The 109,762-nt window shown below is 69.0% G+C and carries 107 protein-coding genes (2 of these 107 only partly in view); 39 read left to right on the plus strand and 68 right to left on the minus strand.

Features of this window, described 5'->3' with window-relative positions:
* The 24 genes from tssA to G369_RS0115040 all read right to left on the minus strand — a co-directional run.
* Positions 1–138, minus strand: partial view of a type VI secretion system protein TssA gene (tssA, locus tag G369_RS0114925; RefSeq protein WP_020723078.1) — the 5' end (the start) only. The gene continues 1,098 nt to the left of window position 1, outside the view; only the first 138 of its 1,236 coding nucleotides appear in the window; the start codon lies at positions 136–138; the stop codon falls past the left edge of the window.
* The gene (locus tag G369_RS0114930) at positions 138–4,202 is read right to left on the minus strand and encodes a type VI secretion system protein (RefSeq protein ID WP_019654809.1); all 4,065 of its coding nucleotides are present in this window, start codon (positions 4,200–4,202) and stop codon (positions 138–140) included. The genes tssA and G369_RS0114930 overlap by 1 nt, the downstream gene beginning before the upstream one ends.
* Before the next feature lie 40 nt (positions 4,203–4,242).
* A complete protein-coding gene (locus tag G369_RS0114935) occupies positions 4,243–5,004 on the minus strand; it encodes a DotU family type IV/VI secretion system protein (RefSeq protein WP_019654810.1) in 762 nt (253 codons plus the stop codon).
* A 7-nt stretch (positions 5,005–5,011) separates the two neighbouring features.
* Positions 5,012–6,352: a type VI secretion system baseplate subunit TssK gene (gene tssK / locus G369_RS0114940; protein ID WP_019654811.1), complete on the minus strand. Its 1,341-nt coding sequence runs from the start codon at positions 6,350–6,352 to the stop codon at positions 5,012–5,014.
* Positions 6,353–6,411: 59 nt separating this feature from the next.
* Entirely contained in the window at positions 6,412–6,888 is a 477-nt protein-coding gene (locus G369_RS0114945; protein ID WP_019654812.1) for a hypothetical protein, read from the minus strand.
* Positions 6,885–8,351 carry a dicarboxylate/amino acid:cation symporter gene (locus tag G369_RS0114950; protein WP_019654813.1) on the minus strand — a complete coding sequence of 489 codons (1,467 nt, stop codon included), beginning with the start codon at positions 8,349–8,351 and terminating at the stop codon, positions 6,885–6,887. The genes G369_RS0114945 and G369_RS0114950 overlap by 4 nt, the downstream gene beginning before the upstream one ends.
* Positions 8,339–9,082, minus strand: a complete 744-nt coding sequence (gene cuyB / locus G369_RS0114955; protein ID WP_026346388.1) for a cysteate racemase — start codon at positions 9,080–9,082, stop codon at positions 8,339–8,341. The genes G369_RS0114950 and cuyB overlap by 13 nt, the downstream gene beginning before the upstream one ends.
* Before the next feature lie 13 nt (positions 9,083–9,095).
* The gene (locus G369_RS0114960) at positions 9,096–10,370 is read right to left on the minus strand and encodes a dicarboxylate/amino acid:cation symporter (RefSeq protein ID WP_019654815.1); all 1,275 of its coding nucleotides are present in this window, start codon (positions 10,368–10,370) and stop codon (positions 9,096–9,098) included.
* A gap of 24 nt (positions 10,371–10,394) precedes the next feature.
* Positions 10,395–11,438, minus strand: coding sequence for an ABC transporter substrate-binding protein (locus G369_RS35810; RefSeq protein WP_019654816.1), 1,044 nt, complete (start codon positions 11,436–11,438; stop codon positions 10,395–10,397).
* A gap of 17 nt (positions 11,439–11,455) precedes the next feature.
* A complete protein-coding gene (locus tag G369_RS0114970) occupies positions 11,456–11,680 on the minus strand; it encodes a hypothetical protein (RefSeq protein ID WP_026346389.1) in 225 nt (74 codons plus the stop codon).
* Between the two features lie 39 nt (positions 11,681–11,719).
* The gene (locus tag G369_RS0114975; RefSeq protein ID WP_019654818.1) at positions 11,720–12,109 is read right to left on the minus strand and encodes a DUF4280 domain-containing protein; all 390 of its coding nucleotides are present in this window, start codon (positions 12,107–12,109) and stop codon (positions 11,720–11,722) included.
* A 3-nt stretch (positions 12,110–12,112) separates the two neighbouring features.
* A complete protein-coding gene (locus G369_RS0114980; RefSeq protein WP_019654819.1) occupies positions 12,113–12,841 on the minus strand; it encodes a toxin-antitoxin system YwqK family antitoxin in 729 nt (242 codons plus the stop codon).
* A gap of 8 nt (positions 12,842–12,849) precedes the next feature.
* Positions 12,850–14,796 carry a type VI secretion system tip protein TssI/VgrG gene (locus G369_RS0114985; RefSeq protein ID WP_019654820.1) on the minus strand — a complete coding sequence of 649 codons (1,947 nt, stop codon included), beginning with the start codon at positions 14,794–14,796 and terminating at the stop codon, positions 12,850–12,852.
* A gap of 22 nt (positions 14,797–14,818) precedes the next feature.
* Entirely contained in the window at positions 14,819–17,557 is a 2,739-nt protein-coding gene (gene tssH, locus G369_RS0114990; RefSeq protein WP_019654821.1) for a type VI secretion system ATPase TssH, read from the minus strand.
* Positions 17,558–17,574: 17 nt separating this feature from the next.
* Entirely contained in the window at positions 17,575–18,615 is a 1,041-nt protein-coding gene (gene tssG, locus G369_RS0114995; RefSeq protein WP_026346391.1) for a type VI secretion system baseplate subunit TssG, read from the minus strand.
* Positions 18,579–20,363 (minus strand): type VI secretion system baseplate subunit TssF, encoded by a 1,785-nt coding sequence (tssF, locus tag G369_RS0115000; protein ID WP_038114825.1) that lies wholly within the window; start codon positions 20,361–20,363, stop codon positions 18,579–18,581. The genes tssG and tssF overlap by 37 nt, the downstream gene beginning before the upstream one ends.
* Positions 20,364–20,373: 10 nt before the next feature.
* Positions 20,374–20,835: a type VI secretion system baseplate subunit TssE gene (gene tssE / locus G369_RS35815; RefSeq protein WP_063827411.1), complete on the minus strand. Its 462-nt coding sequence runs from the start codon at positions 20,833–20,835 to the stop codon at positions 20,374–20,376.
* A gap of 32 nt (positions 20,836–20,867) precedes the next feature.
* Positions 20,868–21,350 (minus strand): Hcp family type VI secretion system effector, encoded by a 483-nt coding sequence (locus tag G369_RS0115010; RefSeq protein WP_019654825.1) that lies wholly within the window; start codon positions 21,348–21,350, stop codon positions 20,868–20,870.
* 61 nt (positions 21,351–21,411) lie between these two features.
* A complete protein-coding gene (tssC, locus tag G369_RS0115015; RefSeq protein WP_020723079.1) occupies positions 21,412–22,917 on the minus strand; it encodes a type VI secretion system contractile sheath large subunit in 1,506 nt (501 codons plus the stop codon).
* A gap of 61 nt (positions 22,918–22,978) precedes the next feature.
* Complete coding sequence (gene tssB / locus G369_RS0115020; protein WP_019654827.1) at positions 22,979–23,560, minus strand: type VI secretion system contractile sheath small subunit; 582 nt, start codon at positions 23,558–23,560, stop codon at positions 22,979–22,981.
* Positions 23,561–24,067: 507 nt separating this feature from the next.
* Complete coding sequence (locus G369_RS0115025) at positions 24,068–24,307, minus strand: hypothetical protein (RefSeq protein WP_019654828.1); 240 nt, start codon at positions 24,305–24,307, stop codon at positions 24,068–24,070.
* 206 nt (positions 24,308–24,513) lie between these two features.
* Complete coding sequence (locus tag G369_RS0115030; protein ID WP_019654829.1) at positions 24,514–25,656, minus strand: phosphatidate phosphatase App1 family protein; 1,143 nt, start codon at positions 25,654–25,656, stop codon at positions 24,514–24,516.
* 8 nt (positions 25,657–25,664) lie between these two features.
* The gene (locus G369_RS0115035) at positions 25,665–26,189 is read right to left on the minus strand and encodes a dihydrofolate reductase (RefSeq protein WP_020723080.1); all 525 of its coding nucleotides are present in this window, start codon (positions 26,187–26,189) and stop codon (positions 25,665–25,667) included.
* A 14-nt stretch (positions 26,190–26,203) separates the two neighbouring features.
* Positions 26,204–27,046 (minus strand): thymidylate synthase, encoded by an 843-nt coding sequence (locus tag G369_RS0115040; protein WP_019654831.1) that lies wholly within the window; start codon positions 27,044–27,046, stop codon positions 26,204–26,206.
* A 71-nt stretch (positions 27,047–27,117) separates the two neighbouring features.
* On the opposite strand from G369_RS0115040, the gene nthA reads away from it, so the two are divergent.
* From nthA to G369_RS0115060, 4 genes are all read left to right on the plus strand, one after another.
* Positions 27,118–27,789, plus strand: coding sequence for a nitrile hydratase subunit alpha (gene nthA / locus G369_RS0115045; protein WP_019654832.1), 672 nt, complete (start codon positions 27,118–27,120; stop codon positions 27,787–27,789).
* Complete coding sequence (gene nthB, locus G369_RS0115050; protein WP_019654833.1) at positions 27,786–28,451, plus strand: nitrile hydratase subunit beta; 666 nt, start codon at positions 27,786–27,788, stop codon at positions 28,449–28,451. The genes nthA and nthB overlap by 4 nt, the downstream gene beginning before the upstream one ends.
* On the plus strand, positions 28,448–28,816 hold the full coding sequence (locus G369_RS0115055; protein ID WP_019654834.1) for a nitrile hydratase accessory protein: 369 nt from the start codon (positions 28,448–28,450) through the stop codon (positions 28,814–28,816). Before nthB ends, G369_RS0115055 begins: the two co-directional genes overlap by 4 nt.
* A gap of 135 nt (positions 28,817–28,951) precedes the next feature.
* The gene (locus G369_RS0115060; RefSeq protein ID WP_038114834.1) at positions 28,952–30,199 is read left to right on the plus strand and encodes a glutamate carboxypeptidase; all 1,248 of its coding nucleotides are present in this window, start codon (positions 28,952–28,954) and stop codon (positions 30,197–30,199) included.
* A gap of 31 nt (positions 30,200–30,230) precedes the next feature.
* Here G369_RS0115060 and G369_RS0115065 read toward each other — a convergent pair whose 3' ends face one another.
* Positions 30,231–30,935, minus strand: a complete 705-nt coding sequence (locus G369_RS0115065) for a glutathione S-transferase N-terminal domain-containing protein (RefSeq protein ID WP_019654836.1) — start codon at positions 30,933–30,935, stop codon at positions 30,231–30,233.
* Positions 30,936–31,217: 282 nt separating this feature from the next.
* Here G369_RS0115065 and G369_RS0115070 point away from each other — a divergent pair, with 282 nt between their 5' ends.
* Positions 31,218–32,009 (plus strand): transporter substrate-binding domain-containing protein, encoded by a 792-nt coding sequence (locus G369_RS0115070; protein WP_026346393.1) that lies wholly within the window; start codon positions 31,218–31,220, stop codon positions 32,007–32,009.
* A gap of 26 nt (positions 32,010–32,035) precedes the next feature.
* Here G369_RS0115070 and G369_RS0115075 read toward each other — a convergent pair whose 3' ends face one another.
* On the minus strand, positions 32,036–32,857 hold the full coding sequence (locus G369_RS0115075) for an alpha/beta fold hydrolase (protein WP_019654838.1): 822 nt from the start codon (positions 32,855–32,857) through the stop codon (positions 32,036–32,038).
* A gap of 412 nt (positions 32,858–33,269) precedes the next feature.
* On the opposite strand from G369_RS0115075, the gene G369_RS0115080 reads away from it, so the two are divergent.
* The 3 genes from G369_RS0115080 to G369_RS0115090 all read left to right on the plus strand — a co-directional run bounded on the left by G369_RS0115080 (position 33,270) and on the right by G369_RS0115090 (position 37,070).
* Positions 33,270–34,586, plus strand: coding sequence for an MFS transporter (locus G369_RS0115080; RefSeq protein WP_019654839.1), 1,317 nt, complete (start codon positions 33,270–33,272; stop codon positions 34,584–34,586).
* 23 nt (positions 34,587–34,609) lie between these two features.
* Entirely contained in the window at positions 34,610–36,037 is a 1,428-nt protein-coding gene (locus G369_RS0115085) for an FAD-binding oxidoreductase (RefSeq protein WP_019654840.1), read from the plus strand.
* Positions 36,038–36,110: 73 nt separating this feature from the next.
* Complete coding sequence (locus tag G369_RS0115090) at positions 36,111–37,070, plus strand: LysR substrate-binding domain-containing protein (protein WP_019654841.1); 960 nt, start codon at positions 36,111–36,113, stop codon at positions 37,068–37,070.
* Between the two features lie 13 nt (positions 37,071–37,083).
* On the opposite strand, the gene G369_RS0115095 is transcribed toward G369_RS0115090, so the two are convergent.
* Complete coding sequence (locus G369_RS0115095) at positions 37,084–37,758, minus strand: TetR/AcrR family transcriptional regulator (RefSeq protein WP_038114747.1); 675 nt, start codon at positions 37,756–37,758, stop codon at positions 37,084–37,086.
* Between the two features lie 201 nt (positions 37,759–37,959).
* Here G369_RS0115095 and G369_RS0115100 point away from each other — a divergent pair, with 201 nt between their 5' ends.
* From G369_RS0115100 to G369_RS0115110, 3 genes are read left to right on the plus strand one after another with little or no spacing between them, the layout of a single operon-like run.
* A complete protein-coding gene (locus G369_RS0115100) occupies positions 37,960–38,763 on the plus strand; it encodes an SDR family NAD(P)-dependent oxidoreductase (RefSeq protein WP_019654843.1) in 804 nt (267 codons plus the stop codon).
* Positions 38,764–38,796: 33 nt separating this feature from the next.
* Positions 38,797–39,933: a DUF5938 domain-containing protein gene (locus G369_RS0115105; protein ID WP_019654844.1), complete on the plus strand. Its 1,137-nt coding sequence runs from the start codon at positions 38,797–38,799 to the stop codon at positions 39,931–39,933.
* Positions 39,934–39,937: 4 nt separating this feature from the next.
* Complete coding sequence (locus G369_RS0115110; protein ID WP_019654845.1) at positions 39,938–41,491, plus strand: acyl-CoA synthetase; 1,554 nt, start codon at positions 39,938–39,940, stop codon at positions 41,489–41,491.
* Here the strand turns inward: G369_RS0115110 and G369_RS0115115 are convergent.
* Positions 41,473–43,086, minus strand: a complete 1,614-nt coding sequence (locus G369_RS0115115) for a class I adenylate-forming enzyme family protein (protein ID WP_019654846.1) — start codon at positions 43,084–43,086, stop codon at positions 41,473–41,475. The genes G369_RS0115110 and G369_RS0115115 overlap by 19 nt on opposite strands.
* A gap of 100 nt (positions 43,087–43,186) precedes the next feature.
* On the minus strand, positions 43,187–44,014 hold the full coding sequence (locus tag G369_RS0115120; protein WP_051127585.1) for a hypothetical protein: 828 nt from the start codon (positions 44,012–44,014) through the stop codon (positions 43,187–43,189).
* 248 nt (positions 44,015–44,262) lie between these two features.
* On the opposite strand from G369_RS0115120, the gene G369_RS0115125 reads away from it, so the two are divergent.
* Positions 44,263–44,925, plus strand: coding sequence for a DUF1345 domain-containing protein (locus G369_RS0115125; RefSeq protein WP_019654848.1), 663 nt, complete (start codon positions 44,263–44,265; stop codon positions 44,923–44,925).
* An 18-nt stretch (positions 44,926–44,943) separates the two neighbouring features.
* Here the strand turns inward: G369_RS0115125 and G369_RS0115130 are convergent, their stop codons facing one another.
* From G369_RS0115130 to G369_RS0115140, 3 genes are read right to left on the minus strand one after another with little or no spacing between them, the layout of a single operon-like run.
* The gene (locus G369_RS0115130) at positions 44,944–45,891 is read right to left on the minus strand and encodes a DMT family transporter (protein WP_019654849.1); all 948 of its coding nucleotides are present in this window, start codon (positions 45,889–45,891) and stop codon (positions 44,944–44,946) included.
* 52 nt (positions 45,892–45,943) lie between these two features.
* Complete coding sequence (locus G369_RS0115135) at positions 45,944–46,441, minus strand: methylated-DNA--[protein]-cysteine S-methyltransferase (RefSeq protein ID WP_019654850.1); 498 nt, start codon at positions 46,439–46,441, stop codon at positions 45,944–45,946.
* Positions 46,442–46,447: 6 nt separating this feature from the next.
* The gene (locus tag G369_RS0115140; RefSeq protein WP_019654851.1) at positions 46,448–48,073 is read right to left on the minus strand and encodes a DNA-3-methyladenine glycosylase 2 family protein; all 1,626 of its coding nucleotides are present in this window, start codon (positions 48,071–48,073) and stop codon (positions 46,448–46,450) included.
* 111 nt (positions 48,074–48,184) lie between these two features.
* Here G369_RS0115140 and G369_RS0115145 point away from each other — a divergent pair, with 111 nt between their 5' ends.
* Both G369_RS0115145 and G369_RS0115150 read left to right on the plus strand, forming a co-directional pair.
* Positions 48,185–49,567, plus strand: a complete 1,383-nt coding sequence (locus tag G369_RS0115145; protein WP_019654852.1) for a phosphomannomutase/phosphoglucomutase — start codon at positions 48,185–48,187, stop codon at positions 49,565–49,567.
* A gap of 169 nt (positions 49,568–49,736) precedes the next feature.
* Positions 49,737–51,128 (plus strand): 3-deoxy-D-manno-octulosonic acid transferase, encoded by a 1,392-nt coding sequence (locus tag G369_RS0115150; protein WP_019654853.1) that lies wholly within the window; start codon positions 49,737–49,739, stop codon positions 51,126–51,128.
* A gap of 137 nt (positions 51,129–51,265) precedes the next feature.
* On the opposite strand, the gene G369_RS0115155 is transcribed toward G369_RS0115150, so the two are convergent.
* The 4 genes from G369_RS0115155 to G369_RS0115170 are packed head-to-tail and all read right to left on the minus strand — an operon-like array spanning position 51,266 to position 54,624.
* Complete coding sequence (locus G369_RS0115155) at positions 51,266–52,825, minus strand: TolC family outer membrane protein (RefSeq protein WP_019654854.1); 1,560 nt, start codon at positions 52,823–52,825, stop codon at positions 51,266–51,268.
* Positions 52,826–52,847: 22 nt separating this feature from the next.
* Entirely contained in the window at positions 52,848–53,183 is a 336-nt protein-coding gene (locus tag G369_RS0115160; protein ID WP_019654855.1) for a rhodanese-like domain-containing protein, read from the minus strand.
* 19 nt (positions 53,184–53,202) lie between these two features.
* Entirely contained in the window at positions 53,203–53,880 is a 678-nt protein-coding gene (locus G369_RS0115165; RefSeq protein ID WP_019654856.1) for a protein-L-isoaspartate O-methyltransferase family protein, read from the minus strand.
* A 21-nt stretch (positions 53,881–53,901) separates the two neighbouring features.
* Positions 53,902–54,624: a TetR/AcrR family transcriptional regulator gene (locus tag G369_RS0115170; protein WP_019654857.1), complete on the minus strand. Its 723-nt coding sequence runs from the start codon at positions 54,622–54,624 to the stop codon at positions 53,902–53,904.
* Positions 54,625–54,726: 102 nt separating this feature from the next.
* On the opposite strand from G369_RS0115170, the gene msrA reads away from it, so the two are divergent.
* From msrA to G369_RS0115190, 4 genes are all read left to right on the plus strand, one after another.
* Positions 54,727–55,278, plus strand: coding sequence for a peptide-methionine (S)-S-oxide reductase MsrA (gene msrA / locus G369_RS0115175; protein ID WP_019654858.1), 552 nt, complete (start codon positions 54,727–54,729; stop codon positions 55,276–55,278).
* A gap of 38 nt (positions 55,279–55,316) precedes the next feature.
* Positions 55,317–55,697 (plus strand): hypothetical protein, encoded by a 381-nt coding sequence (locus tag G369_RS0115180; RefSeq protein WP_019654859.1) that lies wholly within the window; start codon positions 55,317–55,319, stop codon positions 55,695–55,697.
* Positions 55,698–55,781: 84 nt separating this feature from the next.
* The gene (locus tag G369_RS0115185) at positions 55,782–57,884 is read left to right on the plus strand and encodes a TonB-dependent receptor (RefSeq protein ID WP_019654860.1); all 2,103 of its coding nucleotides are present in this window, start codon (positions 55,782–55,784) and stop codon (positions 57,882–57,884) included.
* A 158-nt stretch (positions 57,885–58,042) separates the two neighbouring features.
* Positions 58,043–59,005 (plus strand): AEC family transporter, encoded by a 963-nt coding sequence (locus G369_RS0115190; RefSeq protein ID WP_019654861.1) that lies wholly within the window; start codon positions 58,043–58,045, stop codon positions 59,003–59,005.
* 140 nt (positions 59,006–59,145) lie between these two features.
* Here the strand turns inward: G369_RS0115190 and G369_RS0115195 are convergent, their stop codons facing one another.
* Positions 59,146–59,538, minus strand: coding sequence for a hypothetical protein (locus G369_RS0115195; RefSeq protein ID WP_019654862.1), 393 nt, complete (start codon positions 59,536–59,538; stop codon positions 59,146–59,148).
* An 18-nt stretch (positions 59,539–59,556) separates the two neighbouring features.
* Here G369_RS0115195 and G369_RS0115200 point away from each other — a divergent pair, with 18 nt between their 5' ends.
* Complete coding sequence (locus G369_RS0115200; RefSeq protein WP_019654863.1) at positions 59,557–60,768, plus strand: OmpA family protein; 1,212 nt, start codon at positions 59,557–59,559, stop codon at positions 60,766–60,768.
* Positions 60,769–60,844: 76 nt separating this feature from the next.
* Here G369_RS0115200 and pdxH read toward each other — a convergent pair whose 3' ends face one another.
* Entirely contained in the window at positions 60,845–61,498 is a 654-nt protein-coding gene (pdxH, locus tag G369_RS0115205; protein ID WP_020723081.1) for a pyridoxamine 5'-phosphate oxidase, read from the minus strand.
* A 29-nt stretch (positions 61,499–61,527) separates the two neighbouring features.
* Here pdxH and G369_RS0115210 point away from each other — a divergent pair, with 29 nt between their 5' ends.
* Positions 61,528–62,097, plus strand: coding sequence for a nucleotidyltransferase family protein (locus G369_RS0115210; protein WP_019654865.1), 570 nt, complete (start codon positions 61,528–61,530; stop codon positions 62,095–62,097).
* Positions 62,098–62,124: 27 nt separating this feature from the next.
* Here G369_RS0115210 and G369_RS0115215 read toward each other — a convergent pair whose 3' ends face one another.
* Both G369_RS0115215 and G369_RS0115220 read right to left on the minus strand, forming a co-directional pair.
* Entirely contained in the window at positions 62,125–62,664 is a 540-nt protein-coding gene (locus G369_RS0115215) for a superoxide dismutase family protein (RefSeq protein WP_019654866.1), read from the minus strand.
* Positions 62,661–63,359, minus strand: a complete 699-nt coding sequence (locus tag G369_RS0115220; protein WP_019654867.1) for a gamma-glutamylcyclotransferase — start codon at positions 63,357–63,359, stop codon at positions 62,661–62,663. The genes G369_RS0115215 and G369_RS0115220 overlap by 4 nt, the downstream gene beginning before the upstream one ends.
* Before the next feature lie 135 nt (positions 63,360–63,494).
* Here G369_RS0115220 and G369_RS0115225 point away from each other — a divergent pair, with 135 nt between their 5' ends.
* From G369_RS0115225 to G369_RS0115240, 4 genes are all read left to right on the plus strand, one after another.
* Positions 63,495–64,085 (plus strand): OmpA family protein, encoded by a 591-nt coding sequence (locus G369_RS0115225; protein ID WP_019654868.1) that lies wholly within the window; start codon positions 63,495–63,497, stop codon positions 64,083–64,085.
* Positions 64,086–64,287: 202 nt separating this feature from the next.
* Entirely contained in the window at positions 64,288–66,138 is a 1,851-nt protein-coding gene (edd, locus tag G369_RS0115230) for a phosphogluconate dehydratase (RefSeq protein WP_019654869.1), read from the plus strand.
* 53 nt (positions 66,139–66,191) lie between these two features.
* On the plus strand, positions 66,192–66,827 hold the full coding sequence (gene eda, locus G369_RS0115235) for a bifunctional 4-hydroxy-2-oxoglutarate aldolase/2-dehydro-3-deoxy-phosphogluconate aldolase (RefSeq protein ID WP_019654870.1): 636 nt from the start codon (positions 66,192–66,194) through the stop codon (positions 66,825–66,827).
* 11 nt (positions 66,828–66,838) lie between these two features.
* Positions 66,839–67,570, plus strand: coding sequence for a haloacid dehalogenase type II (locus tag G369_RS0115240; protein WP_019654871.1), 732 nt, complete (start codon positions 66,839–66,841; stop codon positions 67,568–67,570).
* Between the two features lie 26 nt (positions 67,571–67,596).
* Here G369_RS0115240 and G369_RS0115245 read toward each other — a convergent pair whose 3' ends face one another.
* From G369_RS0115245 to G369_RS0115275, 7 genes are all read right to left on the minus strand, one after another.
* Positions 67,597–68,151: a DUF1697 domain-containing protein gene (locus G369_RS0115245; protein ID WP_019654872.1), complete on the minus strand. Its 555-nt coding sequence runs from the start codon at positions 68,149–68,151 to the stop codon at positions 67,597–67,599.
* A gap of 22 nt (positions 68,152–68,173) precedes the next feature.
* Positions 68,174–68,587 carry a lactoylglutathione lyase gene (gene gloA / locus G369_RS0115250; protein ID WP_019654873.1) on the minus strand — a complete coding sequence of 138 codons (414 nt, stop codon included), beginning with the start codon at positions 68,585–68,587 and terminating at the stop codon, positions 68,174–68,176.
* Positions 68,588–68,649: 62 nt separating this feature from the next.
* On the minus strand, positions 68,650–69,333 hold the full coding sequence (locus G369_RS0115255) for a glutathione S-transferase family protein (RefSeq protein ID WP_019654874.1): 684 nt from the start codon (positions 69,331–69,333) through the stop codon (positions 68,650–68,652).
* 103 nt (positions 69,334–69,436) lie between these two features.
* Positions 69,437–70,141 carry an ABC transporter ATP-binding protein gene (locus G369_RS0115260; RefSeq protein ID WP_019654875.1) on the minus strand — a complete coding sequence of 235 codons (705 nt, stop codon included), beginning with the start codon at positions 70,139–70,141 and terminating at the stop codon, positions 69,437–69,439.
* Complete coding sequence (locus G369_RS0115265; RefSeq protein ID WP_019654876.1) at positions 70,138–71,820, minus strand: ABC transporter permease; 1,683 nt, start codon at positions 71,818–71,820, stop codon at positions 70,138–70,140. Before G369_RS0115265 ends, G369_RS0115260 begins: the two co-directional genes overlap by 4 nt.
* 147 nt (positions 71,821–71,967) lie before the next feature.
* On the minus strand, positions 71,968–73,029 hold the full coding sequence (locus G369_RS0115270) for a Fe(3+) ABC transporter substrate-binding protein (RefSeq protein WP_019654877.1): 1,062 nt from the start codon (positions 73,027–73,029) through the stop codon (positions 71,968–71,970).
* Between the two features lie 203 nt (positions 73,030–73,232).
* Positions 73,233–73,781, minus strand: a complete 549-nt coding sequence (locus G369_RS0115275) for a PaaI family thioesterase (protein ID WP_019654878.1) — start codon at positions 73,779–73,781, stop codon at positions 73,233–73,235.
* A 75-nt stretch (positions 73,782–73,856) separates the two neighbouring features.
* Here G369_RS0115275 and G369_RS0115280 point away from each other — a divergent pair, with 75 nt between their 5' ends.
* The 4 genes from G369_RS0115280 to G369_RS0115295 all read left to right on the plus strand — a co-directional run bounded on the left by G369_RS0115280 (position 73,857) and on the right by G369_RS0115295 (position 77,946).
* Positions 73,857–74,312 (plus strand): MarR family winged helix-turn-helix transcriptional regulator, encoded by a 456-nt coding sequence (locus G369_RS0115280; RefSeq protein ID WP_019654879.1) that lies wholly within the window; start codon positions 73,857–73,859, stop codon positions 74,310–74,312.
* A 124-nt stretch (positions 74,313–74,436) separates the two neighbouring features.
* Entirely contained in the window at positions 74,437–75,750 is a 1,314-nt protein-coding gene (locus G369_RS0115285; RefSeq protein ID WP_019654880.1) for an MFS transporter, read from the plus strand.
* Between the two features lie 18 nt (positions 75,751–75,768).
* Entirely contained in the window at positions 75,769–77,190 is a 1,422-nt protein-coding gene (locus tag G369_RS0115290) for an MATE family efflux transporter (RefSeq protein ID WP_019654881.1), read from the plus strand.
* 39 nt (positions 77,191–77,229) lie between these two features.
* The gene (locus G369_RS0115295) at positions 77,230–77,946 is read left to right on the plus strand and encodes an SDR family oxidoreductase (RefSeq protein WP_019654882.1); all 717 of its coding nucleotides are present in this window, start codon (positions 77,230–77,232) and stop codon (positions 77,944–77,946) included.
* 43 nt (positions 77,947–77,989) lie between these two features.
* Here the strand turns inward: G369_RS0115295 and G369_RS0115300 are convergent, their stop codons facing one another.
* From G369_RS0115300 to G369_RS0115320, 5 genes are all read right to left on the minus strand, one after another.
* A complete protein-coding gene (locus G369_RS0115300; RefSeq protein WP_019654883.1) occupies positions 77,990–78,301 on the minus strand; it encodes a hypothetical protein in 312 nt (103 codons plus the stop codon).
* Between the two features lie 196 nt (positions 78,302–78,497).
* Positions 78,498–79,235 (minus strand): aldolase, encoded by a 738-nt coding sequence (locus G369_RS0115305; RefSeq protein WP_019654884.1) that lies wholly within the window; start codon positions 79,233–79,235, stop codon positions 78,498–78,500.
* Between the two features lie 29 nt (positions 79,236–79,264).
* Positions 79,265–79,915 carry a 2-dehydro-3-deoxy-6-phosphogalactonate aldolase gene (locus tag G369_RS0115310; RefSeq protein ID WP_019654885.1) on the minus strand — a complete coding sequence of 217 codons (651 nt, stop codon included), beginning with the start codon at positions 79,913–79,915 and terminating at the stop codon, positions 79,265–79,267.
* Positions 79,912–80,820 (minus strand): 2-dehydro-3-deoxygalactonokinase, encoded by a 909-nt coding sequence (locus G369_RS0115315; RefSeq protein WP_019654886.1) that lies wholly within the window; start codon positions 80,818–80,820, stop codon positions 79,912–79,914. The genes G369_RS0115310 and G369_RS0115315 overlap by 4 nt, the downstream gene beginning before the upstream one ends.
* Complete coding sequence (locus tag G369_RS0115320) at positions 80,821–82,557, minus strand: IlvD/Edd family dehydratase (protein WP_019654887.1); 1,737 nt, start codon at positions 82,555–82,557, stop codon at positions 80,821–80,823.
* A gap of 149 nt (positions 82,558–82,706) precedes the next feature.
* Here G369_RS0115320 and G369_RS0115325 point away from each other — a divergent pair, with 149 nt between their 5' ends.
* The 5 genes from G369_RS0115325 (at position 82,707) to G369_RS0115345 (ending at position 88,003) form a co-directional block, all read left to right on the plus strand.
* Positions 82,707–83,450 carry a FadR/GntR family transcriptional regulator gene (locus tag G369_RS0115325; RefSeq protein ID WP_019654888.1) on the plus strand — a complete coding sequence of 248 codons (744 nt, stop codon included), beginning with the start codon at positions 82,707–82,709 and terminating at the stop codon, positions 83,448–83,450.
* A gap of 94 nt (positions 83,451–83,544) precedes the next feature.
* Complete coding sequence (locus G369_RS0115330) at positions 83,545–84,927, plus strand: ABC transporter substrate-binding protein (RefSeq protein WP_019654889.1); 1,383 nt, start codon at positions 83,545–83,547, stop codon at positions 84,925–84,927.
* A 46-nt stretch (positions 84,928–84,973) separates the two neighbouring features.
* Entirely contained in the window at positions 84,974–85,864 is an 891-nt protein-coding gene (locus tag G369_RS0115335) for a carbohydrate ABC transporter permease (protein ID WP_019654890.1), read from the plus strand.
* An 82-nt stretch (positions 85,865–85,946) separates the two neighbouring features.
* Complete coding sequence (locus G369_RS0115340) at positions 85,947–86,798, plus strand: carbohydrate ABC transporter permease (protein ID WP_019654891.1); 852 nt, start codon at positions 85,947–85,949, stop codon at positions 86,796–86,798.
* A gap of 134 nt (positions 86,799–86,932) precedes the next feature.
* Positions 86,933–88,003, plus strand: coding sequence for an ABC transporter ATP-binding protein (locus G369_RS0115345; RefSeq protein ID WP_019654892.1), 1,071 nt, complete (start codon positions 86,933–86,935; stop codon positions 88,001–88,003).
* 25 nt (positions 88,004–88,028) lie between these two features.
* Here the strand turns inward: G369_RS0115345 and G369_RS0115350 are convergent, their stop codons facing one another.
* Positions 88,029–89,069, minus strand: coding sequence for an endonuclease/exonuclease/phosphatase family protein (locus G369_RS0115350; protein ID WP_019654893.1), 1,041 nt, complete (start codon positions 89,067–89,069; stop codon positions 88,029–88,031).
* Positions 89,070–89,190: 121 nt separating this feature from the next.
* Here G369_RS0115350 and G369_RS0115355 point away from each other — a divergent pair, with 121 nt between their 5' ends.
* The 3 genes from G369_RS0115355 to G369_RS0115365 all read left to right on the plus strand — a co-directional run bounded on the left by G369_RS0115355 (position 89,191) and on the right by G369_RS0115365 (position 91,298).
* A complete protein-coding gene (locus G369_RS0115355) occupies positions 89,191–90,180 on the plus strand; it encodes a hypothetical protein (protein ID WP_020723082.1) in 990 nt (329 codons plus the stop codon).
* Positions 90,181–90,429: 249 nt separating this feature from the next.
* Complete coding sequence (locus G369_RS39715) at positions 90,430–90,564, plus strand: hypothetical protein (protein WP_019654895.1); 135 nt, start codon at positions 90,430–90,432, stop codon at positions 90,562–90,564.
* Between the two features lie 137 nt (positions 90,565–90,701).
* Positions 90,702–91,298, plus strand: coding sequence for a hypothetical protein (locus G369_RS0115365; protein WP_019654896.1), 597 nt, complete (start codon positions 90,702–90,704; stop codon positions 91,296–91,298).
* Positions 91,299–91,385: 87 nt separating this feature from the next.
* Here G369_RS0115365 and G369_RS0115370 read toward each other — a convergent pair whose 3' ends face one another.
* Positions 91,386–93,164 carry a DEAD/DEAH box helicase gene (locus G369_RS0115370; protein ID WP_019654897.1) on the minus strand — a complete coding sequence of 593 codons (1,779 nt, stop codon included), beginning with the start codon at positions 93,162–93,164 and terminating at the stop codon, positions 91,386–91,388.
* Positions 93,165–93,463: 299 nt separating this feature from the next.
* Between G369_RS0115370 and ettA the strand changes: the two genes are divergently transcribed.
* Complete coding sequence (gene ettA / locus G369_RS0115375) at positions 93,464–95,125, plus strand: energy-dependent translational throttle protein EttA (protein WP_019654898.1); 1,662 nt, start codon at positions 93,464–93,466, stop codon at positions 95,123–95,125.
* Positions 95,126–95,232: 107 nt separating this feature from the next.
* On the opposite strand, the gene G369_RS0115380 is transcribed toward ettA, so the two are convergent.
* The 5 genes from G369_RS0115380 to G369_RS0115400 are packed head-to-tail and all read right to left on the minus strand — an operon-like array spanning position 95,233 to position 100,393.
* A complete protein-coding gene (locus tag G369_RS0115380; RefSeq protein WP_019654899.1) occupies positions 95,233–95,700 on the minus strand; it encodes a carboxymuconolactone decarboxylase family protein in 468 nt (155 codons plus the stop codon).
* Positions 95,615–96,115 (minus strand): MerR family transcriptional regulator, encoded by a 501-nt coding sequence (locus tag G369_RS35820; protein ID WP_019654900.1) that lies wholly within the window; start codon positions 96,113–96,115, stop codon positions 95,615–95,617. The genes G369_RS0115380 and G369_RS35820 overlap by 86 nt, the downstream gene beginning before the upstream one ends.
* Before the next feature lie 51 nt (positions 96,116–96,166).
* Positions 96,167–97,957 (minus strand): aminodeoxychorismate synthase component I, encoded by a 1,791-nt coding sequence (gene pabB, locus G369_RS0115390; RefSeq protein WP_019654901.1) that lies wholly within the window; start codon positions 97,955–97,957, stop codon positions 96,167–96,169.
* Complete coding sequence (locus G369_RS0115395) at positions 97,947–99,344, minus strand: TAXI family TRAP transporter solute-binding subunit (RefSeq protein ID WP_019654902.1); 1,398 nt, start codon at positions 99,342–99,344, stop codon at positions 97,947–97,949. Before G369_RS0115395 ends, pabB begins: the two co-directional genes overlap by 11 nt.
* 17 nt (positions 99,345–99,361) lie before the next feature.
* Positions 99,362–100,393 (minus strand): P1 family peptidase, encoded by a 1,032-nt coding sequence (locus tag G369_RS0115400; protein ID WP_019654903.1) that lies wholly within the window; start codon positions 100,391–100,393, stop codon positions 99,362–99,364.
* Positions 100,394–100,434: 41 nt separating this feature from the next.
* On the opposite strand from G369_RS0115400, the gene G369_RS0115405 reads away from it, so the two are divergent.
* The gene (locus G369_RS0115405; protein WP_019654904.1) at positions 100,435–101,736 is read left to right on the plus strand and encodes an NAD(P)/FAD-dependent oxidoreductase; all 1,302 of its coding nucleotides are present in this window, start codon (positions 100,435–100,437) and stop codon (positions 101,734–101,736) included.
* 2 nt (positions 101,737–101,738) lie between these two features.
* Here G369_RS0115405 and G369_RS0115410 read toward each other — a convergent pair whose 3' ends face one another.
* The 9 genes from G369_RS0115410 to G369_RS0115450 form a co-directional block, all read right to left on the minus strand.
* Positions 101,739–102,029 (minus strand): copper-binding protein, encoded by a 291-nt coding sequence (locus G369_RS0115410; protein ID WP_020723084.1) that lies wholly within the window; start codon positions 102,027–102,029, stop codon positions 101,739–101,741.
* A 35-nt stretch (positions 102,030–102,064) separates the two neighbouring features.
* The gene (locus G369_RS0115415; protein ID WP_026346401.1) at positions 102,065–102,520 is read right to left on the minus strand and encodes a DUF411 domain-containing protein; all 456 of its coding nucleotides are present in this window, start codon (positions 102,518–102,520) and stop codon (positions 102,065–102,067) included.
* Positions 102,521–102,531: 11 nt separating this feature from the next.
* Positions 102,532–103,053 (minus strand): cupredoxin domain-containing protein, encoded by a 522-nt coding sequence (locus G369_RS0115420; protein ID WP_019654907.1) that lies wholly within the window; start codon positions 103,051–103,053, stop codon positions 102,532–102,534.
* 31 nt (positions 103,054–103,084) lie between these two features.
* Positions 103,085–104,473, minus strand: a complete 1,389-nt coding sequence (locus G369_RS0115425) for a multicopper oxidase family protein (RefSeq protein ID WP_019654908.1) — start codon at positions 104,471–104,473, stop codon at positions 103,085–103,087.
* A 1-nt stretch (position 104,474) separates the two neighbouring features.
* The gene (locus G369_RS0115430; protein WP_019654909.1) at positions 104,475–105,983 is read right to left on the minus strand and encodes a TolC family protein; all 1,509 of its coding nucleotides are present in this window, start codon (positions 105,981–105,983) and stop codon (positions 104,475–104,477) included.
* 80 nt (positions 105,984–106,063) lie between these two features.
* Positions 106,064–106,498 (minus strand): hypothetical protein, encoded by a 435-nt coding sequence (locus tag G369_RS0115435; RefSeq protein ID WP_019654910.1) that lies wholly within the window; start codon positions 106,496–106,498, stop codon positions 106,064–106,066.
* Positions 106,499–106,534: 36 nt separating this feature from the next.
* Positions 106,535–106,816, minus strand: coding sequence for a hypothetical protein (locus G369_RS0115440; protein WP_019654911.1), 282 nt, complete (start codon positions 106,814–106,816; stop codon positions 106,535–106,537).
* Positions 106,813–107,805, minus strand: a complete 993-nt coding sequence (locus G369_RS0115445) for a glycerophosphodiester phosphodiesterase (protein WP_019654912.1) — start codon at positions 107,803–107,805, stop codon at positions 106,813–106,815. Before G369_RS0115445 ends, G369_RS0115440 begins: the two co-directional genes overlap by 4 nt.
* A complete protein-coding gene (locus tag G369_RS0115450; protein WP_020723085.1) occupies positions 107,802–108,389 on the minus strand; it encodes a DUF1439 domain-containing protein in 588 nt (195 codons plus the stop codon). Before G369_RS0115450 ends, G369_RS0115445 begins: the two co-directional genes overlap by 4 nt.
* A gap of 366 nt (positions 108,390–108,755) precedes the next feature.
* Between G369_RS0115450 and G369_RS35825 the strand changes: the two genes are divergently transcribed.
* On the plus strand, positions 108,756–109,762 hold the 5' portion of the coding sequence (locus G369_RS35825) for an ArnT family glycosyltransferase (protein WP_019654914.1). The gene runs 409 nt beyond the window's last position; the window shows 1,007 of its 1,416 coding nt (coding positions 1–1,007); its start codon is at positions 108,756–108,758; its stop codon lies off the right edge, out of view.

Consider the following 109,762-nt stretch of genomic DNA (forward strand, 5'->3'; position numbering starts at 1 on the left):
CACCGGGTCGTAGCGCAGCGGAGGGCCGGCCGGGCCTTCGGGGCCCTCCAGCGGCGAGAGAAAGGTCGCGAGGTCGGGCGCGAAGCCGCCGGCGGCTTCGTAGGCGTCGGCGTTCAAGGGGGACAGCAGGGCGGCCATCAGGGCATGTTCCATTCGGGAGCGCGCGTGGGAAACGCGGTGGGCCAGATCAGGGCGTTCTTCTTGCCGGCGGGGCTTGCGGCGACGCGCAGGAACACGCGCGCGCGTCCTCCGTCGGGCGCCTGGGCAGCGTCGCCGGCCGACTGGGCCACCAGCGGAAACTCGAACTTCAGCAGCTGCGAGCGGCCATCGGGCCGCTGCGCCGGATCGCCTTCGCGCTGCCGCTGCGCCAGCGTGAACAGCGCCCACGGGTCGGCGAAGCGGAAGCTCACGGTCTGGCCGTCGGTGATCAGCGCATGCTGCTGCGGGTCGGCGCGTGCGATCAGCGGCGAGTCCTTCGCGATGCGCAGCACCAGCGCCACCGGCATGCCGTATTCCCAGCGCAGCGTGCGCGGCGCATCGCGCAGCCTCAGCACCTGGTCGCCCACTTCGAAGGACCAGTCGATGATCTTGTTGCCCTCGATCTCGGCCATGGTGTTCGCGCGGAAGTCCACGCTCAGGTCGTAGCCGGGGGCGGCGCCTTCCTCGGACGGGAAGAGCGGCTGCAGGAAGTCGCGCGAGCGTGCGAACTGCTCGGCGAAGCGGCGTGCGCCGGCGCCGGGCATGCCGGCGTTGCGCGCGCCGGTGTCCGCACCGCGGTTCTCCTTGAGCGCGCGCGACAGCGGATCGAACGCGCGCAGCAGGTCGTTCACGTCCGCCGGGTCGGCGAGCTCGAAGGCGCGCCCCGTCGCCGGGCCGAACGGATGCCGGCCTGCCAGCGAGCGGTTGAAGCGGGTGGCGAACTGCGTCCACAGCTCCTGCTGGTCGCCGAACTGGAGCTCCTGGCAGCGCGCGAGCAGTGCGCTGTAGATCTGCTGGTGGCGGTCGGCGAAGTAGTCGCCGATGCGCGTGGCCGGCGCCTTGCCGGCCAGCTTCGCGCCGCAGGTCTCGCGGTCGATCTCGGCGCCGGTGGTGCCCAGGAACTGTTCGAGCAGCAGCAGGCTGCTGTTCGGGTTCTTCAACCGGTAGCGCTCCAGGTCGCGGTTGATCGCCTGCCAGCGCTGCGCGAGCACCGAGCCTGCGCCCACGCCGTCGAGCGCGGCGATGTAGCTGTCGGCCAGCTTGCCCAGCGTTTCCACGCGGTTGAACTGCTGGCCCAGGTAGGCCGCGAGCGAACCCACGTCCGAGACGCCGAAGGCCGCCAGCATCGGCCCGCGCTCGCCGCGCCAGGACTGGAAGTCGCGCCCGCGCATGGCGTAGAGCTCCGACTGGTTGAAGGCTTCGTCGACCGCTTCCAGCCGCTGCATCGCGTCGCGCGAGATCATCGCGCGCAGGTCTTCGGCGCGCGAGCCCGCGCCCAGTTCGTACAGCAGCGCCTGGATCTTCACGAGGCGCTGGCGCGAGGCCTCGTAGGCGGCCGCCTGGGTGTCGACGGAGCGGCCGCCGTCGCCCATGCCGTTGGCGGCATCGGCGACCTGGTCGACCACCAGCTGCGCGAAGTGCGCATTGAGCGCGCCCTCGATGCCCGGGCGCAGCGTGGCCGGAAAGGCCTGCATGCCTTCGCTCATGTAGCGCTTGCGGATGTCGCCCACGGCCAGCGCCTGGTCGAGCCGCGGCAGGTCCCACACGGCCAGTGTGCGGGTGCCGCCGCCAGGCAGTTCGCGGTCGCGCGCGGGCGCCATGAAGGGCTGAGCCAGCAGCGCGGTGAGGGCGTCGCGCAGGGCGATGCGCTCGGGCGCCAGCGCGAAGCGGCCGTCCTTGTCCTGCCACACCAGGCCGGGCTGGGCGCCGCCGAAGCGCAGGTTGAACTCGACGCGGAACTTCTGGAATGCATCCTGCGCGCGGTTTCTCACCGCCTCTGCCGACTCCAGCCCCAGCAGCCGGTTCTGCTCGATGCGCGCGATCGTGCGGTCGTAGGAAGGGCCGAGCACCAGCACCGGCTGGCGCATCCAGCCGCCCTTGCCGGAGGCGACCAGGTCCTCCTGGTCCTTGATGGCCGCGATCACCTCGCGGAAGCTGGCCGTGGTGCGCGTGAAGGTGCCGGTGCTCGCGAGCGAAGGCAGCAGCCGCGCGAGCGACTGCTCCGACACCAGCAGCTCGTTGTTGACGAAGAGCCGCGCATCGAGCTGCACCGTGCCCTTGTCGAGCGCGCAGCGCAGCGCCGACTGCACCGGGGCCAGCGGAATGGCCAGCGCATTGCCTTCGGCCGCCTGGCGGAAGTAGCGCAGGTTGCGGCTCAGGTCGGCCGGCAGTTCCGCGCCCAGCGCGTAGCGCACGGCCACGCGAAGGTCTTCCGCATTGCCGGTGGCCGGCTGGCGCAGCCGCTCCACCGCCTGCAGCGCGGCATCGAGCTGCTCGACCGAGCCCAGGTAGCGCTGCAGCGCGCCGAACTCGGGCTGGTCTTCCACCAGCAGGCCGTTCTTGCGCGGCGCGTCGCCGATGGTCCTGAAGCTCGGCGGCAGGCCGCAGCTCGCGCCCACGATGAATTCGCCGGTGGCTTCGTCCTGCTCGACGGCGCTTAACTGGCTCACGCGCGCCATCAGCTCGCGCCGCAGCGTGCTCACGGCGATGTCGCCGAACTCGCGCTCGATGCGTTCGATCACGCGCTCGTTCAGGTCGTCGAAGGGCTGCCAGGAGCCGGGCATGAAGAAGGAATACGTGCCGTCGGTGCGCAGCCGTTCGTTCATGGCCAGCAGCGAGAGCGCCTTGTTGCGGTACCAGGCGGTCGGAATGGTCTCGCCGCGCTGCAGCGCGCGCATGCGGTATTGCGCGTCGTGCTGCAGCTGCGCAAGCGCCGGCACCAGCGTGGCGTTGTGCCGGTGCAGCTGCCAGGCAGCCACGATCAGGCCGATGCCCCAGCCGCCCAGGAAGATCACCGCCGTCCAGCGCAGCGCGCGATGCAGCACGGGGCGAGTGAGCGTCTGCGTGCGCGAAGGCCGCGTGAGGCCGTATTCCAGGAAGATCTTCTTCTCGAACAGGTCGCGCAGGAAGGCCGGCTGGCGCATCAGCTGCGCGATCAGGTCGCCGCCGACGGGCTCCAGGTCCTTGTGGCCGTAGGCATCGTGCTGGGCGTCGATGGCCGCCACCGTCTGCGCCGATTCGCCGCTGTCGCCCGTGAGGTAGATGCCGCGGAAGAAGAAGGGCTCGTGGTACGCGCTGGGGCGCATCAGCTCGTCGACGTACAGCTGCAGCTGGCCGCGCAGCGCCTCGATGCGCGAAGGCAGCAGCAGCTGCGCGCCGGCGCCCTGGGGCTCTGCGCCGGTGGCGAAGAGCTCGGCCGACACGTCCGACACCGAGCGCACCACGGTACCCACCGCCTCGTCGACCCACGCCGGCTGGTAGGTGGTCGAGAGGTCGTAGGGCGAAGACCAGCCCAGCATGCTTGCGCGCAGCGGCTCCGGCAGGGCGCTCGCGAAGGCGCTGAAGCCTTCGAGCTGCTCCGCGCCGGTCACCAGAACGTACACCGCGAAGCGCATCGCGAAGCGGTTCTGCGCGAGCCACAGGCGGCGGTGCGCGAGCTTGGCGCGCTTGGAGAGCTCGAGCCGCCCGTCGGTGCTGTCGTCCAGCAGCAGGGCCGCCGGGATGGTGATGACCACCGAATCGAAGGGCCGCTGCGGCCGGTAGGCGCGGCACATGCCGAGGAACTCGTCCCACGGCTTCTCGGAGGCATCGTCGTCGTCGGGCGAACCCAGGTAGGCGCCCTGGATGTCGATGACAACGCCGCGGTCGAAGAAGTGCCACGAGATGCCCTGCGTGGCTGCGGCCGAGGCCGACTCGGTGCTCAGCGCGCTCGCCACGCCCGACTGCTCGATGGGCAGCTGCCGATGGTCGTCGCCCTCGTTGAGCAGCATGATCCACGGGATGCCGTAGCGGTCGGCGCGCGAGGCGATGTTGCCCTCGATCAGCTCCACCGCCTGGCGGAACGAGCTGCGCAGCGAGTCGAAGCGGATGCGCGCGACCTTCGGATCGCTCGACGGCTTGGCGTGCGAGCGCCGCGCCGCGAAGTACAGCACCATGCCGAGCACGAGCAGCACCACCAGCGTCAGCACCGCGATGGAAATCAGGAAGAGCTGGTCGGTCAGCATCGCGACGCCCTCCGGTGAATTCTGTGAAGACGCATGTCGTTCATCGCAGGTGTGCCCCCGATGCATCGACCGCGCCCGGCTGCAGCACCTGCCGCACCGGCCACGACTGCCACAGCCACAGCAGCTCCGACACCGCCAGCAGCGTGGCGACGCCCAGCAGGAACAGCACCGTCCAGCGGCTCAGCGTGGGCAGCTTGCGCGGAGCGATGTGCGAGAGCGTGCTCGCGTAGGCGCGCTCCGAGACCACGCGGTCGCGGCCCGAGAAATCGGCCGGCCGCTGGTAGACGAACTGGAAGAGCTCCTCGCGGTAGCCCAGCAGGCGCGCTTCCTCGCCCGCGCCGCGGTACTTGCCCTGGAAGCCCAGCGCCAGCGCGAAGAGGTACAGCCTTGCGATGTCGCGCTTGGAGGGCTCGCGCCCCGACAGCAGCTCCTCGATGCGGCTGAACACCAGGTCGCCCGCGATGTTGGTGCGAAAGAGCGACGACTCCAGCAGGTGGGCCGTCCAGCGCTCGCGGCCGATCCACGGCGTGTGCAGCAGGATCTCGTCGGCCAGCGCGGCCTTGAGGTAGCGCGCGTCGGCCACGTTCTCCAGCTCGAAGCGAGAGCTCTCGCGGCGCGATTCGAGCGACTGCAGCTCCAGCAGGTTCTCCAGGTGGCGCGCCAGCGTCTGCGCGACGGTGTCGATGTCGCTCTCGCGCGATTCGGCGGTGCGGTCGCGTGCCTTCACGATCTCGTCGTAGAAGGCGCGGAACTGCCGCGTGATGTGGTCGTCGACCGCGAGGTCGGGGAGGTTGCGTGCCATGGTCAGGTCAATCCTTGATGAACAGCACGATTTCCTGCGGAGGCTGCACGGTGGCGCCTTCGTTGGCGTTGGCAATCACCAGCAGCTCGGCGGGCACGGTCAGCCCCGGGCTGGTCTGGATCGCGTAGAGCAGGTAGCCCGAGCCCGGGCGCAGGCCCAGCTCGTCGGCCGACTCGATGCAGCGGCGCACCGCGCCCAGCACGCGGCGTTCGCGCAGCGAGGGGTAGGCCGACTGCGAACCGACGATGGCGCTGTCCATCCAGGCCATCAGGTCCTTGTCGGACTGCCCGCGCAGGCCCACCACGATGCGTGCGCCCGACACCCACTGCGGCTGCAGCGTGGTCTCGAAGGCGCCCTGGCGGAAGTCGAACTTGTGCTCGCGGTACTCCTGGCTCACTTCCGAAACCGCGTCGCGCAGCGCCAGCAGCAGCGGCTGGAACACGCGCGACGGGTCGGCGTGGTCGTAGTCCATCGGCACCGGCGGCACACCGCCAGGACGCAGCAGGCTCAGCGAGGCCAGCAGCGCGCACAGCGACCAGTACATCGGCAGCGGATGCAGGTGCGGCGTGCGCATCACCGCCTCCGCGTGCGGCAGGCCCGACAGCAGGCTGCGCAGCCGGTCCTTCAGCTCCAGGTGGGCGAGGCGGTCGTCGATGCGCGAGGAGGGCACCGCCGTCTGTTTCGCCACGAAGGCGGCCTTGCCGCGCAGCTGGCCGAGCAGGGCGGACGCGGCCGTCCACAGCGGGTTGTCGCGCGCCACTTCGAGCAGCGGCGGCTGCGCCTCGCCCAGCTTCACCACCTCGTTGTCCTTGAAGACCTGGCCCAGGCGCAGGTGGACGTGCGTGCCGGGCGGCACCGCGCCTGCGCTGAGCGCGAGGCGCGGCAGCATGCGCGGGATGTTCGCGGGCTCGGCGTCCGACACTGCGTCTTCCACCGGCGCGCCGGCCACCGAGCGGAAGCGCACTGTCGCGGCGCGATGCCGGTTGGGCGCGGTGACGGGCAGCGTGAGGTAGATGTCCAGCGGCTCGTTGGCCAGCCGCTCGGCATAGGGCGCGAGCGAGAGTTCGAGCGCGCCGTGCGCGGCCTCGGCGGCCGAGAACTGCACCGCGGTGCCGTCGGGCAGGATGGCTTCGAGCGCCAGCACGCGCAGCAGGCCGGCCGGCAGCAGGCCCTGGTCGAACACCAGGCGGCGCACGCCCCACGCGAAGGGCGCTGCGGCCAGTGTCTGCCAGGCCACGAGGGTGTCCATGCGCGCGGAGAACTGCTGGAAGTGCTGCGGCGATAGCAGCATGCCTTCATGCCACTCGACGCGGTCGGTGATGGGGGCGGCGCGGTGCAGGTCAGACATGGCGTGCTCCCGCGCGGCTGATTTGAAGTTGTTGGTTCACTTGAAGGAATCCGTGTTGTTCAGCGAGACGCGGCCGACACGTCGAAGCTCTGGGTATCGAAGCGCGCCACGATCGAGCCCTTGAGGTCTTCCACCCGGATGCGGTTCGCACCGGGCGTGGTGTAGTTCGCGAAGACGAGCACCGCCGCCACTCGCGGCGAGCCGATGGCGCTGGCGGGCACGCGGATCGTCTGTCCCGGCACCAGCTCCCATGAGAGGTACGACAGGCTCTGGGGAAAGGTCTTCTGCAGGTCGGCGCGCGCGCCGAACCACTTGGCGGCCGTGAGCTCGGTGACGCGCGCGAGCATCGCGTCGTCGAGCACCATCACCACGTCGACCGCCACCGGGCTGTTCTGGTTGGCGCCGGGCGCGGCGGAGAGCGTGAGCTCGTTCCAGCTCACCCGTGTGCCCTTGGGAAAGAGGCTGCCGCATGCGGCCAGCTGCACGATGAGCAGCAGCGCCGCCATCCGCTTGAGAAGGTTCTTCGTCCGGTTCATCGCGAAATTCCTGTGTTCGCCGCGGCGGGGGATGCATGCGTGACCGCCGACTGCGCCTGCCGCACGCCCACGGCAATGCCCATCAGCAGGATCAGCACCGAGGCCAGCACGCTGCAGCCCGCGAGCAGCGCGACGTGCCCGCGCGCGAACACGAAGCGCAGCGGCTGCGCGGGCTTGATCTCGGCGGCCGGCGCAGCCACGCGCTCCGAAGGCAGCCCGGCCGACACCACGGAGATCAGCGCGCAGGTGGCCAGCAGCGTCAGCAGGTTGCGCGGGCCCTCGCAGATCAGGTCGATGGCCAGGAACAGCGCCAGCGCCGCCTCGATGGGCAGCTGCAGCATCGACAGCACGATGCCCGCGTAGCTCACGTTGGTCATGCTGTTGTTGCCGGCCGAGGCGAAGGCCGCGATGGTCGCGCCGATGCCGATGGTGGCGATGTCGGCCGCGCCGAGCGTGCGGTCGTAGAGGTTGGCGACGAACAGCGCCGCCAGCACGTAGTAGAGCGCGGAGCCCGCGCGCAGGAACACCGAGGCCGTGGGAACCACGAGTTCGACGATGCCGCGGCTGAAGCCCAGCCGCGCGCTCATCGCCTCGATGGTGTGCGGGATGCTCGCCGTGGTGCTCGAGGACATCAGGCTCACCAGCATCGGCGTCTTCAGGTGCTGCAGCACCTCGGCCAGCGGCTGGTTGCCGCGCCGGTGGATCACCGCGATGGCCGCGGTGCCCAGCAGCGCCACCAGCACCACGAAATGCAGCAGGAAGCCGCTCATGGCGCGGATCGTCACCGCGTCGGTCTGCGACAGTACGTGCGCCGACATGCCGAAGGCCACCACCGGCAGCAGGATATTGGCGCGCGCGATGATGAGTTCGAGCGTGCGGTAGATGCCCTCGAACATGTGGTTGAGGGCCGCGTGCTGCGTGCGCGCGAGCGCCGCGAAGGCCAGCCCGAAGAGCAGCGCGCACGAGAGGATGCCCAGCGAGCGCCCCTCCGCAAGCACGCGGAAGAAGTTGTCGGGCACCACGCTGGCGCGCGGGCGCTCGACCGAAGTGGCCTGCGTGCCGTGGTCGTACAGGCGCATCTCGATGTCGCCGCCGTCGCCCGCCCTCTGCACCAGTTCGCCGAGGTGTTCGCGCGCTTCGGCGTCCAGCTGCGCACCCGGCGCGTTGACCCAGCCCAGCGCGAGACCGGTCGCGGCGCAGCTCACCACCAGCAGCAGCGCAAGGCTCGCGATCATCGCGATGCGCCGCCCCGGAAAGGGCAGTCCCATGGTCTGGCGCAGGCCGAAGAAGGTCGCCACCACCAGCAGCGGAATGGCCGCCATGCTGACGATCGCCAGGTAGACCTGCGCCGCCGTGTACGCCACCTCGCCCAGCGCGGGCACGTACACACCCGCGACGGCGCCTGCCGCCATGCACACCAGCAGGGCGAGCAGGCTGTGGGACATGCGCGTCAGGAAACCCATGCCGGCTTGTTCCATCCCTTGTCGAGCGCGAAGGCGACCGTGGCGCGGGCCAGCTCCAGCGAGCTGTCGACCAGCGTGAGCGGCGTGAGCTCGGCGGCGCGTGCGGCCTGCGCTGCCTGTGCGGCGATAGGCAGCTCGGTGCAGCCCATGATCACCGCGGTGGCGCCCGTCGCGGCCAGCGCCTCCAGCGCATGCGCGAACGCGGCCGCGCCGGCTCGCACGTCGCCACCCTTCACGGCGCGGATGCAGGCGTCGACATGGTCCTGGCCGGTGGCCGCGTCGGGCACGAGGAAGTCGATGCCGCGCTCGCGCAGCGCCTGCTGGTAGAAGCCCGAGGCCAATGCGCCGCGGGTGGCGAGCACTGCCACGCGCACCGGGCGGTCGTCGGACTGCGTCGCGATCGCTGCCACGCACGACTGCGCGATGTGGATCACCGGCGCGCGGCTGTGGGCCGCGATCTGCGCGTACCAGTGGTGCGACGAGTTGCAGGGGATCGCGATCACGCCCACATGGGCGTCGTTGAGCACGTCGATGCCCGCGAGCAGTGCGTCGAGCGGATCGGGGCCCGTGCCCAGGATGGCGCTGGAACGGTCGGGCACGTGGGGCAGGTTCGCCACGATCACCGGCAGGTGCTCCTGGTCGCGCGTGGCGGGCGTGAGCTGGATGATCTTCTCCATGAAGTCCACCGTCGCCGATGGACCCATGCCGCCTAGAACGCCGATGCGTGACATGAAGGCGCCTTCCTCAGATCTTCAGGGGCCGCGGGCACACCACCGCCACCGCGGCGGTGTTGCCGATGACCAGCACCAGCGTGCGCAGCATGTCGCACACCGGGTCCACCGCCAGGAACAGGATGAAGGCCGCCTCGAAGGGCAGGCCCAGGTAGGCGCAGGTCATGCCGATCAGCGACACCGTCACCAGCCCCGTCATGCCGGCCGAGGCGAAGCCCGCGAGCACGGAAGAGGTGAGCACGATGCCGATCTCCACCGGCGAGAGCGAGCGGCCGTAGATCTGCGCGATGAAGAGCGTGGCGCACACGTAGTACACGACCGGCCCGATGCGCAGCAGCGACACCGTCAGTGGCACCAGCAGCTCCACGCGCGAGCGCGCGAAGCCCAGCCGCGTGACCAGGCTCTCGATCATGATCGGCATGCAGGTGGCGCTGCTGCGCGTGGCCAGCGCCAGCGCGAAGGGGCCGCGCAGCGCGTTGAGCGTCTGTCCCAGCGTGCCGTTGGAGCGCTTCCAGATGATGACCGCCGCCACCGCCAGCAGCAGCGCCGACACGATGAGGAAGGCGACCACGAAGGCTCCCATCGCGCGCAGCGGCTCGATGCCGGTCTTGCCCAGCTGCGCCGCGCTCATGCAGAACAGCACCACCGGCAGCGGGAAGCTCAGCCAGCGCATCAGCGTCTGGCAGGCGTGGTAGACGGTCTCCAGCGCCTGCGTGAGCCCGTCGGAGATGCGCGTGGGCACGTGCCCCACCGCCAGGCCGAAGAGCAGCGCGAACACCAGCGTTTTCAGCGTGTCGCCGTTGGCCAGCGCGGAGAAGATGTTGGCGGGCACCAGGCTCACCAGCATGTCGGCGAAGCTGGCGGTCTTCTTGACCTCGTCCACACCGCGCAGGTTCATGGTCGTGTCGCTGGCGCTGAGGTCGCCGCCCACGATCTGCCCGAAGGTATGCATGGTGCTGCTCGGCAGGTTCTCGCCGGGACGCAGTATCAGCAGCGTGGCCGCACCCGCGATGGCCACGAAGGCCGAGAACGCGAGGAACACGAGCGCCACCCGTCCCAGCAGGCTGGCCGTGCCGCCGTCGCGGAACAGGCGCTGCAGGCTGAAGATCACGGCCGAGACCATGAAGGGCAGCGTGATCATCTTCAGCAGGTCAACGTAGATGTCGCCCACGAAGGCCAGCGGCGTGGCCAGCGGCGGTGCGAGCATGCCGAAGGCGACGCCTGCGCCCAGGCTGATGATCACGACCCAGGGGTTGAGGACGAATGCGTAGATCTTGGAGGTGTTCATGATGATTCGGGCGTGCGGTGCCGCTCAGCGGTCGAGTGCCTGCAGGACCTTCTGGATGTCCAGCTTCTCGGCGCGCTGCGCGAGGAACTGGTTGACGAAGGCCAGCAGCGTGGTGTCGGTCACGGCCACGCCGATGCCCAGCGTGTCCTCCAGGTCCTTCAGCGTCACGGTGCGCAGCACCAGCGATACGGTCGGGTCGGCCTTGAGCACGCGCTTGACCTCGAATTCGTCGCGGTAGGCGCTCACGATCTCGCCCTTGTGCACGGCCACCAGCACTTCGTTCCAGGTGGGGTACTCCTGCACCTTGGCGTGCGGGAAGTTGGTGCGCGCGTAGTCGGCGAACGACGACTTGGCGATAACGCCGATGCTGCCGTCGAAGTTGCGGATGACTTCGGGCAGCGGCCGCCCGCGCGCGAGCTGCGCGAACTTCACGCGGTTGAGGATCAGCGAGTGGTTCAGCGTGAGGTAAGCGTCGCTGAAGGCGATGGTCTGCGAGCGCGCCAGCGTGCGCGAGAGCTTGCTGATCGCCAGGTCGGCCTGGCCGCTGGCCAGCAGGTCGACCACCGCGTTGAAGGTGCCGGCCTCGCGGTTGAAGCGCAGCTTCACGCCCAGCTCCTTGGCCAGCGACTGGGCCAGGCCCACCTCCAGGCCGGTCCACTGGCCGCCGTCGTCGAAGAAGAAGAAGGGCGGCGTGTCGACCTTGAGCATGGCCACCACCAGCTCGCCGCGGTTCACGATGCGGGCGATGTCCGGCGCGAGCAGGCGGCCGTCTGCCACGCGCACCAGGCCGTTCACGAGCGCGGGGGGCGGCGTGGGGGCGGCGGGTTCGACTGCGAAGGCTGCTGCTGCCGGGGCAGGCGTTGCCGCTGGCGCTGCGGCCGCTGCAGTCGCGACGGTCGCGGCGGCAGCCCCGGCAGGTGCCGAGAGCGTGCCCTGCACCACCGGTCGTTCGCCCGCGGCGAGCGCGCTGGCGCCGGCGCAAAGGCCGGCGAGCGCCAGCAGGGTGGGAAGGGCGAGGCGGCGCAGCGCGTTGTGCATGCCCGTGAGGTGTGGTGCGTTGTTCGACATGCTTGGGGTCGGTTGGGTCATTGGGCTGGAGCCGCGGGAGCCGGGGCCGGCGCGGCGGAGGGGGATTGCGGCAGCGCCTGCTGCTGCGCCGGGGCAGCAGCGGCGGGCATCGGCACCGGCGCGGGCGCCAGCAGCTTGCCGATCTCGATGCCCATCAGGAACAGCAGGACGCACAGCAGCACCAGGCAGGCCGCCGTGATGGCGACCATGCGGGAACTCATCGTGAAGACGTATTGGGACATGGGTGTTCGGGCGTGCCGTTCTTGGGTTCGTCGTTCGTGTCAGGGGACCATGGAGGTGAACTGGCCCGGCGCGACCACCTGGATCACGCCGCCCCAGTTGCAGGCCAGCTTCGAGCTGTCCTGGAGCGCGGGCATGTCGCCCACCAGCACCGTGGGCGAGCCCGGCGCCCAGGGCGCGGCCGTCACCGGGATGCAGGGCATGGGCGTGAACGCACCGAGCGCGGCGGCGGTGGCCGCGGCCACCATCGGGTTCGACATGCTGTTGCAGGTGCCGAAGGGCAGGATGTTGACGATCGGCTTGTTGTCCATGATGTTGGCGCCCGGCGCGCCGCCGGCGAGCACGCCGCTCGCGGGCAGCACCACGAGGCTGGACGGCGCGGCGCCGAAACTGCACTGCAGCGTGGCTCCCATGCAGACGTGCATGCCCATGGCTCAGGCCCCCCTCACGAATTTTTCGAGGCTCTTCATGAAGCCCTGCGGCGCGGCGGCTTCCACGACTTCGCGGCCCGCTTGGTCGAAGCGGCGCGCGATGCCGTGCGGCTTGCCCTGTCGGTAGGCGACTTCTTCCATCAGCTGCCCGTTGGGCCAGTAGCGGCGCAGCGGACCGTGCAGCACGTTGGTCGCGTAGGTGGACGACTGCGCCACGCCACCGCCGGGCGCGTAGTCGACGACCTCGCCATCGAGCAGGCCGGCGCGGTAGCGCTCGCGCCGCAGCATGCGGCCCTCGTGGAAGTAGCTGGCCTCGCCTTCGAGCCTGCCGGCCGCATAGGGCAGGCGCGCGGTGACGTCGCCCGATTCGGCATACGACACCGCCTCGCCGTGCAGCACGCCGCGCACGTGCTGCTGCGTCTGCATCAGCTTGCCCGTGGGGTAGTAGGTGCGCGTGATGCCTTCGGCCATGCCGCCCAGGCGCTGCGTTTCCTGCAGCATCTGGCCGCGTTCGTCGAAGAGACGCATGGGCCCGTGCGGCAGGCCGGCCTGGTAGGACGCCTCGAACGCCGGCTTGCCCGGTGCCGAGAAGACCTGCATCGGCCCGTGCGGCAGGTCGCCCACGAAGGAGGCGCGCGCCATCGTCCGGCCGGCGTCGTCCAGCGTCTCGCGCACGACGGCGGCCGGCAGCGCGGCGATGTCCTTGGCGGGGAGGGAGGAAGGGATTGCCATGGCGCCGCTCAATTGATCTTCACCAGCCCGCCCTTGAGCGTGACCATGCCGCCGCCTTCGACCGAATTCATGCCCGAGGCCTTGCTGCTGATGGAAGGCGCCTCGTTCGAGAGCGTGGCGCCGCCCTTGGCCGACAGCGCCACGCCGGCCTCGGCCTTGAAGTTGAGGCCGGCGTTGGCGCCCAGGTCGGTGCCGGCCTTCAGGTCCAGCGTCTGCGCCGACTTGATCAGCAGCGTGCCCGACACGTCGATCACCAGGTTGCCCGTCACCTTGAGTTCGTAGTTGCCCGTGACCGTCTGCGTGAAGTCCGCCTTGTTGTCGTGCGTCTCGTTGCCGGTGACGTCGAGCGCGCGCGTGCCCTTCACCGAGTGGGTCTCGTTGCCGGTGTCTACCTTGATGGTGCGATTGCCCTTGGTGACGGTGTGCAGCTCGTTGCCGGCCGTCACGGTGGTGGTGAGGTCGTTCTCGATCTCCACGCGCATGTCCTTCTGCGCGTGCATGTAGAGCTCCTCGGAGCCCTTCTTGTCCTCGAAGCGCAATTCGTTGCCGGCCTCGCCGGCCTTGGTCGAGCGCGAGCGGATGGTGCTCTGCGACGACGACCCCGGCAGCGCGACCGGCGTGGCGTGCGTGCCGTTGTAGACGCTGCCCGAGACCAGAGGACGGTCCGGGTCGCCGTCGACATAGCTCACGACCACCTCCTGCCCGATGCGCGGCAGGAAGAGCGCTCCCCAGCCTTCGCCGGCCCACATCTGCGAGACGCGGATCCAGCAGGAGCTCTTCTCGTCCTTCTTGCCCAGGCGGTCCCACGGGAACTGCACCTTGATGCGTCCGTGCTGGTCGGTCCAGATCTCCTCGCCGGCAGGGCCCACCACGCGCGCCGTGTGGCTGCCTGCCACCACCGGCCGGGGCGTGATGCGAGGCGGACGGAAGGGCATGGCCGGCGGCAGGGTCTCGAAGCTGTTGCCGTAGTGCTCCAGGTCGGCGTGGTGCCGCACGCTGTGCACCATGTGCTGCGCGTTGAGGTCCGCGCGCGGATGCTCCTCCAGCGTGAAGGTGGTGCCCGGCGTGAGGTAGTGGCAGTGGCTGTCGCCGCGGCCCGACTGGCTGCGGCTGCGGTATTCGTCCAGGCGGATGCGTGCGCGCGGCTCGCCCGCCGAGATCGCCACGCGCGAGGGGTATTCGTAGTCGGTGCCGCGCCCGGCCTCGGCCTCCTGCTTCTTCAGCAGGCTGGTGTCGGGCGTGAGGAAGTCGTAGTCGTCGACCTCCTGGGCCTTGGTCACCAGCCGCGCGTCCGACTCGAAGCGCGTGACGGCGTGGGCGTGCGCGAAGCCTTCCTCGGTGCTGCGCACCACCAGCTTCGCGGCGTGGGGGCAGGGCTGGCATGCCGAGTTGCTGTCGGCCAGCACCAGCGTGTGCTCGCCATCGGCGAAGGTGAAGAAGTAGAAGATGCCTTCCTCTTCCATCAGCCGCGAGACGAAGTCGAAGGCCGTCTCGTCGTAGCGCACGCAGTACTCGCGCGCGGCGTAGCTGCCGGTGAGCTGGAGCTGGAAGTCCACGCCGAAGTCGCCGAGCACCTTCTGGACGATGTCGGGCGTGCTCATGTTCTGGTAGATCACGCGGTCGCGCCCCAGCGTGAGCAGCCACATGCGCGGCACCAGCTCCAGCGTGTAGGTCGCGAAGTCGCGGTTGCTGCCGAGGTAGGTGAAGCGCGAGACGATGCCGTTGAAGAAGCGGCTTTCCTTCTCGGGCCGCTGCAGCGCCACCGTGGCCGAGGTGCCGATCAGGTCGGCTGCCTTCAGCGTGCCGTCGTGCGAGCGCATGGTGAGCGAGCAGGCGAAGAGCTGCGACAGCCCCTCGGTGGCCTGGAAGGTGTCGAGCAGCAGCTCGTCGGGCCCGAGCGCGGTCTTCACCGTCAGGAAGGCGGCGTGCTGGGTGAAGCCTTCGCGCATGTTCATGGCTTGCTCATCCGATCCGGGCTCAGCTCAGCGTCGACGGCTCGAAGCCGAAGGCGAAGGCGCCGTCGGCGCCCACGCTCATGTGCACCCCGGTGAAGGCGGCCGCCATCGAGATGCGCTCCAGCACCTGGCGCGACAGCTCGGGCAGCACCGCGTGCGCCAGGATGTGGTCGATGTTGCGCGCGCCGCTGTCCACCTCGGTGCAGCGCGCGGTGATGGCGTCTTCCACCTGTGCGTCCCAGGTGAACCCGGCGTGGTGGTTCAGCGCGAAGCGCCGTGCCAGCTTGCCCAGCTTGAGGTTGACGATGGACCGGATCTGCCCGTCGCCCAGGTGGTGGTAGGGCACCAGCGCCAGCCGTCCCAGGAAGGCGGGGCTGAACTGCTTGAGCAGCTCGGGGCGCAGGCGCTCCACGAGCTCGTCGGGGTCGGGCCTGCGCCCGCCCTGCGAGGCCTGCGTGATCACGTCCTGCGCGGCGTTGGAGGTCAGCAGGATCAGCGTGTTCTTGAAGTCGATCAGCACGCCTTCGCCGTCTTCCATGGTGCCCTTGTCGAACACCTGGAAGAAGAGTTCCAGCACGTCGGGGTGCGCCTTCTCCATCTCGTCGAGCAGCACCACGCTGTAGGGGCGGCGCCGCACCGCCTCGGTGAGCACGCCGCCGCGCCCGTAGCCCACGTAGCCGGGCGGAGCGCCCTTGAGGCTGGAGACGGTGTGCGCCTCCTGGAACTCCGACATGTTCACGGTGATGACGTTGCGCTCGCCGCCGTACAGCAGGTCGGCCAGCGCGAAGGCCGTCTCGGTCTTGCCCACGCCGCTCGGGCCCACCAGCATGAACACGCCCACGGGCTTGCCGGGGTCGTCGAGGTCGGCGTGGAAGGTGCGGATGCGCCGCGAGATGGCGTCGAGCGCGTCGTCCTGGCCGACCACGCGCTCGGCGAGCTTCTCCTTCAGGTTGAGCACCGTGTGCAGCTCGTCGGTCATCATCTTGCCGACGGGGATGCCGGTCCAGCCGGAGATGACCTCGGCCACCATGGCGCCGTCCACGCACACCGGCACCATGGGCTCGTCGTTCTGCAGCGCCTCCAGGCCCTTCTCCAGACGGCGCAGCGCAGCGGTGAGCAGCGCTGGGTCGTTCTCCTCGTCGGCCGGCGGCGCGTCGCTGCGCAGGCCCTCGGCGATGCGGCGGCGCAGCGCGACGATCTCCATCACCGCGTGCTTCTCCTCGTCGACCTTGTCCGAGAGGCGCTTGTGCTTCTGGCGCAGCGCATCGAGCCGCGCCGAGAGCGCCGCGATGGCTTCCTGGCGGTCGCTACCCGTGGCCGCTTCGTGGCGCAGCACGCGCAGCTCGCTCTCGCCCGTGGCGATGTCGCGCGCCGTCGATTCGAGTTCGGCCGGCAGCCCGTTCTGCCCGATGGCCACGCGCGCGCAGGCGGTGTCGAGCACGCTGATGGCCTTGTCGGGCAGCTGGCGGCCGGTGATGTAGCGGTGCGAGAGCTTGACGGCCTCGCGCACCGCGTCATCGACGATCTCCACGCCGTGGTGCTTCTCCAGTGTCTCGACCATGCCTCGCAGCATGTCGATGGCGACCTCTTCGCTGGGTTCCTCCACCTTCACGACCTGGAAGCGCCGCGCGAGCGCCGGGTCGCGCTCCACGTATTTCTTGTACTCGGCCCAGGTGGTGGCGGCGATAGTGCGCAGCTCGCCGCGCGCGAGCGCCGGCTTGAGCAGGTTGGCCGCGTCGCCCTGGCCCTCGGCGCCGCCCGCGCCGATGAGCTGGTGCGCCTCGTCGATGAAGAGGATCACCGGCGTGGGCGAGGCCTTGACCTCGGCGATCACCGACTTGAGCCGGTTCTCGAACTCGCCCTTCACGCCGGCGCCGGCCTGCAGCAGCGCGAGGTCGAGCGAGCGCACCGACACCTGGCGCAGCGCGGGCGGCACGTCGCCCTGCACCACGCGCTGCGCGAAGCCTTCGACCACCGCCGTCTTGCCCACGCCGGCCTCGCCAGTGAGGATGGGGTTGTTCTGGCGGCGGCGCAGCAGCACGTCGATGATCTGGCGGATCTCGCCGTCGCGTCCGCGGATGGGGTCGATGGCACCGTCGCGCGCGAGCTGCGTCATGTCGACCGTGTACTGGTCGAGCGAGGGCGTGGCCGAGCTGCTGCGGCGCGCGGTGGGCATCTGCATCGCGCCGGCTTCGGGAGCGGGCTGCGGTGCGGTGGGCTGGCTCGCGGCAGGCGCGGAGGAGGCCGATGCGATCGGCGCGTCGGCCAGTGCCGCACCCGCCGCGTCTTCGGGCGACGACTGCAGCAGGCTCGCGAGTTCGTCGCGCAGCGAGCCGCGCGGGATCTGCAGCAGCGCGGGCGCGGCATCGACCAGCCGGCCGCGCAGGCGATCGACCTCGAGCAGCGCCAGCATCAGCGTGCCCGAGCGCACATGCTGCTGGCCCAGCAACATCGAGCTCATGAGCCAGGCTTCCTGGAAGAGCGGCGCGAAGTCGGGCGCGAGGCTTGGCGTGCGGCCGTTGCCGCGCTTGAAGGTGTCGAGCGACTTCTGCAGCTGCGCCTGCACCTTGTCGGGCCGGATGCCGAAGCGGCCGAACACCAGGCGCAGGTCGGGCGCCTCGTTGTCCACCAGCTTCATCAGCAGGTGTTCGATGTCGACGTTGTAGTGCGTCTGCTGCACGCACAGCTCGGCGGCCTGTTCCATTGCGCGCTTGCATTCCGGGTTGAGCCGGCCGAGCAGGGTGCGGATGTCGATGTCCATAGGAGAGCGTGTTCGGATCAGCCGTGCGGCGCGTCGCCGCCGTCGCTGGTCAGGGTGTGTTGAACGGGCGGCAGTGCGCCGCGGAAGGCCGGCCCGGCAACCCACGAGGTCCAGCCCAGGCGCATCGGGTTGGATGCGCCGAGCACGCTGCTGCGCGATTCGGAAGGTGCCAGCCGCAGCTCCATCTCGACCTTCAGGTCCTGCGGGATGAAGCGGCGCACCAGCCACCTGGCGAGCGCATGGTCGGCGCCCTTGGGAAGCAGGTCGCGCAGCCGTTGCTGGCTCAGGTTGCCGAAAACGAGGCGGATGCCCGCGCCCTGGTCCCACACGCGCTTGCCGAGCACCGCGCCGCCGCCCAGCGGCGTGCGAGTGTCCAGCCGCGCCGAGGCGTCGGGTTCGAGTGCCAGCCATCGGCCGCGGAACTGCGTGCCGTCCACCTGCACGCCGAGGCGGTCGCGCAGCAGCGCGAGCAGGGCCGTCATGCCGCGCGGCGAGCCGCCGAGCAGGCCGGCATGCCGCAGCCACTGGGCCGATCCGTCGGGCGCGCGCACGCCGGCGCGCAGCCCGAGCGCGCTGGCCGCGTCGAGCGTGGTGGCCAGCGTCGACCGCGCGGGCGACTGCGGGTTCAGCGCGATGTGGTGCTTGCGCCGGCTCCGGTAGAGGAAGGCCAGGAAGCGGTGGTTGAAGATGTCGAGGAAGTCCTGCGTGGCGTAGTCGCGTTGCTGACGCCGCTCCAGCAGCATCTCGGTGAAGGGCATCGGCAGCGGGCCGCCGCTGCCCGCCAGCGAGAGCGCGGGCGTGGTGAGCGTCCAGGGCTCGCCCGTGGCGGCCTCGGTACCGACATCGCGCACGTCGCTGGCCTCGAAGGCGAGCGAGACGAAGGCGTGCAGCCGCACGGCCTCACGCTCGCGCGGGCCCTGCGAGCGGCCCACGGGCACCGCCTGGGGCGCGGCGCGCTCCAGCAGGCTGATGGCCTGGAACAGGTTGAAGTCCTGCGGGCGGGCGGCGAGTTCCTCGACGATCACAGCACCACCTGCCGGCCCGTCATCGGGGCCCACTGCTTGCGGATCTCCTCGCCGCTGCGCACTGCGAGGCGGACGAAGGAGTTGACCGAGGTGTACATCGCGAAGAAGCGCGCGAGCACCGCCGACATCATCAGCGGCGAGCCGCCGACGAAGGCGTCGTCCTCGAATTCGAGCGTGACCTGCGTGCCGCGGCAATACCCGCGCCACGCCTCGGTGCCCACGTGCGCGGTGATGCCGCGCGCCGAGAGCCCGGCGATGCCGCGGATCTGCGCGTGGTCGCGGCGGCTGTCGGAGGCGAACAGCAGCAGCATCTCGCGCAGCTGTTCGCGGCCGGTGGAGCCGTCCACCAGCGACTGGTGGTTGAGCGTGAGCAGCGACACCAGCCGCCACAGCGTCTCGCTGCCCAGCGGCGGATCGCGCTGCGCGGTGGGCTCGTAGAGGCAGCGCACGTGCGTGGGCTGCGGCGGGCCCTCGGCCAGCAGGCGCGCGCCCACGGGCACCTGCTCGGCCAGCCGGCGGTTGGTGCACAGCAGGTGCGCGTAGACCACGGGCTGTGCGGGCCGTGTGTGGGCCTTGCCCTGGTCGACGAAGGACAGGAAGACGTCGGTGCCCGGAATGTTCTGGCGCAGGCAGGGCTCGCGGCGCGCGGACCAGAAGACCGCGCCTTCTTTCACGCCCGGCGCGCCGTCGACGTGGCCCAGCGCGGCGAAGCCGGGCACGTTCACCGGCTTGTCGGCGTCCGGGTCCGATGCGACCACCGAGACGATGGAATGCACCTCGGTGGTCGCGTCGCGCTGGCGGTCGGGCACCAGCATGTATTCGTAGTGGCGCTGGTCCATCGCCAGCGGCTCGCTCACGCGCGGGAACAGGTTGACGATGGGCGTGCAGCCGAGCTGGAAGTTGTCCGCGTCGATGTAGCGCAGCGCGCGCGTAGAGCGGTCGAGCTGAAACGCGATCTCGCAGCGGCGCCCGCTGCCCAGGCGTGAGCGCAGGTGGTGCAGGTCGAAGAAATGGAACTTGCGCGGGAACGCGAAGTACTCCTGCAGCAGGCCGTAAGCAGGCTGCGCGTTGGCGGGCTGGGGCAGCACTTCCTCGCCCTCGGCGAAACCGACCTCGCGCCATGCGTCCGCCGGCAGCGTCTGCGCCATGCCGCCTTCGGGGATGACGGCCACCGACTTCACGCCGGACACCAGCGCGTCGTACAGCGGCATGGTGGTCATCCAGTCGCCCTGCAGGTGGATGCGCAGGCTGTCGATCTCCAGCTCGGAGAAGTCGGTCTGGTCATCGCATTCGAGCGCGAGCCGCAGCACCGCGTCGCTGTCGATGGCGGCATGCGTGATCCGCAGCGGCCACAGCACGGTGTCCCAGGCGGTGCGGAAGCGGCAGTCCTGGGACGAAGCCCCCGGCGCGTGCGGCGATGTGCGCGCATGCAGCATGGTGTGGCGCGGCACGCGGAATCCTGCCGTGACCTTGCCCTGCGCCGGATCGAGCTCGAACTGCGCCACCGACATCGAGGGAAGCGGCTGCACGAGCGAAGGGCAGAGGTTGTCGAGCAGGGCGTAGGCGACGTCGGGAAACTCCTGGTCGAGGTCGCGGTGCACGCGCGCCGACAGGAAGGCCACCGACTCGATCAGCCGCTCTGTGTGGGGGTCGAGCGACTCGCCGCCGTGCAGCGAGAGGCGCGATGCGACCTTGGGATAGCGCTGGGCGAAGTCCGCCCCCTGTCCGCGCAGGTAGGACAGTTCGCGCTTGTAGTACTGCAGCAGGTCGCTGTGCTGGATGTCGGACACGTCAGGCGACTTTCATCAGGCTGTCCGGCGCGCCCAGCAGCATCTCGAAGTCCACGCGGCGCAGCGCGAGGCCGGCGCGCGCCTGCGCGCCGATGCGCACCAGCGCCACCTCGTGCCGGTTGGGTGCGGGGCTGACCTGCACGCTCACCTCCGACAGCCGCGGCTCGTAGCGCGCGACGGCCGTGCGCAGCAACGCGGCCAACCTCTGCAGGTCGGCCGCGTTCTGTGCGCTGAACACGGAAAAATCGGGAATGCCGTACTCCAGGACGGTGCCGCTGCCTTGCGCGTAGTCCTCCGCCGAAAGCGGCGAGCGCGTGTTGAAGAGCCGGCGCAACTCGCGGCCGATGGAGTCCTGCACGGATTCCATCGTCTCGAGATGCGCGGCACTCCGCACGTGCTCGGACTGCGCGGACGCCAACCGGTCGAACAGGGGGGCGACGCCCCCTTTGACGAGTTCGGACACGGTGATCGGCGCCGGAGGTCAGCGGCGCTCGATCAGGCCACCGCGACGTTCTTGGAGATGTCCCAGCCGAACGGTGCGACACCTTCCTGGCCGCCTTCTTCCTTCTGCTTCGTGTAGTCGACCTTGATGGCCGCGTAGTTCAGGGAGATGCTTTCGGAAGGCAGGTCGCCGCCGCTGGACACCGAGAAGCCGCTGAGGATCACGTCGGTCAGCGTCACCACCATCAGGGGCAGCAGGCCGCTCTTGTCCTCGCGCGGGAAGGTGATGACGGTGTCGCCCGCGAACACCTCCCCGCCGGCGAGCTTCTGCAGCAGCTGGGGCGTGGCCGAGTCGCTGGTGCGCGTCACGGTGATTTCCGAGAAGCTGGGCTTGCCCGCGGTGCGTTCCTGGTTGGAGGTGCCCGAGGTCACGGCAAGGCCGGCGCCGAACTGGAAGCTCTGCACTTCCATCTCGTCCTTGTGGCCTTCGATCTGGGTCTGGCCGGTCACGCCCGGCATCTTGAGGTAGATAGGCATTTTCGAAAGTTCTTTCTGTCGGTCGGTTCGTTGTCGACGTTGATTGACGGGATGTGGGCGATCAGGCCGCTGCCGCTGCCGGCAGGTCGGCCACCAGGCGGATCGAGGCCGAGAGCTCTTCCAGCTGGAAGTGCGGCTTCAGGAAGGCGATGGCGCGGTACGAGCCCGGCTTGCCCGGCACTTCGGTCACGTCGACGCGGGCCTGGCTCAGCGGGTACTTGGCCTTCATGGCCTGCGGCGCCGAGGGGCTGACCAGCACGTAGTTCGCGACCCAGTTGTTCAGGTGCTTCTGCATGTCGGCCTGCGTCTGGAAGCTGCCGATCTTGTCGCGCACGATCACCTTCAGGTAGTGGGCGAAGCGCGATGCGGCCAGGATGTAGGGCAGGCGAGCCGAGACGGCCGCGTTGGCGTTGGCCGCATCCTTGTCGTAGACCTTGGGCTTGTTCACGGTCTGCCCGCCGAAGAAGGTGGCGGTGTTCGAGCCCTTGGAGTTGACGATGGCGATGAAGCCCAGGTCGCTCAGCTCCTTCTCGCGGCGGTCGGTGATGGTCACTTCCGTCGGCGGCTTCAGCGCGATGTCGCCTTCGTCCGTCTTGTAGGCGTGGGCCACCAGGCCGTCGACCTTGCCGCCGCCTTCCACGCCGCGGATGGCCGTGGTCCAGCCGTACAGCGAGTGGGCCTGCGTGATGCGAAGGCCCAGCTGGTAGGCCGCGTTGGCCCACAGGTACTTGCCGTGGTCGGTGCCGTCGACGTCTTCCTCGTAGTTGAAGTTCTCCACGGGAATGGTCTTGGCGCCGTAGGGCAGGCGGGCGGCATAGCTGGGCAGCACCAGCGACACGTAGCGCGAATCTTCCGAGTCGCGGAAGCTGCGCCACGCGGTGAGCTCGGCGCTCTCGAAGGTCTTCGACAGGTCGCGCGGAATGCCCAGCTCGGTGAACGACTTGAAGTCGAACAGGGCCGGCGCGGCCGCGGCGATGAACGGCGCGTGCGCGGCGGCGGCCACGCGGGAGATGCGCTCCAGCAGGGCGATGTCCTGCGGGTGGCGGCCGAAGTAGTAGTCGCCGATCAGCAGCGAGTAGGGGTGGCCGCCGTAGGTGCCGTACTCCTCTTCGTAGATCTTCTTGAAGAGCACGCTGGTGTCGTGGTCGACGGCACCTTCCAGGTCCTTCAGCAGGTCCTTCTTGCTCACGTTGAGCAGGCGCAGCTTGAGGTTGCTGCCGGTCTCGGTGCCGAACACCATGTCGTGCAGGCCGCGCCACGAGGCTTCGAGGGCCTGGAACTCGGGGGCGTGCAGGATCGCGTTGAGCTGGTCGGTCAGCAGGCGGTCGATCTCGGCGACGCGCTCGTTGATCAGCGTGACCACGCCCTTGTCGGGGCTGGTCTTCATGCCTTCGTCGAGGATCTGCGAAGCCAGCTGGCCGATCAGCTTCTTCGCGTAGGCGCCCTGCGAGGGCTCCGTCGTCATGTTGCCTTCGTAGACGATCTTGTCGAGCAGGCTCATGTCACTGGTCGTGACGGTGGTTGCTGCTGCGCTGCCGGCTTCGGCGGCTTTGGATTTGTTGGCCATCTCTATCACCATTCATGAAGTGCCGGGCTGCGCAGCGAGGGGCAGCGGCCGGCGTGGTTGATCACGCTGCCGGTGCTTCGGCTTCGGGGGAGGTCTGTGCGGCAGCTTCCGGGGAAGCGGCGGCGGGGGCCTGTGCTGGTGCGGCGTCGGCTTCCGCCTTGGCCTGGCTCTGGACCGTCTTGAGGTCTTCGCTGTTCTTCACCACGCGCTCGAGCAGGCCGTCGAGTTCGTCGTTGCCGTCGAGCTTGGCGAGCAGGTCGCGCAGCTGCTGGCGCGCCTCGAGCAGCTTGGCCAGGCGCGGCACCTGGCTCACGATGGCTTCGGGATGGAAGTCGCCGAACTCCTTGAAGTTCAGTTCGATCTTGAGGTTGCCATCGCCCTTCATGGTGTCGGGCACCGACAGGTCGAGGCGCGGGGCGATGTTGCCGAGCACGCCGTCGAAGTTGTCGCGGTCGATCTCGACGAAGCGGCGCTCCTTGAGCTTGGGCAGCGGCTGTTCGGGCTGGCCCGACAGGTCGGCCAGCAGGCCCACCACGAGCGGCAGTTCCTTCTTTTCGACGGCGTCGCCGATCTCGACGTCATAGGTGATCTGGACGCGCGGAGGACGATTGCGTCCCACCCATTTTTGCAAGCTGTTCGACATTGTTCGCTCTCGGAAAAGGTTGAAGTGACAAGAACACAGGTCGTGTGTTTTCGACGCAGCTCCGCCCCGGTGAAGGCGGTCCGCGGCCCGTTGCCGTTGCAGTCCCGGCATGCTTTGAGACGCACGAAAGATACAAATGGAGATATCTAGCAACAATCCCCAGAATTGGGTAGGTACCCCATGAATCGAGAAAAAACCGGAGAAAAGGCAAGCCATGTCTCCGTAGAAACTCATGTAATTGGGCGTTTTTTCACGTAATTGACACGCAAATGAGGCGCGTGATAGCGAGAAGAGGTGCGAAGACGCGTGCTCGGTCGCCCAAGCAGGGCGTGAGAGGGGCGCGCAGGGCTACCCAAGGCGAGCCCTGGCTCGTGCAAAAGCGGGCAACTTGTAACAGTGAATGCGGAGGTGCTGCACACGCTGCAGCGGGTGTGCAGGGGCCCTTCAGGAGGCGTGCAAGAGGCTCGCGCGAGGCCTCTGCAGAGAGGAAAGAAGCTGAAGCGCCTCTTACAGTTCGATGAAGGCCGAGGTGGCTTTGTTGAGTGCCAGCATGCCCTTGGCCGTGATCGATTCGACCTGCGCGAGCTGGCGGATCGCGCGGGCATCGGACGCGTGGTCGGCCGGCGGAATGAATGCAGTCACCAGATCTGCGGCGCGCAGCACGCGCAGCCTGTCGATGTCGGCCGGCGTGTGAACGACGTATGGCAATTTCTGCTCGGCGATGGTCCGAAGAAATTCCATGGACATGAGCCGTCTCCTTGTGGTTGAGGGCGTTCCGGACATTGTGCGCACAAACAATTAGCGTTGTCTAAACCCTGCGCTGCGCGTGCCTTTGCCCGCGTGTACCGAAGTGCTCCTTTCGCGCGGCAAGACAGAAGAAGGTGCCAGTCTGCGCGGGCCCACCTGCCCGCGGGCTGACTCGCCGCAGGCCTTTGCCGACGAATGCTCGATGGCTAGTTGAGGGCCTGCACGGGCCACGCGGCGGTGTCGGGCATCACGATGTGCCAGCGCACCGGGTCGATGCCTTCGAAGGTCGCGCGATAGCGATCGGAGGTGCGGCCTTCGCCCGTCACGTCGCGGATCACGATGCTTTCGATGCGCTGCGGATGGGAGCGAAACGTTTGCGCGTAGATCTCTGGATCGGCCTCGCCCGAGTCGCCCACCAGCACGAAGCGCCGCTGCGGAAATTCGGCGAGCAGCCGCCCGATCACGCCGAGCTTGTGCGTGCGCGAATCCTCGTCGCCGGGAATGAGCGTGCGCCACGTCGTGCTCTCGCGCAGGTGCATGCTGCCTTGCGGAAAGTCGGCATTGCGGATGAAGTCCGACAGCGCCGGATAGAGCTGGATCGGGCTCGCCGAGAGATAGTGGAAGCGCGTGCCCGGCGCCTTCGCCAGCGCGCGGTACCAGCCGGCCATGCGAGGCGCCGACTCGAAGCGCCGCGCGAAGGTGTTGAGCAGCATCTCGCGCCGGTCGCGCACCTGCGTGCGCTTGATGGTGTCGTCGATGTCCGAGATGACGGAGACGCCCTGCTCGGGCACCACGAGCGCCTGCCCCCTGAAGCGGTGCAGCAGCTCGCCCGGACCGGTCACGCCATGGAACTGCACCCAGTCCTGAGGCGAATGCGATGTCGCAAGCAGCGGTGCGCGCGGCATGTCGATCACGACGCGCAGGTTGCAGCGGCCGTCCTTGCCTGATGGCGGCATCGTCACGCGCGTGGAGGTGCCGTCGAAGTCGACGTCGATCACCTTGCCTTCTTCCGACTCCGCATGAAAGAGCGCGGTGCGCTGGTTGAAGCGAAGGCGAGCGGCGGGCGAGAGCTTCTTCAGGCTCAGGCCCAGGTAGCGCGCGAAGGCCGCATTGAGGCCCCAGCGGTTCTCGCGCTCGAAGATCCATGCGTGGATGTCGACCTCGAGCCGGCCATCGGCGGTGGGGCGCGCCGTGCCGGTCATGAAGAGCGCTTCCTCGTCGGGCTCCAGCGGCTCGGCCGCATGCACGAGCCGCATCGGCGCGAGGCCCGCGAGCAAGGCCGCGCCGGCGATCAGCGAGCGGCGCCGCGGGCCGCTCGGTGGGAGCCGGTGCGCTGCGCCTTCGCCCATCGCCTCGCTTACCTGCCGGGGGCGGGCGCGACGCGCTCGTAGGTGACGAAGCTGAAGCCCAGGCCTTCCTTGGCCGAGACATGCGCTTCGCGCCGCGTCTCGCGCCAGCAGGCGGCGTCGAGTTCGGGCGCGTAGGCATCGCCCTCGTAGTCGCGCGCCACCTCGGTCACCACCGCGCGCTGCGCGAGCGGCTCGGCCTCGGCGTAGATCTGCGCGCCGCCGATGACCCATGCGGTCTCGACGCCCGGCTGTTCGCAAAGCGCCAGCGCCTCCTGCAGGCTCGCCGCGCGCTGCGCACCTTCGGCCTGCCAGTCGGCCTGCCGCGTGACCACGATGTTGCGCCGGCCCGGCAGCGGGCGGAAGCGCGGCGGCAGCGAGTCCCAGGTCTTTCGGCCCATGATCACGGGCGCGCCGGCTGTCTGCTGCTTGAAGTGCGCCATGTCCTCCGGGATGTGCCAGGGAATGGTGTTGTCCACGCCGATCACGCCGTTGGCGGCGCGGGCGAAGATGAGGTTGATGCGCGGCTTGCTCATCGGACTCGCACCGCTCATACCGCCACGGGCGCCTTGATCGCGTCGTGGTGCCGGTAGTCGAGCACCTCGAAGTCTTCGTACTGGTAGTCGAAGATCGAGGCCGGCTTGCGCTTGATGTGCAGCGTGGGGTAGGGGTAGGGCGTGCGGCTGAGCTGCAGCGCCACCTGCTCGGCGTGGTTGCTGTAGATGTGGCAGTCGCCGCCGGTCCAGATGAAGTCGCCCACGTCGAGGTCGCACTGCTGCGCGATCATGTGCGTGAGCAGCGCATAGCTCGCGATGTTGAAGGGCACGCCCAGGAAGATGTCGGCGCTGCGCTGGTAGAGCTGGCAGCTGAGCTTGCCGCGCTCGCCCTCGGCCTGCGGCGGCGCCACGTAGAACTGGAAGAAGGCGTGGCAGGGCATGAGCGCCATCTTCGACAGTTCAGCCACGTTCCATGCGCTCACGATGATGCGGCGCGAATCGGGGTTGGTCTTCAGCGTCTTGATGACTTCGGCGATCTGGTCGATGTGGCCGCCCTCGGGCGTCGGCCAGCTGCGCCACTGCACGCCGTACACGGGGCCGAGGTCGCCGTCCTCGCGCGCCCATTCGTCCCAGATGGTGACGCCGCGCTCCTTGAGCCAGTTGTTGTTGCTCGAGCCGGTGAGGAACCACAGCAGTTCCTGGATGATGGACTTCAGGTGAACCTTCTTGGTGGTCACCAGAGGGAAGCCCTCGTTCAGGTCGAAGCGCATCTGGTGGCCGAACACGCTCTTGGTGCCGGTGCCCGTGCGGTCGCTCTTGAAGACGCCATGGGTGTCGACGTGGCGCATGAAATCTTCGTACTGGGAGCGGACGGGGCGGGCGGGCGTGGAGGTCATGGGGGAGGGCTTCCGGAGGGGAACTGGCGGGAGGCTTCGAATTTTAAGTGCCCGGGCGTAGCATCGCCCGGATGAGCTCCGACCACCCCCACGACGACAGCGGCCACGGCGACGAACACGCCCACGACCATGGCCACGAACACAGCGAACTCGGCGAGATGGACCTGCGCGTGCGCGCCCTCGAGAGCGTGCTCGCGCAGAAAGGCTACATCGACCCGGCCGCGCTCGATGTGCTGATCGACACCTACCAGACCCGCGTCGGCCCGCGCAACGGCGCGCGGGTGGTGGCCAGGGCCTGGGTCGACCCGGCCTTCCGGCAGTGGCTGCTGGCCGATGCCACCGCGGCGATCGCCTCGCTCGGCTACACGGGCCGCCAGGGGGAGCACATTGTGGCGGTGGAGAACACCGACGACACGCACCACATGGTGGTGTGCACCCTGTGCAGCTGCTACCCCTGGCCCGTGCTGGGCCTGCCGCCCACCTGGTACAAGAGCGCGCCTTACCGCTCGCGCGCGGTGAAGGACCCGCGCGGCGTGCTCGCCGACTTCGGCACCGTGCTGCCCGAGGCCACGCGCATCCGCGTGTGGGATTCGACCGCCGAGGTGCGCTATCTCGTCATCCCGCAGCGGCCCGCCGGCACCGAGGGCCTGAGCGAAGAGCAGCTGGCCGACCTGGTCTCGCGCGATTCGATGATCGGCACGCGGCTGGCCGGTGCTCCGGTGGAACAGGAGCACACCGCATGAGCTACGAGACCAAGGCCGACCTCGGCGGACTGCCGGGCTTCGGCAGGGTCGTGCCCGAGGCGGAAGGCGAACTCTTCCATGCCGCCTGGGAGCCGCGTGCCCTGGCGCTCGTGCTGGCCATGGGCGCGACCGGCTCGTGGAACATCGACGCGAGCCGCTCCGTGCGCGAGACGCTGCCCGACTACCGCGAACTCAGCTACTACCAGATCTGGCTTCGCGCGCTGGAGCAGCTGATGCAGCAGCGCGGCCAGCTCTTTGCCGACGAGATCGCCAGCGGCGAGATGCGCCATGCGGCCGCACCCGTGGCCCGCGTGCTGCGTGCCGCCGACGTGCAGCCGGCGCTTGCCAAGGGCTCGCCCACCGAGCGTCCCGCGCCCGCCGCGGCTCGCTTCGCGGTGGGCCAGGAGGTGCGCATGCATGCGGGCAAGGTCGACCATCACACGCGGCTGCCCGCCTATGTTCAGGGCAGGCGCGGCACCATCGTCCGGGTGCACGGCGCGCATGTGTTCGCCGACACCAACGCGCAAGGGCTCGGCGAACAGCCGCAGTGGCTCTACACGGTGGAGTTCGACGAAGCCGAGCTGTGGGGCGGCGACGCGCCGCGCCAGAACCTCGCGGTCTCGGTCGACGCGTGGGAAAGCTACCTGGAGGCCGCGGCATGAGCAGCGAGCGCATGCCCCTGTCGCCCGGCATGCCGCGCGATGCGGACGGGCCCGTGTTCAACGCGCCCTGGGAGGCGCAGGCTTTCGCGATGACGCTGGCCCTGCACGAGCGCGGCCTCTTCACCTGGCCCGAATGGGCCGAGGCGCTGGCCGCGCAGATCGCCCAGGCACAGGCGGCGGGCGACCCCGATACCGGCCAGACCTACTACCTGCACTGGCTGGCCGCGCTCGAGAAGCTCGTGGCCGGCAAGGGCGCCAGCTCCGAAGGCGAACTGGCGCGCTACCGCCATGCCTGGGCGCACGCGGCGGACCGAACCCCGCACGGGCAGCCGATCGAGTTGCGCGCGGAAGACTTCCCCGGCTGAACTGTCTGTAGAGTCAGCACGGCGCGGCGGCGCTGCCGCGCCTTCCAGGAACTTCCTTCAACAGAACGGACAACAATGACGATCCACTCGCGCCATCCCGCATCCGCCTGCTCGGCTTCTTCGGCTTCCTCGGCCATGAAAGCCCGGCCGCCTGCCCGCCGCCTGCTCGCCGTCGCCCATTGCACCGCGCTCGCATGCGCGCTGCTGGCCGGCAACGCCATGGCGCAGAAGCCTCACCAGGGCGTCCTCGACGCGGCCACGCAGAGCAAGGACGGCGCGCTCAAGATGCTGGAGACCATGGTCAACATCGACTCCGGTTCTGCCGACACGGCGGGCCTGGCCAAGGTGAGCGATCTGGCGGTGGAAGAACTGCGCAAGCTCGGCGCTCGCATAGAGACCTTTCCGGCGGAGCCGCATCCCGGCACCAACGTCGTGGCCACGCTGACGGGGCAGGGCAAGAAGAAGATCCTGATCCTCGCGCACATGGACACCGTCTTCAAGGAAGGCACCGCCGCGGCCAAGCCCTTCTACATCAAGGACGGCCGCGCCTACGGTCCCGGCGTGATGGACGACAAGGGCGGCGTGGTGGCGGGCCTGTACGCGCTGAAGATCCTGCAGCAGATCGGCTTCAAGGACTATGGGCAGATCACCTTCCTGCTCGACACCAACGAGGAGACCGGCTCGGTGGGCACCAGCGCGCTCATCGAGCGCGTGGCCAAGCAGCACGACGTGGCGCTGAACCTTGAGCCGGGCCGGCCGGCCGACGGCCTCGTGGTCGAGCGCAAGGGCTCCGCCACCGCGCTCGTCGAGGTGAAGGGGCTGGCGGCCCACGCAGGCGTGGCGCCCGAGGCAGGCCGCAACGCGGCGATGGAAGTGGCGCACCAGGTGCTGCAGCTGTCGAAGGCGGCCGACGCGGCGAAGAAGACCACCGTCAACTTCACCGTGCTCACGGCCAACGGCCCGACCAACGTGATTCCCGCGACCGCGAGCGCCAAGGGCGACGTGCGCGCCGCCACGCCCGAGGAGCTCGACCGCGTCGAGAAGGACCTCGCGCGCATCTCGCAGAACAAGCTGATCCCCGAGACCGAGGTGCGCGTGCGCCTGATCCGCGGCCTGCCGCCGATGCCGCGCTCGCCGGCTTCGGACAAGCTGGTCGCCATGGCCGAAGGCATCTACGCCGAGATCGGCAAGAAGCTCACCATCGAGAGCAGCGGCGGCGCGGCCGATGCGAGCCTGGTAGCGGGCGTCGGCGTGCCGGTGCTCGACGGCTTCGGCATCGTGGGCGGCGGCATCCACACGCCGGAGGAGTACGCGGAAGTCGAGAGTGTGGTGCCGCGCCTGTATCTGCTCTCGCGCATGCTGATGGACCTCAGCGCGAACTGAGGTCGTCGCCCGATGGCCGGCTGAGTTTTTCTCAGCCGCGCTTCGGGATGCCCAGCCCCGCCACCACGGCAGGGCGCGCCACGAAGGCCTCGAGCGTGCGCGCGACGTTCGGGAAGTCCTTGAAGCCGACCAGGTCGCCGGCCTCGTAGAAGCCGATCAGGTTGCGGATCCACGGGAAGGTGGCGATGTCGGCGATGGTGTAGTCGCTGCCCATGATCCATGCGCGATCGGCCAGGCGCCTGTCGAGCACGCCCAGCAGGCGCTTCGACTCGTTCACGTAGCGGTCGCGCGGGCGCTTGTCCTCGTAGTCCTTGCCGGCGAACTTGTTGAAGAAACCAAGCTGGCCGAACATCGGGCCGATGCCGCCCATCTGGAACATCACCCACTGCAGGGTCTCGTAGCGGCCGGCCGCGTCCTGCGGGATGAGCTTGCCGGTCTTCTCGGCGAGGTACACGAGGATCGCGCCCGATTCGAACAGCGCCAGCGGCTTGCCGCCGGGTCCGTCGGGATCGAGGATGGCCGGGATCTTGTTGTTCGGGTTGAGCGACAGGAACTCGGGCGACATCTGGTCGTTGGTCTCGAAGCTCACCAGGTGCGGCTCGTAGGGCAGGCCGGTCTCCTCCAGCATGATCGATACCTTCACGCCGTTGGGCGTGGGCAGCGAATAGAGCTGCAGCCGCTCGGGGTGCTGCGCGGGCCACTTCTTCGTGATGGGGAAGTTCGAGAGATCGGTCATGAAAGGTCCTTGAGGGGATGAGACTGCAAGCGCGGGATTCTGCCCGGGTCGGCAGCAGCGCGTGCATCGGCGGCTTCTTGTCGTCGCGAGTCCCCAATGTGGGGCTCGCGGCCCTGAATCAGGGCCGGTTCGCGGCTTGCGCACCGGGTTTGTCGTTCTGATCGAGTGCACGAGCCTTGTATACCACTGGCACGATTCGTGCGGCTGTGCGCCGGGCGCGGCCGCCCAGGCAGCCGTGCGTCCGACATCAAACCCACAACCACTCGTCATCGTTCAGGCATCATGAAATTCGGCAGATTGCAATTCGTCCTGGGGCTCGCGCTCGGCGCCCTCATGGCAACCGGGGCGGTCCATGCGCAAAGCGCGCTGGACACCATCCTGAAGAACAAGAAGATCGCCATTGCGGTTCCTCCCGATTTCCCGCCCTACGGCTCGATGGACCGCGACTTCAAGATGCACGGCCTGGACATCGACATGGCCAACTACATCGGTGCCAAGCTGGGCGTGGAGGTCGACCTGATCCCCGTGACCAGCGCCAACCGCATCCCGACGCTGCAGAAGAAGAAGGCCGCGCTGGTCATCGCCACGCTGGGCAAGAACCCCGACCGCGAGAAGCAGATCGACTTCACCGCCGCGTACTCGCCGTTCTACCAGGCCATCTTCGGCGCGAAGAGCCTGAATGTCAGGAGCTTCGCCGACCTGTCGGGCAAGTCGATCGCGGTCACGCGCGGCTCGGTCGAGGACCAGGAGCTCAACAAGGTCGCGCCCTCGGGCACCGACATCCGCCGCTTCGACGACAACACCCGCACCGTCTCGGCCTTCGTCTCCGGGCAGGCGCAACTGATCGCCACGGGCGCTTCCGTCGCGAACACCATCATGGCCAGCAACCCCGCGCTGGGCACCACCTACAAGCTGCTGCTGAAAGAGAGCCCCAACTACATCGGCGTGGCCAAGGGCGAGGACGCGCTGCGGCAGCGGGTCAACGCCATCATCGACGAGGCGAAGAAGAGCGGCGAGCTCGACCGGCTGTCCATGAAGTGGCTGGAGCGACCGGCCGGAGAGCTGCCGCAGTAGGCGCCTGAAAGCGGGGCCGCCGATGCTCAGTGCCCGGCCGCCTCGACGATCACCCGGGTCACCGCCTCGGGCTGCGAAGTCATCACGACGTGTGAGGCGCCCTTGACCACCACCGTCTTCTGGGCGTTGGCGCGCTGCGCCATGAAGGCCATGGCCTGCGGCGGGATGTTCTTGTCGCGATCGCCGTAGACGAACCATGACGGCACCGATTTCCATGCCGCAGCCTGCGCCGGCTCGTTCAGCGCCGCCTCGGCGATGGGCCGCTGCCCCACGGCCATCAGGCGCGCCTTGGCGAGCGGAACGTCGGCCGCGAACTGCGCGGGGAACTTGTCCTGATCGATGTACAGGTCCTTGCCGCCGTCGGCGAGCGGCACCGCCGGCGCCAGCGTGGGCCCGAGCGTGCTGCCCGGGAACTTGCCCGTGAGGCCGATCGCCGTTTCGCCGGCCTCCGGCGCGAAGGCCGCCACGTAGACCAGCGCCTTCACGTTCGCCTTGCCGTTGGCGGCGGCAGAGATGACCGAGCCGCCGTACGAGTGCCCGACCAGCACCACCGGCCCCTTCACGGCATCGACGATGCCGGCGACGTACGCCGCGTCGAACGCAGGCCCGCGCAGCGGGTTCGCAGCGGCGATCACGGAATAGTGCCGTGCCTGCAGGCGCTGCACCACGCCGTCCCAGCTCGACGAATCGGCGAAGGCACCGTGCACGAGCACGATCGTGGGCTTGGTGGACTGGGCGGACGGGGCCCGGTCCGCCGGCTGCGCGAACGAGTGCAGGGGCGCGAGCGCCGCCAGGCCGAGCGCGTGGGCCATCAAGGTCGCGGCGAGGCGGCGAGAGAACTTCTTCATGACGATTCTTCCTTTGTTGGACTTGGGTGAAACGGGATCGACCTGGTCTGCCTGGGTCTGTCCGGGTCGACGCAGCCGAATCTATGGGCGATGCGAAGGAAGTCGGGGCCGCTCTGTATGCCTGTGTGTCCGAAGGGCTTGCAGTGACATTACTTTGCAAGCGGCCCGGTCCCAACGCGATGCCTTCGCTGCGCCGGTAGCCGAAGGCCACCTGGGCGTGTGCGCATCGGTCCGGTGCATCTCCCGCGCGGCACGCACCTTCTTCGCCATGCGCACCTGCCTCGCGCATCTCGTTGCGAGATACGCCGATCTTCAATCCATATGAATATTGAGTGGAAACCCACAGCCGCGCAGCGGGTGTGCGCACGACCATCGCCTGCAGTCGAACCAGACGAAGGAAAGCGACGCACCCATGAGCACCGGCACCATCGCGCAGCCCTACGAGGGCCGTTTCGACAGCACTTCCGACGCCGTCTACCGCAAGGTGGGATGGCGGCTGATCCCGCTGCTTTTCCTCTGCTACATCGTGGCCTACCTCGACCGCGTGAACGTGGGCTTCGCCAAGCTGCAGATGCAGGGCGACCTGCAGTTCAGCGACGCGGTCTACGGGCTGGGGGCGGGCATCTTCTTCATCGGCTACTTCCTCTTCGAGGTGCCGAGCAACGTGGTGCTGCACCGCGTGGGCGCGCGCCGCTGGATCGCGCGGATCATGATCACCTGGGGCGTGCTGTCGGCGGGCACGATGTTCGTGAGCTCGCCCACGTCGTTCTACGTGATCCGCTTCCTGCTGGGCGCGGCCGAGGCGGGCTTCTTCCCCGGCATCATCCTGTACCTCACCTACTGGTACCCGGCCGCGCGGCGCGGCAAGGCCACGTCGCTGTTCCTCGCGGCGATCCCGTTCGCGGGCATCCTGGGCGGCCCGTTCTCGGGCTGGATCCTGCAGGGCATGGGCGGCGTCAACGGCTGGGCCGGCTGGCAGTGGCTGTTCCTGCTGCAGGGCCTGCCGACGGTCGCGCTGGGCCTGATCGTGTGGCGCTACCTCGACGACCGCGTGAAGGACGTGCGCTGGCTCACGCTCGCCGAGCGCGAACTCATCGCCCGTGAGATCGCCGCCGAGGACGCGGGCAAGGCCGAACCGCGCATCCTGAGCGTGCTGGGCAACGGCCGCGTATGGCTGCTGGCGCTGGTGTACTTCGCCTACACCTCGGGGCTCTACGGCATCTCGTTCTGGCTGCCCAGCATCATCAAGGCGGCGGGCGTGAAGGGCGCGCTCGACATCGGCCTGCTCAGCGCCATCCCGTGGACCTTCGGCGTGGTCGCGATGTACTTCATGGCACGCAGCGCCGACCGCCGGCTCGAGTACCGCTGGCACAGCGCGACCGGCGCTGTCGTCGGCGCGGCGGGGCTCGTGCTCAGCGTGGCCTCCCATGGCAACGTGACGCTCGCGATGGCGGGGCTCACGCTGGCCACCATGGGGATCATGTCGACCTTTCCGGTCTTCTGGGGCCTGCCCACGGCCTTGCTCGGCGGTGCGGCGGCGGCCGCCGGCATCGCCCTCATCAATTCGTTCGGCAATCTCTCGGGCTTCAGCGCGCCGTACCTGATCGGGCTCATCAAGGAGGCGACGCAGAGCACCGACGCGGGATTGCACATGCTGGCAGCGCTGCTGGTGATCGGCGCGGTGCTGGTGCTGTTCGTCAGGCCGGCTCGCGCGCCATCGCAGCGCTGAGCTGCATTCAGGAGGAGGCTTCCATGGACTCGGTCGTGACCATTCCCGTGCGTTCGAACACTCGGCGCTCCCCGTCGCCGGAACTGCTCGCCCTGCTGCAGGGCAGGTTCGCCGAACGCTTTTCGACCAGCAAGGTGGTGCTGCTGCAGCACGGCACCGACGAGTCGACCTATCCGCCGCAGCCGCCCGACGCGGTGGTGTTCGTGCGCAGCACCGAGGAGGCGGCCTTCGTGGTGCGTGCCTGTGCGCGCGAGCGAGTGCCCGTCATCGGCTTCGGCGTGGGCTCGTCGGTGGAAGGGCATCTGCTGGCCGTCGAGGGCGGCGTGTGCGTCGATTTCTCGCAGATGAACAAGGTGCTGGCGATCCGGCCCGGCGATCTCACGGCCACGGTGGAGGCGGGCGTCACGCGCGGGCAGCTGAACGCGGCGCTGCAGGGCTGCGGCTTCTTCTTCTCCGTCGATCCGGGCGCGGATGCATCCATCGGCGGCATGGTCGCGACGGCCGCCTCGGGCACCAACACCGTCCGCTACGGCACCATGCGCGACAACCTCGTGAGCCTGACGGTGATCACGGCCGAAGGCGAGATCGTGCGCACCGCTTCGCGCGCGCGAAAGAGCTCGGCGGGCTACAACCTCACGCAGCTCTACTGCGGCTCCGAGGGCACGCTGGGGCTGATCACCGAAGCGACGGTGCGGCTGCATCCGCATCCGGAGACATACGCCGCGGCGGTGGTGCACTTTCCATCGGTGCGCGCGGCGGTCGGCTGCGTGATCGAGTCGATCCAGATGGGTGTGCCGCTGGCGCGCGCCGAACTGCTGGATGCGCTGACCATCCGCGCGGTGAATGCGCACAGCCGCACCACGCTGGGCGAGCATCCGACGCTGTTCCTGGAGTTCGGCGGCAGCCAGGGGCAGGTCGACGAGCAGGCGGCGGTGGTGCGAGAGATCGCAGGCGGCCACGGCGGCGGCGACCTCCAATGGGCAAGGCTGCCGGAGGAGCGCTCGCGCCTGTGGACCCCGCGCCATCACGCCTACTTCGCCTGCCTGCAGCTGAAGGCGGGCTGCCGCAGCCTGAGCACCGATGCCTGCGTGCCGCTGTCCGCGCTCGCGCAGTGCATCGAGGAGACGCAGGCCGACATCGCCGAACACGGCCTGCTCGCGCCGGTGCTGGGCCACGTCGGCGACGGCAATTTCCATTGCCTCGTGCTGGTCGACCCCGGCAGCGCGAAGGAGAACGAGGCGGCCGAGGCCTTCAGCCACCGGCTGGTGCAGCGCGCGCTGCGTCACGGGGGCACGTCGACCGGCGAACATGGCGTGGGGCTGCACAAGATGAAGTACCTGGTCGAGGAGCATGGCGCGCACGGCGTGGCGCTGATGCGCGCGGTGAAGAAGGCGCTGGACCCGCACGACATCTTCAACCCCGGAAAGGTCGTCGCCTCGGCCGAGGGCTGAAGAGCGGGCTGGTGTGCGCTCTAGAATTTCCGGCCTCGCCCGCGCCTCGCGGCGAACGGCCGGAGGTCCCTCGATGGAGTTGCGCCAGTTCAAGTACTTCGTTGCCATCGTGGATTGCGGCAGCCTGTCGCGCGCCGCGCAGCAGCTTTTCATCGCGCAGTCGGCCCTGAGCAAGCAGATGGCCGAGCTGGAAGGCGAGCTCGGCACCCAGCTGCTGCTGCGAAGCCGCAACGGCGTTGCGATGACGGAAGCCGGCAAGGTCTTCTACGAATACGCGCAGGGCATCACCAAGCAGGTGCGCGACGCCAGGGCCGCGGTGCATGTCGCGGCCGAGTCGGTGGCGGGGTCGGTGGTCGCGGCGCTGCCGCAGAGCGTGTCGCCGATGGTCGCGCTGCCGCTCATGCGTGCGGCGGCGCGCCGCTATCCCGACGTGGTGCTGCACCTTAACGAGGAGCTCACCGGCAACATGGCCGACCAGCTGCTGCGCGGCCGCGTCGACGTGGCGATGTTCTCGCCCGCGATGGCGGCGGAGGACATCCAGTTCACCCCGCTGGTTGAGGAGGACTTCGTGTTCCTCGATGCCCCGCAGAGCCCGCACGCGCTGCCGCCCGGCGACGTGAGCATCGAGCAGGCCATCGCGCGCCCGCTGGTGTGGCCCGCCCATGCGCACGGCCACTGCACGCGCTGGCTGGTCGATGCGGTGCTGGAGCAGGCGGGGCACTCCGCGGCACGTGTGGCGGCGGAGATCAATTCGGTCTACACGCTGAAGGCGGCGGTGGAGGCCGGGTTGGGGCCGACCATCATGCCGTTCGGCCTTGCACAGCGCGAAGTGCAGGAGGGGCGACTCGTCGCGCACCGCATCGACTGGCCGTCGATGCACCGCACGCTGGGGCTGTGCGTTTCCGTGCACCTGCCCGTCACCAATGCCAAGCGCGCGGTGTGCACGCTGATCGCGGACGTGGTGCGCGACCTGTGCGAGAGCGGCCAGTGGGCCGGCGCGCGTGCGCTCGCGCCGGCGAGGAAGGCGAGCTGAGCCGCGTCGCGCTTCAGGCGCCGCGCTTGCGGGGCGCCGCGGCCTTCGCGGGGGGCGTGAAGAGGCGGCCGATGGCTTCGCGCACGTCGGCCTTCATGTTCTCCACAGCCTTCGCATCTCCCGACATGTGCTTGAGCAGCGCCTGCTGGAAGAGCCCGTCGAACAGCGCATAGGTGGCCGAGGGCGACATGCCGGGCTGCTCGCCCGAGAGCTCGGCGAAGCGGCTCATGATGCGCCAGATCATCTCTTCCAGGCTCTTGTCGATCTGCACGACGTCGTTGCGGAAGGCCTCCTCGAACAGCGCCTGCGAGCGCAGGTCATACCAGAGGCGGTGCACGTGGCCTTCGTCGCACAGCGTGTCGCCCAGGCTCTTGAGGAAGCCTTCCATCAGCTCGTCGTAGGTGGTGGCGCTTTCCACCGCGTGGTCGTAGCGCGTGACGCAGCGTGCCTTGTACTGCTTCACGCTGCAGATGATCAGGTCGACCTTGTCGCTGAAGTAGTAGTGCAGCACGCCATGCGAGAACTCGGAGTTCTGCGCGATCTCGCGCAGGCTGGTGCGCGCATAACCCAGTGCCGCGAGCGTGGTCAGTGCGGCTTCGCCCAGTTCGGCGCGGCGCTCGGAGAACTTGTCGACCCGCGCCTTGGGCACCCGTTCAGCGTGTTTCTTTACCCGTTGATGTGTCGTCATTGAAAGCCGGGCCGCATGAATGCCAGCCCCGTGTTCCTCGTGATTGCAAACCATAGCACGCAAGCGGGAGAACCCGCATCCGGCACGCCACGGATGCCATTCTAGAAAAACTTGACGGTTGCCAAGAAAAATCTTGACAGTCGTAAAGTCGATTTCTAGCATGGCCGCTCCATCTCACAACATATCCACAGGAGACAAGTGATGGCCAAGTACGACTTGAAGGGGCGCCGTGCGCTCGTGACGGGCGGTGCGCGCGGCATTGGCGCGAGCATCGCCGAGGCGCTGGCCGCGGCCGGCGCTTCCGTGATGATCGGCGACGTGCTCGCCGACCTGGGGCGCGAAACCGCCGCCAGGCTGTCCGCATCGGGGGCGAAGGTGGGCTTCGTCCCGCTCGACGTCACGAGGGACGGCGACTGGGCCTCGGCCACCGAGACCACGGTGAAGGAGCTCGGCGGCTTCGACATCCTCGTCAACAACGCCGGCATCGAGATCACCTCGCTGGTGGTGGACGTCGACGGCGACGACCTGCGCCGCATGCTCGACGTGAACGTGGCCGGCACGCTGCTCGGCATGAAGCACGCCTTCCGCGCGATGCGTCCCGGCGGCAGCGCGGGCAAGGGCGGTGCGGTGGTCAACATCGCCTCGGTCGCGGCGACCATCGCGTTCCCCGCCATTGCCGGCTACTCCGCCACCAAGTCAGCCGTCGACCGCGCCACGCGCGTCGCGGCGATGGAGTCCGGCAAGCTGGGCTACGGCGTCCGGGTCAACTGCATTTACCCGGGCCTCGTGCCCACCGACATGGGCATGAAGCTCGCGCACGACATCGTCGCCGCGGGCCTTGCACCGAGCGTGGAGGCCGCCGTGGGCGACGTGGTCGGCCAGACGCCGCTGGGGCGTCTGGGCGAAGTCGGCGACATGGCCGACGTGGTGGTCTTCCTCTGCTGCGACGCGGCCCGGTTCATCACCGGCGCAGGCATCGCGGTGGATGGCGGCATGGGCATGTAGTCGCACAGGCGAACAACAGCAAGGAGACACAGCATGAGCAGCAGCAAGAAGAAACCCGTCGTCGTCTACGGCGCCTCAGGCTACACCGGCCGGCTGGTGTGCGAATACCTGCGCGAGTACAACATCCCCTTCGTCGCCGCGGGCCGCAGCGCGCAGAAGGTGGAAGCGGCGATGAAGTCCAACGTGCCCGGCATCGAGACCGCGAACTACGAGGTGGTGGAAGTGGCGCATTCGGTGGGTGCGCTCACCGAGCTCTTCACCGGCGCCTCGGTTGTGCTGAATACGGTGGGGCCCTTCGCCCGCTTCGGCCATGAGGTGGTCGATGCCTGCCTGGCCGCGGGCTGCCACTACACCGACACCACCGGCGAGCAGGACTGGCTCATCACGCTCGACCAGAAGTACGGCGCCAGGTTCGCCGCCGCAGGCCTGCTGCTGTCGCCGGGCCTCGCCCACATGTACACCACCGGCGAGATCGCCGCGCAGCTGTGCCTGGAGACGCCCGGCCTCGACACGCTCGACATCGCCGTGTTCTGGGGCGGCAGCCCGACCATCGCGTCCACCCAGACCATCCTGGTGAATGCGGCCACCTCGAAGGCCTACTACCTGGAGCAGAACGAATACGTCGAATGGCAATCCGACGCGGGGCTGTACCACCTCTCGATTCCCGGCCAGCACGAGGCCGCGCTGGCGCTGCCCTGGGGCGGCACCTCGCACCCGGTGTGGTTCAGGCGCGATCCGCGCGTGGCCAACGTGAAGGTGCTGGGCGGTGTCTTCAACAAGGCGCTGATGCAGGGCGTGCCGCAGATCGTGGCCGCCGCGCTCAAGGCCACCGAGGGCATGAACGACGAGGACCGCTATGCCGCGCTGGCCCAGACCGCGTCGGGCGTGATGAACACCATGCCGCCGCGCGAGAACCCGCGCATCAACAAGTCGGTCGATTCGGTGCACGCCTCCGGTCCGCTGGGCCGCGTGCACTGCGTGATCTTCGGCAACTGCAACTACAAGCAGACCGGCCTGCTGCAGGCCTACGCGGCCGCCTCGCTGCTGCAGCAGCCGCCGCGGCGCGCCGGCTTCGCTTCGGGCTGCCAGGCCTTCGGTCACCGCGAGCTGCTGGGTGCGCTGCGCGGTTTCGGGCTGGTGCAGGAGCCCGTGATCACCCGGATGGGTTGATCTCATGCGCCTGGTCGACTACCTCGACAAGGGCGCCCAGCTCGGCGCCCATTCGCCGTGCCTCACCATGGGCGGCAGCAGCCTGAGCTATGCCCAGGTGCAGCGCATCAGCTGGCGCGTGGCGAGGGGCCTGCAACGCGCCGGCATCCGCCCCGGCGACAAGGTGGCCGTGCTTTCGAGCAACGACGCGACGGCCTTCGCCACAGTGTTCGGCATCTCGCGCGCGGGCTGCGTGTGGTGCCCGATCAATCCGCGCAACGAGGCGGGCGAGAACGCCTACGTGCTCGATGCCTTCGACTGCGCCTGCCTGATCTTCCACGGCAACTATGCGGCCATGGTCGAGCAGATGCGCCCGCAACTGCCCGGGCTGCGGGCGCTGGTGTGCCTCGACCAGCGCCAGGCCTTCGCGCCCTCGCTGGAAGACTGGCTCGAGGGCCTGGACGACTCGCCCTTCGACATCGCGCCGCCCGACGACCTGGCGATGATCGCCGGCACCGGCGGCACCACAGGCCAGCCCAAGGGCGTGATGCTGTCTGGGCGCAATCTCGAGGCGATGTCGGCGCTGACGCTGATGGGCTATCCCTTCGAGGGGCGGCCCGTCTACCTCGCGCTGGCGCCGCTCACGCATGCCGCCGGCGTGCTGTGCCTGCCGGTGATGGCGCTGGGCGGGCAGGTCGTGATCATGCCCAGGCCCGACCTGGGCGAGTTCCTCGGCCTCATCGAGGCGCATGGGGTCACCCATACCTTCCTGCCGCCCACGCTGATCTACATGCTGCTGCAGCATCCGCAGCTCGCGCACACGAAGCTCGATTCGCTGCAGTGCTTCTGGTACGGCGCCGCGCCCATGTCGGCCGCGCGGCTCGAAGAGGCACTGCAGAAGATCGGCCCCGTCATGGCGCAGCTCTTCGGCCAGACGGAGGCGCCGATGATGATCTCGATGATGTCGCCGCGCGAGCACTTCAACGCCGACGGCACCATCGCACGCCATCGCCTGTCTTCGGCGGGCAGGCCGGGCCCGCTCGTGCAGGTGGGCGTGATGAACGCCGACGGCGTGCTGCTGCCCACGGGCGAGAGCGGCGAGATCGTGGTGCGCGGCTCGCTGGTGATGCTCGGCTACTACAAGAACCCGGGCGCCACCGAAGAGGCTTCTCGCCATGGCTGGCACCACACGGGCGACATCGGCTACCTCGATGCCGATGGCTTTCTCTACATAGTCGACCGTGCCAAGGACATGATCATCTCGGGCGGCTTCAATGTCTATTCGGCCGAGGTCGAGCAGGCGCTGCTGCAGCACCCCGACGTGCAGGACAGCGCCGTAGTCGGACTGCCCGACGAGAAGTGGGGCGAGCGCGTGGTGGCGGTGCTGCAGCTGCACGAAGGCCGGCAGGTGGACGTGGAGGACGTCAAGGCCTTCGTCAAGGCGCGCATCGGCAGCGTGAAGGCGCCCAAGCAGATCGAGGTGTGGCTCGACCTGCCGCGATCCAGGGTGGGCAAGGTGCTGAAGAAGGAAGTGCGCGCGACGCTGCTGCAGGGCGCGGATCAACCCTCGTGCTCGTAGTGGTCGTGGTGCGCCCGGCGCAGCTCGAACTTCTGGATCTTGCCGGTCGAGGTCATCGGCAGCGCCGGCAGGAAGATGATCTTCTTCGGCACCTCGAAGCCGCCCAGGTGCTCCTTGCAGTGGGCGGAGAGGGCGGCCTCGTCGAAGTCGGCCGGTGCGTCGGGCCTGCGCGTGACGAAGGCGGTGATGGCCTCGCCCCAGCGCCCGTGCGGCAGGCCCACCACCGCGGCGTTGAGCACGGCGGGGTGCCGCAGCAGCACCTCCTCGACCTTGATCGAGGGCACGTTCTCGCCGCCCGACTTGACCATGTCCTTGAGCCGGTCGAGGAAGATCAGCTGGCCGTCGGCGTCGAGCTTGCCCAGGTCACCCGAGTGGTGCCAGCCGAAGCGCTGCGCGTTCGCAGTGGCCTCCGGGTCGTTGTAGTAGCCGAGCATCACGTTGGGGCCGCGGAAGACGATCTCGCCGACCTGCTCGGGGCCGAGCAGCTCGCCGTCGTCACCCATCACCGCGACCTCGTTCACCAGGGTGCCCACGCCCCAGTAGGAGCCGAAGCGCCTGCGCTGCTCGTGCGCCTCGAAGATGGTGGCGCCGGGGTACATCTCGGTCTGGCCCGAGACGAGCGCGAAGTTCGGGCAGAACTCGTCGAGCAGGCGCAGCAGCAGCGTGCGCGACATCGGCGCCATCGCATACACGCAAAGCCGCAGGCTCGAGATGTCGCGCGCGGTGCGCTGCGGATGCGCGAGCAGCGCGCCGTACATCATCGGCAGGCCGACCATCACCGTGATGCGGTGCCGCTCGATGGCCGCGAGCACCGCGCCGGGGTCGAATCCGCGCAGCACCACGAGCGAGCCGCCCACCGCCAGCGCCGACATCAGCACCGTGTGCTGGCCGCAGTGGAAGAGCGGCAGCACGCTGCTCCACACGTCGGCGCGCTCGGGGCTGCTGCCCCATTCGACCATGTTGCTCAACAGCACCGAATGCACCGAGGCGTGCGAGTGCATCACGCCCTTCTGGCGGCCCGTGGTGCCGCTGGTGTACATGATGAGCGCGAGCTGCGTACTGTCGATGGGCACGTCGGGCAGGGTCGCCGGGCCCTGCGCGATGGCCTGCAGCACGGTGGGCAAGCCTTCCGGCGGCGTGTCGCCGTCGAGCACGCAGAGGATGGGCGCCACGCCTTTCGTGCTCAGCAGTTCACGCAGCTCGGGCCGGGCGTGCAGCGCGGTGTCGATCACGACATGGCGCACCTCGGCATGGCCGAGGATGTAGCCGATGGCATCCACCGCCAGCGCGGTGTTGATCGGCACCCACACGAGGCCGGCCTTCTGGATGCCCAGCATGGCGACCACCATCTGGATCGAGTTGTTGCACAGCATCCCCACGCGGTCGCCGCCCGACAGGCCCAGGCCCAGCAGGTGGTGCGCGAAGCGGTTGGAGGCGGCGTCGAGTTCGCCGTAGGTGACGCGGTGCTCGCCTTCGACGAGCGCCGTACGTGCGCCGAAGCGGCGTGCGCTGCGATGGATCACGTCGCCCAGCGCGATGCGCGAGATGCGCGAATGGAACTGCGGCGGCACAGGGCCGTTGGCGGCTGCGGGCATGCTCTTCGTCTCCGTTCTTCGATGGTGGGCGCAGCCTAAGGCCGTGCGCCGCACCGCGTCTTGCGAAGACTGGCTGCCACCCCGCAGCCGGATCGGGCGCCTAGAAGCGCGCCTTGAGGAAGGCCGAGGGACCCTGCAGCTTGACCTTCAGGCGCGTATCGGCGAAGTCGTTGTTGCGTGTCAGGTCGATGTTCGTCACGCCATAGGCCAGCACCACGCCCACGTTCTTCACCGGGAACCACTCCACGCCCGCGGAAGCGTTGTAGATGTTGCCGTGGAAGCGGCCGCCGTTCTTCCATACGCCCGAGGCGTCGGCGAAGAGGCGCAGGTCGGGCGTGATGGCGTGGCGCACGCCGATCTCCAGCAGCGGCGCCACGGCGTTGTCGCTCGAACTCTGGCTCAGGGTGCCGATCTGGCCGTTCACGGAGGCCAGGGCGCTGGCGCCGAGCGTCGCGCGGTAGTAGGCGGCGCCGGCGCCGAGGCCGAGCACGGTGTTGCCCGAGCCGATCCACCATTTGTACGAGAGCTTCGCGAAGTCGAGCTTGGTGCTCAGGTCCGCATTGCCGAAGGTGTTGAGCGTGCCGAAGGGCCCGAGCGACGTGGTGTTGGCGACGCCGCCGGAGTAGTCGCGCTTGTAGCGGTAGTAGTCGAAGGAGATGCCCTGGCTGTCGCCCAGCAGCACGTCGGCCGAGATGCGCGGCATGGTGACGCGGCCGGGCTTGATGTCGCCCGTCTGCAATGCGCCGTACGCCGTGCCGAAGGATGCGCTGATCTTCGGATCGGCGTTGAAGCCGCCCACCGAGAAGCTGAAGCGATCGAGCGCAGGGGAGGGGTCGGCGAAGGCAGGCGCGGCGGCAATGAGCAGCCCTGCGCCGAGCAGCACGGGGTGCCGGACGGACGGGAGAAGACGGGGACGAGGCAGCGGCATTGAAGAATCCTTGAAGAAACGGATGGGCGAAACTGGAACTGGATGGACCCCTCGGGCACGTCGTCTTGGCGGAACGGGAGCCGGGTGGCTGCGTCCTGTGCGGTGCTTGAGGGCGAGGCTCCCTGAACAGGCGATACGTTAGAGGGCGACAAGGACTTCGCGGATGCGCGGAATGCCGCAGTGGTTGTAGGAATAGCTCTACGCCGCGACGGCGCGTTGCGCCCCTTGGCGGGCGCTAAAGTGCCGTCATGCGCCGACACCTCTCCACCACCACCGGTCCCCAACGTCTTTTCTATGGCGCCGCCGCGGGCGCGGCCGTCGCCGTTGCGCTCCTGCCGGTGCCCATGAGCGGCATGGCGCGGGGCCTGGCCGCCTGGTGTGCGGGCGTGGTGGTGCACCAGCTGCTCGCATGGTGGCTGGCCTGCACCTTCGACGCCAGGCGCACGCGCGAGCGCGCGCAGTCGCTGGACCAGCCGAACGTGTTGATCCTGGTGTCGATGCTGCTGGTCGTGGCGATGAGCGTGGTGGCCATCGCCATGCTGCTGCAGCAGGTGAAGGACCTCAGCGGCTGGGTGCGCGCGGCGCACATCGCGCTCGGGCTGGTGGCGCTCGTGGGCTCGTGGCTGACGATGCACACGATCTACGCCTTCCACTACGCGCACCGCTACTACATCGACCAGCGCGACGGCACGCCCGACGGCGGCCTCGACTTTCCGGGCAAGGACGACGCGCCCGACTACTTCGACTTTCTCTACTACTCCTACGTGATCGGCATGACCTCGCAGGTCTCCGACGTGCAGGCGACCTCGAAGGAGATGCGGCGCATCACGCTGCTGCACAGCATGCTGGCCTTCGCCTTCAACATGCTGGTGCTGGCGCTTTCGGTGAACGTGGTCGCGGGCGCCGTGTAGGCGTCACGCGACGCGCCTTCAGGCTGGCGCCTTGCGCGGCCAGCCCGGCTTGACGATGCCGGTCGACAGCGCCACCCCGCAGACGATCACCACCGCGCACACCAGCATCCACTGCGTGATGCTCTCGCCCAGGAACACCGCGCCGTAGAACAGCGCGAACACCGGCACCAGGAAGGTCACCGTCAAGGCGCGTGCCGGGCCGGCGCGCTCGATCAGGCGGAAGAACAGGATGTAGGCCACCCCGGTGCAGGCGATGCCCAGCGCCAGCAGCGCGAGCCATGCGCGCAGGCTGGGCATCTGCGTGGGCCAGAGCCAGAAGGCGGGCAGGGCCAGGAAGGCGGTGGCGCCGATCTGGCTGCCGGTGGCGGTGGTGAGCGCGGGCACGCCGCCCAGCCAGGCCCGCGTGGCGCTGGCGGAGATGCCATAGCACAGGCAGGCGGCGAGGCAGGCGAGCACTGCAAAGAGCGCCGCATTGCCGCTGGCGCCGGAATGCAGGCCGGCGTTGCGGCTCGCCAGCATCGCCACGCCCGCAAAGCCGATCACCAGCCCCACCAGCCGCCAGTTCGCCGGCCGCTCGCGGAACCAGGCCCAGGCCACCAGCGCGCCGAACATCGGCGTGGTGGCGTTGAGCACTGCCGCGAGGCCGGTGTTGATGGTCAGCAGCGCGAAGCAGAAGAGCGCAAAGGGCATGCCCGAGTTGAAGACGCCGACCAGCATGCTGGCCTTCCAGTGCTTCGCAAGCGACGGTCCCTGCCCGCGCAGCAGCGCGATCGGCAGCAGGAAAAGCGCGGCGATCGCCACCCGCACCGCGGCCGTCGGCAACGCGCCGAACTCGGCGGCGCCGATGCGCATGAAGAGAAAGGAGGCGCCCCACAGCGCCCCCAGCAGCACCAGGTCGATGAGCCACGCGGTGGGCGGGAGGGCCTTGGCGGCGGGGGCGACGTTGTCGTTCTTCGTTGTGGTCATGCGTCCTCGGTCGTTCTTTCTTCTGTGCGCTCGCGCGTTCGCTCGCTCGGGCTCAGATCGCCTTTTCGAGCTGCAGCAACGCGGTCTTGCGTTCGAGCCCGCCAGCGTAACCGGTCAGCGAACCGTCGGAGCCCAGCACGCGGTGGCAGGGCACGATCACGCTGATCGGGTTGCGTCCCACGGCAGCACCCACCGCGCGCACCGCGGCCGGGTTGCCCACGTTGATGCTGAGCGCGCCGTAGCTCGTGGTGGCTCCGGCCGGAATGGCCAGCAGCTGCTGCCACACGCTCTGCTGGAACGCGGTGCCGTGCGAGAGGTCGAGCTTCATGTCGAAGCTGTCGCGCTTGCCGGCGAAGTAGTCGCGCAGCTGCGTGGCCGCCTCGACCAGCGCGGGATGGTCGTCCCTGGTGATCCAGCCGCTGGTGTCGGGCCAGTGGCGCTGCTGGTCGAACCAGACGCCGGCCAGGCCGTTGTCGGTGGCCGCCATCGTGACGCCGCCCAGCGGCGTGTCGATGTGCGAGGTGTAGATGACTTTGCTCTTGAACTTCATGACGCTTCAGGCTGCGACGCCTGCCGTGGTGATGAGGGGAGATCCGGACTCGGTGGCCGCAGGTGGCGAAGGCGAGCCCGCCGGCGCCGGGGCCGGCGCATGCCAGGCCCGCAGCACCGCGTAGCTGCGCCACGGCCGCCACGCCTGCGAGGCTTCGCTGGCGGCGCGGGCGGTGGTCACGCCCAGGGCCTTCTGCAGCGCGACGTCGCCGGCCGGAAAGGCGTCGGGCCAGCGCAGCGCGCGCATCGCGATGTACTGTGCAGTCCAGGCGCCGATGCCGGGCAGCTCCTGCAGCGCGGCGATGGTGGAGGGCACGTCGGCGCCGGCGTGCAGGGCCAGCCTGCCGGAGGCCACCTCGCGCGCGACGGCCTGCAGCGCCGTCTGCCGCTGCCGCACGATGCCGAGCCGGCCCAGCTCGTCGCCGCTCGCGGCCGCGATGGCCGCCGGCGTGGGAAAGAGCCGGTCCAGCCCCTCGACCGGCGTGGCCAGCGTTTCGCCGAAGGCCTGGACCAGCCGCGAGCCCAGCGTGCGCGCCGCGGCGACCGTGATCTGCTGGCCCAGCACCGCGCGCACCGCGAGCTCGAAGCCGTCGACCGCGCCGGGCACTCGAAGCCCGTCGCCGTGCGGAAAGGCCGCGTGCAGCGCCGCATTGATGGCCATCGGCTCCGCATCGAGGTCGAACAGGGCGCGGGCACGGCTGATGACGATGGGCAGCACGGCGGCCAGCGAATCGCTGACCGACAGCAGCATCTGCTCGCGTTGCAGGTCGAAGCCCAGCTGCAGCCACCCCGCGTGGGCCTGCGCGCCCTGCTGGATGCGCAGCGTGCGGGTCAGCTTCACGTAGTCGGGCGTGCTGCCCTTGGCGGGTTCCTTGCCGTCGGCGGTGGAGACCACCTCCACGCCGCGCAGCGCGCGCCGTGCGAAGAAGCCCAGCATGGCGTTGGCGTCGTAGGGCGGTCGGAAGCCCAGGCGCACCTCGATCGCCTTGCCATGGCCACCTGCGCTGCCGTTGTCCGCGCCGCCGCCGGCGCGCCGCAGCGCGCTCGGATTCAGGCCGTAGTGCTCCAGGAAGGCTGCATTGAAGCGGCGCACGCTGGCGAAGCCGCTGGCCAGCGCGACCTGCGTCATCGGCAGGCGCGTGTCGGCGATGAGCTGCTTGGCGGCCAGCAGGCGGCGCGTCTGCAGGTACTGGAGGGGCGAGACGCCGAACTGCGATTCGAAGATGCGCCGCAGGTGGCGGTCGCTCACGCCCAGGCGCGCCGCGATCTGGGCCGCGCCGGGGCCGTCTTCGGACCAGGCGTCGGGCTCGTCGATCAGCCGCGCGGCCTGCTGCGCGAGGATGCGCGAGGCATCTTCGGTCGACCAGCTCGCCGCGCCCGAAGCGCGAGGGGCCAGCTCGGGGCGGCAGCGCAAGCAGGGGCGGAAGCCCGCGGCCTCGGCCTGTGCCGCATGGCGGAAGAACCGGCAGTTCTCGCGCCGCGGCAGCTTCACCCGGCAGACCGGGCGGCAGTAGATGCCGGTGGAGGTCACCGCGGTGAAGAAGGAGCCGTCGAAGCGCGCGTCGTGCGTCTTCATCGCCAGGTAGCAGGCGTCGCTCTCGAGCGCTTCGGTGGAGTGGTGGTCGGCAGGCATGGGGAAATGATACGGTTTCGACTCGTTTCAACTGGCCGTTTCCGGACATGTGGCCACCCGGGGCCTTGCCTACAATGCCCGGTTTACAAATCCGACAGGGAACGCCTCTCCATGCAGCTCAGCGCGTCGATCTTCAAGGCCTATGACATCCGCGGCATCGTGCCGGTCACACTCGATGCCGAGGTGGCGGAAGCGCTGGGCAGGGCCTTCGGCAGCGCGGCCCGCGCGGCGGGCGAGAAGTCGGTGGCGGTGGGGCGCGACGGCCGCCTGTCGGGCCCCGCGCTGGCCGAGGCGCTGATCAAGGGCCTAGTGGCCACGGGCATCGAGGTCATCGACGTGGGCGCCGTCACCACGCCCATGCTGTATTTCGCGGCCCACACGCTGTGCACGAGCGGCATCCAGGTCACCGGCAGCCACAACCCCAAGGACTACAACGGCTTCAAGATGGTGCTGGCCGGCCGTGCGATCTACGGCGACGAGATCCAGGCCCTGCGCAGGACCATGGAAGCCGGCACCGCGCAGCTCGCCCCGGGCGGCAGCGTGCGCAAGGTCGACGTGGCCCCGGCCTACATCGAGCGCATCGCTGGCGACATCAAGCTGGCGCGCCCGATGAAGATCGTGGTCGATTCGGGCAACGGCATCGCCGGCGCCTCGGCCCCGGCCATCTTCCGCGCCCTGGGCTGCGAGGTGACCGAGCTCTTCAGCGAGGTCGACGGCAACTTCCCCAACCACCACCCCGACCCGAGCAAGCCCGAGAACCTGAAGGACCTGATCGCCGCGCTAGCCGCGGGCGACGCCGAGCTGGGCCTGGCCTTCGACGGCGACGGCGACCGCCTGGGCATCGTCACCAAGGACGGCCAGAACATCTTCCCCGACCGCCAGATGCAGCTCTTTGCGCAGGACGTGCTCTCGCGCGTGCCCGGCGGCACCATCGTCTACGACGTGAAGTGCTCGCAGCGCCTGGGCCCGGCCATCGAGGCCGCGGGCGGCAAGCCGATGATCTTCAAGACCGGCCACTCGCTCATCAAGGCGAAGATGAAGGAAATCGACTCGCCCCTGGGCGGCGAGATGAGCGGCCACATCTTCTTCAAGGAGCGCTGGTTCGGCTTCGACGACGGCACCTACGCGGGCTGCCGCCTGCTCGAGATCCTGAGCAAGAGCCCCGACGCGAACGCCGTGCTCAACGCGCTGCCCACGAGCTTCTCGACGCCCGAGCTGAACGTGGCCTGCGCCGAGGGCGAGCCGCACGCGGTGGTCGACAAGCTGGTGAAGGGCGCGAACTTCGCCGCGCCCGCCAAGGTATCGACCATCGACGGGCTGCGCGTCGACTGGCCCGATGGCTTCGGGCTGATCCGCGCGTCTAACACCACGCCCGTGCTGGTGCTGCGCTTCGAAGGGCAGACCGATGCGGCGCTCAAGCGCATCGAGGCCGAGATGCTGGCCCTTCTGAGAACCGCCAAGCCCGACGCCAAGGTAGGCGAAGCGGCGCATTAGGATGACCCCCCGTCTTCGCGCACTCCGTGTCGCTGCGCCAACCCTCTTCCAGGGGGCGATACCGCTGGCCCGGCAAAGCCGGCTCCAAGGTAGCTCTGGCGTGAAAGGCCGCGCCGATCTCACGCGCTGTGGGTTCCGCAACGGTGTGGTCTTGGTGGGGAACTGAATCGTGCGTTCCCTGCTGCTGCGCCTCTACGGCGCCTTCACCACTGTCGTGCAACCGCTCGTGCGCCGCAAGCTGCGGCGCCGCGCGCAGGCCGAGCCGGGCTACGGCGTGGCGGTGGAGGAGCGCTTCGGCTACTACGACGAAGCCATCACCGGGCATGCCCAGTGCTGGGTGCATGCGGTCTCGCTCGGTGAGACGCGCGCGGCCGCGATCCTGATCGCCGAGCTGCGCCGGCAGTACCCCGGCGTGCCGATCCTGCTCACGCACGGTACCGCCACCGGTCGCGAGGAAGGTGCCAAGCTGCTGGAGCCGGGCGACACGCAGGTCTGGCAGCCGTGGGACACGCCTGGCGCCGTACGCCGATTCCTCGACCGCTTCCAGCCGCGCATCGGCGTGCTGATGGAAACCGAGGTCTGGCCCGAGCTGACTGCCGCCTGCGCCGAACGCCGCATTCCGCTCGTGCTGGCCAATGCGCGCCTCAACGAGAAGTCGCTGGCGGCGGCGGAGCGCCTTGCATGGCTGGCGCGGCCCGCCTATTCGTCTCTCACGGCCGTGTGGGCGCAGACCGAGGCCGATGCGCACCGGCTGGTGTCGCTCGGCGCCAAGGTGGCCGGCATCTACGGCAACCTGAAGTTCGACGCCACGCCCGATGCGCGTCAGCTCACCGCCGCTGCCTCGCTGCGCGAGCGCCTGCCCAAGCCGATGGTGGTGCTCGCAAGCTCGCGCGACGGCGAGGAGCGCATGCTGCTCGAAGTGCTCAAGCGTTTCGGCGCGACGTCGCCGGTGCCGCCGGAGCAGGGCGCGATCCGCTCGATCGCCAAGCGCGTGCATGACGTGCAATGGATGATCGTGCCGCGCCATCCGCAGCGTTTCGACGAGGTCGCGGCGCTGATCGAGGCCGAGGGCTTCGCGGTGGCGCGCCGCAGTGCGGCGGGCCAGCCGTCCGATGCCGAGATCTGGCTCGGCGATTCGCTGGGCGAGATGGCGCTCTATTACGGCCTGGCCGACGTGGCGTTGCTCGGCGGCAGCTTCGAGCCGCTGGGCGGGCAGAACCTGATCGAGCCGGCGGCCTGCGGCTGCCCGGTGGTCATGGGCCCGTCCACGTTCAACTTCGCCGAGGCAGCGCAGCTCTCGCTGGCCGCGGGTGCATCGCTGCGCGTCGAAGGCATGGAGCAGGCCGTCACTGCGGCGCTGAAGCTGGTCGAGAACCCCGAGCGCCGCGCCGCGATGGCGCAGGCCGCGCTGGCGTTCTCCTCATCGAACCGCGGCGCGGCCGAGCGCACGGCGGCGGCAGTGCTGGCGATTGCGCAGGCGGCCGAGCCGGTGGACACGGTGAATGCGCCGCTGGACGGCGATCCGCAACAACCGCCGCGCGCGGAACCCACGCTGGATTGAATTGCCTCTGGCTCCTTCCCCCAGAGGGGGAAGGTTGGGATGGGGCAAGTGCCCAACGAGCGCTGCGAATGGGTTAAAGCCACGGTGCCCCCACCCCGACCCTCCGCCGGGAGGGGAGGGAGAAAAATCCAACTGGCTCAGCGCACGGGCGGATTCACGATCACCGGCGGCACGGGCGCCGTCGGCATCGTCGGTGCGGGCGGATTGAACTGCGGCGTCTGCACCGGCGGGATCGCGGGGATGCTCGGCGGCGTCGCGGGCACAACGGGTGTCGTGGTCGTCGTCGTGCCGCGGTCGGGGCCGATGGCCGGCGGCACGGCCGGCACGCTGCCGCTGCTGGCCAGCGTCGCGTTGATCGCGTTCATGTCGTCCACGGTCAGCGTGCCGTTGGCCTGGCGCAGCTTCAGGTTGCCCAGCAGCACGTTGTAGCGCGCCTGCGCGAGGTCGCGCTTGGTCTGGTAGAGCTGGCTCTGCGAGTTCAGCACGTCGATGTTGATGCGCACGCCCACCTGGTAGCCGAGCCGGTTGGCGTCGAGCGCGCTCTGGCTCGAGGCCTCGGCGGCTTCCAGCGCCTTCACCTGCCCCGCCCCTGAAACGAGCCCGAGGTAGGCCGCGCGCGTGGCCTGCGCCACGCTGCGGCGCGTGCCTTCGAGCACGCTGCGCGACTGGTCTTCGAGCGCCAGCGTTTCCTTGATGCGGTTCTCGGTGGCGAAGCCGGCGAACAGCGGCAGGTTGAAGGTGACGCCCACCGTGGCCGCGTTGACGCGCGTGCCCACGGTACTCGTGCTGGTTCCGGTCGGATTGCGCGTGACGTTGTAGCCCAGGTTGGCGTCCAGCGTGGGCTTGTGGCCGGCCTTGGCTTTCTCCACTTCGAGCCCGGCCACGTCCAGGCCCAGGCGGGCCTGCCGGATGGAGGGATGCGCCTCGTCGGCCTGCGAGACCCATGCGTTGATGTCTGCGGGCGTCGCCGTCGGCAGCACCACGGGCACGGCGAGCGGCACCGGCACGCTGCCGGGACGGCCGACCAGCTGGTCGAGCACCACCTTCTTCACCTGCAGGTCGTTCTCCGCGGCGATCTCCTGGGCGATCACCAGGTCGTAGCGGGCCTGGGCCTCGCGCGAATCGGTGATGGTGGAGGTGCCCACCTCGAAGTTGCGCTTGGCCGATGCCAGCTGCTCGGCCACGGCCACCTTCTGCGCGCGCACGAGCGCCAGGCTGTCCTGGCTCGCGAGCACGTCGAAGTAGGCCTGGCTCACGCGCACGATCAGGTCCTGCTCGGCGATGGTGAGCACCGCCTGGGCGATGTCGGCCTGGCGCTTGCCCTGCTCGTAGGTGGCCCAGTTCGCGGGCCGGTACAGCGGCTGGGTGGCGTTGATGCCGATGTTCTGCGTGTTGAAGTCGCGCGAGGCGGAGCTGCCCCGGCTGGTGCCGGTGAGGGTGTCGATGTCCAGGTCGCTGCGCGTGACGCCTGCGGTGAGGCCCACGGCGGGCAGGATGCCAGCCTTGGCCTGCGCGGCGCGCGCGATGCTCGCGTCGTACTGGGCCCGTGCGCCCTGGTACGTGGCGTCGAAGCCGCGGGCGGATTCGTAGAGTTCGTTCAGTGTCTGGGCCTGGGTCAGGGCCGGCGATGCGAGCAGGACTGCGAAGGTGGTTGCGAGTGCTGCGGAAAGAGGCGAAAGCCGGGGCCTGGAAGGCATTGAACGTCCTTGGGGGAAAGAATCAGTAGCGCGGGACCGTAGGGTCGTGCGACGACCAGGCGTCGATGCCGCCTGCCACGTTGGCGAGCTGGTCAAAGCCGTTCTGGTTCAGGAAGGCGGCCACGCGCTGGCTGCGCGCGCCGTGATGGCACAGGCATGCGATGCGTTGGCCGTCATTCAGCTCGGCCAGCCGCCCGGGGATCTCGTTCATCGGAATCGCCACCAGGGTGAAGCCCTGGGGCGTGACGCTAGCCGTCTGCAGCTCCCAGGGCTCGCGCACGTCGAGCAGCACGGGGGCTGCGTCGGCGTTCTGTGCGAACCAGGCGGCGAGGTCGGCGGGGCGGACTTGGTCGATCATGCTCGTGTCAACCGTCGGCTCAGAACGCGAAGCGCGAGGGCTCGGGGAAGTTCAGCAGGCGCGGGGCCATCGTGTCCCAGGGCTGGATCGTGTCCCACTTGCTCTCGCTGGTGCGTGTGACGAAGTGGGCGCGCATCATCGGCTCTTCGCCCACGATGGCCGAGAGGCGGCCGCCGACCTTCAGCGATCCGAGCAGGTTCTGCGGAATGCGCGCGACGGAGCCGCTGAGCACGATCACGTCGAAACTGGGACCGCTGGGCAGCGGCACGGAGCCGTCGGCATGGCGCACTTCGACGTTGGTCACGCCGTTGCGGTGCAGCGTCTCGGCGGCGCGGGCGGCCAGCACGGGGTTGATCTCCAGCGACAGCACCTGGGCGGCGCGGGCGCCCAGCAGGGCGGCCATGAAGCCGGAGCCGGTGCCGATCTCGAGCACGGTCTCGTGCTTCTTGATGTGCAGGTCCTGCAGCGTGCGGGCCTCGACCTTGGGCGACAGCATGATCTCGCCGGGCACGGAGCCGTCGAGCAGCGGCAGTTCCATGTCGAAGAACGAGAGGGTGCGGTGCGCTTCGGGCACGTAGTCCTCGCGGTGGATCTGGGCCAGCAGCTCGAGGATGTCGTTGTCGAGCACGTCCCAGGGGCGGATCTGCTGCTCGATCATGTTGAAGCGCAAGCGCTCGAGGGTGGGGGTGGGGTTCATGGCGTGGCTTTCCTTGTGGGCTCAGGACAAACCTTCAATTTTAGGTGCCGCCGGTGACACCACCGGTTCGGTCGGCCTTCCGGGGCGCACGCTGAGCCCGTTGATCACCACTTCGGCCTGGGTCGCCAGGTATTTTTCGGGGTCGAGCGCCGCGGCACCGTCGACGCAGACCATGGCCGAATGCTTCCAGAGCATGAGAAAGACCATGGGCGCGACCACCGAGTAGATGGCGTGGTCGATGTCCATGGGAGCGAACTCGCCGCTGTCGATGCCGCGCTGGAAGATGCGCCGCAGCAGCTCGTGGCCGGGCCGGACCACCTGCTCGCGATAGAACTCCGCGAGCCCGGGGAAATTGGCGCCTTCGCTCATCATGAGCTTGGTCAGCCCCGAGGCCTGGGTCTTGCCCACGCGCTCCCACCATACGTTCATGCAGTAGCGCAGCATGTCGGCGGTGGTGCCCTCGAAGGCCTCGAACTCGGCATTCCACTCGGTGAAACGGCCGCCGAGGTTCTCCATGACCACGGCCTTGAAGAGCTCTTCCTTGCTCGGGAAGTACAGGAAGAGGGTGCCCTTGGAAACCCCGGCGCGCGCCGCCACTTCCTCTGAGCGTGTCGCTGCAAAGCCTTTTTCCACGAAGAGATCGAGCGCGGCCGCCAGCAGTTCGCCGGGGCGCGCCTCCTTCCGGCGCTCGCGCTTGGCGCGCACCGGGCAGATCTTGTCGACGAGGGAACGGGAGGGGGACATGTTATTAATGACTCGCGGGTTAGTAATGTAGTGACCGACATCCGTCACGTCAAGCCGCGACAATATCGGGTTCGTCTTTTCAACCTCCTCCGGAGCCGCACCATGTCCTCTTCATCGCCGACCACCGAAACCATCGTGCTGGGCGGGGGCTGCTTCTGGTGCACCGAAGCGGTCTTCGACCGGGTGCAGGGCGTGCTCGACGTCGAATCGGGCTACAGCAACGGCCAGGCCGTCAACCCGACCTACGAGCAGGTCTGCACCGGCCGCACCGGGCACGCCGAGGTGGTCAAGCTCGAATTCGACCCGGCGCAGATCAGCCTGCGAGACATCCTCGAGATCTTCTTCGTCGTGCACGACCCGACCACGCTCAACCGCCAGGGCAACGACGTCGGCACCCAGTACCGCAGCGGCATCTACTACATCGACGACGCCCAGAAGCAGGTGGCCCAGGACGTGATCCGCGAGATCGAGGCCAGCAAGACCTACTCCTCGCCCGTGGTCACCGAGGTGGCGCCGCTGGCCAACTACTCGACGGCCGAGGCCTATCACCAGGACTACTTCCTGAACCATCCGAACCAGGGCTACTGCGCCTTCGTCGTGGGCCCGAAGGTCGAGAAGTTCCAGAAGACCTTCGCATCGCGCGTCAAGGCCTGAAGGCCTGACGCGCCGAACGGCCCGAACCCGCCTCTTCCGTGCACCTCGCCATCCGACAGTCCAGACCCCGCTCGACCCGCGCGCTCGTGGTCGTGCTTGCGGTCGCGCTGTGGTTCGCGGGCACGCTGGGGCTGATGCACCGATCGCTGCACGTGCCGGGCCTGCCGGCCGCCGCGGCGCAGGCCGCGCAGATCGTCCACAAGCACACGGCTCATCACCTGGCCAGCCTGTTCGGCGATCACACCGATGCCGAGTGCCGGCTGTACGACCAGCTCTCCCACGGCTCGGCCATGCCCGGCGTGCCGTTGCTGGTGCTGCCGATGCTGCTGCCGTCGGCCACCTTCGCTTTCCTGCAGGGCGAGGCGCTCGCCCGCTGGGTCGCGCTCTTCGACGCGCGCGGCCCGCCTTCCACTCGCTGAATCCCCTTGTGTTCCGGCTGCTGCTGCACCCGCCTTGCGCGCGGTGGCGGCTGGTCGTTCCTTGATTCACCGAGTGTCCTTTTCATGACCCCCAATTTCCGTCGCAACGCCATCGGCGTTGCCGTTCTTTCGCTCGCCTCCTTTGCAAGCATGGCCCAGGCACAGGATCCCGCGCAGGTCCAGCAGGCCCAACCCGCCGACGCCGCGAGCCTGCGCGAGATCACCGTCACCGGCAATCCGCTGGGCGCCACCGACCTGATCGCGCCCACCACGGCGCTGTCGGGCGACAAGCTGCTGCTGCGTTCCCAATCGACCCTCGGCGAGACGCTGGACAACGTGCCGGGCGTGAGCAGCAGCTACTTCGGCCCCAACGCCAGCCGGCCGATCATCCGCGGCCAGGACGGCGACCGCATCCGTATCCTGCAGAACGGCGGCGCCGCGCCCGACGCCTCCGCGCTCAGCTACGACCATGCCGTGCCCGTCGATGCGCTGGTCACCGAGCGCATCGAGGTGCTGCGCGGCCCCTCGGCGCTGCAGTACGGCGGCAGCGCCGTGGGCGGCGTGGTCAACGTGATCGACAACCGCATTCCCTCCGAGCCCATCAACGGTTTCGGCGGCCGCGCCGACCTGGGCTATTCCACCGGCAACAAGGAGAAGAACGGCGGCGTGGTGCTCGAAGGCGGCAACGACCGCTTCGCGGTGCATGTCGATGCCTTCAACCGCGACTCCAAGGACGTCTCGGTGCCGATCACGCTCGAATGCAGCAAGCCCGGCTCGCCCTGGACGGCGCGCAAGATCTGCAACTCGGCCAACGAGGCCAGCGGCGGCGCGCTCGGCGGCACGCTGTTCTTCGACCAGGGCTACATCGGCGCCTCGGTCAGCAGCTACCGCAGCAAGTACGGCACGGTGGCCGAAGACGACGTGACCATCAACATGAAGTCCGACCGCTACGCGCTCGAAGGCGAGTGGCGGCCGGGCGGCTTCATCAGCAGCATCCACGCCAAGCTCAGCCACACCGACTACCGCCACACCGAGTTCGAGGGCGGCACGCCCGGCACCACCTTCTCGAACATGAGCAACGACCTGCGCATCGAGGCGCGCCACCAGAAGATCGGCAACTTCGAGGGCCTGGTCGGCTTCAGCAGCGAGACCAACCGCTTCGCCGCCGACGGCGAGGAGGCCTTCGCGCCGCACAGCCGCACGCGCTCGAACGCGTTCTTCCTGCACGAGGAATACGGCACTTCGTGGGGCCGCCTGAGCTTCGGCGCGCGCACCGAGCAGGTCCGCATCCGCTCGCTGGGCTATCCGGACGATCCGACGGTCACGCGCTTTGCCATCGGCGAGCGCACCTTCAACCCGCACAGCGCTGCATTCGGTGCGCTGGTCAACCTCGCGCCGCAGTGGCAGCTGACCTCGAACCTCGCCTATACCGAGCGCGCGCCCAAGGACTACGAGCTGCTGGCCAACGGTCCGCACGTGGCGACGGGTGCATGGGAAGTGGGCGATCCGAACCTGAAGAAGGAGAAGTCCACCGGCTTCGACCTGGGCGCGCAATGGAAGTCGGGCCCCAACACCGCCCGCGTCAATGCCTACGTCACGCGCTTTCGCAACTACATCGGCCTGACCGCGACGGGGCGCAGCCTCGACGAGGAGGGCAACGTGGCCGAACCCGGCGCCGCCGACACGCTGGCCGAGTACGTCTACGGCGGCGTGCGCGCGCGCTTCACCGGCATCGAGGCCAACGGCAACCTGCGCCTGCTGGGCTCGGACGGCTTCGCACGCATGGACGATGCGGGCACGCTCGACCTGGAATGGCGCGGCGACATCGTGCGCGCCAAGAACCTCGATACCGGCGAGCCGCTGCCGCGCATCGCGCCGCTGCGCCTTGGGGCCACGCTGGCCTACAACAACGGCCCCTGGGGCGCGCGCTTCGGCTTCGACTACAACGCGGCGCAGCACCGCGTGCCCTCCGTGGGCGCGCGCGAGACGGATGCCTACACGCTGTGGAACGCCGCCATCACCTACCGCATGAAGGTGCAGCGCGCCAACCTCACCTGGTATGCGCGCATGGACAACATCACGAACAAGCTGGCCTACAGCGCGACTTCGATCCTGACGACGACCGTGTATCCGAACGCGCCGCTGCCGGGGCGCACGCTGAAGGTTGGTCTGCGCGTGACGTTCTGACCGGTGTTGTTTCTCCCTCCCCCGCTGTGGGAGGGCAGGGGTGGGGGCAAGCGGCCTTGATGGGAGCCTGGCTTCTGCAAGCGCGCCTGCCCCCGTCCCAACCTTCCCCCAGCGGGGGAAGGAGCAAGACAGCCGCACCCCTCGGCTATCCTCGCCGGGTGAATTCCTTCGTCATCTCCTCGCTCGTGCCCGTGGTCGTGCTGATCGCAGTGGGCTACCTGGCCGGCAAGCGGCGCTGGATCGGTGGCGGCGCGGTGAAGGACCTGTCTCACCTCATCTTCCTGCTGCTCGCGCCAGCGCTGCTGTTCCGCGCGATGAGCACGGTGCACGTCGAGCAACTGAGCCTCAAGCCGGTGGCGGCGTATTTCATCGCCTCCGGCCTGCTGTTCGCGGGCACGCTGGCGCTGCGCGGATTCAACCGCACGGCCGCGGTGATCGCGCTGGCCAACACCTACAGCAACACCGTGATGATCGGCATCGCGCTGATCGGCCTGGCCTACGGCGAGCCGGGCATGGTGGTGCTGCTCACGCTCATATCGCTGCATTCGCTGGTGCTGCTGACCAGCGCCACGGTGGTGCTGGAGCTGGCCGTGGCACGCGAGCAGGCCAGCACGCTCGGGGCGGCGGGCGCGGAGAAGCGCCCCTCCATGGCCCGCACCGTGATGCGCGCGCTGCGCAACGCCATCATCCACCCGGTGCCGCTGCCGATCATCGCGGGCCTGCTGTTCGCCCAGACCGGGCTGGTCATGCCCGAGGCCATCGACAAGCCGATCCAGCTGCTGGGCCAGGCATTCGGGCCGATCGCGCTGGTGATGGTGGGCATCACGCTCGCGCTCACGCCCATCGGGCGGCACTGGCGCGGCGCGCTGGTGCAGGCGCTGGTGAAGAACCTGCTGCATCCGCTGCTGGTGGCCCTCATCGGCTGGCTGCTGGGCGTGCGCGGCATTCCGCTCACGGTGATGGTGGTGGCCGCGGCGCTGCCGATCGGCGCCAACGTGTTCCTGTTCTCGCAGCGCTACCGCACGGCGGAAGACCTGGTGACGGCCAGTGTCGCCGTCTCGACGGTGCTGGCGCTGGCCACGCTCACGCTCGTGATGATGTGCGTGCAGTGGCTGCCCTGAGTCCTTCGGTCTCCTTCCCGTAGCTACCCGCGCACTTTCGCCTTAGGGCCTTCACGCGGCGCGCCTATGCCGTTCGGCAGGGTGGCCGTTTGGCGAGATGCTGCACGGCCTTTGGCCCCCTACATTTGCCGGCTGATGATTCACCTGGTGCGCTCTTCGCCCCTTCTTGCTATGGCGGTGGTCGCGACGGTGATCGCGCTGCAAGGCCGACCCGCGCAGGCAGCGGAGACTGCCGCCGAGGCGCCCAAGCCTTGCCGCACGCCCTGCCTTTCGGCGAGCGTGCCGCGCGAGCCGAGCGAGCCCGCGGCCGCGGCGAAGGCTGACAGGGCGCCGAAGGCCGAGGAGGGGCCGTCGAAGCCGAAGCCGGTGGCGAAGGCACGATCGCAGCCAGCCGCGCCCGTGCCCGTGCCATCGCCGCCGCCGGTGCAGCGCGAGGCCTCGGCGGCCGCAGCGCCGCGGCCCGCGCCTTCGAAGCGCTGCACCGAGATCAACATGCGCGCCGCCGTCGGCGAGCCGCTGTCGGACCAGGACATGAAGACATTGAGGAGCCAATGCTGATGACGACCACCATCCAACGAGTCCGCCTGGCGCTGCGCATGCTCGCGCTGTGCGCCGCCGCCGTGCTCGCCGCGGCCTGCGCGCACCGTCCCGCGACCGGCAACGCCATGCCCTTCGACCAGGCGGTGAACCAGGCGGTGGACGACCTGATGGTGCAGACCCAGAAGCTGCCGGCCTTCCTGGCGAAGGTGGAGTCGACGCTCACGCAGCGCCGCATCGTGATCGACCCGCTGCTCGAGGGCGCGAGCGGCCAGCAGACGGAGGTGACGCGCGTGGCCGAGCAGCGCATCGTCCAGCGCATGCAGGCGCAGTTCAAGCAGTTCACCGTCTCGCCATTCAACGCGACCGAGATCGGCAACGCGCAGTACGTGCTCAACGGCACTCTGGTGCGCGACAAGGACGCCTCGGGTGCACCCTACCGGCTGAACCTCGCGCTCACCGAGATCAAGAGCGGCGTGGTGATCGCGCAGTCGGTGACGCGCATCAGCGACGCCTCGCTCGACACACGCCCCACGCCTTTCTTCCGCGACAGCCCGGTGAACGGCAAGGACCGCGGCGTCGAGGGCTACATCCGCACCGCCGAGACCCAGCCCGGTCAGGCGGCCGATGCCCTGTACCTGGAGCGCCTGCCCACCGCCACCGTGCTGCAGGAAGCCACCGCCGCCTACGAGGCCGGCCGCATGAGCGAGGCGCTGAGCCGCTACGAGGCCGCGTCGAAGCGGCCCGATGGCCAGCAGCTGCGCATCTACAGCGGGCTGTACCTCACTCAGTCGCAGCTCGGCCGCACGGCCGACGCCGAGAAGACCTTCGGCACCATCGCCCGGCTGGGGCTCGAAACCAACAACCTGAGCGTGAAGTTCCTGTTCAAGCCGGGCTCGACCGACTTCCTCGCCGATCCGAAGATCAGCGCCGCCTATCCGATGTGGTTGCGCCAGATCGCGCGGCAGGCGGCGCAGATCGATTCATGCGTGGTGGTCACGGGCCACACCAGCCGCACCGGCTCGGAAGCGGTGAACGAGCGGCTGTCACTGCAGCGCGCGGCGAGCGTGAAGTCGAAGCTGGTGGGCGAGGCGCCGCCGCTGTCGAAGAAGCTGCGCGAATCGGGCATGGGCTTTCGCGAGAACATCGTCGGCACGGGCGCCGACGATGCGAGCGACGCGCTGGACCGGCGCGTCGAGTTCAAGGTCGTCGCTTGCGAGGCTTGATTCGGTCTCAGCTTGCGGGCAACACCTGCGGCCCGGCGAAGCCGGTTCCACAGTGTTCCTTGAATGATTGGTGGGATCAGGGAGCGAGGCGTTCGCGTACCCAGTTCGCGCCTTCGAGCCTGTAGCGCAGCCGGTCGTGCAGCCGGCTCTTGCGGCCCTGCCAGAACTCCCAGCGGTCGGGCACCAGCCGGTAGCCGCCCCAGTGCGGCGGGCGCGGCGGGGAGAGCAGGTGCTTGGCGGCGTAGAGGGCCGCGTTCTTCACCAGCACGTCGCGGCCGCTGATCACCTCGCTCTGCGGGCTGGCCCAGGCGCCGATGCGCGAGTCGAGCGGGCGGCTCGCGTAGTAGGCGTCGCTTTCCTCGGCGCCGGCCTTCTCGACGCGGCCCTCGATGCGCACCACGCGCTCCAGCTCGACCCAGTGGAACTGCAGCGACGCATACGGATTGCCCGCCAGCTCGCGGCCCTTGCGGCTCTCGTAGTTGGTGTACCAGACGATGCCGCGCGCGTCGTAGCCCTTGATGAGCACGATGCGGCTCGAAGGCCGCAGGTCGCTGCCGACGGTGCACAGCGTCATCGCGTTGGGTTCGGGCACCTGGCCCTCGACGGCCTCCGTGAGCCAGCGTTCGAACTGTTTCAGCGGATCGTCGGCGCTGCGGGTCTCGTCGAGCTCGGCGCGCTCGTAGCTCTTGCGCAGCGCGGCCAGCTCGTCTTTGGAAAGAGGAGAAGTCATGCCGGGATTGTTGCGCACATACTCGGCCCATGACGACGCAGAAGGCGAATTCCCTGGTGGTGATCGTGCTGGCTTCCGGCCGCGGCGAGCGTTTCATCGCGGGCGGCGGCACCGGCTCCAAGCTCAGGGCGCTGCTGGCCGGCAGGCCGGTGCTGGAACGCACGCTCGACGCGGTGCGCGCCAGCGGACTGCCCTGGCACGTGGAAGACGCGGGGCATCCCGGCATGGGCGATTCGATCGCGGCCGCCGTTCGCGCCACTGCGCAAGCGCAGGGGTGGCTGATCCTGCCGGGCGACCTGCCGCTGGTTCGGCCGGGCACGCTTCAGGCCGTGGCGGCCGCGCTCGGAGGTGCGGTGAATGCCGTCCAGCCGCAATACCAGGGTGAGCGCGGCCACCCGGTGGGCTTCGCCGCGGTATGCGGCGCCCAGCTGGCGGCTCTGGAGGGACCCGCCGGCGCGGCCTCCGTGCTGCGGGCGATGCGCGCCGCCGGCTCGGTCGCCGATCTGGCGGTGGACGACGTGGGCGTGGTCACCGACATCGACACGCCCGAGGCCCTGGCGCGGGCCGAGGCGCTGTGGCTGACGCGCGAAGGCGCCTAGCCCTTCTTCGTCTTTCCTGTCGCCCGATCAGGGCTTGCCGATCACCGCGCAGGCGATGCGCGGGCCGGAGTTGCCCGAGGGCTGGGTCGTGAAGTCGTCGGGATCGCGGTGCACCACCAGCGCACGGCCGATCACGCTGTTGGCGGCGCCGGGGGTGAGCGAGATCGAATGGTCTTCGAGGCTGAAGCGCGCCACGCCGCTGGAATCGGCCCGCAGGCTGGGCAGTTCGCCGGCATGGCTGCCCGGCGCGCCGAACTTGCCGTGCGTGCCGCCGGTCGGGTTGAAATGGCCGCCCGAGGCATTGCCGTTGTCGCCGCAGTCGCCCTTCTCGTGGATGTGGAAGCCGTGCTCGCTGCCCGGCACCAGGCCGCGCACCTCGCCGGCCACGCGCACGCCGTGATCAAGGGCGGTGAAGGTCACCGTGCCGCGCGTCGGGTTGGGCGTGATCGCGGCGGTCGGCACCAGCTCGACCGCGGTGCTGGGCTTGCCACCCATGCTGCCGCAGGCGGCCAGGATGGCCGAGGCGAGGAGGGCGGAGCCGGTGGCGATGAGACGGCGTTGGTTCATGTGTTTTCCTTGTCGGGTCTGGAAGGTTGGGAGGAAGTCTTGTCCGCTGACCCCGGAACATATACCGGAGCCTGCGGCGTATCGCAATCAGCGGCGTTCTCCGGGGGAGGCGGCTCTTTCAGCTCCGCCAGCGCCACAAGGCGGGCCAGCGCGGCGTCGTGGATCGAGTGGCGCCGCAGTTCCATCAGGGTCTGCTGGGCATAGTCGAGCGAGCTGCCGTAGCGGCCGACCGCGTGGGCGAAGATGTGGCGGTAGCGCTCGTCGCTGAGCTCGCCGGTGAAGTTGGGGCTGCGACGCGAAAGCGTGAACGCCAGCGCGCGCACGTCGCCTTCGGCGGTGCCGCAGCGCAGCCACCTGGGGTCGTACACGCCGGTGGGCATCTCGCGCAGCCAGAGCCGGCGCAGGGTTTCGAGGCCGTCCGCCCTGGGCACGCGGAACACCATGCCGCGGCAGCTGCCCCCGGAGAGCAGCCCGAAGACCAGCCCGGGCGTCTGCACGCTGCCCCGGTTCACGCGGCTCCACATCTTCAGCGCGCGGTGCCAGCCATGCACCCAGGCCGGACGGCGCTCGGTGAAGCCGAATTCGGGCCGCCAGATGAGCGAGCCGTAGCCGAAGAGCCAGAGGTCGTCGCGCCCGCCCCAGTCGGCGATGGCGCGCTCCAGCATCGGCTGCGGGTCGCGCAGGGGCGCGGGCATGGGATCGAGCCCCGGCGGACCGGGGTTCGGCGCCGGCTCTGACACGGAAGTGCCGGAGCCGCCACCTACAATTTCCTGATCATGGTTCACCGCACCATTATTTACCGGCCCCTTTCCTATGGAGCAAGACCCCCGATGAGCGACGACGACAGCCAGCAGAACTTCATCCTCGGATTCGTCATGGCGTTGATCGCTTTGGTGATCCTGTTCGTGGTGGGCATCGTGATCTGGCACAAGGGACACAACCCCGCGGCGGCGGCAGCGGCTGCAGCGGCCGCCGCGCAGGCTTCGGCGGCACCGCCGGTCGCGGTGATCGTGCCGGCCCAGCAGGGCAATGGCACCGCGACGCCCAAGGTGGCCGAGGTCACCGAGACCGTCACCGTGGTCATCCCCGACGGCGCGAGCATCCGAGTGACCGACGGCGTGGTGAACTTCTATTTCGCCACCGGCAGCGCCGACCTCGCACCGGGCGCCGCCGAGGCCCTGGCTACCGTCATCAAGGGCGTGGAGAGCGGCCGCAAGGCGGTGATCTCGGGCTTCCACGACACCACCGGCGATGCCGCCATCAACGAGCAGCTCGCGAAGAAGCGTGCCGAGATGGTGCGCGACGTGCTCGTGGGCCTGGGCGTCCCGGCCGCCAAGGTCGACCTGCAGAAGCCCGCCGTCACGGCCGGCACGGGCAACAACGCCGAGGCGCGCCGCGTCGAGGTCAAGCTGGTCGACTGAGCGGGCGATCGAGCCTCTGCGCCCAGAAGAGGAAGCCCGGCCATGCCGGGCTTTTTCATGCGCGCTGGCCGGTGGAGGGCAAATAGGTAAATTCGTATTGCCATGCGCCCGGATTTCATCGGGCATTGGGGCCTGACTTGTTACCATGAGCCACCAGGCCCGAAGTCGCCCGGGCGACAGCGGCCAGAGCCATCGACTCCCCATGAGCAGCAGCACCCACCCCACCGTACGCGACGTCACCGACCGCATCCGCGAGCGCAGCCAGGGGCTGCGCGGCGCCTACCTCGACCGCCTGGCCGAGATCCGCGGGCGCGACCGCGGCTCCGACCGCATGGGCTGCGCCAACGTGGCGCACGCCGTTGCCGGCATTCCGGCCAACGACAAGTTCCGCGTGGTCGCCGAGCGCGCGCCCAACATCGGCATCGTCACCGCCTACAACGACATGCTCTCGGCCCATGCGCCGTACCAGGGCTACCCCGACATCATCAAGAACGAGGCCCGCGGCCTCGGCGCCACCGCCCAGGTGGCCGGCGGCGTGCCGGCCATGTGCGACGGCGTGACCCAGGGCACGCCCGGCATGGAGCTGAGCCTCTTCAGCCGCGACGTCATCGCGATGAGCACCGCCGTCGCGCTCACGCACGACATGTTCGACGCGGCGCTCATGCTCGGCGTGTGCGACAAGATCGTGCCCGGGCTGCTGATCGGCGCGCTGCACTTCGGCCACCTGCCCACGGTGTTCGTGCCGGCCGGGCCGATGCCCTCGGGGCTTTCGAACAGCGCCAAGTCGAAGGTGCGCGAGCAGGCGGCGCAGGGCCTCGTCGGCCGCCAGGGCCTGCTCGAGGCCGAGATGGCCGCCTACCACACGCTCGGCACCTGCACCTTCTACGGCACCGCCAACAGCAACCAGATGCTGCTGGAGGCCATGGGCCTGCACGTGCCCGGCACGGCCTTCATCCAGCCCGGCGACGCGATGCGCGAGACGCTCACCCGGGAAGCCGTGCGCACGGTGCTGGGCAAGGCGGGAAATGCGCCCTTCGACTGCCCCCCGATCGGCGTGATGGTCGACGAGCGCTGCATCGTCAACGCCATGGTCGCGCTGCTCGCCACGGGCGGTTCCACCAACCACCTGATCCACTGGGTGGCCGTGGCGCGCGCCGCCGGCATCCTGATCGACTGGGACGACTTCTCGAAACTTTCCGACGTGGTGCCGTTGCTGACCCGCGTCTACCCCAACGGCAGCGCCGACGTGAACGAGTTCCAGGCCGCGGGCGGCCCCGGCTTCGTGATCGGCGAGCTGGTCGAGGCCGGCCTGATGCACGCCGACGTGCTGACGGTGCGCTCGGGCGGCATCCGCGAATTCGCGAACATTCCGTCGCTGGCGCAGCAGGCCGGCGAGCAAGGCAGCCAGCGCCTGCAATGGACTCCCGCCGCGCCGCTGAAGAACGAGGCCGTCACCCGGTCGGTCGACAACCCTTTTAGCGCCACAGGCGGTCTCAAGCTGCTGAGTGGCAACCTTGGCCGCAGCGTGATCAAGGTGTCGTCGGTGCCCGACGACCGCCACGTCATCGAGGCGCCTGCGCGCGTGTTCGACTCGCAGGCCGCGCTGCAGAAGGCCTTCACCGCCGGCGAGCTTGAGCGCGACGTGGTCTGCGTGGTGCGCTGGCAGGGTCCGCAGGCCAACGGCATGCCCGAGCTGCACAAGCTCACGCCGCCGCTGTCGGTGCTGCAGGGCAAGGGATTCCGCGTGGCGCTGGTCACCGACGGCCGCATGAGCGGCGCGTCGGGCAAGATCCCGGCCGCGATCCACGTTTCGCCGGAGGCCGCCGCCGGCGGGCCGCTGGCCAAGGTGCGCGACGGCGACCTGATCCGCCTCGACGCCGTCGCGGGTACGCTCGCCGTGTTGCTGCCCGAGGACGAATGGGCCGCCCGCGAGGTCGCCACCATGTCCGAGGCGCAGCGCATCGCCGACGGCCACGGCCTGGGCCGCGAGCTGTTCGCAGGCATGCGCCGCAATGCACTGGCCGCCGAGGAGGGCGCCTGCACCTGGCTGTGACCAGGGCTGTCCTCACAGAGCGCGATGCATACGTAACCGATTGGAGCCAGGAAATGACTGAAAGACTCACCCCCCTCGACGTGATGCGCGACGCACCGGTCATCCCGGTCATCGTGCTCAACGATGTGAAAGACGCCATCCCGCTCGCGCGCGCCCTGGTGGCCGGCGGCATCCGCATGCTCGAGGTCACGCTGCGCACGCCGCAGGCGCTGCAGTGCATCGAGGCCATCGCCAAGGACGTGCCCGAGGCCGTGGCCGGCGCCGGCACCATCCGCAGCGCGGCCGACGCACAGGCCGCGGCGCTGGCCGGCGCGAAGTTCGGCGTGAGCCCGGGCTACACGCGCTCCGTCGGCAAGGCCTGCCACGACATCGGCCTGCCGCTGCTGCCCGGCGTCGCCACCGGCAGCGAGATCATGACGGCGCAGGAAGACGGCTACACGCAGCTGAAGTTCTTCCCCGCGCTGCAGGCAGGCGGCCTGCCGATGCTCAAGGCATGGCAGGGCCCGTTCGGCGACGTCACCTTCTGCCCGACCGGCGGCATCCATGCCGGCAACGCGGCAGAGTTCCTCGCGCTGTCGAACGTGGCCTGCGTGGGCGGCTCGTGGATCGTGCCGACCGACGCGATCCGCGACGGCGACTGGGCCCGCATCGAGCAGCTGGCACGCGCCGCGAGCCAGCTGCCGCGCTGAGCGTCGTCGCCATGAGCAGCGCGGATTTCGACGCGAGCGATCTCAAGGTCATCGCATTCGACGTCTTCGGCACGGTGGTCGACTGGCACAGCGGCATCGCCGCCGAGGTCGAGCGCGTGTTCCCGGGCGTTGACGGCGCGGCATTCGCGCTCGCGTGGCGCGCCGGCTACCAGCCGGCCATGAAGGCGGTGATGGAACGCATCGCCGCGGGCGAGGGCGGCTTCACGCTGCTCGACGAGCTGCACCTGAGCATGCTCGACCAGGTGCTGCACGACTTCAGCCTGGCCGATCGCATCGAGGCTGGCGCCAGGCGCGACCTGAGCCGTGCCTGGCACCGCCTGCCGGCCTGGCCCGATTCGGTCGAGGGACTCTCGCGGCTGAAGAAGAAGTTCACCATCTGCACGCTGTCGAACGGCAACATCGGCCTGCTCACCGAGATGGCCAAGCGTGCGGGCCTGCCCTGGGACTGCATCCTGTCGGCCGAAGTGTTCAAGGCCTACAAGCCCGACCCGCGCACCTACCTTGGCGTGGCGGGCGTGTTCGACGCGACGCCCGGCCAGGTGATGCTGGCCGCCGCACACCACGACGACCTCGCGGCCGCGCGCGCCTGCGGCCTGAAGACGGCCTACATCGAGCGCCCGCACGAATTCGGCCAGGCCCGGCCGAAGGACGTCTCGCCGCAGCCGGACAACAACCTGCACGTGCGCGACATCAACCAGCTGGCCGACCTGCTGGGCTGCTGAGCTGCCGAGGGCCCTGCAGCGGCTGCTCAGTCGCCCAGCAGCTTCTCCACCGTGCGCAGGTTGCGCGTCGTGGTGCTCGACTTGTAGCGGGTCTTCGCGAGCAGCTTGGCCACGGGCGTGTCCAGGCTCTCGCCGCGCGGGCATTGCCAGTACAGCACGCCCTTGCCGCGTTCGAGCCGCTCGGTATCGGCATCGACCGTGCCGGCCTTTTCCATGATCTCGTCGAGCATCGCCTTGTCGGAGCCGAACACGATGTACGGATGGCGCTCATCGTCGATGCGTTCGAAGGGGTAGGCCGCGGCGATCTCGGCCACGGTCTTCTGCGTGAGCAGCACGATCCATGCGTCGTAGCCGAAGCGCTTGCGCAGCGCCTGCTCGATGCGGCTGCGCAGCGCGGCGCCGCTCTCATCCGTGTCGAACAGTACGTTGCCACTGGCGAGCACCGTGCGCACCGCAGCGAAGCCCAGTTCGACGAAGAGCGCCTTCAGTTCGGCGCTCTTGATGGTGATGCCGTTGACGTTCACGCCGCGCAGCAGCGCGACGTGGCGCGTTGTCGCGGGCTGCTTCTTCGCGGTTGCCATGGCGGCGTAGGCCCCGGGGCCTTCAGCGCAGGCCGCCGCCTGCGGCGTTCTCGTCGCGCTGGATGAGTTCGATCTTGTAACCGTCAGGGTCGGTGACGAAGGCGATCACGGTGGTGCCGCCCTTGACCGGGCCGGCCTCGCGCGTCACGTTGCCGCCGGCGGCCTTGATCTTCTCGCAGGCCGCGTAGGCGTCGGGCACGCCGAGCGCGATGTGGCCGTAGGCGGTGCCGAGTTCGTAGCTCTCGGTGCCCCAGTTGTAGGTGAGCTCGATCTCGGCCTGGTCGGGGTTGCCGTTGCCGTAGCCGATGAAGGCGAGGCTGTACTTGTACTCGGGGTTTTCGGAAGTGCGCAGCAGGTTCATGCCGAGCACCTTCGTGTAGAAGTCGATGGAGCGCTGCAGGTTGCCGACGCGCAGCATGGTGTGGAGGAGTCGCATCTCGTGGTGCCTTGTAGTCGTGGAGAGGTAAGCCCGCTATTGTGGGCCTGCGGGCGCCGCGATCAAGCGGCCAGGGTCAACAGGTGGGCCTGGTGGCGTTTCAGGAACTCCATCAGGTGCTGCGGGTACTCGGGCACCACCGCCTCGCGCACGCTGGGGCGCACGGCCAGCGCCTTGCGCCACGCATCCACCTTGGGCAGGGCATCGAAGATGTGCGAGTCGCTGATCGCATCGAACACCTCGAAGTAGCGGAACACGGGCGCGAAGACCGCGTCGACGAGGCTGAAGCTGCCGCCCGCGAAGTAAGGGCCTTCGCCCAGGGCCGCTTCCACGCGCTGGAACTTGGCGGATAGCGCCTGCCGCTTCTGCTCGAAGACGGCTGCGTCCTGCGTGGTCTCGTAGCCCCACAGGTCGCCGAGGATGGCCGACCCGAACTCCATCCATGCGCGGTGCTGGGCGCGGGTGAGCGCGTCTTCGGGATGCAGGCGAGCGCCGGGCTGCGTTTCCTCGAGGTATTCGCAGATCACGTTGCTCTCGAAGAGCACGGCCTCGCCGCCCTCGGACCGGCGCACCTTCAGCAGCGGAACCTTGCCAAGCGGCGAGATGTCGAGGAACCATTGCGGCTTGTTCGCGAGGTCGATCACGACGCGCTCGAAGGGCACGTTCTTCTCGCGCAGCGCGATCGCGGCGCGCTGCACGTAGGGGCACAGCAGGTGGCTGACGAGGGTGAGGGATGGCTGGGTCATGGGGCTCTCCGTTTGCTGGATCGGTTGTGTCTGGATCGCGGCGATTCTTGCGATCCCGAACAACCTTTTCCCGGAAAGCCCATTCGAAAAACGGGCGGCTGTGCTAGGGGTGTGTCAGGGGGGCCGCGGTTGCCGTGTCGATCCAGTGCGTGATGCGCCCGCCGTGCATCACGCCGATGCGGTCCGCCATCGCGTGGGCCTCGGCCTCGTTGTGCGTCACGAGGATGGCCGTCTGACCCGCCCGCTTCAGGATGCCGCGCACTTCCACGGTCAGCCGCTCGCGCGTGCCGCCGTCGAGGTTGGAGAAGGGCTCGTCGAGCAGCAGCAGGGCGGGCGATGGCGCGAGCGCACGGGCCAGTGCGATGCGCTGCTGCTGGCCGCCGGAGAGCTCGTGCGGATAGCGCTCGCCGGCATCCGCAAGGCCGACCAGCGAGAGCATCTCGGCCACGCGCGACTGCTGCTGCGCGCGACCCAGCCGGCGCAGCCCGAAGGCCACGTTCCGCGCGGCCGAGAGGTGAGGGAACAGCGCGTATTCCTGGAACATCATGCCCACGCGCCGCTGCTCGGGCGGCAGGTGCGTTTGCACGGACGACAGCAGCACGTCACCGAGGCGGATCGTGCCCGCGCGCAGCGGCTCGAAGCCCGCGATGGCGCGCAGCACCGTCGTCTTGCCGCATCCGGAAGGGCCGAAGAGGCAGGCGATGTCGCCCGCGTGCAGTGCCAGCGAGAAGCCGTCGACGACCGTGTGCGGGCCGCGCGGCGTGTCGTAGGCCAGCCTGATCGCGTCGAGGTGGAGTGGGGAGCTCATTTCAGTGTCTTCTCTGCAGCCATGGTCGCCGAAGGCGTGCCCAGCTGGTTGCGCGCGAGGAGCACCACGGGCAGCAGGCCTGCGAGCACGATGGCGAGCGCGGCGACCGCGCCTTCCTCGTAGGTGCCTCGCGCGGCCTCGGCATAGAGCCAGGTGGCCAGGGTGTCGAAGTTGGCGGGCCGCAGCAGCAGCGTGGCCGGCAGCTCCTTCATCGCATCGACGAAGACCAGCAGCGCCGCGGAGGCCAGGGCGGGGCGAAGCAGCGGCAGGTGCACGCGGCGCAGCGTGCCGGCGGTGGTCTCGCCGAGCAGGCGCGAGGCCTGTTCGATGGCGGGCGGAATGCGCGAGAGGCCGGCTTCGATGCCGCCGACCGGCATGGCGAGAAAGCGGATCGCGCAGGCCACGACCAGCACCACGCCGCAGCTCATGAGCGGCAGGCCCTGCCAGCCGAAGGCCGTGGCCAGCGCCGAATCGAAGGCCAGCGCCGGCGTGAGCAGGCCGATGGCCAGCACCGTGCCCGGCACCGCGTAGCCCAGCGTTGCCGCGCGCGCCTGCCAGCGGCCGCGCGCGGACCGCGAGCCCTGGCTGCGCGCTGCCCAGGCGACGACCAGGCCGGCCGCCACCGCGACCGCCGTGACTCCCGCGGCCAGCGCCAGCGTGTTGCCCAGGCTCGCGACCAGCCCCTGCGAGATGCCGCCGCCCTGGCGCAGACGCTTGGCGCTTTCCCAGACGAGGTACGCAGCAGGTGCCACGAAGCCGATCAGCACCGGCAGCGATGCGGCGGCCGTTGCGGCCCATGCAGCCGCGCCATGCAGCCGCCGCGCCTGCACCGCGCGCATGCGCTGCGACGAGCCGAAGCGCTGGTGCCGCCGGCCGTTGCGCTCCAGCCAGACGAGCGCGATCACCACGAACAGCATCGCGCAGGCGATCTGAGCGGCGCCCGCGAGGTCGGAGCGCGTGATCCATGTCGTGTAGACCGCGACCGTCAGCGTGTTCACGCCGAGGAATTCGGAAGCGCCGATGTCGTTGAGCGTCTCCAGCAGCGCGAGGCTCAGGCCTACGGCCAGCGCAGGCCGCGCCAGCGGCAGCGCCACGCGGAAGAAGGCGCCGCGCCGGCTTTCGCCAAGCATGCGAGCGGCCTCCATGAGGTGCGCGGGCTGCGTCATGAACATCGCGCGCGCCGTCATGTAGACGTATGGGTAGAGCACGAAGCCGAGCACGAAGATCGCGCCGGGCATCGAGCGCAGGTCCGGCAGGCGGAACTGCCGCGGGCCGTCGAAGCCCAGCATCCAGCGGATCGCACCCTGCACCGGGCCGATCGGATGAAGCAGGTCGAGGTACGCGAAGGCGACGATGTAGGTCGGCATCGCCAGCGGAAGCAGCAGCGCCCAGTGCAGCATGCCGCGCCCGGGGAAGTCGTGCGCCGTCACCAGCCATGCGCAGCCTGTGCCGATCACCAGCACCAGCGTGCCGACGCCCGCGAGCAGCACGGCGGTATTGAGCGTGGCCTGCGGCAGCACGTTGGCGAACAGCGGCCCCCAGTGGCCCAGGCCCGAGCCGAAGGCCAGCCACGCCAGCGTGAGCACCGGCGCGAGCACGCCGATGGCGATCAGGAAAGACGCGCAGCGCCAGGCCGGGCCTGCGGCTTGCAGGCCCGCGTACCGACCGCCTATGTTCATGCGAAGCAAAAGATGCCTGTGCGCGCGCGCTCTGGTTCTTGCGAGGAACACCGTGGAACCGGCTTTGCCGGCCCACCGGTGCTGCCCCCGGACGGGGGATGGCGCAGGCGACGCTCAGTGCGCTGCAGCCATGGGGGCGAACCACGCCTACTGGTCGAAGCCGACCTTGTCGACCAGGGCGCTGGCCTGCTTGCGGTACTTGGCGATCTCGGTCAGCGGCAGCGGATCGACCTTCAGCTCGCCGATGGTCTGGCCGATGATCGGGTCGAGGGCCACGCCCTTGCGCACCGGGTACTCGTAGTTGGCCTGCGCGTACAGGGCCTGGGCCGGCTCAGACACCAGGAACTCGAGCAGCTTGACCGCGTTGGCGCGCTGCGGCGCGTTCTTCGCCACGGCCGCGCCGCTGATGTTGACGTGCGTGCCGCCGCTCTTGGCATTGGCGAAGGTCGGGCGCACCACCTTGATGGCGTCGCCCCACTTGCGCGCGTCGGTGCCTTCCTTGGCGCTCTTCATCTGGCCGACGTAGTACGAGTTGGCCAGGCCCACGTCGCAGATGCCGCCCAGGATGTCGCGCGCCACGTCGCGGTCGCCGCCGGTGGCCTTGCGCGCGAGGTTGGCCTTCACGCCGCGCAGCCACTGCTCGGCCTTGGCTTCGCCGTCGTGCGCGATCAGCGCGGCCACCAGCGCGGTGTTGTAGGGATGCTGGCCTGCGCGGATGCAGACCTTGCCCTTGTACTTGGGGTTGGCCAGGTCTTCGTAGCGGAAGCTGGTGAGCGGCAGGCTCTTGTCGGCGTAGAGCACGCGCGCGCGCATCGAGAGCGAGAACCACTGGCCGTCGGCACCGCGCAGGTTGGCCGGAATGGCCGATTCGAGCGCGGCCGATTTCACCGGCTGCGTCACGCCGCCGTCGACCAGGTCCATCAGGTTGCCGATGTCCACCGTCATCAGCACGTCGGCGGGCGAGCGAGCGCCTTCGGCCTTGACGCGCTCGAGCAGGCCGTCCTTCACGAAGACGGTGTTGACCTTGATGTTGCTCTGCGCGCTGAAGGCGGCGATGAGCGGCTGGATCAGCGCCGGCTCTCGCGTCGTGTAGAGCGTGAGTTCTTCGGCGGCCTGGGCGGGCAGGGCGGTTGCGGCCAGCCAGGCTGCGCCTGCGCCAAGCAGTGCGCGCGCGGCGCGGCCTCGGACGCGCGGGCGTTGTTCGGTCATGAGGATCCTCCAGGAGCGGGTGTTCTAGAAAGCTCCGGCGCCGGCGGCGGATGGTGGGCCGCCGGCATCGCGTGTTGCGACGGCCGGATGAGAATAATTATCACTGGCCGCCTGGATCGCGACGCCTTTGGACTTACAGGTTGAAGGCCTACTGTGGATCGACGAGCCCGAAGCGGTCCTCCTTGGCCCGCTGGCCTCGTGGTTCAACGCGCCGGCGGCACCTCGAAGACCAAGCAGGTGGTCGTGGCGTGTGCGTACAGCGTGCCGTCGGGGCCGTAGAGGCGGGCCTCGGCGGTGGCCAGCTGCTTGCCGCAGTGGATCACCTTGCCTTCGGCGCGCACCCGCTGCACCTTGGGCGTGAGGCCCTTCACGTAGTTCACGCCCAGTTCGGCGGTGGTGTAGGCGCGCCCGGGCGGCATCATCGTGTGCACCGAGCAGCCCAGGGCGGAGTCGAGCAGCGTGGCGACCCAGCCGCCGTGGATGGTGCCCAGCGGGTTCAGGTGCTGCGGCAGCGGCGTGCCCTGGAAGATGGCAACGCCCGCGCGCACTTCGAGGATCGTGAAGTCCAGCGTCTTGGCGATGGCGGCGTAGGGAATCTCTCCGTCGAGCATCGCCTGCATGATCTCCAGGCCGGTCTTGCCGGCGATCTGCTCGGGGCGGGCGAGGCCCGGGCCCGGACCCCCTTCCAGGCGGCTGATGATCTTCTGTTCCTCGGCGATCCATGCGTCGAGCTGGCTGGTGGCTTGTGTCATGCCTGTGTTCCTTCTGGGGGCATTGTTCCGGGATGGTGATTGCATATGCAACAGTTGCACATACAATAATAGCCCATGGACACTCCCGCCAAGCCACGTGGCTGCACCAGCTTCAAGGTGCGACAGCTTTCGCGACGCCTCTCGCAGCACTACGACGCCGAGGTATCGCAAAGCGGCCTCAAGACCACGCAGTACTCGCTGCTGTCGCATCTTGCGCGGCTCGGTCCCTCCCGTCCGGTCGACCTGGCGGCCGAACTCAAGATGACTGCCTCCACCCTGAGCCGCAACCTGCAGCCGCTGATCGCCGCAGGCTGGATCGCGCAGAGCGCCGGCGCCGACGCGCGCAGCCGCCTGGTGCAGCTCACCGAGGAAGGCGAGGCCAAGCGGCGCGAGGCCCTGGCGCACTGGAAGACCGCGCAACAGAAACTGAACGCGCTGCTGGGCGTCGAGCGTGTGCTCGCGCTGCACCTGCTGATCGACGAGGCCATGGAACTGCTGGGCGGCGATGAAGAGCCCGCCAGCGACGACTGACCCCTCAACTTCTTCTTCACCCACGACCAACCCGCTGATCGTGCGCCCGGGCGCGCGAGGGACCCCTTTCGCCTTTTTTTCCGGCTTTTCCTTCCTCCCAATCAATTCCAACAGCAGAGGCCCCATGTTCGCCACACCCGTTTCCGCATGGCTGCAGCGCCGCGGCATCCACTACGGCTGGATCGTCGCCGCCATCACCTTCCTCACCATGCTGACCATGTCGGCCGCGCTGGGCCTGCCTGGCGCGATGCTGCAGCCGCTGGGCAAGGAGTTCGGCTGGAGCACCGAGCAGATCTCCTCCTCGCTCGCGCTTCGCTTCGCACTCTTCGGCCTCATGGGGCCCTTCGCCGCGGTGCTGATGGAGCGATATGGCCTGCGCGCGGTGGTCTGCACCGGCCTCGCGCTGGTCGGGCTGGGCATGGCGCTTGTCACCATGGCCTCGCAGCTGTGGCAGCTCTTCGTGCTCTGGAGCCTGATGCTGGGCCTGGGCACCGGCATGACGGCGCTGGTGCTCGGCGCGGTGGTGGCCAACCGCTGGTTCGTCGCGCGGCGCGGGCTGGTGGTGGGCATGCTCACGGCCAGTTCGGCGACGGGGCAGCTGGCCTTCCTGCCGCTCGCGGCCTGGATGATCGAGCACTGGGGCTGGCGCTCGGCCGTCGCGCCGATCGTGGTCGGCACCATCCTCATCGGCCTGCTGGCGCTGCTGCTGATGCGCAACCGCCCATCCGACGTGGGCCTGCTGCCCTACGGTGAGAAGCCGGGCACGCAGCCGGCGGCGCCCGCTGCGGCCGCGCCTGCGATGAATTTCGCAACGCCCTTCCGCGTGCTGAAGGAGGTGTCGACCAACCGCACCTTCTGGGTCCTGGCAGGCACCTTCTTCATCTGCGGCCTGAGCACCAACGGGCTGGTGCAGACGCACTTCATCTCGCTGTGCGGCGACTACGGCATGGGCGCCGTGCCCGCCGCCTCGGTGCTCGCGATGATGGGCGCCTTCGACTTCGTCGGCACCATCCTCTCGGGCTGGCTCTCCGACCGATACGACAACCGCAAGCTGCTCTTCTGGTACTACGGCCTGCGCGGGCTGTCGCTCTTCTGGCTGCCGCACTCCGAATTCACCATCTACGGCCTGGGCATCTTCGCGATGTTCTACGGCCTCGACTGGATCGCCACCGTGCCGCCGACCGTCAAGCTCGCGGGCGCCGCCTTCGGCCCCGCCAAGGTCGGCCTGGTGTTCGGCTGGGTCTTCGCCGCGCACCAGCTGGGCGCCGCCACGGCCGCCTACGGCGCCGGCTTCGCACGCACGCTGCTGCTGACCTACACCCCGGCGCTCTACACCGCTGGCGCGGCCTGCCTGGTGGCGGCGCTGATCGTGATGACCATCCGCCGCCCCGCGGCCAAGTCCGGAGCGCCGGCCACGCCGGCCGCCGCCCGCGCCTGAACCGGGAGAGCTCCAGCCATGACTGCACCCCAAGCCTCCACCGAACTCGATCCACGCACGCGCCGCCTGCTCGAGGCGCCCATCGTCCCCACGCTGCTGCGCCTGGCCGCGCCCAACGTGCTGGTGATGGTGGCCCAGGCCTGCGTCGGCCTCATCGAGACCTACTTCGTCGGCAAGCTAGGCTCCGACGCGCTGGCCGGCATGGCGCTGGTGTTTCCCATCGTGATGCTGATGCAGATGACCTCCAGCGGCGCCATGGGCGGCGGCATCGCCTCGTCCATCGCCCGCGCGCTCGGCGCGCGCCGCCGCGACGATGCGAACGCGCTGGTGTGGCATGCCATCGTCATCGCGCTGGGCTTCGGCATGTGCTTCACGCTGGCGCTGCTCTTGGGCGGGCGCTGGCTCTACGAGGTGATGGGCGGCACCGGGGCCGCGCTGGAAGCCGCGCTCACGTACTCCAACTGGGTGTTCGCGGGCGCGACGCTGGTGTGGCTCTTCAATTCGCTCGGCGCCATCATCCGCGGCACCGGCAACATGTCGGTGCCGGCCAACGTGACGGTGGTGGGCGTGGTGTTCCTCATCCCGGCATCGCCGCTGCTGATCTTCGGCATCGGGCCGCTGCCGGGCATGGGCATCGCGGGCGGCGCGATCGCGCTGCTGCTGTACTACCTGCTGGGCTCCATCGCGCTCATCGCCTACCTTCGCTCGCCGCGCAGCCTGCTCAAGCCCACGCTCGACGCGCTGAAGCTGCGCTGGCCGCTGTTCCGCGACATCCTGCGCATCGGCCTGGTGGGCGCCGTGTCGACGGTGGCGACCAATCTCTCCATCGGCATCGCCACCGCGCTGACCGGCCATTTCGGCTCGGGCGCGCTGGCGGGCTACGGCACGGCCTCGCGGCTCGAATACCTGCTGGTGCCGCTGGTGTTCGGCCTGGGCGCGCCGCTGGTGGCGATGGTCGGCACCTGCATGGGCGCGGGGCTGCGCGAGCGGGCGTTGCGCGCCACCTGGGCCGGCGCGGCCCTGGCCTTCACGCTCACCGAGACGATCGGCCTCGCGGCGGCGTTGTTCCCGCGCCCGTGGCTGCTGCTGTTCGGCAACGACCCGGCGATGCTGGAGACCGGTTCGCACTACCTGCGCGTGGTCGGGCCGATGTACGGCCTCTTCGGCGTCGGGCTGGTCCTGTACTTCGCCTCGCAGGGCGCGGGCAGGCTGCTGTGGCCGATGCTCGGCAACATCGCGCGCCTGGCGGTGGCGGCCAGCGGCGGCTGGCTGGCGCTGAACTGGGGCGCCGGTCTCACCGGCGTGTTCGCGGCGCAGGGCGTGGCGCTGGCGGTGTACGGCATCGTGACCGCATCGGCCATCGCGGGCGGTGCGTGGTTCGGCCGCGTGGGCTGGCCGCGCACCACCACCGGACTGCTGCGGCGCATGGCTCAGGCCTGAAATCCATCGACTCATCCACCTACCAACGAAAGACTCGTCATGAAAATCAAGGACTCCGTGGTCTTCATCACCGGCGCCAATCGCGGCCTCGGTCTCGCCTTCGCGAAGGCTGCGCTCGCCGCGGGTGCGCGCAAGGTCTACGGCGCTGCGCGCGACCCGAAGAGCGTCGACCTGCCCGGTGTGACACCGGTCGCGCTCGACGTGACGCAGCCCGCGCAGATCGAGGCGGCCGTACGCGCCTGCGGCGACGTGACGGTGCTGGTCAACAACGCGGGCATCTCGCGCGGCTCCAGCTTCCTGGGTTCGCCCGATGCGGTGGCTGCGGCGCGCGCCGAGTTCGAGACCAATTTCTTCGGCCCCTGGGCGCTCACGCAGGCCTTCGCGCCCGTGCTCGCGGCCAACGGCGGCGGCGGCGTGATCAACGTGCTGTCGGCGCTGGCCTGGACCACCTTCCCGAGCGTGGCGACCTACAGCGCGACCAAGTCGGCCGCATGGTCGCTGAGCAACGGGCTGCGCAACGAACTGGCCAGGCAGGGCACGCAGGTCACGAGCCTGCACGTGGGCTACATGGACACCGACATGGCCTCGCACGTGCAGGGCATCCCGAAGGCATCGCCCGACGAGGTCGCCCGCCAGGCATTGGCCGGCCTGGAAGCAGGCAAGGCCGAGGTGCTTGCCGACGAGACTTCGCGGCAGCTCAAGCAGGGACTGTCGAGCCCGACACCGCCCTACGCCAGCGTGCCCCAGGCGGCCTGAGCGGAAGACCCGGGCGCGAGGCCCGGGCCTTCATTCATGCCGCTCAGTAGCGGTAGGGGTTGTTGGGACGGCGGTCGTAGCGGTTGGGCACACCGTCGCCGTCGTTGTCCCTGCGGCCATAGCGGCGGCGGTCATCCCAGCGGCGGTCGTAGTGATGGCCATGGCGGTAGCCGGGGCCGTAGTAATGGCGCGGCGGAGGCGGCGGCGCGTAGTAGCGGCGCGGCGGTGGCGGCGGCGGAACGACGTACACCTGTGCCTGGATGAACGAGCCGCCCGTCTGTGCCTGGGCGGGTGCGCTGATGGCGGCCAGCGAGAGCAGGGCCGCGGCGCCGAATGCGAAAGTGAGCTTTTTCATCTGATCCCCCGGTTGTGAATTGGAGCCTTCATCCTCGCGGCCTTTTGTTAAGTTGCTGTAAGGCTTGAGCGAAATCGGATGAAGAGCTGTAAGCCGGTGCGCGCAGAGCGAGGCACGGGCGAGACACAATTGTGAAGGGAGTTTGCCCCGCGGAGCCCGTCCGCGGGGTAGGCCGTCGGCTCTATCGGCCGAAGGCTCAGCCGCGCGGTGCGGGCAGGAGTCGGCGCAGTGCCTCGAAGAACAGGTCGGACTGCTCGCGCTCGCCCTGGATCTGCGCCGCCACGTGGGCGGCCAGCTTCGGGTCCACCGGCGCCAGCGGGCGACCGGTCGACTGCGCGATCACCTGGTGCAGGCAGGCGCGCTCCAGGTAGTAGAGGTCGTCGTAGGCATGGGCGATGGTGCCGCCGGCCACGATCACGCCGTGGTTCGCGAGGAAGGCCACGTCCTTGCCGGCCATGGCGCGCGCGATGCGCTCACCCTCGGCGTCGTCGAGCGCGAGGCCGTTGTATTCGGCGTCGATGGCGATGCGGTTCATGTAGCGCATCGCGTTCTGGCTCGCGGTCGGGTCGAGCGCGCGGTCGACCGTGATCGTGAGCGCCGTGGCGTACGGCATGTGGCAGTGCAGCACCACCGCATGGCCGGTGAGCCGGTGCACCGCGCCGTGGATGAAGAGGGCGGTGGGCTCCACGCGGTGGCGGCCTGCCAGCACCTCGCCGTGAACGTCGATCAGCACGATGTCGTCGGGGCCGATCTCGCTCCAGTGCAGGCCGCGGGGGTTGATGAGGTAGCGGTCCTGCGCGCCCGGCAGCATCACGCTGAAATGGTTGCAGACGCCTTCCGACAGTCCGTGATGGTCGGCGGCGCGCAGGGCAAGGGCGAGGTCTTCGCGCAGCTTCCGGACGGTGGGGCTGGCGTAGAGGGCATCGGCGGACATCGGTGGGGGGCTCCTGTTTCTTCTTGGGGTCAGGCGAGCGTGAGGCCTTGCCAGGCCGCGACGAATTTCCGGGCGTCCTCGCGCACCGCCGCGGCCTGCTTGCCGGGCTTGTAGAGCGAGGAACCGATGCCGAAGCCGGCGGCACCGGCCGCGCGCCATTCGGCCATGTTGGTGGGAGCGATGCCGCCCACGGGCATCACCGGCGTGCCGGCGGGCAGCACGGCCAGCAGGGCCTTCACCACCGCGGGCGAGGCCAGCTCGGCCGGGAACAGCTTGAGCCCCGTGGCACCGGCCGCGAGCGCGCCGAAGGCCTCGGTCGGCGTCATCACGCCGGGCAGGCACACCATGCCCAGGCGCACCGCCTCGGCGATGACTTCGGCATCGAAGTTGGGCGAGACGATCAGTTCGCCGCCCGCCTCATGCACCTCGCGCACCTGCCGGGCGCCGAGCACCGTGCCGGCGCCGACCAGCGCCTGCGAGAAGCGCTTGCGCATCAGCGCGATGCTTTCGAGCGGCTGCGGAGAATTCAGCGGCACTTCGAGCAGGCGGAAGCCTGGCTCGACGATGGCGTCGCCCACGTCGGCTGCCTCGGCGGGCGTCAGGCCGCGCAGGATGGCCACCAGCGGCAGCTCGCGCATCGCGGCGTTGAATTTGTCGAGAGGGGTGATGGAAGAGGTCATGCCGCAGTCCTGTCGGAATCCAGAAAGCCGGACAGGGCGTGGAGCCCGGCCCAGGTGGCCTCGGAGCCCAGCGTGCGCGTGGCGACGCCGGTGGCGCGAAGGGCCAGCGTGTAGCGTTCGGTGAGGTTGGACGAGCCGATCAGGATCACCTCGCCCGATGCCTGCAGTGCCTGCGTGCGCAGCTCCTCGCCGATCAGCAGGCCCGAGAGGTAGCTCGACAGCTCCTGCTTCGGCATGCGTTCGAAAAGCGCCAGCGTGCGCGCGCCGAAGGCGTTGTGCAGCAGGCCGTGTCCGTTCTCGGAGCGGGTCACGCCTTCGAGGAAGGCCGCCTCGTCGAGCGGCGCCGAGGCGTCGAGTGTGCGCGCCAGTATGGAGTGCTGGCTCAGCAGCGCGTAGAACTCGCCCGTCATGTAGGTGCGAAAGCCCGCGACGCGGCCCTTCTTCACCGTGGCCCACTTGTTGTGCGTGCCGGGCAGCACGAAGAGGCCTTCGCTCAGGCCGGTGAGCTCCATCGCGCCGAAGATCTGCACCTCTTCGCCGCGCATCACGTCGGGCACGCCCGCATGCTCGTCGCTCAGGCCGGGCACCATCGCGATGCGCGCACCCGGGACGGCGTCGATGTCGATGATCGTGCGGCCCACTTCCACTCGGCCGGCGGGGCAGGCGCAGTAGGGCGCCTCCACCCAGCCCTGCTTGCTGCCGGCCATGCCGGAGATCAGGCAGCGCACGCCTTCGAGGCGCATCCAGTCGCCGAACAACTTCTCGAAGACGGCGGGAAAGCCGCCTTCGGGCACGGTGAGAATGCCGCGCGCATCGCTGCGCTCCTCGAGCACCTTGCCGCCGGCGTCCAGCAGCGCACCGCGCAGTGAACTCGTGCCCCAGTCGATCGCTACCAGTCTTGTCATCTAGTGATTGTCGCGCGGCACGAAGGCGCCGCGGCGACCGCGCAGGAAGGCCAGGTCGGCGCCCTGGTCGGCCTGCAGCACCGTATCGACATACAGCTTCCAGTAGCCTGATTCGAGCGGCGCCTTGGGCGCGACCCAGCTGGCACGGCGCCTGGCGAGTTCTTCGTCGCTCACGTGCAGGTGCAGCCTGCGGTTGGGCACGTCAAGCTCGACGATGTCGCCGTCCTGCACCAGCGCCAGCGGGCCGCCCGCGGCCGCCTCGGGCGCGGTGTGCAGCACCACGGTGCCGTAGGCGGTGCCGCTCATGCGCGCGTCGCTGATGCGGACCATGTCGGTGATGCCCTTGCGCAGCACCTTGGGCGGCAGCGGCATGTTGCCCGCCTCGGCCATGCCGGGGTAGCCCTTGGGTCCGCAGTTCTTCAGCACCATGATGCAGTTCTCGTCGATGTCGAGGTTCTCGTCGTCGATGCGCCTGTGCAGGTCGTCGGCGCTCTCGAACACCACCGCGCGGCCCTTGTGCACCAGCAGTTCCGGAGTGGCCGCGCTGGGCTTGATGATGGCGCCGTTGGGCGCGAGGTTGCCGCGCAGCACGCAGATGCCGGCCTTGTCCTTGAAGGGCTCGGCCAGGGGGCGGATGACCTGCGGGTTGAAGTTCTCCGCGTCCTTCACGTTCTCCCAGATGCTCTGGCCGGTGACGGTGAGGACGTCCTTGTGCAGGTGTTGGGCGATCTCCTTGATGACCACCGGCAGGCCGCCCGCGTAGCAGAAGTCTTCCATCAGGAACTGGCCCGAGGGCTGCAGGTTCACTAGGCAGGGCAGCTCGGAGGCGAGGCGGTCGAAATCCTCGAGCGTGAGTTCGACGCCCATGCGTCCCGCGATGGCCAGGAGGTGGATCACGAAGTTGGTCGAGCCGCCGATGGCCGCGTTGACCTTGATCGCGTTCTCGATGGCCTGGCGCGTGAGGATCTTCGACATGTTCATGTCTTCATGGACCATGCCGACGATGCGCCGCCCCGCCTGCCGCGCGAGCACGTTGCGGCGGCCGTCAACGGCAGGGTAGGCAGCGTTGCCCGGCAGGCCGATGCCCAGCGACTCGACCATGCTCGCCATGGTGCTCGCGGTGCCCATCGTCATGCAGTGGCCGTGGCTGCGGTGCATGCAGCTCTCGGCCTCGAAGAAATCCTGCAGCTTGAGCGTGCCGGCGCGCACCTGCTCGCTCATCTGCCACACGCCGGTGCCGGAGCCCAACTCCTGGCCGCGCCACTTGCCAGAGAGCATCGGGCCGCCCGACACGCCGATGGTCGGCAGGTCGACGCTGGCGGCGCCCATCATGAGCGCGGGCGTGGTCTTGTCGCAGCCCATGAGCAGCACCACGCCGTCGAGCGGGTTGCCGCGGATGCTTTCCTCCACGTCCATGCTCGCGAGGTTGCGATACAGCATCGCGGTGGGGCGCAGCAGCGTCTCGCCGAGCGACATCACCGGGAACTCGAGCGGGAAGCCGCCTGCCTCGTACACGCCGATCTTCACCTGCTCGGCGAGCGTGCGGAAGTGAGAGTTGCAGGGCGTGAGTTCGCTGAAGGTGTTGCAGATGCCGATGACCGGGCGGCCGTCGAACTGATCGTGCGGCACACCCTTGCCCTTCATCCAGCTGCGGTAGATGAAGCCGTCGCGGTCGTTGCGGCCGAACCATTGCTGGCTGCGGAGTTCTTCGGGTTTCTTCCTTGGGGCGGTGCTCATCGGATGTCTCTCTTTGTTGTCGAAACCTGGGCCCGATCGTCAGGGTTTGTCCTGCCGGTGGGGCGTTTCAATCATCATATGATAAGCCCGCACAACGCGCCGGACCCTTAGTGTTTTCGAGCGACGCGATACCCGTTTTCACATCACGCATGATCAAGAACATCCACGGTCGCACGCTCGAACTCCTCGGTGAAGCCGTGGTGTCGGGCCGCTATGCGATCGGCGCGTCGATCCCTTCCGAGCCCGTGCTCGGCGAGGAACTCGGCGTGAGCCGTACCGTGGTGCGCGAGGCCATCAAGTCGCTGGTCGCCAAGGGCCTGATAGTGACGGGCCCCAAGGTCGGCACGCGCGTGCTGCCCAAGGACAAGTGGAACTGGTTCGACCCCGACGTCATCACCTGGCAGGCGCGCGCCGGCCTCACGCCTGAATTCCTTCGCGACCTGCAGGACCTGCGCCGCGTGGTGGAGCCCGCGGCCGTGCGCCTCGCCGCGGAGCGCGCCACCGAAGAGGACATCGGCGAGATCGAGCGCGCCTTCGCGGGCATGAAGGAGGCCGTCGAGAACGGCGGCGACTACGTCACCTTCGACCTGCGTTTCCACAACGGCCTGCTGGCCGCGGCGCGCAACCGCATGCTCGCGCAGATGAGCAAGGTGCTCAACGCGCTGCTGCGCACCAGCTTCGAGATATCGACCACCAAGCCCGATGGCCCCGCGCTCTCGCTGCCGCTGCACCGCGAGGTGCTCGACGCCGTGATCGCGCACGACCCGGACAGATCCGAGCGCGCGATCATCCGGCTCATCGACGGCGCACGCCAGGACATCGAGGACGTGCTGGGCTCGCGCCGCCGCCTGCCGCGCCTGAGCAGGCCGCCGCCCAGGCTCAGGGCCAGCTAGCCGCACCGGCGGCCTTCGCGTTTCACGTCCGGTTCTTTCACCCCACGCTCGCACGACGAGCCAATTCCACCCAGAAGAGAAGGAGACAACGTCCATGAAACTCGTCAAGTCGCTGATCGCGCCGACGCTGGTCGCGATGGGCCTGCTGTCGGCAGGCCACGTCGCCGCGCAGGAAAAACTCACCGTCTGGTGGGTCAAGGGCTTCTACAAGGCGGAGGACGACGCGCTGTACGCCGCCATCAAGAAGTTCGAGGAGAAGAACAAGAACGTCAAGATCGAACTCTCGCAGTACCCGATCCAGGACATGATCCCCAAGACCGTGTCCGCGCTCGACTCGGGCAGCCCGCCCGACGTGGCGTACGCCGACGTGTACGACTTCCAGGTCACCGGCAAGTGGGCCTACGACGGCAAGCTCGAGGACATCAGCAGCGTGCTCACGCCGATGAAGGACCGCTTCGCGCCCAACACGCTGGAGACCACCTACCTCTACAACGACCAGACCAAGGGCAAGGCGTACTACGCCTTCCCGATCAAGCAGCAGACGATGCACATCGAGTACTGGCTCGACATGCTCGCCGAAGCCGGCTTCAAGGAGTCCGACGTTCCCACCGGCTGGAAGGACTACTGGGCGTTCTGGTGCGAGAAGGTGCAGCCCGCCAGCCGGCAGAAGAGCGGCAAGCGCAACTTCGGCATCGGCATGCCGATGGGCGTGGATTCGAGCGACGCGTTCTATTCGTTCCTCACCTTCATGGACGCCTACAACGTCAAGCTGGTGGACGACAACGGCAAGCTGCTGGTCGACGACCCGAAGGTGCGCACCGGCCTGATCGGCGCGATGACCGACTACACCATGCCCTACACCAAGGGCTGCACGCCGCCTTCCTCCACCAGCTGGAAGGACCCGGACAACAACGTCGCCTTCCACAACAAGACGACCGTGATGACGCACAACGCGACGATCTCCATCGCCGCCAAGTGGCTCGACGACTCGAACAACGCCTCGCTCACGCCCGAGCAGCGCGAGGAAGCGCGCAAGAACTACACCGAGCGCATCCGCACGGCCGGCTTCCCCAACAAGCCCGACGGCAGCAAGATGGTCTACCGCACGGCGGTGAAGACCGGCGTGATCTTCAAGGACGCGAAGAACAAGGCCCGCGCCAAGGAGTTCGTGTCGTTCCTGATGCAGGAAGAGAACCTCACGCCCTACGTCGAGGGTTCGCTGGGCCGCTGGTTCCCCGTGACCAAGGCCGCGCAGCAGCGTGACTTCTGGAAGGCCGATCCGCACCGCCTGTCGGTCTACAACCAGTACGCCGCCGGCACCGTGACCTTCGAATTCACGAAGAACTACAAGTTCACCGTGCTCAACAACGAGAACGTCTGGGCCAAGGCCATGAACCGCATCGTCACCGACAAGGTGCCCGTGGACAAGGCCGTGGACGAGATGATCGCCCGCATCAAGACGGTGGCGGGGCAGTAAGCCGCGCAGAGGCACCCGCCGGCACTTTCACCACCAGCAGCACGCCATGAGCAGCGCAACTGCCACCACCACCGCCGCCGCGCCGAGCACACCGGCGCCTGTCGTCAATCCCGGAGCGCGGCATGCGCGCTGGCAGTTCTGGGGCGCGGTCATGGTCGTGCCCTACCTGCTGGTGTTCGTGGTGTTCGTGCTGTACCCGGTGGGCTACGGCCTCTGGCTGGCCCGCCAGCCGCAAAGCTACGTGAAGCTGGTCGAAGACCCGATCTTCTTCCGCTCCGTGATCAACACGGCCGTCTTCCTGGTCGTGGCGATCAACCTCAAGATGCTCGTGGCACTCGTGCTCTCGGGCTTCTTCGTGACCTCGCGCTGGTGGATCAAGATCGTCTCGGCGATCTTCATCCTCCCGTGGGCGATGCCTTCTATTCCCACGATCCTGTCGATCCGCTTCATGCTGAACCCCGAATGGGGCGTGATCAACAGCACCATCTTCCGCCTGACCGGCGCCGACGGCCCCAACTGGCTCAACGACCCTTCGCTGGCACTGGCCTTCGCGATGATCGTGCACATCTGGAAGTCGCTGCCGTTCTGGACGCTCATCCTCGTGGCGGGCCGCCTGGCCATTCCCACCGAGCAGTACGAGGCGGCCTCGGTCGACGGCGCCTCCTCGTGGCAGAAGTTCCGCTTCGTGAGCTGGCCCGCGCTGAAGACGCTCTACATCACCTCGCTCATCCTCTCGATGATCTGGACGCTGGGCGACTTCAACAGCGTCTACCTGCTGACCGGCGGCGGGCCTGCCGACTTGACGCACGTGCTCGCCACGCTGGGCATCCGCTACCTGCGCCTCGACCAGGTCGACCTGTCGATGGCTTCCATCGTGGTGGCGATGCCTTTGGTCCTGCCACTCGTGTACTTCATGATGAAGAGGCTGTCGAAATGAGCCCCCACGTTCATCACTTCGTGTGTTCACTGCCCCCCGAGGGGGCTCCCGCCCTCCTGGAGGCGGCTCGTCGGAGGGCGATATGAAGCGCTGGACCCCGAAAGCCGTGCTCACCGAGGCCCGGTTGCTGCTCATCGGCATCCCCGTGCTGCTGTGGACGCTGATCCCGGTCTACCACATGGTGCTGTTCGCGATCTCGTCGAAGGACTCCGCGACCTCGGGCCACCTGTGGCCCAAGAACCCGACGCTGGACAACTTCCGCATCGTGTTCCACCAGAAGCACTTCTACCTCGACCACTTCTGGCTGCAGCTGTGGAACTCGCTGCTGATCGCGCTGTCGGTGGGCGTGCTCACGCTGTTCGTGGCGACCACCGCCGCCTTCGCCATCAGCCGCCTGCGCGTGCGCGGCGGGCGCACGGTGATGAACATGGCGCTGTTCACCTACTTCATCCCGGCGGCCTTCCTCGCGGTGCCCATGTACAAGACCATGGGCAACTACGGCCTGCTCAACAGCCAGTGGGCGCTGATCCTGGCGATGGTGACCATCGCCTCGCCGTACTGCATCTGGGTGCTGAAGCAGGCCTCCGACAAGCTGCCCTACGAGCTCGACGAAGCCGCGCGCATGGACGGCGCCTCGCCGCTGCAGCTGTTCCGCCTCGTGTACCTGCCGCTGATGGTGCCGTCGCTGGTGGCCGTGGGCACGTATTCGCTGCTGCTGGCCTGGAACGAGTACCTCTATGCCTTCCTGCTGCTGTCGAACGACAAGAGCGTGACGCTGGCGGTGGCGCTGGGCAACTTCCTGTCGGCCGACGATTCGCCGTGGGAGCTGCTGATGGCCACGGGCCTGATCTATGCGCTGCCGCCCGCGGCCATCTACTACGCCTTCAAACGCTACATGGTCGGCGGCATCACCGCCGGAGCGGTAAAGAGCTGACCCCAGGCTTCGCGCACTTCGTGTCGCTTCGCCAACGCCCTTTCGGGGGGCGGTACCTGCGGCCCGGCAATGCCGGCTCCGCGGTGTTCCGCGAAGCACCCCAGGTGCAAAGACACACTGAAGAGAGAGATCCCATGGCATCCGTATCCTTTCGCAATATCCAGAAATCCTTCGGCAAGGTCCAGATCATCAAGGGGCTGGGCTTCGACATCACCGACGGTGAGTTCGTGGTGCTGGTCGGCCCGTCGGGCTGCGGCAAGTCCACGCTGCTGCGCATGCTCGCGGGCCTGGAGGACATCAGCGGCGGCGAGATCGTGATCGACGGGCGCGTGGTCAACGACCTCGAGTCGAAGGACCGCGACATCGCCATGGTGTTCCAGAGCTATGCGCTCTATCCGCACATGACGGTGGGCGAGAACATGGGCTTCAGCCTGCGCCTGCGCAATGCCGAGAAGTCGGTGACCGACGAGCGCGTGGCCAAGGCCGCGAAGATCCTCAACCTCGACGCGCTGCTCGGCCGCTATCCGCGCGAACTCTCCGGCGGCCAGCGCCAGCGCGTGGCCATGGGCCGCGCCATCGTGCGCGATCCGAAGGTGTTCCTCTTCGACGAGCCGCTGTCGAACCTCGATGCCAAGCTGCGTGTGGCGATGCGCGCCGAGATCAAGGCGCTGCACCAGCGGCTGAAGACCACCACCGTCTACGTGACGCACGACCAGATCGAGGCCATGACCATGGCCGACCGCATCGTCGTGATGCACGACGGCATCGTCGAGCAGATCGGCACGCCGCTGGAGCTCTACGACCGGCCCGACAACCTGTTCGTCGCGCAGTTCATCGGCTCGCCGTCGATGAACGTCATCGAGGGCACGGTGCGGCGCTCGGGCGGCGAATGCTGGGTCGAGGCGCAGGGTGCGCGCTGGCCGGTGCCGGCCGCCACGGCGGTTCCCGACGGCCAGCCGGTGCACTACGGCGTCCGCCCCGGCGACATGACGCTGGGCGGCGGCTCGCACGGCGTGGAAGCCAGGGTCGTCGTGGTGGAGCCCACCGGGGCCGAGACCGAACTGCTGGTGCAGGTCGGCGAGGCGAAGCTGGTGCTCGCGGTGCACGGCCGTGTCGATGCCGGGCCCGACGACATCGTGCGGTTGGCCATCGAATCGGAGAACGTCCACCTGTTCGACCGGCAGACCGGCCGCCGCATGGGCTGAAGAAGCGGCTTGCCGCGAAGGAAGATCAGGCCGTGCGCAGCCGAAGCAGGGCGCGCACGAAGCCGTGGTCCGAGCGCGAGCGGTCGCGCCCTTCGTGCAGGTGGTCGTTGAAGTAGTCGACGCGCCGCACGTCGCCCAGGCTGTGCCGGCTGGTGGCGACGAACTCCTCGCTCACGAGGATCTGGTCGAGCACCTCCGGGTAGCCCTGGTGGATGTGCGAGTAGGCCACGTCCTTCTTCAGCGCCGCCTCGCCCTGCATCTCGTAGGTGTTGAAGAGCGCCACGTCGCGCGCGGCCTTGTCGTAGACCACCTCCGAGGTGGCCGCCACGAGCTGCGTGGTGACGCTGTGCGGGTTGTCGTTGAAGTCGCCCATCACCACGAGCGGCACGTTCGTGCCCTGCAGCAGGTCGATCACGATGCAGCGCAGGGCCGCCGCCTCGGCGCCGCGCATCAGCAGCGAACGCAGCGAGGCCATCACGCCCACCTTGCGGTCGTCGCGGTCCTCGAGAGCATTGCCTTGCGCATCCTGCAGGAACTTGGGGCGCTTGGACTTCAGGTGCACCGTGAGCACGTGCACCTGCTGGCCATGCTTCATGCGCACCGTGGCGAGCAGGGGAGGCCGCTCGAAGCGCGTGTGCGGACCGAGCCCTGGCACATCGACACCGAAGCCCGGCGGAAAGTCGACGAAGGAGCGGATCGCATCCACCTTCAGCCGCGTCGCGATGCCGACCCGCGGCGTACCCTGTGCGCCCGGCCTCGCGGGCGTGCCCGCGGGGCTTCCGGGCGGCGGCGAGTTCTCTGCGCCGGGCACCGAGACGAAGTCGTAGCGCAGCCCGCTGCGCGCGATGCAGGCCTTGAGTGCCGATTCGTCCCACACCTCCTGCACTGCCAGCACGTCGGCATTGAGCGCATGGAAGCGCTCCCCGGTCCACTCGATCTTCCGCTCGTACTCGCGCTCGGTGTAGGCGTCCTGGTTCTCGTAGTACATGCGGTTGGGCGCCGCGAGGTTGAGGAGGTTGCAGGTGGCTACGAAGAGGGTGGCGTAGTTGGGCGGGATGTATTGCATGGGGTGACGATTGTGTCCCGGGTTACGATTCCCGGCCAAGGTGCATCCGCCATGTCATTCGAGGCCGAGGCCGGCGGCACAAACAACAATGAAACGAGGGAGCCGCCCCGGGGCGGAATGTATGAAGTTGATCCATATCACCGCGTGCGCCGTGGCTGCGTTGCTCGCTGCGGGCTGCGCTTCCAGGGGCAATCCATCGATGTCCTTCGGCGGCAAACTTGTCGAACACAGCTTGCTGCGCATCGACGATCACGTTTCCTTTGCGCTGGAAGACGGGCCCGAGACCCGCAACTTCACTGTCTCTTGCGATGCCGAGCAGGCGTGGTTGCTCTACACCGACTTGCGCACCGGCCGAAGCTATCCGGTGACCGGGCCGCGCTTTGGCGTGCGCAAGGAATTGGTGGAGCGCCAGGCGCAGGCCCTGAAAGCGTTGCCCGAGGTCGAGCGTGCGTGCCGAGCGGCGCGGCCCGACTGGCGCGAAGTGCAACGCAGCCCGGACGGGACATTCACGCTCATCGACATCGCAAGCGTCGACACATCGGACGGCGCATTGTTCTTCTGGGGCGCGTTCGACTATCCGCGAATGGACTTCGACCTGCCTTACCGGGCCCCCTTCGGCCAGAAGCGCGAGCGCTTCAGGCTCGAATGCCAAACGAAGTCCTATGCCCAGGTGAGCGGCTTCGACATCGACGAGCGCGGTCGTGTCACGGACGGGCGGATCGATGGCGCCAAGGCGAAGTCGAACGCTATCGGCACCGATACGAATTCGGACTACCAGGCGCTATTCAAGGCGGCCTGCGGCGGCGCTTCGGCGGCGCAGGCGCTACCCGTTTTCGCTCCTCGCGCCAAGTCGATGCCCGATCCCCGAGGCCTGACGGCACTCAGCCCGGAGGTGACGGCCGCCGTTTCGCGATCGGGCCTTCCCCCGGCGCCCAAGCGACTGAAGCGCGTCGTGCTCGAAGGCACATGGACCAGGGACGGGAAGACGACTCCAACCCGCAGCGAGGTCCAGATCGAGCCGGACGCCACAGCTTCCCTTTTCCGGACCCGCACCAGGGAGGCCGACGGCCACGGGGTCAATTCGCCTCGTTCGCAGGTTTGGCTGATTTGAGTGCCTTCGTCAACTTTCTTCCCGGCCCCGCCACGATCAGCCAGGTCGTGACCGATCTCTCGCTGACAGGGGACTGGCAACGCATGACCGTCGGCTCCGAGTTGCGTTACGCCACGAAGAAGCTGAGCCTGTTCAGCATGATGGGTGGAACGACCTACGACTACACGACCGTCTGCAAGATCGTCGGTCAGCGCGGCTGCCGAACTTCATGCCGATCTGAGCGGCGAGGCCAAGCGCCTGCAGTGCCATATGGAGCCCGACTCGCTCGGCCGGACCAGCACCTATGCCTACCTGACCGACTATGGCTACGCGGTGCAGCTCGGGGAGGCCGGGGCAAAGCCGCCTTCCGAAGGCGTCAAGAAGATCACGGCGGTCGAGCAATGAGCGGCGTGTCTATCACACATCGGCGCGGTTTTCTGTGCAACCTGGGGCAGGTGATGACTTGCGCAGCCCTGCCTGCCCTCGCCGCATGCGGCTCCGGTCCCAGGACGCCGCCGCCGTTGCCCAAGATCACTCGCGTCATGGTGATCCCCGTCGCCCCCATCGAGAAGATGCACACCGAGAACAAGGGCATCCCCCTGGGCGTGCTGCGGCAGTCGCTGGCCGACCGGATCAAGGGCGCGGATTTCAACGAGCGCATGGAGGCAGTGCGCCGCGGGATGGGCCCCAAACTGACGGCTGCGTTGGTGCAGCAACTGAATGCGCAGGGCTACCAGGCAGAAGCGCTCGAAGGCGTGTCGCGTCCGGCGGCGTCGCCGGACAACATCGACTACAGCCGGCTGCCAACCACCGAGCCGGTGTTGCACGTGTACTTCAACGAGGTCGGCATGTATTCGGCGCGCTTCTCCACCGACTATGTCCCGCGGGTCAACGTGAGCACCTACCTGATGGATTCGAAGGACGGGGACACCGTCTATTCCGAAACCCTGTACTACGGGGCCGATGCGAGTGGAGACAAAACGGTCAATGTGCCGGCCGACCACGGCCACCGATGGGGCAGCTTCGGTGAGCTGGTCGCCCAGCCGCAAGCGGTTGCCGCGAGCTATGACGCGGCGGTAGTCGCGCTTGCAACCCGCATCGCCAGGAACATCCGGGCGCAGACGGCACCACCCCTCTGAGGGCGGTTGCTGCCCGAGGGCAAAAAAGAAAGGGCACCGAGGTGCCCTTTTCAATTTTCAAGCAGGCGTGCTGCTCGCGGCGCCTTCTCAGCGGCCGAACGAACGGCCGCCGCCGCCACCGGAGCGATTGCCGCCGCCGTAGCCACCGCCGCCGCCCGAACGGCCACCGCCGCCCGAACGGTTGCCGCCGCCGTAGCCGCCGCCACCCGAACGGCCGCCGCGTCCGCGGCCGCCCATGTGGTCGACGCTGGTGCGCAGCGGATCGGGCTGGCCGGCGCCGCCGCTGATCGCTTCGGCGCGCAGGTGCGCAACCTGGTTGGCCTGCGTGGGGCTGTGGCTGTTGCCGTGGTGGCGCGGCTGGCGCTCCTCGTGCGGCGCGTGATGGTGATGCTGCGGGGCGCGTGCCGGTCCCTGCGGGCTGCGGGGCTGCTGCTGCGGGCGTGCGCCCTGGCCGCGCGGGCCCTGGCCTTGTCCTTGGCCCTGGCTGCCGCCATTGGCATTGCGGCCCTGGCCGTTGCCGCCACCCTGGCCGCCGCCACGACGCTGGCCGCCGCCATTGCCGTTGCTGCCGCCCTGGCTAGCCTTGTTCTCGCGGATGCGCTGGAGCATCTCGGTGCGCGCGGCCTTGGCGGCCGCCTGCATGACTTCGCGGCTCGGCGGACGGCCGGCGCCGCCCCAGATGGTCTGGCGGCCCATGGCGATGGGCTCGGCGCGCTCGCCTTCCTCGGGGCCGAAGCCCTCGATGACCTGCACGGGGATCGTCTGCTTGGTGAAGCGCTCGATCTCCTGCATGAAGCCTTCCTCGTCCAGGCACACGAAGCTCACGGCCTCGCCGCTGGAGCCGGCGCGGCCCGTGCGGCCGATGCGGTGCACGTAGTCTTCGCTGACGTTGGGGATCTCGTAGTTCACGACGTGCGGCAGCTCGTCGATGTCGATGCCGCGGGCGGCGATGTCGGTGGCCACCAGCGCGCGCAGTTCGCCGCTCTTGAAGCCGGCCAGCGCCTGGGTGCGGGCGCTCTGGCTCTTGTTGCCGTGCAGCGCCATCGCCTCGATGCCGTTCTTGGTGAGGAATTCGGCCACGCTGTTGGCGCCGAACTTGGTGCGCGTGAAGACCAGCACCTGGCTCCACTTGTTCTCGTTGATGATGTGCGCGAGCAGCGCCTTCTTCTTGCCGCGGCCCACGGGGTGGATCACCTGGGTGATGCGCTGCACCGTGGTGTTGCGCGGCGTGACCTGGATGCTCTGCGGGTTGCGCAGCAGGGTGGCGGCCAGGTCGCGGATCTCGTCGCTGAAGGTGGCCGAGAACAGCAGGCTCTGCTTTTCCTTGGGCACCAGCGCCAGGACCTTCTTCACGTCGTGGATGAAGCCCATGTCGAGCATGCGGTCGGCTTCGTCGAGGATCAGCATCTGGACCTGGCCGAGGTCGAGCATGCCCTGCTGCTGCAGGTCGAGCAGGCGGCCGGGGGTGGCCACGAGGATGTCGACGCCCTTCTTGAGCTTGCTGATCTGCGGGTTCATGCCGACGCCGCCGAAGATCACGGTCGAGTCGAGCTGCAGGTACTTGCCGTAGGTGCGCACCGACTCTTCGACCTGCGCGGCGAGTTCGCGCGTGGGGGTCAGCACGAGGGCACGGATGCCGGTGCCGCCAAACTTGTTGGTGGCGCTGCGGCTCATGGTGAGCTTGTGCAGCATCGGCAGCGTGAAGGCGGCGGTCTTGCCGGTGCCGGTCTGGGCGCCGCCGAGCAGGTCATGGCCCTCGAGCACCGCAGGGATGGCTTGCGCCTGGATGGGGGTGGGGGTGTCGTAACCGTGCTCGTGCACAGCCTTCAAGATGGCGGGAGCCAGCTTCAGTTCGTCAAAAGTCATTGAAAACAATAAGCGCCATACACGGCGCAGTGGCATCGGCCCGCTTGGCGTCTTGTTGACGCCGAGCCAGTCAAGGCAGATGAGGGTCAGGGGTGGGAGCCGGAAAGTCCGCCCTCGCAAAAGGGTGAAATGGGCCTTTCTTCGTCCCCGGCAGAGAGCCGGTGTCGCGGGCAACTGGACCCGGCAACGGAGCCTATTGTCGCATGAGTCGATAATCGGTGGTTTGCCGCGCCCGAATGCCTCCATTCCGGCGGCCGCGCGTTCCCTCGAATCCCGCTACCCAAGGTAACCAACCACACATGGCTCAATACGTCTATTCGATGAACCGTGTCAGCAAGACCGTGCCGCCCAAGCGGCAGATCTTGAAAGACATTTCGCTGTCCTTCTTCCCCGGCGCCAAGATCGGCGTGCTCGGCCTGAACGGCTCGGGCAAGTCCACGCTGCTCAAGATCATGGCGGGCGTCGACAAGGAAATCGAGGGCGAGGCGCTGCCCATGCCCGGCCTGACCATCGGCTACCTGGAGCAGGAGCCCAAGCTCAACCCCGAGCACACGGTGCGCGAATCCGTCGAGGAATCGATGGGCGCCGTCAATGCGGCCAAGAAGCGCCTCGAAGAGGTCTACGAGCTGTATGCCGCCGAAGACGCCGACTTCGACGCGCTCGCAGCCGAGCAGGCCGAGCTCGAAGCCATCATCGCCACCGCCGGCACCGATTCGGAGCACCAGCTCGAGATCGCCGCCGACGCCCTGCGCCTGCCGGCCTGGGACGCCAAGATCGGCGTGCTCTCGGGCGGCGAGAAGCGCCGCGTGGCCCTGTGCCGCCTGCTGCTGAGCAAGCCCGACATGCTGCTGCTCGACGAACCGACCAACCACCTGGACGCCGAATCGGTCGAGTGGCTCGAAGTGTTCCTGCAGCGCTTCCCGGGCACCGTGGTGGCCATCACCCACGATCGCTACTTCCTCGACAACGCCGCCGAGTGGATTCTCGAACTGGACCGCGGCCGCGGCATTCCATGGAAGGGCAACTACAGCACCTGGCTCGAGCAGAAGGGCGAGCGCCTGGCGCAGGAGCAGAAGAGCGAGGAAGCCCACGCCAAGGCCCTGAAGAAGGAACTCGAGTGGTCGCGCCAGAACCCGAAGGCGCGCCAGGCCAAGAGCAAGTCGCGCCTGGCCCGCTTCGAGGAGCTGAGCGACGTCGAATACCAGAAGCGCAACGAAACGCAGGAAATCTTCATTCCTGTGGCCGAGCGCCTGGGCAGCCAGGTGTTCGAGTTCAAGAACGTCAGCAAGTCCTTCGGCGACCGCCTGCTGATCGACAACCTGAGCTTCAACGTGCCCGCCGGCGCCATCGTCGGCATCATCGGCCCGAACGGCGCCGGCAAGTCGACGCTGTTCAAGCTGCTCGCGGGCAAGGAGAAGCCGGATTCGGGCGAGGTCGTCATCGGCCAGACCGTGAAGATGGCCTTCGTCGACCAGGCGCGCGACGCGCTGGCCGACCAGAAGACCGTCTGGGAAGACATCTCGGGCGGCCTGGACATCATCAACGTCGGCAAGTTCCAGATGGCCAGCCGCGCCTACGCGGGCCGCTTCAACTTCAACGGAGCCGACCAGCAGAAGAAGGTCGGCACGCTGTCGGGCGGTGAACGCGGCCGCCTGCACCTGGCCAAGACGCTGATCGCCGGCGGCAACGTGCTGCTGCTGGACGAACCGTCGAACGACCTCGACGTGGAAACCCTGCGCGCGCTGGAAGACGCGCTGCTCGAGTTCGCCGGCACGGTCATGGTGATCAGCCATGACCGCTGGTTCCTCGACCGCATCGCCACGCACATCCTCGCGGCCGAAGGCGACAGCCAGTGGACCTTCTTCGACGGCAACTACCAGGAGTACGAGGCCGACAAGAAGAAGCGCCTGGGCGAGGAAGGTGCCAAGCCCAAGCGCATGCGCTACAAGGCGTTGAAGTAGGGCTCGCCCCCAGGCTGCGCGACACTTCGTGTCGCTGCGCCAACCCCCTGCCGGGGCAACACCGGAGGCCCGGCAAAGCCGGTTCCTCGGTGTTCCTGGAAGGGGCCTCAGGTCATCTCGGCAAGAGCGTGCGGTTCCGCAAGGGGCCGCGCGCTTTTTTCATCGTCCGCCGCGAACACGTCGCGCGCCGCGAAGAGGCCGTTGAGCGCGGCCGGGAAGCCCGCGTAGACCGCCATCTGCATCATGACCTCGACCACCTCGTCGCGCGTCACGCCCACGTTCAGCGCGGCCTGGATGTGCACCTTCAGCTGCGGCGTGGCATTGCCCATGGCGGCGAGCGCGGCCACCGTCGCGATCTCGCGGGAGCGCAGGTCGAGGCCGGGGCGCGAGTAGATGTCGCCGAATGGGAACTCGATCACCAGTCGGCCGAAGTCCGGCGCGATGCCGGCCAGGCTCTCGACCACCTTGACGCCGCCTTCGCCGTCGATCTCATGAAGCTTGGCCAGGCCACGCGCGTAGCGCTGGCTGTCGCCCTGAACCTGGTCTTGCCGTTGTTGTTGTTGTGTGTTCGTCATCGCTCGTCTTTCCTTTCCGGGCCTTGCCCGACAGAGGAGGACGCTCGTTCGTCTTCTCGACCTTGCGGTAGTGGTCGATCTTGAGCGACAGCGCCTGCATGGATTGCTGCAGCGCCGCCACCTTGGCCTGAACCTCGGCGAGATGCCGCTCGAGCATCTCGCGCCGTTCGCCGACGCTGGCGTCCCCCTGGCTTCGAAGCCTGACGAAGGCCTGCATGCCCTGGATGGACATGCCGGTCTCGCGCAGGCGCAACAGGAAATCCAGCAGGTCCATGTCGGCGCTCGCATAGCGCCGCTGGCCGCCCGGCGCACGGGACACCGCGGCGATCAGTCCGATGCGTTCGTAGTACCGCAGCGTGTGGGCCGTGAGGCCGGTTCGTTCTGCGACTTCCGCGATGGTCAGGCTGGTTTCCATGGCATCGATTCTCGAAATTAGAGCGCGCTCTAAGTCAAGCGCCTTGTCGAACTATTTTTGAACGCCGTCCAGGTCGGCGTCCAGCCAGCCGCGCAGGCTGTTCATGAAGGCCAGGGCCTGCACGCGGGGCAGATCCTCCACCCGCACGACCGCTTCGGCAAGCTGGCCGTCGCGCACGCGGTTGGCCCGGCCGATGCCGTTCAGCAATCCGCAGTGCAAGGGCGGCGTGACCCAGCGGCCATCGAGCAGCAGGGCGATGTTGCCGCGCGTGCATTCGGTGATTTCGCCATCGCGGTTCCACAGCAGCGTGTCGAACACGCCGGGCTGCGTGGGCGCAAAGGCTTCGTAGTGGGCGCGGCGGGTGGTCTTGAAGCGGGTGAATTCGCCATGGGCCTCGTCGAACGGGCGCGTGGCGAGCTGCAGGCGCACGCGCGCGGGCGGCGCCTCCATTGCGAAGGCTTCGGCGCGCGGCATGCCCTGCGCATCGAGCAGCAGGCGCACGCGCCACGTGCCGGCGCTGTGCCGGGCCTTCAGGTCGTCGAGGCAGGAGGCGACCGACGCATGGTTCCACGGGCGCCCGAAGTGCGCTGCGGCGGCTGCCATGCGCGCCAGATGTGCCGGCGCGTCGCGCAGCTCGCCGTCCGCCAGCGCGAGGGTCTCGAGCAGGTCGAACGATGGCGTCGCGGCCCTGCCTGCCCGGTCCAGGAAGGCGCGCTTGTGTCGCCATTCCTCCCACTCGGCGTCGGCCAGCGCATCGGCGGTGATGCCGCTGCCGATGCCGCAACGGGCCTTGCCGTCGCGCAGTGTCACGGTGCGTATCGGCACGTTGAAGGTCGCGTGCCCGCCGGGCCGCACGACGCCCACCGCGCCGCAGTAGACGCCCCGCGGCCCGGGCTCCAGGTCGCGGATCATGCGCATCGCGCTCACCTTGGGCGCACCGGTGATCGAGCCGCACGGGAACAGCGCCGCGAACACGTCCGCCAGCGTGGTGCCTTCGCGCACCCGGGCTTCGACGTCCGAGGTCATCTGCCACACCGTCGGCAGCGCCTCGGTGTGGAAGAGGCGCGGCACCTGCACCGAGAAGGGTTGTGCAATGCGCGAGAGGTCGTTGCGGATCAGGTCCACGATCATCACGTTCTCGGCCCGCTCCTTCGGCACCGTGCGCAGCCGCTGCTCGAGCGCCTCGTCCTCCGCCTGGGTGGCGCCGCGCGGGGCGGTGCCCTTCATGGGCCGCGTAAGGATGCGGTCGTCCTGCCAGTCGAAGAAGAGCTCGGGCGACACCGACAGCACCTGTTCCTCGCCGGTGTCGATGAAGGCGGTGTAGCCGTCGGGCTGGGCCTGCCGCAGCGCCATGAACAGGGCTTGCGCGTCGCCGTGGAAGCGGGCGTGCAGTGCGGCGGTGTAGTTGAGCTGGTAGAGCTTTCCGTCCGCGATCGCGCGATGGATGGCCTGCATGCGGACATCGAAGTCGGCGCGCGCGAGATCGAGTTCCCAGCCGATCGGTGCAAGGGCAGCGTCGTCCGTGGCGTCGAGCCACGGCAGGGCTTCGTCGTGCACTCCGAACCATGCCAGCGGCCCGTCCGCCGCGTGCACGGCGAATGCGCGGTCGAAGGCCGCCGCCGCCTCGTAGCGCAGATAGCCCACGCACCAGTGCCCCTCGCGCGCCAGTGCCTCGACGGCGTCGAGCACGGGCCGCACCTCGGCCGCGGTGCGCGCCGCCAGCACGCGCGACGGCGCACCGAAGCACAGGCGCAGCCGGCCCGCCTCGCCGTACGGCTGTGCGAAGTCGATCAGCGTGCGCGAGGTCGCGGGCCGGGTTTTGCGGGCGTCGTCAGACGGCATCGTTCGCCGCTGCCGTGGCCGGGTCGGCCACGTCCGCCTGCGGCGCCTTGGCCAGCACCCGCTTGCGCACCGCATAGATGTTGTTGCGCAGCGCGTAGAGCTCGTCGGCATACGACAGCGGCACCGCCACCTTGTTGACCACGCGGTCGAGCTGGTCGAGCTCCTCGAGCAGCGACTTGCGCTCGTCCTCCTTCGCCAGCGCACGCGTGTCGACCTTCGCCTCGATGTCGCGCAGCCGCGCATACCAGCGGAACACGCGCCGGCGCACGCGGAACTGGTAAAGCGGCGGCACCACGCGGCTCAGCGGCAGCATCAGCACCAGCAGGCCGCCGAGCACCAGCCACATGCGTTCGACGAGGTTGCTGGCCCAGAAGGGCAGGTAGCGCTGCCATGCCGGCGGCGTGCCGTTGATGGCGCGGTCGCCTTCGGGGCTCACTGGCAGTTCGCTGGTGCGGGTGTTGGGGAAGTCGCGCGCGCGGTTGAACCAGCCGGCGCCGCTGTGCACCGTCTGCGCGGCCTGCGCGAAGAGCTGGCGCAGCGCCGGGTGGGTCTCGTCGCGCGACAGCAGCGAGGTGGTGGCCGCGAGCAGCGACACGTCGTGCGGCGGCGCGTCCTTCGACAGGTCGATCATCCCGCGCGACAGCGTCACGGCCGAGAGGAAGGGAAAGCGCCGCGAGTAGGCGTCGGCCTGCCCGAAGTCCATGAGCTTGATCGAATCGGAGCGCAGCAGCCGCTGCACCTGGGGCGACTGCGGCGCGGAAGACAGCACGATGGCGTCGAGGAGGCCGGCCTCCAGCGCCTCGGCGGCCGAGGCCTGCTCCAGGTTCGACAGCAGCAGGTCGTCGGGCCCGAGCCTGTTGGCCTTGAGCATGCGCTCCATGATGTCGGGCAGCCCGCTGCCGGGCAGGTCGACGTTCACGCGCAGGCCGCGCAGCTGGGTGAGCGAGGTCAGCGTGGCGGTCTTGCGATCGATCTTCTGGGCGGAGTCGGTCCGGTAGAAGAGCCAGATCGGCTCGTAGAACAGGCTTCCCAGCGAGGTGAGGCCGGCTTCCTCGTCGGCCACCGGGTCGGCGCTGCCGCCGCGCACGAAGCCCACGTCGGCGCCGCCGGTGCGCAGCAGCTGCAGGTTCTCGGTCGAGCCCGAGGTGGGCTTGAGCTCCACCTCGATGCCCTCTCGCTTGAGCGCCTCGGCATAGCGCTTGCCGAACTGTGCGTAGGCGCTGCCCGTGGGGCCGGTGGCCAGCGTCACGTGCTTGGGCGGCTGCGGCTGCAGCCACCAGTAGGCTGCGATCAGCAGCCCGATGACGATGAACACGATCGGCCCCGCCGAAGCGATCAGGTCGCGGATCGACAGCAATATCAGCTTCAGTGTCCTTGGGAACGCCATGGTGTTGCCTCCCGTGGTCAGCCGCGCGCCTTGCCCAGGTCCGCGGCGCAGGGAATGTGCAGCTCGCCCACCGTCACCGTGCGCGCGGCCAGCACCGCGCGCAGCGTGGCAATGGCGGCGACTTCGGCGGCCATGGTGCTCAGCACCGTCATGCCGGGCGCGTCGCCTTCCAGCGGCACGCGGCCGGTGGCCAGCGCGAACAGCGTGTCGCCGTCGCTCATGGTGTGCACCGGGTTGATGGAACGCGCCAGCCCATCGTGCGCGACCATGGCGAGCCGGTTGGCCTGCACCTTGGTCAGCACCGCGTCGGTGGCGATCACGCCGATGGTGGTGTTGGTGCCGGCCAGCAGCGGCTTGGGGCTGTCGCCGCGCAGCAGCGCGCGCCGGGTGTCGAGCAGGCGGGTGCCGTCCTCGGTGCGCGCGCCGGCCACGGGCTGGCCGGTGTTCGGGTCGATCACGTCGCCCAGCGGATTCACCGCGATCAGCGCGCCCACGGTAACGCCGCCGACCTTGACCGATGCGGTGCCGACGCCGCCCTTCATCGCGCGATGCACGCCGAAGAGCTTGCCCACCAGCGCGCCGGTGCCGGCGCCCACGTTGCCTTCCGCCGGCGCGGCGGTGCTGGCGGCCTCGCAGGCGGCATAGCCGGCGGCCGCATCGGGTCGGATGCGCGCGTCGCCCATGGGCAGGTCGAACAGCACGGCGGCCGGCACGATGGGCAGGGTGCCGAAGCGCACGTCCATGCCGATGCCGCGCTCCTCCATCCAGCGCATCGCGCCCTCGGCCGCCGCCAGGCCCCAGGCGCTGCCGCCCGCGAGCATCACCGCGTGGATCTGCTGCACGAGGTTGCCGGGGGAGAGCAGGTCGGTCTCGCGCGTGCCGGGCGCGGCGCCGCGAACGTCCACGCCGGCCACGGCGCCCTCGCGCGCCATGATCACGGTGCAGCCGGTGGGGCGGCGCGTCTCGGTGAAATGGCCGACCTCGATGCCGGCGACGTCGGTGATGGCACCGGCGGAATGGGAGAGGAGAGAGGAAGACGGTGCTGACATGGCGGCCGATTATGAGACCGCACCCTCTACCATCGCCGTCCATGACGGTTGCAAGAAGTTTCTCTTCCCCGGGCGGTGCGCGCCACGTGGTGGTGATCGGCGCGGGCGCGGTCGGCAGCGCCACCGCCATCGAGGCGCTGCGCGCGGGACTGCGCGTGACGGTGCTGGAGCCCGGCGAGCCCGGCGGCCCGCACGCCACCAGCTACGGCAATGCCGGCTGGCTCTCGTCGCACTCGGTGGTGCCCCCCGCGCTGCCGGGCGCATGGCGCAAGGTGCCGGGCTGGCTGGCCGACCCGCTCGGCCCGCTGGCCCTGCGCTGGCGCTACCTGCCGCGCGCCATGCCGTGGCTGCTGCGCTACCTGGCCTCGGGCTGGACCGAGGCGCGCGTGCAGCGCACCGCCGACGCGCTGCGAACGCTGCTGGCCGATGCGCCTGTGCTGCATGCGCGGCTGGCAGCCGAGGCCGGCGTGCCCCAGCTCATCGAGCGGCGCGGGCTGCTGCATGCCTACCGCTCGCGCGCCGAGTTCGATGGCGACGCGCTCGGCTGGCGGGTGCGCCGGCGCACCGGGGTGCAATGGGAGGAATGGCCGCAGGACGAACTGCGCCGCCGCGAGCCCGACCTCGACGCTCGCTACACGCTCGGCATCTTCGTGCCCGAGGCCGGTCACTGCCGCGATCCGGGCCGCTACGTGGCCGCGCTGGCGCGGCACGCGCTCGGCTCGGGCGCCGAGCGCGTCATGGCTCGGGCGACCGGCTTCCGCATCGAGGGCGGCCGGCTGCGCGCCGTGCTCACCGAGGCGGGCGAAATCGCCTGCGACGCCGCCGCCATCTGCGCCGGTGCGCGTTCGGGCCCGCTGGCGGCGGCGGCCGGCTCGGCGGTGCCGCTGGAGTCGGAGCGCGGCTACCACGTGGTCGTCGACGACGCGACGGCCGGCCCGCGCACGCCGACCATGGTGGCCGACGGCAAGCTCATCGCGCACTGGATGGACGGCGGCCTGCGCGCCGCCGGACAGGTCGAGATCGCCGGCCTCGACGCCGCGCCTGACTGGCGCCGTGCCGAGATCCTGCACGCGCACCTGCGATCGATGTTTCCCTCGCTCGCACCAGCCGCGCCGGGCTCGGCCTCGGTGAAGCAATGGCTGGGGCATCGCCCGAGCCTGCCCGACGGCCTGCCCTGCATCGGGCCGGCCGCCGCCACGCCCGACATCGTGCTGGCCTTCGGCCATGGGCACGTCGGCCTGTGCGGCTCGGCGCGCACCGGGCGGCTGGCGGCGCAACTGCTGGCGCGCACGGCGCCCGAGATTCCGCCGGAGCCTTTCGACCCGGCGCGATTCGGCCGCTAGGCTCAGTTCGCCGGCGCGATCGACAGCACCGTGAGCGCGCCGTCGACCTTGTCGGCGGTGAACTGCACCTTGTCGCCCGGCTTCACCTTGGACAGCAGCGCGGGGTCGCTCACGCGGAACACCATCGTCATGCCGGTCATCTCGAGGTTGGGAATGTCGCCGTGCTTCAGCGTGATCTTCTTCGCGTCGAGGTCGACCTTGCGTACCTCGCCTTCGACGGCGGGCAGGGCAGCCTGGGCGAAGGCCGCGGCGGCGAGCAGGGCGGTGCAAAGGGCGGTGAACAGTTTCTTCATGATCGGTTTGCTTCCTTGTTTCATCGAGGGGTGAGTCAGCGATAGCTCTGGTAGACGCGCGTGCTGCCGTCGGCCAGCACCAGCAGCACGTCGTAGGGATCGCGCTGGTCGCCATAGGCGGGGCCGTCCATGCCCGGCGAGCCGACCGGCATGCCGGGCACCGCGAGGCCGACGGCCTTGGGCTTTTCCTTCAGCAGCCGCTGCACCTCGCGTACGGGGACGTGGCCTTCGATGGCGTAGCCGCCGACCAGGCCCGTGTGGCACGAGCCCAGCTTGGCGGGCATGCCCAGCCGGTTGCGCGCGGCCACATTGCCTTCGTCGTGCACGCGGGTGGCGAAGCCGTTCCTGTTGAGGTGCTTCACCCAGTCCTGGCAGCAGCCGCAGTTCGGGTCCTTCCAGATCTCGACCATCGGCGCGGCGGCCCGCGCCGTCGTCGTGGCGAAGGGCAGGGCCGCGCAGGCAAGTGCCAGCAGCATGTTTCTTCTGTGCATCACGTTCTCCTTCAGGACTTGCCGCCGGTGGCGGGCAGCACGCGGACGCGGCCGGCCATGCCGAGTTCGTAGTGGTCCTTCACGAGGCAGGCGAAGTCGAAGTCGCCCGCGCGGTTGAAGGTCCAGACCATGCTGCCGGTCTTGCCAGCGGGCACGTGGACCATCCACGGGTCGTCGTGCTCCATGTCCGGAAACTTCTTCATCATGGCCGCGTGGGCCTCGATCTCGGCGGTGGTGCCGAGCACGAGTTCGTGCAGCTCCTTGCCGCGGTTCTTCAGCCGCAGGCGGACGGTGTCGCCCTCGCGCACCTCGATGACCGAGGGCGTGAAGGTCATGTCGTCGGCCATCGCGATGTCGATGGTGCGCTTCACCGCGGCGGCCCTGCCCGCGATGCCCCAGGGCTTCTGCTCCGGGGCGAGTTCGGCTGCGCCTTTCGGCTTGGGCTTGTCGTGGGCCTCGTGAGCGAAAGAGGCACTGGCGAGTGCCGCGAGCATGAGGCCGGCGGCGATGGACTTGAGGTGTGTCTTGTTCATGAGGTGAGCTCCGTGAAGAAAGGAGAAGAGGTCAGTGGTTGTGCGCGTCGTGCCCCGAGGGCTTGCGCACGGTCGCGTCGGGCCTGGCGCCCGTCGGCGAGGCGGGCGTTTCCTTGCGGGCTGCCGGCGGCACGTTCGCGTTCGGTACCTCGCGCGCCACGGTGCCCGCCGGGTGCCTGAACCAGCCCGGGTCGCGGTAGTCGCCCGGTTTCTGGTCGCGCCGCACCTTCAGCAGCGTGAACATGCCGCCCATCTCGGCCGGGCCGAAGGGGCCGGTGCCGGTCATCATCGGCACGGTGTTGTCGGGAATGGGCATCTCCATCTCGCCCATGTCGGCCATGCCCTTGTCGCCCATCACCATGTAGTCGGGCACGAGCTTCCTGATCTTTTCGGCCACGCCCTTGTGGTCGACGCCGATCATGGTCGGCACGTCATGGCCCATCGGCCCCATCGTGTGGTGCGACTTGTGGCAGTGCAGCGCCCAGTCGCCTTCCTCGTCGGCGATGAACTCCATCTGCCGCATCTGGCCCACCGCCACGTCCACCGACACCTCGGGCCAGCGCGCGGTGCGCGGCACGGGGCCGCCGTCGGTGCCGGTCACCTCGAACTCGTGGCCGTGGATGTGGATCGGGTGGTTGGTCATCGTCAGGTTGCCCACGCGTATGCGCACGCGGTCGCCACGGCGCACGTTGAGCGTGTCGATGCCCGGGAACACGCGGCTGTTGAAGCTCCAGATGTTGAAGTCGGTCATGGTGTTGACCTTGGGCGTGGCGCTGCCGGGCTCCACGTCGAAGCTGCCGAGCAGGAAGCAGAAGTCGCGGTCGGCCTTCTCGATCAGCGGATGGTCGGCCTTGGGGTGCGTGACCCAGAAGCCCATCATCCCCATCGCCATCTGCACCATCTCGTCGGCGTGCGGGTGGTACATGAAGGTGCCGGGTCGGCGCGCGGTGAACTCGTAGACGAAGGTCTTGCCCGGCGGTATGTGCGGCTGGGTGATGCCGCCCACGCCGTCCATGCCGTTGGGCAGCCGTTGGCCGTGCCAGTGCACGGTGGTGTGCTCGGGCAGCCTGTTGGTGACGAAGATGCGCACGCGGTCGCCTTCCACCACCTCGATGGTCGGGCCGGGCGACTGGCCGTTGTAGCCCCACATGTTGACCTTGAAGCCCGGCGCCATCTCGCGCACGACCGGCTCGGCGACGAGGTGGAATTCCTTGACTCCGGAATTCATGCGCCAGGGCAGCGTCCAGCCGTTGAGCGTGACGACGGGGTTGTAGGGCCGGCCGTTGGGCGGTGAAAGCGGCGGCGCGGTGGCGGTGGAGCCCTGCGACACCGGTTCGGGCAGCGCTGCCATCGACACGCGGCTCACGCTCGTGGCGGCGACGGCTGTGGCAGCGCCCGCGAAGAAGTTGCGGCGGTTCATGTCAGTGGCCTCCCGTTGTCGGCGCTTCGGCGGCCGAAGCGGTCTGCAGCGCCGACATGCCGCCGGGCGAACTGCCCGTGAGCGCCAGCTGCAGGTCGGTGTCGGCGATCCAGAAATCGCGCTGCGCCTCGATGCCCGCGTTCACCGCGAGCATGCTGGCGCGCGTCTCGGCCAGCAGTTCCCACACGCTGGCGAGCATGCCGTTGTAGCGAAGGACCATCTCCTCGTTGACCTTCCTGCGCAGCGGCAGCACCTCGTCGCGGTAGCGGCGCGCCAGCGCATAGGCCGTGTTCCAGCCCTGCCAGGCTTCGCGCGCCTCGCTCGCGGCGAGCACGCCCACGTCGCGCACGCGCGCGGCCGACTGCAGGTACAGCGCCTCGGCACGGCCGTTGCGCGACTGGCCCCAGTCGAAGATGGGAATCGGCAGGTCGAGCTCGAAGCCGCGCTGGGTCTTCTTCGTGCGGTCGGCGTCGTTCTCGAAGGTGGTGTTGCGCACCAGGCCCAGCTCCATCGCATTGACGACGCTGGTGGCGCGGGTGAGGCCCAGCGAGCCGGCCACGGCGGTGTTCTGCGCCTGCGCCGAACGCACGTCGAGCCGGTCGCGCAGGGCCAGCGCCTGCACGTCGCCGAGTTCGGGCGCGGCCTGCGGCAGGGGCGGCAGGCGGTCGGGCAGGGTGTAGCGGGCGGCGCGATCGCCGCCCAGGCCCATCAGGCGCGTGAGCTGTTCGCGCGAAGCCACCGCGGCCTGCTCGGCGCGCGCCAGCTGCGCGGCCGCGTCGGCCAGCAGCAGCTGCTCGCGCGTGCGCTGCAGCGCGCTCCAGTTGCCGACCTGGGCCATGCGGTGCGCGAGCTCGGCGCCGGCTTCGGCGGCTTCCTTCGCGTCGCGCAGGTAGGCCACGCTCTGCTGCGCCGCCACCGCGCGCACCCAGGCGCGTCGCGTGTCGGCGGCCAGCACCAGCACGCTCTGCGCGGCCTGCAGCTTGGCCGCCTCGTGCCGCTGGCCGGCCCACCGGGCCTGCCATGGCAGCGTGACGAGGCCCAGCACGTTGAAGCTGAGCATCCGCTCGAACTCGCGCTCGCGGCCCTGCGCGAGGCGGCTGAACGACAGCACCGGGTTCGGCAGGCTCGCGGCCTGCACGCGGTCGGCGTCGCTCAGCTGCAGGGTGGCGAAGGCGTCCTGCACGCGCGGACCGTTGATGAGCGCGATGCGCACCGCGGCCTCGACGTCCAGCGGCTTGGCCAGCAGCGCATCGACGCTCTTCAGCGAGGCCTCGTCGGGCGCGCGCTGGGCGGTCGTGCCCGCCATGAGCGGATTGGTGCCGACAAGCGCCTGCACGTCGGCGCTGCCGCCGTCGGGCGAGAGGCTCGCGCAGCCGGCGAGCACCAGCGCGGCGGCCAGCGCTGTGCCGATCTTGACGGTCCTGATGGATGGGAGCCGGGGCGGGCGCGCTTCATTGCGCCTGCGATGGCCACGGATGCCGGCAGGCTGCCGGCGAACGGGGGAATTCACTTTCGATCTCCATGAGCAATACGACGGACGCCGCGAGCCGTATCAACGGGCTCACTGCGGACGGACTACGGGCAGGGAGATCAGGAAATGGGCGGCTTCAGGCCCTGGACGGGCTCCGCGCTGACGAAGCGGGCCGCGTGCGCCGGGGGCGACGCCTGGGGCGCGCCGTGGACGATGGCGACAAGGGGCATGCCGCCGAGCGCGACCGTGTGGCAGACCTGGCAGGCGACGCAGGTGCCGCAGCCCTGGTGGTCGCCGTGGCTGGTGGTGCCGGAGCCGCCGTCGTCATGGCTGCTGCCGTGGGCGGACATGTCCATGGCCATCGCCATGTCGCCGCCGCCCGCATCCGCGTCCATTGCCTCGTGGCAGTGGGCTTCGGCCGCAGCGGAAGCCACGGTCGCGGCTTCCATGGCCGCCGGCAGCGAGTGGCGCACCATCTCGACCGCCATCGCGTCGCCCAGCCAGCCGCGCACGGGCAGCAGGACGATCATGATGGCGAGCAGCAGGGTGCGCATGAGGCGGGATGATAAACCGGCCAAACGGCGCGCCGGTCAAGAGACCAGCTGGCCTCGGGCCTTGTCGACCCACACCTGCAGGTTGTCGAGCAGGTCCTTCTGGCTGAACGAACAGCTTTCCTCGCTGAAGAGCGCACTCGATTCGAGCCGGTCGAGCAGCCCCAGCAGCACCTCGCCGTAGCGCGGGGGCAGGGCGCCCAGCAATTCGGTGCTGGCGCGGGCCTCGTCCGACAGCGTGGTGACGGGGCCGCCCTGGCTGTCGCGCAGGGCCGCGACGCGCGCGGCGACGTTGTCGAGTTGCTGCAGCGCGGCGCTCACGACGCGTTCCTTCCGGGCGGCGGCAGCGAGAGGCCGCGTTCGCGCATCAGGTCGCGCAGGATGTCGGGGTAGTCGGTGATGATGCCGTCGGCGCCCCAGTCCATCAGCCGCTGCATGTCTGCGCGCTGGTTCACCGTCCAGGGCAGCACCTTCAGGCCGAGCTTGTGCGCCTCGCGGATGACCTCGGGCGTGAGGTCGGCGAAGGCCGGCGACCAGACCACCGGCCCCGGCGCGTTGGCCGATGCGGCCCGGACCATCTGCGGCACCGAGGCGAAGCTGGCGGCATCGAGGCCGTCGGTCCAGCGGCTGTCCTTCAGCGTGCGCGGCGTGGTGAGGTAGGCGCGCGGCATCTGCGGCGCGAGCTTGCCGACCAGCGTGAGCGTGCGCCAGTCGAAGCTCTGGATGGTCACACGCCCGGCCATGTTCGCCTTGTCGATCTCGGCGAGCAGCGCGCGCACCATCGGTTCGGGCGCGGCGGTCTCGTCGGGCTTCGAGGGGTCGATCTTGGTCTCGATGTTGAAGCGGACCGTGGCCGCCTCGGCGCCGCGCGCCTGCACCTGTGCGAAGAGCGAGGCCAGCGTGGGGATGCGCTCGCCGTCGCGCGGAATCTGCAACGCGAACTGCTTGCCGTAGTTGCTCGCCGGGTTGATGCGGCCCACGTCGTAGGTCTGCAGCTGCGCCAGCGTGAGCGTGCGGATGGGTGCGCCGCTCCTGGGCGCGAGCCATGCGCCGCTCGCATCGCGCGTGTGGTCGGGGTTGAGCGAGGTGTCGTGCGAGATCACCACCACGCCGTCGGAAGTGAGCCCGATGTCCAGCTCCAGCGTGGTGACGCCCATGTCGACGGCGTTGGAGAAGGCGGCCAGCGTGTTCTCGGGTGCCAGCCCGCGTCCGCCGCGATGCGCCTCGAGGTCGAAATGCTGCGTGGCCGTGGGCATGATGGCCGTGCAGCCGGCAAGGACCAGCACCGAAGCCAGAAGGGTGTATTTCATTTGAGCTGTACCTTGATCCCGTTGTCCTGCACCGTGATGTCGCCGATCTCGTAGGTCTTGCGCCCGACCGTGAGTTCGTCGGCCGTGAAGCTGCGCAGCACCTGCCCCTGAAGCAGTTCCTGCGCGACCACCGCGCCCACCTTCTGCAGCCGCTCGGCGTCGCGGCCCTCGATGCCCTGCAGCTCGAGCCGCTCGGCCTTGGGCTGGTCCAGCCGCAGGGCGCGTGCCGTGGCGTCGTACTTCAGCGCGCTGCTGACCGACACCACGCCCTGCACCGGCGAGGCTGCCAGCAGCGGGCTCGCGATGGTCAGCGTGGCGGTGATGGCCGCACGGTTGGCCCTCGAATCCAGCCCCAGCTGCGGATCACGCAGGCCGACCATGAAGATCTCGGCGTAGCGCTCGGCCACCGGAAAGCGTTTGGCGATCTGCGCCTGCAGCTCGTCGCGGCTGGCGGTGTATTCGCTGGTGAAGAAATTGAAGCCGGCCAGCGCGGCGAAGGGCGCCTGCAGGACCGCGGCGCCCAGCAGCGCGTGCAGCACCCGGCGACGGGAGCTGGTGGAAGGAAGCACGGGACGGAAGTTCATAGCCGTGGGAGCTTGCCACAGGCGCGCAGGGTTCCCTGGACCCGGCTTCTGTGGCGCCGAATTTTCAAACTACATGTAAATTTTTCCATCCCGAAAGTAAAGTTATGTAGTGCGAAATGGTTATATTCGGCGGGCGCACCAGGCACGCATTCCTGCGACGACAGGAATGCCACCCATGCGAGCGACGGGAGCAGGCGTTGGCGCCGGCTCTTTCCACTCTCATACGGATGCTTTTTCATGCTGCTTCAACCCGATGGCACCGGGGATGCTTCGGTGCGCGCGGCCGGCCCTGCCGTACGCGACGATGCGCCATCGCCGATTGCCCGGCCACGCGGCAATTCCCACTTTGCGTCCGCGATGGCTTGGATGGCGCTCTGGGCCGTCACATGGCTGTGCGTGCTTTCGGCCTTGCACCTGACGCCGCCGACGGATTCCGTCGAGCAGCTCACCTGGGTCCGCTCCATCGAGTGGGGCTACCACAAGCACCCGCCGCTGCCCACGATGATGATCTGGCCGCTGGTGCAGCTCTTCGGCATCCACGAATGGGTGGTGAGCGCCGCCGGCGCGCTGGTGATCTGCGGCGCGCTCGTGATCTCGTGGCGGCTCGTGCGCGAGCTGGCGGGCAGCCATTTCGCGGCGCTGGCCATGCTGGGTTCGCTGAACATCACCTACTACAGCGGCCGCCTCGACTTCTACAACCACAACACGGTGCTGCTCCTCTTCGTGGCGGCGTCTGCGTGGTTCTGCTGGCGCGCCTTCGCGGACCGCTCGCGCGTCGCCTGGCTTGCGCTGGGGCTCATGCTCGGCCTCGGGGCGCTGGCCAAGTACCAGGTTGCGCTGGCGGCTCTGAGCGTGATCGCCTTCTGGCTCACGCAGCGCGGCTGGCGCGACCCGCTGCACCTGCGCGGTCTGCTGGGCGCCGCGGCCGTCGCCTTCGCGGTGTTCGCACCGCATCTCTGGTGGCTGGTGACGCACGACTTCCTGCCGCTGCGCTACGCCCGCCACACGTCGCTGGGCGCCGCGATGACGTGCGCGCAGCGCACCGCCCATGCACTGCTTTGGCTGGCCGACCAGCTCAACAGGTTGAGCCCGGCGCTGCTGCTGGCTGCGGGCCTGCTGTGGAAGACGAGGAGCGCCGCCGCACCCGCGTCGCGGCAAACCGGGACGCCGCCACCTGAGGTCGGCCCCGACGCGCGGGCATTCCTTTTCATCTGGGGCCTGTTGCCGCTGACGGTCATCGTGCTGATCGGCCTGGCCACCGGGGCCGACCTCCAGTTCCAGTGGGGCACTGCGTTCATGTCCTTCACCTGTGCGGCGCTGATGCTGCTGCTGCCGATGGGCCGCTGGCATCGCATCGAGCGCCGTGACGCGAC

The sequence above is a fragment of the Variovorax atrisoli 110B genome (genome assembly GCF_000382045.1).
Lineage (GTDB): Bacteria > Pseudomonadota > Gammaproteobacteria > Burkholderiales > Burkholderiaceae_C > Variovorax > Variovorax atrisoli.

What these genes read in the sequence shown, in the direction of transcription:
- G369_RS0114930 (WP_019654809.1), bottom strand. Translation starts at nt 4,202, where the DNA reads ATGCTGACCGACCAGCTCTTCCTGATTTCCATCGCGGTGCTGACGCTG.
- G369_RS0114935 (WP_019654810.1), bottom strand. Translation starts at nt 5,004, where the DNA reads ATGGCACGCAACCTCCCCGACCTCGCGGTCGACGACCACATCACGCGG.
- tssK (WP_019654811.1), bottom strand. Translation starts at nt 6,352, where the DNA reads ATGTCTGACCTGCACCGCGCCGCCCCCATCACCGACCGCGTCGAGTGG.
- G369_RS0114945 (WP_019654812.1), bottom strand. Translation starts at nt 6,888, where the DNA reads ATGAACCGGACGAAGAACCTTCTCAAGCGGATGGCGGCGCTGCTGCTC.
- G369_RS0114950 (WP_019654813.1), bottom strand. Translation starts at nt 8,351, where the DNA reads ATGGGTTTCCTGACGCGCATGTCCCACAGCCTGCTCGCCCTGCTGGTG.
- cuyB (WP_026346388.1), bottom strand. Translation starts at nt 9,082, where the DNA reads ATGTCACGCATCGGCGTTCTAGGCGGCATGGGTCCATCGGCGACGGTG.
- G369_RS0114960 (WP_019654815.1), bottom strand. Translation starts at nt 10,370, where the DNA reads ATGAACACCTCCAAGATCTACGCATTCGTCCTCAACCCCTGGGTCGTG.
- G369_RS35810 (WP_019654816.1), bottom strand. Translation starts at nt 11,438, where the DNA reads ATGTCGAACAACGCACCACACCTCACGGGCATGCACAACGCGCTGCGC.
- G369_RS0114970 (WP_026346389.1), bottom strand. Translation starts at nt 11,680, where the DNA reads ATGTCCCAATACGTCTTCACGATGAGTTCCCGCATGGTCGCCATCACG.
- G369_RS0114975 (WP_019654818.1), bottom strand. Translation starts at nt 12,109, where the DNA reads ATGGGCATGCACGTCTGCATGGGAGCCACGCTGCAGTGCAGTTTCGGC.
- G369_RS0114980 (WP_019654819.1), bottom strand. Translation starts at nt 12,841, where the DNA reads ATGGCAATCCCTTCCTCCCTCCCCGCCAAGGACATCGCCGCGCTGCCG.
- G369_RS0114985 (WP_019654820.1), bottom strand. Translation starts at nt 14,796, where the DNA reads ATGAACATGCGCGAAGGCTTCACCCAGCACGCCGCCTTCCTGACGGTG.
- tssH (WP_019654821.1), bottom strand. Translation starts at nt 17,557, where the DNA reads ATGGACATCGACATCCGCACCCTGCTCGGCCGGCTCAACCCGGAATGC.
- G369_RS0115010 (WP_019654825.1), bottom strand. Translation starts at nt 21,350, where the DNA reads ATGCCTATCTACCTCAAGATGCCGGGCGTGACCGGCCAGACCCAGATC.
- tssC (WP_020723079.1), bottom strand. Translation starts at nt 22,917, where the DNA reads ATGGCCAACAAATCCAAAGCCGCCGAAGCCGGCAGCGCAGCAGCAACC.
- tssB (WP_019654827.1), bottom strand. Translation starts at nt 23,560, where the DNA reads ATGTCGAACAGCTTGCAAAAATGGGTGGGACGCAATCGTCCTCCGCGC.
- G369_RS0115025 (WP_019654828.1), bottom strand. Translation starts at nt 24,307, where the DNA reads ATGTCCATGGAATTTCTTCGGACCATCGCCGAGCAGAAATTGCCATAC.
- G369_RS0115030 (WP_019654829.1), bottom strand. Translation starts at nt 25,656, where the DNA reads ATGGGCGAAGGCGCAGCGCACCGGCTCCCACCGAGCGGCCCGCGGCGC.
- G369_RS0115035 (WP_020723080.1), bottom strand. Translation starts at nt 26,189, where the DNA reads ATGAGCAAGCCGCGCATCAACCTCATCTTCGCCCGCGCCGCCAACGGC.
- G369_RS0115040 (WP_019654831.1), bottom strand. Translation starts at nt 27,046, where the DNA reads ATGACCTCCACGCCCGCCCGCCCCGTCCGCTCCCAGTACGAAGATTTC.
- nthA (WP_019654832.1), top strand. Translation starts at nt 27,118, where the DNA reads ATGAGCTCCGACCACCCCCACGACGACAGCGGCCACGGCGACGAACAC.
- nthB (WP_019654833.1), top strand. Translation starts at nt 27,786, where the DNA reads ATGAGCTACGAGACCAAGGCCGACCTCGGCGGACTGCCGGGCTTCGGC.
- G369_RS0115055 (WP_019654834.1), top strand. Translation starts at nt 28,448, where the DNA reads ATGAGCAGCGAGCGCATGCCCCTGTCGCCCGGCATGCCGCGCGATGCG.
- G369_RS0115060 (WP_038114834.1), top strand. Translation starts at nt 28,952, where the DNA reads ATGAAAGCCCGGCCGCCTGCCCGCCGCCTGCTCGCCGTCGCCCATTGC.
- G369_RS0115065 (WP_019654836.1), bottom strand. Translation starts at nt 30,935, where the DNA reads ATGACCGATCTCTCGAACTTCCCCATCACGAAGAAGTGGCCCGCGCAG.
- G369_RS0115070 (WP_026346393.1), top strand. Translation starts at nt 31,218, where the DNA reads ATGAAATTCGGCAGATTGCAATTCGTCCTGGGGCTCGCGCTCGGCGCC.
- G369_RS0115075 (WP_019654838.1), bottom strand. Translation starts at nt 32,857, where the DNA reads ATGAAGAAGTTCTCTCGCCGCCTCGCCGCGACCTTGATGGCCCACGCG.
- G369_RS0115080 (WP_019654839.1), top strand. Translation starts at nt 33,270, where the DNA reads ATGAGCACCGGCACCATCGCGCAGCCCTACGAGGGCCGTTTCGACAGC.
- G369_RS0115085 (WP_019654840.1), top strand. Translation starts at nt 34,610, where the DNA reads ATGGACTCGGTCGTGACCATTCCCGTGCGTTCGAACACTCGGCGCTCC.
- G369_RS0115090 (WP_019654841.1), top strand. Translation starts at nt 36,111, where the DNA reads ATGGAGTTGCGCCAGTTCAAGTACTTCGTTGCCATCGTGGATTGCGGC.
- G369_RS0115095 (WP_038114747.1), bottom strand. Translation starts at nt 37,758, where the DNA reads ATGACGACACATCAACGGGTAAAGAAACACGCTGAACGGGTGCCCAAG.
- G369_RS0115100 (WP_019654843.1), top strand. Translation starts at nt 37,960, where the DNA reads ATGGCCAAGTACGACTTGAAGGGGCGCCGTGCGCTCGTGACGGGCGGT.
- G369_RS0115105 (WP_019654844.1), top strand. Translation starts at nt 38,797, where the DNA reads ATGAGCAGCAGCAAGAAGAAACCCGTCGTCGTCTACGGCGCCTCAGGC.
- G369_RS0115110 (WP_019654845.1), top strand. Translation starts at nt 39,938, where the DNA reads ATGCGCCTGGTCGACTACCTCGACAAGGGCGCCCAGCTCGGCGCCCAT.
- G369_RS0115115 (WP_019654846.1), bottom strand. Translation starts at nt 43,086, where the DNA reads ATGCCCGCAGCCGCCAACGGCCCTGTGCCGCCGCAGTTCCATTCGCGC.
- G369_RS0115120 (WP_051127585.1), bottom strand. Translation starts at nt 44,014, where the DNA reads ATGCCGCTGCCTCGTCCCCGTCTTCTCCCGTCCGTCCGGCACCCCGTG.
- G369_RS0115125 (WP_019654848.1), top strand. Translation starts at nt 44,263, where the DNA reads ATGCGCCGACACCTCTCCACCACCACCGGTCCCCAACGTCTTTTCTAT.
- G369_RS0115130 (WP_019654849.1), bottom strand. Translation starts at nt 45,891, where the DNA reads ATGACCACAACGAAGAACGACAACGTCGCCCCCGCCGCCAAGGCCCTC.
- G369_RS0115135 (WP_019654850.1), bottom strand. Translation starts at nt 46,441, where the DNA reads ATGAAGTTCAAGAGCAAAGTCATCTACACCTCGCACATCGACACGCCG.
- G369_RS0115140 (WP_019654851.1), bottom strand. Translation starts at nt 48,073, where the DNA reads ATGCCTGCCGACCACCACTCCACCGAAGCGCTCGAGAGCGACGCCTGC.
- G369_RS0115145 (WP_019654852.1), top strand. Translation starts at nt 48,185, where the DNA reads ATGCAGCTCAGCGCGTCGATCTTCAAGGCCTATGACATCCGCGGCATC.
- G369_RS0115155 (WP_019654854.1), bottom strand. Translation starts at nt 52,825, where the DNA reads ATGCCTTCCAGGCCCCGGCTTTCGCCTCTTTCCGCAGCACTCGCAACC.
- G369_RS0115160 (WP_019654855.1), bottom strand. Translation starts at nt 53,183, where the DNA reads ATGATCGACCAAGTCCGCCCCGCCGACCTCGCCGCCTGGTTCGCACAG.
- G369_RS0115165 (WP_019654856.1), bottom strand. Translation starts at nt 53,880, where the DNA reads ATGAACCCCACCCCCACCCTCGAGCGCTTGCGCTTCAACATGATCGAG.
- G369_RS0115170 (WP_019654857.1), bottom strand. Translation starts at nt 54,624, where the DNA reads ATGTCCCCCTCCCGTTCCCTCGTCGACAAGATCTGCCCGGTGCGCGCC.
- msrA (WP_019654858.1), top strand. Translation starts at nt 54,727, where the DNA reads ATGTCCTCTTCATCGCCGACCACCGAAACCATCGTGCTGGGCGGGGGC.
- G369_RS0115185 (WP_019654860.1), top strand. Translation starts at nt 55,782, where the DNA reads ATGACCCCCAATTTCCGTCGCAACGCCATCGGCGTTGCCGTTCTTTCG.
- G369_RS0115195 (WP_019654862.1), bottom strand. Translation starts at nt 59,538, where the DNA reads ATGTCCTGGTCCGACAGCGGCTCGCCGACGGCGGCGCGCATGTTGATC.
- G369_RS0115200 (WP_019654863.1), top strand. Translation starts at nt 59,557, where the DNA reads ATGCTGATGACGACCACCATCCAACGAGTCCGCCTGGCGCTGCGCATG.
- pdxH (WP_020723081.1), bottom strand. Translation starts at nt 61,498, where the DNA reads ATGACTTCTCCTCTTTCCAAAGACGAGCTGGCCGCGCTGCGCAAGAGC.
- G369_RS0115210 (WP_019654865.1), top strand. Translation starts at nt 61,528, where the DNA reads ATGACGACGCAGAAGGCGAATTCCCTGGTGGTGATCGTGCTGGCTTCC.
- G369_RS0115215 (WP_019654866.1), bottom strand. Translation starts at nt 62,664, where the DNA reads ATGAACCAACGCCGTCTCATCGCCACCGGCTCCGCCCTCCTCGCCTCG.
- G369_RS0115220 (WP_019654867.1), bottom strand. Translation starts at nt 63,359, where the DNA reads ATGCCCGCGCCCCTGCGCGACCCGCAGCCGATGCTGGAGCGCGCCATC.
- G369_RS0115225 (WP_019654868.1), top strand. Translation starts at nt 63,495, where the DNA reads ATGAGCGACGACGACAGCCAGCAGAACTTCATCCTCGGATTCGTCATG.
- edd (WP_019654869.1), top strand. Translation starts at nt 64,288, where the DNA reads ATGAGCAGCAGCACCCACCCCACCGTACGCGACGTCACCGACCGCATC.
- eda (WP_019654870.1), top strand. Translation starts at nt 66,192, where the DNA reads ATGACTGAAAGACTCACCCCCCTCGACGTGATGCGCGACGCACCGGTC.
- G369_RS0115240 (WP_019654871.1), top strand. Translation starts at nt 66,839, where the DNA reads ATGAGCAGCGCGGATTTCGACGCGAGCGATCTCAAGGTCATCGCATTC.
- G369_RS0115245 (WP_019654872.1), bottom strand. Translation starts at nt 68,151, where the DNA reads ATGGCAACCGCGAAGAAGCAGCCCGCGACAACGCGCCACGTCGCGCTG.
- gloA (WP_019654873.1), bottom strand. Translation starts at nt 68,587, where the DNA reads ATGCGACTCCTCCACACCATGCTGCGCGTCGGCAACCTGCAGCGCTCC.
- G369_RS0115255 (WP_019654874.1), bottom strand. Translation starts at nt 69,333, where the DNA reads ATGACCCAGCCATCCCTCACCCTCGTCAGCCACCTGCTGTGCCCCTAC.
- G369_RS0115260 (WP_019654875.1), bottom strand. Translation starts at nt 70,141, where the DNA reads ATGAGCTCCCCACTCCACCTCGACGCGATCAGGCTGGCCTACGACACG.
- G369_RS0115265 (WP_019654876.1), bottom strand. Translation starts at nt 71,820, where the DNA reads ATGAACATAGGCGGTCGGTACGCGGGCCTGCAAGCCGCAGGCCCGGCC.
- G369_RS0115270 (WP_019654877.1), bottom strand. Translation starts at nt 73,029, where the DNA reads ATGACCGAACAACGCCCGCGCGTCCGAGGCCGCGCCGCGCGCGCACTG.
- G369_RS0115275 (WP_019654878.1), bottom strand. Translation starts at nt 73,781, where the DNA reads ATGACACAAGCCACCAGCCAGCTCGACGCATGGATCGCCGAGGAACAG.
- G369_RS0115280 (WP_019654879.1), top strand. Translation starts at nt 73,857, where the DNA reads ATGGACACTCCCGCCAAGCCACGTGGCTGCACCAGCTTCAAGGTGCGA.
- G369_RS0115285 (WP_019654880.1), top strand. Translation starts at nt 74,437, where the DNA reads ATGTTCGCCACACCCGTTTCCGCATGGCTGCAGCGCCGCGGCATCCAC.
- G369_RS0115290 (WP_019654881.1), top strand. Translation starts at nt 75,769, where the DNA reads ATGACTGCACCCCAAGCCTCCACCGAACTCGATCCACGCACGCGCCGC.
- G369_RS0115295 (WP_019654882.1), top strand. Translation starts at nt 77,230, where the DNA reads ATGAAAATCAAGGACTCCGTGGTCTTCATCACCGGCGCCAATCGCGGC.
- G369_RS0115300 (WP_019654883.1), bottom strand. Translation starts at nt 78,301, where the DNA reads ATGAAAAAGCTCACTTTCGCATTCGGCGCCGCGGCCCTGCTCTCGCTG.
- G369_RS0115305 (WP_019654884.1), bottom strand. Translation starts at nt 79,235, where the DNA reads ATGTCCGCCGATGCCCTCTACGCCAGCCCCACCGTCCGGAAGCTGCGC.
- G369_RS0115310 (WP_019654885.1), bottom strand. Translation starts at nt 79,915, where the DNA reads ATGACCTCTTCCATCACCCCTCTCGACAAATTCAACGCCGCGATGCGC.
- G369_RS0115315 (WP_019654886.1), bottom strand. Translation starts at nt 80,820, where the DNA reads ATGACAAGACTGGTAGCGATCGACTGGGGCACGAGTTCACTGCGCGGT.
- G369_RS0115320 (WP_019654887.1), bottom strand. Translation starts at nt 82,557, where the DNA reads ATGAGCACCGCCCCAAGGAAGAAACCCGAAGAACTCCGCAGCCAGCAA.
- G369_RS0115325 (WP_019654888.1), top strand. Translation starts at nt 82,707, where the DNA reads ATGATCAAGAACATCCACGGTCGCACGCTCGAACTCCTCGGTGAAGCC.
- G369_RS0115330 (WP_019654889.1), top strand. Translation starts at nt 83,545, where the DNA reads ATGAAACTCGTCAAGTCGCTGATCGCGCCGACGCTGGTCGCGATGGGC.
- G369_RS0115335 (WP_019654890.1), top strand. Translation starts at nt 84,974, where the DNA reads ATGAGCAGCGCAACTGCCACCACCACCGCCGCCGCGCCGAGCACACCG.
- G369_RS0115340 (WP_019654891.1), top strand. Translation starts at nt 85,947, where the DNA reads ATGAAGCGCTGGACCCCGAAAGCCGTGCTCACCGAGGCCCGGTTGCTG.
- G369_RS0115345 (WP_019654892.1), top strand. Translation starts at nt 86,933, where the DNA reads ATGGCATCCGTATCCTTTCGCAATATCCAGAAATCCTTCGGCAAGGTC.
- G369_RS0115350 (WP_019654893.1), bottom strand. Translation starts at nt 89,069, where the DNA reads ATGCAATACATCCCGCCCAACTACGCCACCCTCTTCGTAGCCACCTGC.
- G369_RS0115355 (WP_020723082.1), top strand. Translation starts at nt 89,191, where the DNA reads ATGAAGTTGATCCATATCACCGCGTGCGCCGTGGCTGCGTTGCTCGCT.
- G369_RS39715 (WP_019654895.1), top strand. Translation starts at nt 90,430, where the DNA reads ATGGAGCCCGACTCGCTCGGCCGGACCAGCACCTATGCCTACCTGACC.
- G369_RS0115365 (WP_019654896.1), top strand. Translation starts at nt 90,702, where the DNA reads ATGGTGATCCCCGTCGCCCCCATCGAGAAGATGCACACCGAGAACAAG.
- G369_RS0115370 (WP_019654897.1), bottom strand. Translation starts at nt 93,164, where the DNA reads ATGACTTTTGACGAACTGAAGCTGGCTCCCGCCATCTTGAAGGCTGTG.
- ettA (WP_019654898.1), top strand. Translation starts at nt 93,464, where the DNA reads ATGGCTCAATACGTCTATTCGATGAACCGTGTCAGCAAGACCGTGCCG.
- G369_RS0115380 (WP_019654899.1), bottom strand. Translation starts at nt 95,700, where the DNA reads ATGACGAACACACAACAACAACAACGGCAAGACCAGGTTCAGGGCGAC.
- G369_RS35820 (WP_019654900.1), bottom strand. Translation starts at nt 96,115, where the DNA reads ATGGAAACCAGCCTGACCATCGCGGAAGTCGCAGAACGAACCGGCCTC.
- pabB (WP_019654901.1), bottom strand. Translation starts at nt 97,957, where the DNA reads ATGCCGTCTGACGACGCCCGCAAAACCCGGCCCGCGACCTCGCGCACG.
- G369_RS0115395 (WP_019654902.1), bottom strand. Translation starts at nt 99,344, where the DNA reads ATGGCGTTCCCAAGGACACTGAAGCTGATATTGCTGTCGATCCGCGAC.
- G369_RS0115400 (WP_019654903.1), bottom strand. Translation starts at nt 100,393, where the DNA reads ATGTCAGCACCGTCTTCCTCTCTCCTCTCCCATTCCGCCGGTGCCATC.
- G369_RS0115405 (WP_019654904.1), top strand. Translation starts at nt 100,435, where the DNA reads ATGACGGTTGCAAGAAGTTTCTCTTCCCCGGGCGGTGCGCGCCACGTG.
- G369_RS0115410 (WP_020723084.1), bottom strand. Translation starts at nt 102,029, where the DNA reads ATGAAGAAACTGTTCACCGCCCTTTGCACCGCCCTGCTCGCCGCCGCG.
- G369_RS0115415 (WP_026346401.1), bottom strand. Translation starts at nt 102,520, where the DNA reads ATGCACAGAAGAAACATGCTGCTGGCACTTGCCTGCGCGGCCCTGCCC.
- G369_RS0115420 (WP_019654907.1), bottom strand. Translation starts at nt 103,053, where the DNA reads ATGAACAAGACACACCTCAAGTCCATCGCCGCCGGCCTCATGCTCGCG.
- G369_RS0115425 (WP_019654908.1), bottom strand. Translation starts at nt 104,473, where the DNA reads ATGAACCGCCGCAACTTCTTCGCGGGCGCTGCCACAGCCGTCGCCGCC.
- G369_RS0115435 (WP_019654910.1), bottom strand. Translation starts at nt 106,498, where the DNA reads ATGCGCACCCTGCTGCTCGCCATCATGATCGTCCTGCTGCCCGTGCGC.
- G369_RS0115445 (WP_019654912.1), bottom strand. Translation starts at nt 107,805, where the DNA reads ATGAAATACACCCTTCTGGCTTCGGTGCTGGTCCTTGCCGGCTGCACG.
- G369_RS0115450 (WP_020723085.1), bottom strand. Translation starts at nt 108,389, where the DNA reads ATGAACTTCCGTCCCGTGCTTCCTTCCACCAGCTCCCGTCGCCGGGTG.